A 112446-nucleotide genomic window follows, 5' to 3' on the forward strand; every position below is an offset into this window, starting at 1 on the left:
CGCGGAGCTGGGCCTGCTGCGGTCAGGTCCGAGCCTCGCCGGGGCGTTCTCCGGACTCGACTTCACGGTCTTCGAACCCCGCGGAGTCGTGCTGGGGCTGACGTCCTGGGACGACCCCGTCGCCGTGTCCTGCGCGATCGTCGGGGCGTCCCTCGCCGCGGGCAACGCCGTGCTCCTCAAGCCGAGCGGCCGCTGCCCCGCACTGGGCCGGCGCCTCGGCCGGCTCTTCGCCTCCGCGGTCCCCGGCGGGGTGATCGGCACCGTCACGGGCAGCGGCGCCGTGGGCGCGGCCCTCGCCGAGGACGGACGCGTCGACGCGATCGTCCACCTCGGGTCCTCCGAGGTGGCCGACAGCCTCGCTCACCTCGCCCGCGGGACAGATGCCCACCTGGTCCGCGGCCGCCCGGGAAACGGTGTGTTCCTCGTGGACCGGGAGGTGGATCCCGGCTGGGCCGCGGCGTGCGCGGCCGAGGCGGCCTTCCGGCATGCAGGCCAGCTGCGCTCCGCCGCGAGCCGGATCTATGTGCTCGAGGACATCGCCGAAGACTTCCTCACGGCCTTCGCCGGCCAGGCGCGGCAATGGGGCGACGACGAGCGGGTCGGCCCACTCGTTGACGCCTCGGCACGGGAAGACGTCCACCGCGCGGTGACCCGCGCCGTGGATCGCGGCGCCCGCCGGATCGCCGGTGGCACCATCCCGGACGGCCCCGGGTCCTACTACCCGCCGACCATCCTCGCCGGCCCCGCCGCCGCCCTCGAATGCTTCACGCGAGAGGTGCGCGGTCCGGTGGCCGCCGTCGTCCCGGTGGGAAGCTTCGGCGAGGCAATTGCCGAGGCCGCCCACTGCCCCTGCGGTGCCTCCGCAACCGTGCTGACCCGGGACATCGCGCACGCCCAGATCGCCGCTGCCGAGCTGCCGGTCGGGACTGTCGTGGTGAACGGGGTGGCGCAGGGGGCCACGGGGACCGACGCGCCGGGCCTGCCGCAGACCGGCAGCCCGGTCGGGTTCGGCCCACGCCTGCTCGACGAGCTGAGCCGTCCCAAGGTGATCCACCTCGAGCCGCCCGTCGTCTCCCGCCCGGGCCCGGGGCTGGTGATCTGAGTGGACGCCGAGGAGATCCTTGCCGCCCTTCAGCGCCGCCGTCCCAGGATCCTCGTGCTCGGGGATGTGCTCCTGGACCGCTGGTGCGAGGGCGGGGCCGAACGGCTCTGCCGCGAGGGCCCGGTCCCGGTGCTGGACGTGGCCCGCGTTGTCGACGCGCCGGGAGGGGCGGGCAACACCGCGATGAACCTCGCCGCGCTCGGTGCCGACGTGGTGCTCGCGGGGGTGGCGGGCGACGACGGACCCGGCGCCTCGCTCACCGCGTGCCTGGACCGTGCGGGAATCAGCACCCGGGACACGCTCGTGCAGCGCGCTGGGCATTCCACGTCGGTGAAGTCCCGCATGCTGGCGGGCGGCCAGCTGCTCCTCAGGGTGGACTCGTGCCGCCCCGCAGAGCCGGACGAGGCCCGGGAGGTGTCGGACCGTGCCCTTGCCGCGCTGGCCGGGGCGGACGCGGTCGTGGTGTGCGACTACGGCCTCGGCGCACTCGCGGCGCTGGACCGCGCCGCCGTCCGCAGCGGGGCCCACGCCCTCGTGGTGGACGCCCGGCGCTTCCACGAGTGGGCGAGCCTGCGGGCCGACGTTGCGACCCCCAACGCCCAGGAGGCGGCCGACCTCCTCGGCGAGCCCACGCCGCACGGGGACCGCCGTGCCTGGGCGGAGGGGCACGCGCGCGAGCTCGGTTCCGCGACCGGCGCCGAGCACACGCTCGTGACCTTGGACCGTGACGGGACGGTGCTCCTCGGGCCACCCGGCACTGTGCACGCCACCGCAGCCCGCCCCGCCCCGAGCAGAACGCGGTGGGCGCCGGGGACACCTTCGTGGCGGGACTCGCGTACGCGCTCGCGCTGGGACTGCCCGTCGAGGCGGCCGCGGACGTCGGGCAGGCGGCCGCGGACGTCGTCGTCGGCCTTCCGGGGACGAGCACCTGCACCGGGGAGCGACTGGCGGCCGCGCTCCGCGGGGAGCCGGCGCGCCGCGTCAGCACTCTGGCTGCGGCGCGCGAGGCTGCGGCCGCCGCCCGGGCAGCGGGCCAGACGGTGGTCCTCACCAATGGCGTGTTCGACGGGCTGCACCGCGGCCATACCGCGTTCCTCGAGGACGCCGCACGGATGGGCGGCCTCCTCGTGGTCGGGGTGAACTCGGACCAGTCGGCGCACCGCCTCCACGGGACGCCGCCGTCTACCACAGAGGACGACCGTGCAGCCGTGGTTGCGGCCCTCGCGTCCGTGGACCACGCCCTCGTCTTCGACTCCGAAACGGCGGTGCCGCTCATCGAGGCCCTCGCCCCCGACGTGTACGTCAAGGGCGGCGACTACCTTCCGGGCATGCTGGCCGAGGCCGGCGCCGTGGAGGCCGTCGGCGGACGCCTCGAGACGCTGGGCTGGACCGAGCGTGCGGACCGCCGCCCGATCGACACCAGGGTGGACCGGTGAACCGCGGGCCCGAGGACTGGGCAGCGCCACGTCCACCCGGCGAGCCGCTCCTCGAGATCCTCATCCCCACCTGCAACCGTCCGACCGAGCTCGCCACCACCTTGGCCGGGCTCGCCGGGCAGGACGCGGACGACTTCGGCGTCGTCGTGAGCGACCAGAGCGACGGACCGGCGGGCTGGGAGTACGAGGGGCCCGCCGCGATGCTGCGGCTGCTCGAGGCGCAGGGCCGCGCGGTGCGCACGCTCCGGCACCACCCCCGCAGGGGCCTGGCCGAGCATCGCCAGTTCCTCCTCGAGGCCTCCTCCGCGCCGCGCGTGCTCTTCCTGGACGACGACGTGTGGCTCGCCCCGGGCGCTGTCCGCACCCTGGGAGAGGCGCTCGCAACCCTCGGGTGCGGATTCGTGGGGATGGCCGTCCAGGGCCTGTCCTACCTCGACGACCCGCGCCCCGACGAGGTCGGGGCATTCTCGGTGTGGGACGGGCCGGTGCAGCCCGAACGTATGGACCGCCAGGCTCCCGGGTTCGAACGCTGGCGGCTGCACAACGCGGCGAACCTGGCCCATCTCGCAGCCGATCTCCGCCGCACCGGCCGGCTGCGCGCGGGGGAGTGGCTCCCGTACCGCATCGCCTGGGTCGGGGGATGCGTGCTCTACCGGAGGGAGGCCCTCGAGGAATGCGGCGCCTTCGCGTTCTGGCGTGACCTTCCGCCGGCCCACGCCGGCGAGGACGTCGTGGCGCAGTGGCGCGTCATGGAGCGCTACGGCGGTGCAGGCATCATCCCGTCCCAGGCCGTGCACCTTGAGAGCCCCACGACGGTCACGGAGCGCTCGGTCGAGGCGTCCGTCGTCCTGGCGGGAGACGCGCGCCGCGGTCCCGACGAGGTGTGAACACCCTGTCGGACGGGAAAGAAGACCTCAACCGGGCCGGAAGGCGCGGCCCGCGATGGAAGGAGAACCGCCATGCCGGCGAAGAAGACGCCTCCGAGCATCAAGGATCCACAGATGTACGAGGAGCTGCGCGACGAGGGAGCCTCGAAGCAGAAGGCCGCCCGGATCTCCAATGCCGCCGCGAAGGAAGGCCGCGGGAAGGTGGGGCACCGCGGGGGCAAGGCCGGCGACTACGAGGATCGCACCGTGGGCGAGCTGCGGGACCGCGCGAAGGAGCTCGGCCTGAAGGGGTACTCCTCCCTGCGCAAGAGTGAGCTCATCGATGCCCTCCGGAACCACTGAGCGGGCCACCGAACGCAAGTCCCAGCGGCACCTGCTCTACCACCGGCGCGAGACCTACGCGGAGAAGCTGGACCGGAACTGGGCCGAGATCCTGCAGGAGCTGCGCATCCTGCAGACGGGCCTTCAGCTCATCGCGGGCTTCCTCATGACGCTGCCGTTCCAGGCCCGCTTCACCACGCTGGACGAGTACGCCCGCACGCTGTACCTCGTCCTCGTGGTGATCGCTGCCATAGCCCTCCTCGTCGTGCTCACGCCGTTGAGCGTGCACCGGTGGCTCTTCCGCAAGCAGGTCAAGGACCGCCTCGTGGCGAGCGGGGCGTGGGCAGCCAAGGTGGCCCTCGGGCTGGCCGCCCTGCTCATCATGGGCACCTCGTCGCTGATCTTCGATGTGGTGCTGGGACGGTGGCAGTCCCTCGTGGCGGGCGGCGTCCTGTGCCTGCTGTGCATCATGATGTTCCTCGCCGTGCCGGCCGCGATCTCGCGCTTCCCGGAGCCGACCAAGCTGCCCGAGACGGAGGTTGCGGACCGGGAGCGGGACGCCGAACAGGGCCACGGCACGCACGAGGCGCACGAGCCGCGCGACGACGGGGCCGACGGCAGCCCGGCGGAGTGAGGCCGGGAGCGGCGGCACCTGCATGCGGGCCCAAGTTCCCTAGTTCGCCCCGCCCCGCGGACCTAGGCTCTGGCCATGAGCGAAGCACAGGTTCCTGCCCCCGTCCAAGGGATCGTCGTCGGCGTCGACGGTTCGCCTCTCTCGATCGAGGCGCTCAAGTGGGCCGCGCGGCTCGAGCCGACGGTGGGCGGTCCGATCACCGCGATGGCCGCATGGCACATTCCCGCCAGCAGCGCCGGGTACGTCTCCTACCCGGGCATCGACTGGAATCCCGAGGAGGACGCGGCGACGCTGCTGCAGTCCGCCCTCAAGGAGGCCTACGGGGACCAGCAGCCGGAGGGGCTGAGGGCGCTCACAGTCGAGGGGCGCCCGGCGCAGGTCCTCGTCCGCGCCAGCCGGGATGCCACCATGCTCGTGGTCGGTTCCCGCGGACTCGGCGGGTTCATGGGCATGCTCCTCGGCTCGGTGAGCCGGGCCGTGGCGGAGCACGCCTCGTGCCCTGTCATGGTGCTGCATGCCCAGGGCGACGAGCAGGCGGGCGAGTCTCTCGACGCGCAGGAGCTGACCCGCAGCTAGGAGGGACTTCCGCCCTTTACAGCCTGCGTTCTCCGGCGTGTACTGGAAGTGGCCAGCGCCTCTCGCGCCGGCGCGGATGCACCGACCAGCCCGAGCACTGACCGCCGTTCCCCGGGGGTACCGGGGGTATGGAAAGTTGGGAGGAGTGCAACCCATGAACAAGTGGACGCGCTGGGAGGACTACGTCGCGATCGTATGCGGCCTCTACGCGGCGCTTGCAGTGATGTGGACGGCGCAGACCGCGTTGTCGACCTCGCTCATGCTCGTGTTCGGCATCCTGCTGATCGCCTCGGGCGTCCTCAACCTGTCGCTGCCCGGCACACCGTGGCTCGAATATGTGCAGTGCGCCTTCGGCGTCCTGCTGTTCGTGTCCCCGTGGATGGGCGCGTACACGGATCACACGGGAGCGTCCTGGACCTCGTGGATCGCCGGCATCATCGCCGCTGGAGTGACAGCTGCGGCCTTCAAACCGGCCAACGACGCCAGGCACCACCGCGTGATGCCCTCGCACTGAGCGAGTCATCCCCGACACTGGCCGCGGCCCCCGCAGGGGCCGCGGCCCTTTCACATCCTGCGCTTTCGCGCCCGGCGCCTCTCACCTCCTTGACGGCGGCGCTCACATCCTTGAGGCCGGCGCCTGCCGGCTTTCAGTCCTGGTCGTGGGACTGGCGGTTGAGGGTCTGGTCGATGATGTCGCGGATCTCGAGGAGCGTCTCGGGGGAGAGGTCGCTCGTGAGGGCACGTGCGGCGAAGTTCTTGACCTCGGCCTCCTTGAGCGTGCGGAGCAGCTCGAGCTGGGCCGTGACGCGCGAGGGCACCTCGGCGTCGGCCTCGGTCAGGAAGGACACGGGGACGCCGAAGAAGTCCGCGAGGGCTTCGAGGAGGGGCGTGTCCGTGGTCATGGGGCCGGTGCCGGCGCGCATGTAGTGCCACCGCTGGCGGGAGATGTGGACGCCCCGCGCCTCCATGGCCGCCTTGATCTCCGGGAACGTGTAGCGGCTGCCGCCCTCGGCAGCCACGACGTCGAGGAGCGTGTTGAGGCGTTCCGCCAAGACTTCCTGTGGCTCCGGCGGGAGATTCTCAGGCATAGAAGGCTTCCTCCGATTTCTTGACGAGTCTCGATTCCGATGATGTCAGGAGCGAGCCGCCGGCGGCGAGTTCGCTGTCCATGATTTCGACGAGGGCGCGGTGCAGGCGCGACCGGGGATCCCTGCTGACGACGCCGCTGAGCGGGGCCGTGAGGGCGTCCATCACGAGGTTGGCGTCCGCCGCGCGCCGCCAGACCCGGTCCAGTCGGAGCAGACAGTAGCGTTCGTACACCTGCCAGGCATCGGCCCACCGCGTCAGCGACGGGAGCGCGAGCCCCAGTGGCAGGAGCACGCCGGCGCAGCCGGCGAACCACTCGAAGGACGCCTCGAGCGTGGGCCCGGCGTCGAGGCCCACCGAGGTGAGGTCCCCGGCCTCCCGCAGCACGTTGGCCGCCATGCCGGCGATCGCGGAGCCGCATCCCACGGCCACCGTGGTGAACCCGATTCTGAACAGGCCCGAGGCCATCTGCGGCACGTAGCGGAGGCACACGAGCGCGATCTGGACGGCGGCGAAGATGACGTAGATGGAGAGGGTCGTGGTGAACACGAACACCCCGACGTCCACCTGGGCCTCGGGGACCGCAGGGAGTCCGCGCAGCGGGACCGCGCCGACGAGGGCCGCGCAGGTGTAGGCGGAGCAGTATGCCGTCATGGCCGCGGCCGTCTGCAGGAGACCGCGCTGGAGCACCGGGCCCTGGTCCGCAGGAAGCACGACGGCGCGGACGATCGCCGCGCGCACGAGTCCGAGCGCGAGCATGATGAGGGAGCCGACCGTGGGCACTGCCGCGCCGCCGCCGAAGACGGCGCTGCTCACCGCGGGCGCCATGAGCACCGCGGCCGCGGCCCCGGCGAGGGCCGCGCAGAAGACGAGGTCCCCCCGCTTGCGCAGGAACGGCCCGAGCCGGGTGAGGACGAGGATCCAGAGGGCCGCGGTCGCGGCCGCGAGCGGGGTCATCCGAACACGCCCCGGAAGTTGAGGGGCTCGTCCCGGCGGGCGCGCCGGCCGCGGGCGATGGCCCCGGCGAACAGGTCGGCCAGCGACTCCGCGACGATCTCCGGCTCCGACTGCCGCCGGCAGCGGGCCAGGACACGGGACACGATGCTGCGGTCCAGGTCCGGCAGCAGGGAGGCGACGTGGCGGTCTTCGCCGACCAGGAGGTCGTGCTGGAGCACCATGTGGGCCAGCTCGTGGAGGATGATCTGCTCGCGGTGCAGCTCGGACCCGGTCTTGGCATGGAGCACCAGCTCGGCCGCGGGCAGCGAGAGCCACAGGCCGGAGATCTTGTCTGCACCGAGATGGTCGACCGCGCGCACCACGATCTTCCGGCCGCGATGCTCTTCGATACGCTCCGCGAGCGAGTCGAGCGTGAGATGGTCGGGCGCCCCGAGCGCCTCGAACGCGGCGGCCGCCTGCCGCCGGAGAACACCTGTGTCCATGACACAACCCCCTTAGTCCCCCGTGGTCCCGCCAGCACCAGTGGCACCAGCACCACTCGACACAGTGTAAGGTCTGCGTGGGGGCCGGATGAACGGCCGCGCGACATCAAGGCTGAAAAATGAAGAAGTTGATGTGGCAGCTGCCGGCAGTGGTCGGGGGGACAGCTGTTCTGACATTCTGCGGCGTCAGCACCCTGCAGGCGGCGATGAACGGTCCGCTCCAGCAGTACGGTGCCACCGTCCAGTCGGCGCGGGCCATCGCATCGGCCGCCGCGCTCCGTGCCGTACCCGCCTCCCCCTCGTCGGCGCGCGCCGCGAACGCTGCCGGCAGCGTCGACGCCGCCGCGATGCCGCCCATCGACCCCTGCATCCATGCCCTCTGCGGCGCCCGCTCCGCCGTCGTGCTCACCCCGGCGGCGACGGCCCCGGCGGCCGCAGCCCAGAGCGGCAGCCAAGCCGGCGACGCCGCAGGCGCCGACGGCGACGCCCATGACGCGGGGACGGACGCCGCGTCCGGTCAGGGCCCCGACTCCCCGGGCGGCCAGCCTCTCGCGGCGGGGAAGGGCCAGGACAGCGCAGGCTCGAACGGCGATGACACGAAGGGCGGCGGCCGGGACGGCGCAGCGCCCAGCGGCCGCGGCCAGGACGGTGCGGCGGCAGCCGACGCGAGCGGCCAGGGCAGCGGAATCGGCCAAGGCAGCGGGAACGGCCAGGACCGTGCGAACGGCCGTGGCTGGGACCTAGGCAACGGCAACGCGTCTGCCGCCGGAGCGCTCACGAGCACGCTCGACCGGATCCTCGGGCTGACGGACCCCTACGGGATCTCGATCCCCGGGGGCCAGCGGAGCGGGAACGCGCCGGCCAAGGGGAACGGCCCGGGCAGCCAGAGCGGCGGCCGGAGCCAGGGCAAGGCCAACGGCCAGGGCGGCCGGGGACACCAGGACTAGCCCGGACCGGCAGAAAAGGCGGGCCTACTGCGCGCCGAGTCCGGCCCGCACGGGCCAGCCCTCGAGCACGGCCTGGACGGCCCGGCCGTCCACCTCGTTGACCAGCACCGGGGCCGCGAGGTTGACCGTCGTCGCGCCGCCGGCGGGCGTCGCCACGACGAGGATCCGCGGGCGGTCCTGCTCGCCGAGTCCGATCCGGGCGGTCTGCGCCGCGATGTCGGGGGAGTAGCCAGGCACGTACACCGCGGCGTCGAGGACGAAGAGCCGGATCGCGGGATCCCCCGGCGGGCAGAGGCTGAAGAGCCCGGGGGCGCCGTCGACCGCCTCGAGCAGATAATCCGTGTGGGGGGCGAGGCCGGGGAGGGGCTCCGCGAAGGCGAGCGCGCTCACCGGAGGAAGTCCGTCAGGCTCGGCTGGAGCACCTTGGCGGTCACCGCGAGGGCGGCCTGGTAGGCGGTCTGCTGCAGCTGGAGGTCCAGCACTGCCTTGCCGAGGTCCATGTCCTCGATGCCGCTGCGGCGCGCCTCGAGCGAGGTGGCGGCGTCGGCGGTGGCCTGGCCGGCGCGGGCGAGCTCGGAGAGCCGGCCGCCCACGTCGGAGCGGGCGGCGGCGACCGCGCTCATCCCGGCGTCGAGGGCGGTGAGGCGCGACGTCGGGTCGGCGCCAGAGCGGAGATCGGCGGCGATGCTGTCCAGGACCGCGAAGACGGAGCCGGGCCCGGTTCCGAACGCGGCGCCGCCGTCGGCGTCCACGCGGACGGTCTGGTCGGGTCCGATCCGGCGCTGCACGGTGCCTCCCTGGGTGCCGTTGAAGGTGGGCGGGGTCCCGTCCGTGAACGCGCTCGCGGCGTCCGAGGTCCCGGCGAAGACGCTGCGGCCCATGTACTGCGTGTTGGCGGTGGCCAGCAGGTCCCGCCGGAGGGAGTCTATCTGGGTCGCGAGGGCGTTGCGGCCGTCCTGGTTCAGCGAGCCGTTGCCGCCCTGGATGGCGGCGTCCCTCACCTGCCGGAGCAGACCGGTGGCGGAGCCGAGGGCCGAGTCGAGGGTGTTGAGCCAGGCGGTGCCATCGTCGATGTTCCGCTGGTACTGCGCGCCCGCGGCGAGCCGTGCCCGTACCCGCAGCGCCTCGCCCGTGCCCACCGGGTCGTCGGAGGGGCGGGTGATGCGGGTGCCGGAGGACGCGGTGGCCTGGGCCGCCGCGAGCCTCGCCTGCCGGGCGCCGAGGGCGCGCTGGGCCGCGAGGGTCATGGTCTGGTCGGTCACGCGGAGCATGGCTAGAGTCCTACCGTTCCGGTGTGGTTGATGAGGGTGTCGAGGGCCTGGTCGACCGCCGTCAGGACGCGGGCCGCAGCCTGGTACGCGTGCTGCGCCGCGAGGAGGTTCACGTTCTCCTCGTCGAGGCTGACCGAGGCGCTCGAGGCCTGGGCCTGCTTCGCGTTCGCCGCGGCGGTGTCCGTGAGGTCGCCCTCCTCCTGGGCGGCGCGGGACGCCGAGCCGGTGGCCGTGACGAACGCGGCCCAGCTCGCGTCCGGTGATCCCGGGGCGAGGCCGAGCTGGGCGATCGCGTCCGCGGTCGAGCCGTCGAGGGCACCCGCCCCGGCGGCGCCGGAGGCGATCCCCGCGGCGCCGCTCGGCACCACCGAGAGTCCCTGCGCGGCGGGCAGCGAGGTGGAGAGGGCGAAGAAGTTCCCGCCCGCGGCCCCGGTGGGGGTCTGCCCCGCGCTGTGGAGGGCGTTGACCGAGGAGGCCAGGGACGCCGCGACCGTGTTGTACTGGGCGGCTGCCTCAGCGATCGCCCCGCCGTTCCCGCCGTTCGCCGGGGCGAGGACGGAGAGCGCCCCGGCGATCGACCCGCCGTCGAGCCCCACCGTCTGCCCGGGCCTGTCCGCCCAGACGAGGGTGGGGGCGCCCGAGGCCACGTCCGTCATCGTGCTCGCCCCCGCGAGCTGCACCGCGCGGGCGGAGTCGCCGCTCACGAGCGCGTTGCCGCCGAGATACACCGTGGCGGTGCCGTCGGCCTCCTCGCGCACCGTGCCGCCGGCGAGGGAGGCAATGGTCTCGGTGAGCCTCGAGCGGGCGTCGATGAGCTCGTTCGCCGAGCCGCCCGCGCCCAGCGTCGAGCGGATGCTCTTGTTCAGGGCCGCGACCTGGGCGGCGGCGTCGTTGAGCGAGGCGACCATCGACTGGGCGTCCGAGCGGGTGGCGGTCCACTGCGCGTCGAGCGCGCCGTAGCCGGCGGAGAGCGTCGAGGCCACCTGGGTGCCGGCCTGGATCAGGGCGCTCGCCGGTGCCGGCGCGCCGGGCTGGTTGGCGACGTCCTGCCACGCCGACCAGAACGACTGGAGCCGCGCGGAGAGGCCGTCGGTGCCGGGCTCGTTCAGGGTCGTCTCGATCTGCTGGTAGGCGGACGAGCGCTGCGCCGTGTACCCGGCCGTGGCCGCGGTGGTGCGGGCCGAGGCGTCCAGCAGGGCATTGCCGAGGCGGGCGATCCGGTCCACCGAGACTCCTTGGCCCACCTGCGGCCCGGTCGCTGCAAGGCCCATCGCCGCGGGCGCCGCCACGGCGGACTGCTCGATGCGCTGGCGGGTGTAGCCGTCGGTGCCGGCGTTGGAGATGTTGTGGCCGGCGAGGTCCATGGCCTGCTGCGCGGCGGAGAGCCCGCGGTAGGCGGTGTTGAGGGCGCCGAAGGTGCTCACGGGGATCCTTTTCCGCTCAGAGTTCCTGGTCGAACAGGCGCGCGCTGCCCTGGGCAGCCGAGCGTCCGTGGGCGTCGTAGAGGGTTGCGGCGGAGGCCTCGGTCTCCGCGAGGGTCTCCTGCGTGGACCGTGCGGCGGCGCGGAGGAACTGGGCGTTCGCGTCGCGCAGCTGCCGGATCAGCGCCGCCTGGTCCGTCATCGCCTTGAGGTGGGCCGAGAGGATGTCCGCCCACGCGGCGTCCGGCGCGCTGGCGGCGAGGTCGCGGAGCGTCGCCTCCTCGGCCAGGCCCCAGTCGCGGGCGACGGCGGCGGCCGTCACCGCGCGCTCGAGCCCCACCGCCTGGAGGCGCTCGAGGACGTGCTCGACCTCGCGGGTCGCGTGCGAGAGCCACCGCGTCTTGCCCGCGGTCAGCAGCAGTTGCTCTTCCTCGAGCTTGAACGTCAGCAGGTCCAGCAGCTCGCGTTCACGCCAGAGCTGGGCCGACAGGTCGTGGATCGCCATTCCTTGGCCAACTCCTCATCCATGAGGCAACAGTGCCGGGTGCGTACGGCGCACGCGCGCCGTGTATCTGTACCTGTCGGCAGGGCGGCCGGAATCTTTAGGCGAACTCCCAGCTAACGCATTCGTGCAGGCCGCCGATAGGTGCGGTTGAGGGTCCACGGACGGACCCGGAGCAGTACACATCACCAGTCACGGAGGAACCCACGATGGCACTGACCGTCAACACCAACCTTTCGGCCATGCAGGCCTACCAGAACCTCAACAAGACCTCCATCGAGATGGCCAGCTCGATGGCCAAGCTCTCCAGCGGTCTCCGCATCAACACCGCCGCCGACGACGCCGCGGGCCTCTCGATCTCCGAGGGCCTCAAGTCCCAGGTCAACGGCTTCGGCATGGCCGCCCGCAACGCCCAGGACGGCATCAACGTCGTCCAGACCGCGGACGGCGCGCTCGGCGAGGTCCACTCGATCCTGCAGCGCATGCGCGACCTCGCGGTCCAGGCGGGCAACGACTCGAACAACACTGCGTCGCGCACGGCGATCAAGACCGAGGGCGATGCGCTCGGCCAGGAGCTCGACCGCATTACGAACTCCACCAACTTCAACGGCATCAAGCTTCTGGACGGCTCCGCGAGCGGCGCCACGGCACTGAGCTTCCAGATCGGCGCCGACGGCTCGGCGAACAGCCAGATCAAGGTGGACTTCGGCAACCTCACCACGAGCCTGACGGCAGGCGCCAACAGCTTCTCCGGCACCACCGGCGCGAGCGCCTTCCTCGTGGACACCGCGACGAACGCGGCCACCACGGTCACCAACCTGGACACGGCGATCGCCGCGGTCTCGGCGCAGCGCTCCAGCCTCGGCGCTTCCCAGAACCGGCTGAGCCACGCGATGAACATCGCCAACGTCTCGGCGCAGAACCTCGCCGCGGCCCAGTCGCACATCACGGACACCGACATGGCGTCCGAGATGGTCAACTACACGAAGGACTCGATCCTCTCGCAGGCCGGCACGGCGATGCTCGCCCAGGCCAACCAGTCCGGCCAGGGCGTCCTCAAGCTCCTCGGCTGATCAGTGCACTAGCGCCGGCGGCGCGGCCAGGCCCTCCACGGCCTGGCCGCCCTCGGCGTCCCACCCCTGACGCGGCGCGGCATCGTCCGGCACCGCGCCGGACCGAAGGAGCACCACCATGGGAGTCTCGGTCAACGGACTCGGCAGCGGACTGGACATCACGTCCATCATCACGTCGCTCATGAACGTCGAGGCCCTGCCCCAGCAGCAGCTCAAGCAGGCCCAGTCGGACGAGCAGAGCATGATCACGGCCCTCCAGGGCCTCAACACCAAGGCCTCCGCGCTCAGCGACCTCGCCACCAAGATCTCGGCGCCCGGGGCGACCAACCTCTTCACTGCGACGACGGACAACACGGCCGTGACCGCGACGGCCGGGACCACGGCCACCGCCGGCACGTTCAGCCTCACGGTCAACCAGCTCGCGCAGACCCAGGTCGACGTCACCGCTGCGATGACCTCGTGGCCTACCGACTCGACGGGAGCGCCCTCGGCGCTGACCCTCGTCGACTCGACCGGGAAGCAGACCCAGATCACCCCCGCGAGCACCTCGCTCGATGATGTGGTCACGGCCATCAACGCCTCCGGCGGCCCCGCCAAGGCCCTCAAGGTCGCGGCTGGCACGGACGCGAGCGGCAACCCGCTCTACCGGCTCCAGCTCACGGCAACCCAGTCCGGCGCCGCGGGCGCGTTCACGGCGTACCAGGGCACGTCCGCCGACGTGAGCGCCGGCACGGCCACCGACCTCATGTCACAGCCCGGGGCCGCCGTCGTCACCACCGCGCAGGACGCGAAGGCGACCCTCTACGCGGGCACCGCCGCGCAGCAGACCATCACCTCATCCACCAACACGTTCACCAACCTCCTCCCGGGCGTGAATGTCACCGCCTCCGCGGGGGCCGTGGGGAGCAGCGTGACGGTCACGGTGGCGAGCGATTCGGCGGGCATCTCGAAGCAGGCCAGCGACCTCGTCGCCTCCGTCAACGACCTGCTCGGCACCATCGCGAGCAACTCGGCCGTCACGACGACCAGCACCTCCTCCGGCACCTCTTCAGCCAGCGGCGGCCTCTTCACCGGCGACTCGAGCGTGCGGGGCGTAGGGGACTCGGTCACCGACGCGCTCTACCTGCCGACCTCCAACGGGCAGTCGCCGTCGCAGATCGGGATCGTGATCCAGCGCGACGGGACCTTCACCTTCGATTCCGCGAAGTTCTCCGCCGCGCTCGCCGCGGACCCTTCCGGCACCCAGGCCGCCCTCTCGGAGATCGCCGGCCGCGTCGCCACCGCCGCGAAGAACGCCTCGGACCCCGTGACCGGCTCGATCACCTCGCTCATCCAGGGGCACCAGAGCACCGTGAGCGACCTCGGCACCCAGATCAGCGACTGGGACCTGAGGCTGGCCGACCGCAGGGCATCCCTCACCGCGGTCTACAACGCGATGGACACCGCGCTCGGCACGCTCAAGTCCCAGCAGACGTGGCTCACGAGCCAGATCGCCGGGCTCCCCACCTACAGCCCGACGTCGAAGTGAGTCCGAGGAAAGGACACCATCCGTGAGAAGCGCAGCCTTCGCCCGCCAGCAGTACACCCGGGACGCCGTGCTGTCCGCGAGCCCGGCCCGGCTCCTGACCATGCTCTACGACCGGCTCCTGCTGGACCTGCGCCGCGCCGAGCTGGCCCAGGGGTCCACGGACTGGCAGGCGGCCAGCGACCACCTCCTGCACGCGCAGGACATCATCGCCGAGCTCACCGCCACGCTCAGGCCCGGCGTGTGGGACGGCGCGGACGGCCTGCGCGCCATCTACGAGTACGTGCGCGTGGCCCTCGTCAACGCGAACATCCACCGTGACCCAGCGCGGACCCGCGAGGCGATCGCCCTGCTCGAGCCGCTCCAGCGGTCCTGGCACGCCGCGGCCGGCGTGGTCGCCGAGGAGGACTCCACTGGCGTCGACGCGACCCGGGGCTACGCCGTTGGCTGAGGCCGCCGCTCGCCCCGACGCCTGGGAGCCGGTGCTCTCGGCACTCGAAGCGGACCTCGCCGCCTCCGAGCGGCTGCTCGGCGGGCCACCCGTGGGCGGGCCTCCCGTGGGCGGGCCTCCCGTGGGCGGGCCTCCCGCCGGCGGGCACGACGCCGGCCGCCCGGCCCGCGCGGGGCTCCCACCTGCCGTCGTGCGCTGGGCCCCGCCTCCGGGCCTCGGACCGCTGCCCGAGCCCCTCGCGGCGCGCGCCCGCGCCCTCGAGGCCGCCCAGCGCGACCTCGCCGCCCGGCTCGCCGCGGCGCGCTCGAACGCGGCCGGCCACCTCGCCGCGCTGCGCGCCGTCCCCTCGGCCCGCCAGGGCGCCCCGGTGTACCTCGACGTCACGGGCTGACCGGCACCACGGGCTGACCCGGCAGCACCGGCGGCACCGACATCACCGGCTAACGCCCCGGCACCCCCTGCCGATAGTCCCCAGCGAGCACGGATTGCTCGCAGACCAGGCCACGGATCGGCCTCCCTCACGTTTCCTTGTGGCAGGAGAACTGTGCTCGAATCCGTGACGTCCGCCGCGCTCACCAGCGCCCTCGACGGACTCTCGCAGCGCCAGCGCGCCATCGCGGACAACATCGCCAACGTCAACACCCCGGGCTACCACGCCCAGCGCGTGTCCTTCGAGACCGCGCTCGCCGCCTCCGTGCAGGCCGGGGACGGGCGCGCGTCCGCGACCACCTCCATCTCCGCGGAGCCGACCCGCACGGACGGGAACAACGTCAACCTCGACACGGAGACCCTCTCCAACGTCGACACCGTGCTGCGCTACCAGTTCGCCTCGCAGGCGATCAACGCGCAGTTCACCGGGGTCCGCACAGCGATGAGGACGGCCTGATGACCTTCGACGCGATCGGGATCGCCGGCACCGCCCTCACGGTCCACCGCAAGTGGCTCGATGCCATCTCGGACAACCTCGCCAACGTCAACGACGCCTCCCCGACGAGCGGGCCGGCGTTCCAGGCCAGGTTCATCGAGGCGCAGGCCGGCCCGGGCACCTCCGGCGTGTACGTCAAGAGCACCCCGCAGGGGAGCGCGGCCGGGCGCATGGTGTACGAGCCCTCCAACCCCGTCGCCGACGCGCAGGGCTACGTGCGCTACCCGGACATCGACCTCAACGAGCAGATGGGCTCGCTCATCATGGCCCAGCGCGGCTACCAGGCCAACGCCCAGGTCGTGGACCGGGCCCGCACCATGTACGAGTCCGCGCTGCAGATCGGCAAGTCATCATGAGCATCGCACCCATCGGACCGGTCTCCCCGCTGCAGGGCGTCCAGGGCCTCGACGGAGTCACCGGCAGCACCGGCGTCACCGGAACCGCGGGGGGCACGACGGCGGGCGGCGGCTTCGCGGCGAGCCTCGCCGGCGCCGTGGACAACCTGCAGCAGCTCCAGTCCACCTCCAACCAGCTCTCCGTCCAGGCCGTGACCGGGAACCTGGATGACATCCACAACGCGACCATCGCCGCGACCCGGGCCCAGGTCACCCTCGAGCTCGCGGCCACCGTGCGCAACAAGGGCGTGGACGCGTTCAACGAGATCATGAGGATGCAGGGCTGATGCCGCCGTTCCTCCTGGCCGCGGGCAGGCGCCTCGCGGCCACCGTCAGGGGCTTCACGACCGGGCAGCGGACCCTCGCCGTCATCGGCATTGCCGTCCTGGCCCTGGGCACCGTGGCGCTCGTCTCGTGGCTCACCCGGCCCACCTACGCTCCGCTGTTCACCGGCCTGCAGAGCTCGGACGCGAGCGCCGTGGTGGCCCAGCTCGGCAAGGACAACGTGCCGTACCAGCTCGCGGACGGCGGGGCGACCGTGCTCGTGCCGCAGGAGAAGGTCTACGACGAGCGCCTCAAGGCCGCCTCCGCGGGCCTCCCGGCCGCGCCCGCCACGGGCTACTCGCTCCTGGACAAGATGGGCGTGACCTCCTCCGAGTTCCAGCAGGACGTCACCTACAAGCGGGCCATCGAGGGGGAGCTGGGCACCACGATCTCGCACCTCGACGGGGTCAAGACCGCCACGGTGCAGCTGGCCCTGCCGCAGAAGACGGTCTTCACGTCCCAGCAGGTCGACCCCACGGCGTCCGTGTTCGTCGAGACCGTGCCCGGGCAGACCCTCTCGGCGGACAAGGTCGAGGCGATCGTGCACCTGACCTCCGCGGCCGTGCCGAGCCTCAAGGCCGCCAACGTCTCCGTTGTGGACGCCCAGGGCAACGTGCTCTCCGCCGTCGGCGCCGGCCTGAGCGCCAACGGGGCCAAGCAGGCCGCCGACTACCAGCAGCGCACGCAGGCCGCCGTCCAGGCGGTGCTCGACCGCGTGCTCGGCCCCGGCAACGCGACCGTGGCGGTGGTTCCCGAGGTGGACCAGCAGTCCGCGCAGCAGAAGTCGGAGACGTACGCGAGCGCCTCGGCAGCCCCGCTGAGCCAGTCCACCACCACGGAGAAGTACAGCGGCACCGGCGCCTCGGGCGCCTCCGGGGTGCTCGGACCGGACAACATCGCCGTGCCCTCGGGCGCGGCCGGCGGCAACGGGACCTACGACTCGACCAAGGACACCCGGGACAACGCCGTGAACAAGGTCACCGAGGACCGCACCATCCCCGCCGGGGCGCTCAAGCGCCAGTCCGTCTCGGTCGCCGTCAACTCCACGGCAGCCGGCGGGGTGAACATCCAGAACCTCAACGCGCTCGTCTCCGCCGCCGCCGGGATCGACACGACCCGCGGGGACGTCCTCTCGATGCAGGTGGTGCCGTTCAGCACCGCCGCCGCGGACCAGGCCAAGGCCGCGCTCGCGCAGCAGCAGGCCGACGAGGCCGCCAGGCTCCAGGGCCAGCTGCTGACCACCATGATCTGGGCCGGGGTGGCCCTGCTGGCGCTCATCGTCACGGCCGTGCTGCTGTGGATGCGCCGGCGCCGCATGGCTACCCGCGAGCCCATGGAGCTCGGCGGCGACATCCTCCTCGACGAGCTCCCCGTCCCCGTGGCCATCGAACCCTCGGTCACCACGGCCCTCCCTGCGGTGGAGCCGCTCGTCCCCGCGCTGCCCGACCCGGCCGAGGAGGTGCTCGACGCCGAGCGGCGCCGGGCCCAAGTGGACCGGCTGGGTGCCACCGAGCCGCAGAAGACCGCCGAGTACCTGCGCGGGCTCATGGACGAGAGGCAGGCCGTATGACGCCCGCGCTGGCAGCGCCCGGAGAGCTCCGGCTCACCGGGACGCAGAAGGTCGCGATCGTGCTCATGCAGATGAGCCCCGAGTCCGCCGCGAAGGTCATGGCCCACTTCACCGAGGCGGAGGCGGAGGACATCGCGGCCGAGATCGTCCGGCTCAGCCGCGTGGCCCCGGCCGTCTCCGACGAGGTCATCGCCGAGTTCCACGAGATCGCGGTCTCGGGGCGGCGCATGGCGCGCGGGGGCCGGGACTTCGCCGTCGGCCTCCTCGAGTCCTCCTTCGGCCCCGACCGGGCGGCGGGGGTCATGGACCGGCTCGCCTCGACCATGGCCGGGAAGTCGTTCGAGTTCCTCGACACCGTGGACCCCGCGCAGCTGCTGACCCTCCTCGACGGCGAGCTGCCCGAGACGATCGCCCTCGTGCTCGCCCACCTGCGCCCCGAGCAGGCCTCCCAGGTGGTCGCCGGGCTCGGCGCGGCGCAGGCCACGGACGTGGCGCATGCCCTGGCCACGATGGGCTCGGCGACCCCGGAGGCCGTGAGCGTCGTGGCCGAGAGCCTGCGCGCCCGCACGGGCACGGCCCTCGCCCCGGGGCAGCGGCAGGCCGAGGTCATGGGCGGCGTCCAGCCGCTCGTGGACATCATCAACCGCTCCGACGTGGCCACCGAGCGCACGGTCCTGGACGGGCTCGCCGAGCGGGACCCCGAGCTGGCCGAGGAGGTCCGCTCGAAGATGCTCACCTTCGCGGACATCGTCAAGCTCGAGCGCAAGGACATCCAGCTCATCCTCCGCGGGGTCGACGCCGGCCTGCTCGCCCGGGCCATGAAGGGCGCCACCCAGCCGGTGCTGGACGCCATCACGGGCAACGTCTCCGACCGCAACCGGGACATCCTCACCTCCGAGATCGCTGCCCTCGGGCCGGTGCGGGCCTCCGAGGTGGAGGAAGCGCGCGCCGAGATCGTGCGCTCGATCCGCGAACTCGAGGCCACCGGGGCCATCACGATGCGCCGCGGCGAGGAGGACGACCTTGTCTACTGACACCGTGACCGACGCGCTGCTGCCCAGTGCGCATGTCCTCGGGGCGCCGGTGCGCCCCGTCGTCTTCCCGGACCTGGACCCCGCCGGAGAGTCCGAGGGCTACGCCCGCGGCCACGCGGCGGGGTACGCCGCCGGACTGCGCCGGGCCGCCGCCGAGGCCGCCGCGCGCCAGGAGCAGCGCCGGGCCGAGCACGCGGCCGCGCTCGCCGCCCTTCGCGCCCGGGCCGAGGCCGCCGTGGCCGTCCTCGCCGCGGCCGCCCGCGCCCTCGAGGCCCGCACCGCCCCCGTCCTCGCCGAGGCCGAGTCCCAGATCGCCGCCGCGGCGCTCGCGGTCGCGGAGGCTGCGATCGGCCGGGAACTGGGCGACGCCCCCGGCGGCGCCCGGGCCGCCCTCGCCCGCGCCCTGTCCGCACCGGACGCCGCCGCCGTCCTCGCCGTCCGCCTCCACCCGGCGGACCTCGCCCTCCTCGGCGAGGCCGCGGGCTCTGTCCCTGCCAGCGTGTCCCTCGAGCCGGACCCGTCCCTGGCCCGCGGGGATGCCGTGGCCGTCTACCCCGACGGCGAGCTCGACGCCCGGATCGGCACCGCCCTCGCCCGCGCCGCAGCGGCCCTCACGGGCTCCGACGACCTGGCGAGAGCTGAGGCCCGGCCATGAGCCTCCTGCAGGGCCTCCCCGCCGCCGTCGCGGCCGCGGCCCCCGAGCGCGTCGGCACCGTGACCGCCGTCCGCGGCCTGGGACTTGAGGTCGCCGGGCTGGGCTGCGCGGTCGGGGACCTCGTCGAGATCACGGGCGACGCCGGCCTGGTCACCGGCGCGCAGGTGGTCGCCTCCGCGCGGGGCACCCTGACCTGCATGCCGCTCGGTCCCCTCAGCGGCCTCCGCGTGGGCCATCCCGTGCGCGCGCGCCGCGGCGGTTCCCTCGTCCCCACCGGCCCGGCGCTGCTGGGCCGCGTCCTCGACGGCCTCGGCCGCCCGATCGACGGGCGCGGCCCCCTCGCCGGCCCGCGGGTCGCTGACGAGGGCAGCGTCCCCTCCGCCCTCGAGCGGGCCCGGATCGACACGCCCCTGCAGACCGGGGTCCGCGCCCTGGACACGCTCGCCACGGTGGGCCGCGGCCAGCGCCTCGGCCTGTTCGCCGGGTCCGGCGTGGGCAAGTCCTCGCTCCTGTCCATGGTGGCCCGCGGCACCGAGGCCGAGGTCTCCGTGATCGCGCTCGTGGGGGAGCGCGGCCGCGAGGCGCGCGAGTTCCTCGAAGACGACCTCGGCCCCGAGGGCCTGGCGCGCTCGGTCGTGGTGGTCGCCACGAGTGACGAGCCGGCCCTCATGCGGCTGCGGGCGGCCTCGACGGCCACGCGCATCGCCGAGTCGTTCCGCGAGCAGGGGGCCCATGCCCTGCTCATGATGGACTCCCTCACCCGCGTGGCGATGGCCCAGCGCGAGATCGGCCTCTCCGCCGGCGAGCCGCCCGCCACGCGCGGCTACCCGCCGTCGGCCTTCGCCCTCCTCGCCCGCCTCCTCGAGCGGGCCGGGACCGCCCGCACCGGGTCGGTGACCGGCATCTACACGGTGCTCGTGGACGGCGACGACCACAACGAGCCCGTGGCTGACGCTGCCCGCTCGATCCTCGACGGGCACGTGGTGCTCGAGCGCAAGCTCGCCGTCATGGGCCACTTCCCGCCCATCGACGTCCTCGGCTCGGTCTCCCGCGTCGCGGCCAAGGTCAACCCGCCCGAGCGCACGGCCTGGGCCGCGGCCCTGCGCCGGGTGCTCGCGGCCCGCACCGCCGCCCAGGACCTCATCGACGTGGGCGCCTACCAGCGCGGCGGCAACCCCCTCGTCGACGCCGCCCTCGACCACGCAGGGGAGATCGACGCGTTCCTGCGCCAGGGCCTCGACGAGCGCACCGCGTCCAAGGACGCGTGGGCCCGGCTCTCCCGACTCGCCACGACCCTCGGAGGTCCCCGATGACGGCACCCTTCCCCCTCGCCGGACTGCTCAGGCTGCGCCGGCTCGAGCAGGACCAGGCCGCCGGCCACCTCGGCGCCGCGAACTCCCGCCTGGCCGCTCTCGCCGCGCGCGAGGGCCGGGCCGTCGCGGAGGCCGAGCGCATCCCGTCCGACGCCGAGACCTCGGCCGCGCTGCTGGCCGTCGCCGCCGCCCGGGCCTCCTCGATGAGCATGCTCACCGAGCTGCGCGGCCTCGCCGCCACGGCCGAGGCCGAGCGTGCCGAGGCCGAGCGCGAGTTCGGCGCCGCGCGCGCCCGCACCGTGGGGCTGGAGAAGCTCGAGGCGCGCCACGCGGCCGCCGCCGCAGCCTCGGCGCTCGCCGCCGAGCAGGTGGTCCTCGACGAGCTCGGGTCCGCCGCCCGGCTCCGCGGCGCCCACGAGCCTGGACCCGGAGGCACGGACGCATGAGCATCACCGAGGCCATGGGCCGGGTGGCCCAGATCCAGACCACCATCGCGGGATTCGACCCGACGGGGGCCGCACGGACGGCGTCGTCCGCCCCCTCGAGCGCCCAGGGTGGCGCCAGCGCGGCGGCCACGCCCCAGACCGGCGCGGCCTTCGCCCAGACCCTCGCCGGCTTCCTCGCCCCCGCCTCCTCGGACACTGCCCCGATCTCCGCCGCTGACGCAGGCGGCCCCCTCGCCGCCGCCGGGAGCGCCGGCGGCGTCACGGGGGACCAGGTCGCGGCCGCGGCGCAGAGGTACGTGGGCGTGCCGTACGTGTGGGGCGGCACGGACCCGGCCCGGGGCATGGACTGCTCCGGATTCGTCCAGCGCGTCTACCAGGACCTCGGCATCTCCCTGCCGCGTGTGGTGCACGACCAGATGACCCAGGGCACGCCCGTCGCCTCCCTCGCCGACGCCAGGCCGGGCGACCTCCTCATCGACTTCGGCGGCGAGCACGTGGCCATCTACCTCGGCAACGGCAAGGCCATCGACGCGCCCGAGCCGGGCAAGACCATCCAGGTCCGCGACGCGTGGGAGAAGTACACGGGCCTCACGGCCATCCGGCGGATCGTCCCGGACAGCGGCGCCGCGGGCGCGGCCGGTCCGGCCGGCGTGGCTGGAGGATCCGCGCCTTCGGGCGTGGCCGGCCTCGACGCGTCCCAGCTCGGCTACGCCCGCACGATCGTGGGCGAGGTCCGGGCCCGGGGCCTGCCTCCCCAGGCCGCCGTCAACGCGATCTCCACCGCCCTGCAGGAGTCCTCGCTCAGGATGTACTGGAACCCCAAGGTCGCCGGGTCGCAGGCGCTCGCCCCCGACCCCTCCGCCGTGGGCGCCGACGGCTACTCCGTGGGCCTGTTCCAGCAGCAGGTCAACGGCGCGCAGTTCTCGTGGGGCAGCGTCGCGGACGCCATGGACCCGCGGGCCTCGACCCGGATGTTCCTGGACCGCCTCACCGCGATTCCCGGGTGGCAGGGCATGTCCGTCACCGCCGCGGACCAGGCGGTGCAGCGCTCCGCCTACCCCGAGGCCTACGCCAGGTGGGAACCCGCGGCCCGCGCGGTCGTCGCCGCGCTGTATCCCGGAGCCGCCTGATGGCCCCGCTCATGTCCGGGACATCCGCCGTCCCCATGGCCGCGGCGTCCGTGCGGCCGCCGCAGCGGCCCGGGACGGCCTCCGACGGAGGGCCGGGGCAGTTCGCCGCAGCGCTCGCCGACGTCCAGAGGCCGCCGGCCGCGCACACTCCGGCCCCGCACTCTCCGGGCCCGCACTCTCAGGTCCGGCCGGCCGGCCCGCGGCGCTCCTCCGGGGAGCCGGGCACCGAGGCGGCCGCCGGCGGCGCTGACCCGGCCGCGCTGGCCGGGCTGGCCGGGCTCGTCCCGGCACAGGTCACGGCGTCCCCCTCGGGAGCTCCACGCACGACGCCGGCGCTCGCCGCCGCGGCGGCCTCGCCCGCCGCCGGGGTGCTGGGCGCTGGGGTGCTGGCCACTGGGGTGCCAGGCGCAGGCGCGCCCGGTAGCGGCGGTCCCGGCGCCTCCGGAACCGCGCTCGTCGCGGCGGGGCTCGCGGCGCCAGCGGTGCCAGGCGAAGCGGGGCCCGGACAGTCTTCCGGAGTGCCGGCGATGGGGGCCGACACTCCGGGACCATTCACCGCAGGCGCCCTCGGCGCCGCCGGGGTCGCCGGGGTCGCCGGGACGACGCCGGCGGGAGCCGGCTGGACAGGGGGTGCCGACGGGCAGACGCTCCCTGCCTCGGCTCTGACGCCCGGCTCCGGGAGCCCCGCCGTCAGGGCGCCTGGTTCGGCCCTGCCTGGTGCGCCTGCATCGAGTTCGACGGTCTCCGATGCGGCGGTGTCCGGTTCGGGCGCGTCCGGTCCGGCTGTGTCCGGTTCGGCGGTGTCGGGTCCGGCGGTGTCGGGCTCGGCCATCGGGGAGTCCGCCTTGGCCGGTTCGACCCCCGGTCTGCCTCTGGCCGTTCCTGCTCTGGCCGGTCCTGCTCTGGCCGGTCCTGCTCCGGCCGGTCCAGCTCTGGCGGGTCGTGCCGCGGGCGACCCCGCGGCGTCGTCCGTCGTGGCCGCCGCCGGGCTCCCCGCAGCGGTGCCCCTCCCGGCCGCCGCCGGGCTCCCCGCAGCGGTGCCCCTCCCGGCGGCGAGGCCCGACGTGGTGCTGCCCGCCGCCGTCGTGCCTCCGCCGGCAGCGCCGCCGCAGGGGTTCGCGGACCAGCTCTCCAGACCCGTGGCAACGCTCGCGCAGGCCGGCCCGGGCGAGCACCTCATGACCGTGAAGGTGACCCCGGAGAACCTCGGCCCGGTCACCGTGCAGGCGCGCATCGGCGCCGACGGGGTGCGGATCGAGCTGTTCGCCCCGACCGACGCCGGCCGCGCCGCGGTCCACTCCGTGCTCGCCGACCTGCGCCGCGATCTCGCCGGCACCGGGCTCGGCGCAAGCCTCGACCTCTCCCAGCGCGGCGCCCCGCAGCAGCCGGGCGGGCAGGGACAGGGCCAGCCCGGCAACCAGCCAGGCAGCCAGCCAGGAGGCCACGGCTCCGGGCGGGGGAGCGGCGGCACCCTCCGAGACCCGGGCGGGCCGCCGGGCCTCGCGGCGTCGCCCACCGCATCGTCCACCACAGTGCCCACGGCCGCCGGCCTGGACATCCTCGTCTGAGAGAAAGGCACGCATGAGCACCAGCCCCATCGGCTCCGTCGGAAGCCCCATCGGCACCGTCGGGAGCACGAGCCTCACCTCCTCGGCGGCCGTCCGGGCACCGAAGCAGACCATGGACTCGACCGTCTTCATGGACCTGCTCGTCACCCAGCTGAAGAACCAGGACCCGAGCTCGCCCATGGACACCAACGCGATGATCAACCAGACCACGCAGCTGTCCATGATGGAGAAGCTCACCCAGCTCGCCACGGACAGCGCCCAGGGCCTGAGCATGCAGCAGCGCGCCGCCGCGGCAGCCCTCATCGGCAAGGCCGTGACCTACCTCGCCGCGGACGGCACCTCCGCCGTCGGCACCCCCAGCAGCGTCTCCTACACCGGCTCCGCGCCCACGGTCACGATCGGCGGCGCCTCGGTCCCGCTCGATGCGATCACCGGCATCGCCACCGCCTGACCTCATATCGCTTCCCGCCCGCCCTCCCCTCACCACCCGACCGCCCGACGAAAGGCAGCCACCATGCTCCGCTCGCTCTACTCCGGCATCTCGGGCCTGCGCGCCCACCAGACCATGCTGGATGTCACCGGCAACAACATCGCCAACGTCAACACCACCGGCTTCAAGGGCTCCTCGACCCAGTTCGAGGACACGCTCTCCCAGCTCACCCAGGGCGCGAGCGGCCCGCAGCCGGCCACCGGCGGCACCAACCCCGCCCAGATCGGGCTCGGCGTGAAGGTCGCGGCCGTCACCACGAACTTCACCCAGGGCTCGGCCCAGACCACCGGCAAGGCCACGGACATGATGATCTCCGGGGACGGGTTCTTCATCACGAGCCGCGGCGGCCAGCAGCTCTACACCCGCGCGGGCTCGTTCGGCTTCGACGCCGGCGGCCGGCTCGTGGGGCCCGACGGCGGCATCCTCCAGGGCTGGACCGCGGACGCCGCGGGGGTGGTCAACACCGGCTCGCCCATCGGCGACGTCGCGCTCTCGCCGACCGCCACGATCCCCGCGGTCGCCACGAGCCAGGTCGGGGTGGACGGCAACCTGCCCTCCGACGCCGCGGCAGGCACCTCCCTCGAACGGGACATCAAGGTCTTCGACGCGACCGGCACCGCCCGGAACCTCGCGCTCACCTTCACCAAGACGGCCGGCGGGTGGAACGTCGCCGCGGCCGACGCCGACGGGGCCACCGGGGCGGGCTCCCTCGCCTTCACGGGCGGCAGGCAGACGGCGGGAGGGACGCTCGCCGTCGGCGGCATCACGGTGGACCTCGGGGCGGTGACCGGCTATGCGGGGATGACCACCGTGGCCGCCACGAGCCAGAACGGCTCCTCCGCCGGCACGCTCGAGGCGTTCACCCTCGGCTCGGACGGCTCCCTCATCGGCTCCTTCAGCAACGGCCTGAAGCAGACCGTCGGCCGGATCGCCCTGGCGAAGTTCACCAACCCCTCCGGGCTCGAGAAGGCCGGAGACTCCGCCTACACGGTCACCGCGAACTCGGGCACCGCCCAGATCGGCCAGGCCGGCGACCCGGGCTTCGGCACCCTGGCCGGGGGAGCGCTCGAGATGAGCAACGTGGACCTGTCCCAGGAGTTCACCAACCTCATCGTGGCCCAGCGCGGCTTCCAGGCCAACGCGCGCATCATCACCACCTCTGACCAGGTGCTCCAGGAGCTCGTGGACCTCAAGCGCTAAGAAGGACGCGAACCGGAGACGTCAGCGGGCAGCAGTGGCCACGTGGGAGCGGACGTGGACGGGTGCGGCGGCGGTCTGCGGGATGGCCTGCAGGGCGAAGGACTCCACGGCGCCGGGCCGGAAGAGAAGGCACTGGGTGGAGCCGCCGAACTGGAAGTATCCGAGCTCCTCGCCCTTCTCGAGGTGGTGTCCGGGGACCACCTGCTCGCCGATGACGCAGGAGGAGACCTCGATCATCCCGACGGGCACCACGGCGACGAGCCCGATCGTTGGGTTGTCTGCCTCGATGAGGATGATGGCGCGGCTGGCGACGTGGGCGAGGTAGCCCTGGGAGTTGGTCGGTTCCACCGCGTCCGCGCCTTCGGAGTCGGCCTCGGAGAAGTACGTGCCGGGCCGGACGTAGGCGCGGACCACGGTGCCCGCGACCGGGCTGTGCCAGCGGTGGTAGTTCGTGGCGCTGAGGAACGCCTGGTGGACGGTCCCGCCGACGAACTCGTCGACGGCCGGGTCGTTCGCGAGCAGGTCCTCGAGCGAGTAGGGCTGGCTCTTGACCCAGAACTCGTCCCGGCGCTGCACCCCGGTGCTGAGTTTGTACGGCGTGGATTCGCAGGCGCTGACGATCACCCGGTCGTCGTCGGGGCGGTCCACCGGCCGCTGCCCGTCGGCGAAGCGGCGGGTGAAGAAGTCGTTCCAGGACGTGAATCCCCAGTGCGGGTCGTCGGGGTCATGGGCGAACTGGCTCATGCCCACGACCCGCTGGGCCGTGTCGCTCTTCCAGCCCGTGTCCGAGTCGTTGAGCACGTACAAGGACTCCTCGCTGTCCAGGAAGGCGCACCAGGCGTTGAGGATGTCCTTGAGGCTCTCATTCACCCGCGGGTCGCGGTAGAATGCGAAGCCGGCGGGCGTGCCCATGGTCCAGTCGAGGATGCCGGCCATCGGGGTCGTGACCATCGACCCGTCGCTGAACTCCGGTGCCATGGTCAGGACGGCGTTGACCAGGGACAGCATCTGCTCGAAGCTGTGCAGGTGCCGCTGCTGGTACGGCTTCGCGGAGGGCACCTGCTCGATCATCTGCGTCGCGTACATGCGCAGGATCGGGTCCGACGTCACGAGCCGGTGGAACCGCTGAACGGCCGGATGCCACTGGGTCTCCGCCTCGGAGCCGGCCGTGCGCTCGGCATGCCCCTGAAGCCATGCCTCGAGGTCCTCCTGCCCCGGAAGCCATCCGCCTTGCTGCTTGTGGTCCTGTTCCGCCATGGTCCTCGTTCATTCCTAAGGGACTGCATCTGCGCGCGGTCCGATGAGTGCTGGACGCGCGGACGCGCGCCGGGTCTGCGAGCACCCGTGTGCTCCACCGGAGAGGGATTACCCGACGGTTGCGTCCCTGAACCGTGGCGGGATGTCTGTTCCTCGGTCAGGGCCCCGGGGCGATGGGGGCGTCCGGGCCGGGGAGGGGGACGGGTTCGCCGTGAACGATGACGATGTTGCCGGTCTTCTCGGCGTGGAGCTCGAGGAGCCCGACGGGGGCGGTCGCCTGGGCGAGGGCGGCGGCGTGGGCGACGTCGGCGGGGATATGCTCGGCGGCGACAACGACCCGGTGCGCGACGGGCAGGCGGGTGCGCTCGGCCTCCCACAGCGCGAGCGCGCGGGTGAGCTGGTCGGTGTCGGCGGCCCCGAGCTGGACCTCGACGATGAAGCGGGTCCCGTCGGCCGGGTCGAAGAGGAGGACGGCGAACTGGTCCGGGCCGGTGCGGGGGACGGTGCGTTCGAATTTGGGCATCCCGTCGGTGAGGTCGAGCAGGATCGGGCTCTCCTCGATGCGGGCGGCGAGCCAGGCGGCATCGAGGCCGAGGTCCTTCAGGGTCGGGCGGCGGGGCTGGGTCGTGCTCACGCCCGGATCCTACGCACCAGGCGCCCCGTGGCAGGGGACGCGCGCGCGAACCGGAGCCGCAGAACGGTGAACAGAGAGCACGCACCCGGCTGCTGTCGGGTTCCCCTCGGAGGGCGTGCTGGCGCGTGCGGGGCTCGGCGCCCGTGGTGCGACACACCGGGACACGCCCGTCCCGCCCTGTCGCCGGTCGGCGCCGCTCTGGTAGACACGGTGCCGAGCGTGCGACGGCCCCTGGCTCCTGCTTTGGCGGTCCGCATGCGCGCACGTGCGGGAGGCGTCCGGCTGGCGCCCGGTCCGGAGGGAGGCCATTGGCCGGCTGGGGCGCCTTCCGTACACCCCGCCCGTCCGAGTCTCCGTCCGGATGCCATCAGGTTCGGGGGAAGACAGACACCCCTTTGTCGATCAAAGCACTGGCCTTACGCCGCGGACGGGGCGGCCGATAGTGGGGGGCGAGGCCCTGAGCCTCGCCCCCGAGCAGAAGAACGGCCCCATGATCGCAGTCACCCGCCTCAACGGGTCACGCTTCGCAGTCAACCCCGACCTCATCGAGCGCGTGCAGGAGAACCCTGACACGACCCTCGTGATGGTCGGGGGCGCCACCTACGTGGTGCGGGAGAGCCTGGCCGAGATCATCGGGCTCATCGCGGACTACCGCGCCCTCGTGCTGGCCACGGCGCGCGGGCTCACGGTGGGCCAGGGGCAGCAGCTCAGCCTCGTGCGGGGGACAGAGGAGAACGATCCCGGCCCGGGGGCCACGCCCCTGCGCCCCACCCAGCGCTAGGAGAACAGCACCATGGACCCGTCACTCATCGTCGGACTCGTCCTCGCGTTCGGGTCCGTCGTCGCGATCGTGTCGATGGAGGGCGCGAGCGTCACCGCCCTCATCCTCCCCCCGCCCATGATCCTCGTCTTCGGCGCCACCCTCGCGGTGGGCCTGGCCGGCAACACCCTCAAGGACACCCTGCGCGCCTTCCGCGCCGTCCCGCGCGCAGCGATGGGCCGGCCCCCGAAGCCGCAGGAGAGCATCGACAAGATCATTGCCCTCGCCGAGAAGGCCCGCGCGGAGGGCCTCCTCGCGCTCGAGGCCGAGGCCACCGACACGAAGGACCCCTTCCTCTCCCGCGCCCTGCAGAACGTGGCCGACGGCACCGACGCCGAGGAACTGCGCATCATGATGGAGGACGAGATCGGCACGAAGTCCCGGGCCGACCACGCCGACGCCAAGTTCTTCGCCGCCCTCGGCGGCTACGCCCCCACCATGGGCATCATCGGCACGGTCGTCTCCCTCACCCACGTGCTCGAGAACCTCTCCGACCCCACCTCGCTGGGCCCCATGATCGCCAGTGCCTTCATCGCCACCCTCTGGGGCCTGCTCTCCGCCAACTTCATCTGGCTCCCCATCTCCGCCCGCATCGCCCGCCTGTCCGAGCTCGAGATCGAGCGCATGACGCTCATCATGGAGGGCATCCTCGCCGTGCAGGGCGGCGCCCAGCCCATGCTGCTCGCGGACCGCCTGCGGGCCATGGTCCCGGAGCACCACGTCAAGGACCGGGGGCGGGCGGACGCGAAGGAGAAGATGAGGGCCGCCGCGTGAGCCGACGCCGGACCCCGCGCAGGGCCCCGGAGCCCTTCCACGTCGACGAGCGCTGGGCCATCTCCTACATGGACATGATCACGGTCCTGTTCTGCCTCTTCGTGGTCCTCTACGCGATGTCCTCCGTGGACCAGAACCGCTTCGAGAAGCTCCGCAACTCCCTGGCGACCGGCTTCGGCACCACCGTCACCCAGAAGATCGATACGGCCACGGGCACCGTGGTCCCGCCCGATCAGGCCAGCAAGGACACCGAGGGGTTCTCGAGCCTCGCGCTCGCGACCAAGGAGGTGGACCGGCTCACTGCCCTGAAGGAGCAGATGGCGGCGCGCCTCGACGCGAAGGGCCTCCTCGGGGACGTGCAGTTCACGATCGACCAGCGCGGGCTCACCGTCCGGCTGGTCGGATCGCAGACGTTCTTCAGCCCGGACAGCTCGGCCCTCACCCCGCGCGCGGTGAGCGTGCTCGATGCGGTCACGCCCGTGATCGTCCCGACCCCGCTGCACGTCTCGGTCGAGGGCCACGCCGCGAACCTCATCACGGGTTACCCGTCCGTGTGGGAGCTCTCCTCCGAACGGGCCACGAAGGTGCTGCGGGTGATGGTCGAGCGGGACGGCCTGCCGGGAGCGCGTATCGGCGCCACCGGCTACGGATCCTCCCGCCCCGCGAACACGGGCACGAGCGATGCCGACTACGAGCAGAACCGCCGCGTCGACGTCGTCGTGCTCTCCGACCAGTCCGAGGAGGTCCGGGCCCTCATCCCCGAGGCGCTCAAGGCCCGGGCGGGGCAGAAGTAGGCATGCCGTCCGGGGCGCGGGGCGCCAGGGAGCCTGACGGGGGCCGAGAGCCCAGCGTCCGCCGGGCACTTCGACTCTGGCCCCGCCACGGCGCGACAGTGCACAATTTTGCCTCCACCGACGGGGAAGGTGCGCCATGAATGGGCCCAGCGAGGAACTCCGCGCCGAGGTCGAGCGGCGCATCGACTCCCTCGAACGCGAGCTTGCGGAGGCGGACCAGAGGCTTCCCGACATCAGCGAGTGGGTCCGGGAGATCGAGGAGGACGTCGTCCGGCTGCTCGCGCGGGTCCTTGCGGAATGCCGGCTCGACGTCGAGTCCGACGGGCCGCAGGCGTCCGGCGGCGAGGCCCTGGGACGGGACGGCGCGCTCGACCGCTATGCGGCCGTCCAAGCGTGGGCGGCACTCGCCTCCTACGTCGTGGCCCGGGTCTACGCTCCCCGGAGCCCGTGGCACCACGGTCTCGCGACCGCGGCCAAGGCGGCCGTCGCGGTCCTCGGCTCGATCACCACCGTGCTCGCTGGCCCGCTCGGGCCGGTGGCCGCCGCTCTGGGCGCCCAGTCCTTCACCGTCGGCACCCAGTTCCCCTCAGCGCCGCTCACCGTCAGCCTGACGTTCGCAGGCTAGATTCCCGTCATGGACAGCACTCTGCCGGATGGGCCCGCGCTGGTTTGAGGACGGCTCGGGCCGGGAACGCTCAGGGAGGTCAAGGACAGGGGGAGAGCCCGCCGGACTCTCCACGACTCACAGCAGGAGGCATCGCGATGACTGAGGAAAAGCCCGAGGCCGACGCTTTCGAGCAGGCCCTGCCCGCGGAACCCGCCGCGCAGGCCGATCCCGTCGGCACCCCGCCGGTGGAGGCCCCCGAGGCAGACTACGCAGAGCAGCATGCCCCGGCCCTCCCGACCGGCGAGACGTCGCGGCCCCGCATGGATGCCGAGGCCTCCGAGGCAGACCTGCTCGAGCAGGCCGAGGGGATCCCGGGCAGCGACGAGGACTACCCGCCCGGCGCCGAGGAAGAGGAGTACCCCTCGGCCGGCGGCGACGAGGGGATAGAGGAGTAGCGGGAGTAGACGGAGGAACGGGCCGGAGGAGCGGGCCCGGGCGGGCGGGCTAGGGGACGAGCCCGTCCCCGCCCGCCTCGCCGATGCGACGGCGGTCCGCGTCGGCCTCGTCGACGCTGTCCTTCGTGTGGGCCTTGAGGTCCGCGACCGTGTCCTTCAGGCCGCCCTTGGCCTGGTCCACCTTGCCCCTGACGACCTTCGAACGGTCGTCGGTGGCCCTGCCGACGGCTTCTTCGACCTTGCCCTTGAGCTTGTCCGCGGCCGCGTCGAACTTGTCTTCGAGTCCCATGGCTGATCCTCCCAACGGTGTGGATGAGGACGACGCTACTCCCGGGAGCGCGGAACCGGCCAGAGCCCCTTACCGCGGGTCCCCGGCTGCCGATAGTCCGGGGCGTGACTGCGCAGGACCTCGGCATGCCCCAAGCCAGAATCGCCGAGCCGTACGACTTCCGGCGCCCCACCACTCTCGCGCGCGAGCACAGCCGCATCCTCGAGGCGGCCTTCGACTCGTTCGCCCGCCAATGGGGCACCCAGCTGACCGCGAAGGTCCGCACCAAGTCCACGGTCACCACGGAGTCCCTGCTCGTGCAGACCTACGACGAGTACGTGGCTTCCCTGGTGCCCGTGACCACCATGGTCCGCTGCGTCCTCGGGGAGCACCCGGCCAAGATGGTCGTCCAGTTCCCCACCCCCGCAGCGCTCGGCTGGGTGGCCCGCATGCTCGGCGGCCACGTGGACAAGGCCGGCCTCGAGCGCAAGTTCACCCCCCTCGAGCACGCGCTCGTGAAGAACCTCGTGGACGAGGCCCTCGACGTCCTGGCCTACTCGCTCGGCCCGCTGCTGCCCGCGACGGCCCGGGTCGAGTCCATCCAGCACAACTCCCAGTTCGCCCAGGCCGCCGCGACCGCGGACCTCATGGTCGTGGTCGCGTTCACCGTCCGGGTGGGGGAGTCCGCCACCGCCGTGACGGTCGCGATCCCCGCCGATGCGCTGCTGCCGCAGCTGGGCGCCGTGAATCCGGTGGCCAGCGCTGAGGACGCCCCCCAGCTTGTGCGCCACCAGCTCGCCGAGGTCCCCGTCGAGGTCGCCGTCCGGCTCGCTGAGGCGACCATCACCACCGAGCAGGTCCTCGCCCTCGCCGTCGGCGACACCATCCCGCTGCCGCACCACGAGCGCGAGCCGTTCCACGTGAGCGTGGGCGGCCGGGACCTCGCCCAGGCGATGGTGGTCCGCAGCGGGTCCCGCGCCGCGGCCCGCATCGTCGCGCTCACGGCACCCCCGCCCGGCGCCGCGTCCCAGGGCCCGCCGGCCCCGCACCCAGCTGACCCGCACCCTGCTGACCCCCGCCCCGCCGTCGTCCCCGTCAAGGAGCACCGCCCGTGAGCACCCCGGCCCGCACCGCCTCCGCCGCCGAGCAGCTCGCGGCCACCCTCCCCGTCCCCGGCCTGCGCGTCTCCGGCCAGCTCACCGGCTCGCCCGCCCCGATGGCGGCGGCCGTGGTCTCGGCCTCGCTCATCGGGCCGGCCGCCGCCGAGCTCGTGCTCGCCCTCGCGGACACCGGCTTCGTCGCCGAGGCCGGCGGCGGCCCGGCCGCGCGCACGACGGCGGTGCTGCGGCCCGCGCTCGAACGCGCCGCCGCGGCACTCGGGGACGGCGTCCTGTCCGAGCTGGTCGAGGGAGACCCCGCAGGGCTCCTCTCCGGCGCCCCCGACGGTGTCGCGGTCTTCGAGATCTCCGACGGCGCCGCCCCGTTCGGCTGGTTCGCGGTCCGGCTCACGGAGCCGGCCGGGCAGGGCGAGGACCCGGGGACCTTCGCCGACAGGCTCGGCCGCATCCAGGACGTCGAGATGGCGCTCACCGTGGAGATCGGCCGGACCCGGATGAGCATCCGCGAGGCCCTCGCCATGGAGCCGGGGAAGATCATCGAACTCGACCGCTCGGCCGGGGCCCCCGTGGACGTGCTCCTCAACGGGCGCCGGATCGCGCTCGGCGAGATCGTGGTCGTCGACCAGGACTACGCCGTGCGCATCTCGCGGATCCTCGACACGGCCGACGCCCAGCGCTGAATGGACTCGCTCATGCTGGGCCTGCGGGTCCTCGTCTCGCTCGGCGCCGTGCTGGGGGTCATGTGGCTCCTGTACCGGCGCCTGCGCCGCGGCCCCGCGGCGGCGAAGGGCCGGCCCCTGAGCCTGGTCTCCCGGCAGAGCGTGGGGCCGAAGGCCTCCGTGGTGCTCGTGGACACGGACGGGAAGCGGTTCATGCTCGGCGTCACCGAGCACGGCATCAGCGTCCTGCACACCGCCGAGGCCCCCGCGCCGGAGCCCGCCGAGGCCGAGGCCCCCACGGCGGCGACGCGCCGGGCGGCCCGCCACGGGGCGTCGTTCGACGCGGAGCTGGCGGCCCAGCAGGGACGCCTCGCCGGGCAGCCGGCGCCGCTGGCAGGTTCCCTCCTCGACCCCGGCACATGGCGGCTCGCGGCCGCCGCGCTGCGCGGCGGGCGGCGGCAGTGACCCTCGCCGCGGACGCGCGGGGGGTGCGGGTGCCCGCCTGGGCCGCCCGCGCGCTCGTGCTCCTCGTCCTCGCGGCCCTCGCCGCGATCGTGCTCCAGCTCGCCGCCGCGGCGGCAGGCCACGCCGCCGGGCTGCCGCTCGAGCCCACAGGACCCGCCGGCCCCGGCGACCCCACCGCACCCGCCACGCCCGGCGGAAGCGGCGGCCTGACGCTGCAGATCAACACCCCGGACAACGCGCCGTCCTCCGCGGTCGTGACCCTCATCGGCATCACGCTGCTCTCGGTCGCGCCCGCGCTGTTGCTCATGATGTCCTCGTTCACCAAGATCTTCGTGGTCCTGGCGATGACCCGGAACGCGCTCGGGCTCACCTCGGTGCCGCCCAACCAGGTCCTCGCGGGGCTGGCCCTGTTCCTGTCGCTGTTCATCATGTGGCCGGTGGTCAGCGACATCAACAACCTCGCCGTGCAGCCCTACCTGGGCGGCCACCTCGACTTCGGCCACGCGTTCTCGGCGGCCAGCGGGCCGCTGTCCAAGTTCATGGCCGCCCACACGCGCCAGGAGGACATTGCGCTCATGACCCGGGCCGCCGGGCTCGAGAACCCCGCCAGCCCCGCGGCGACGCCGCTGCAGACGCTCATCCCGGCGTTCATGATCTCCGAGCTGCGCTCGGCCTTCATCATCGGGTTCGTCATCTTCATCCCGTTCCTCATCATCGACCTCGTGGTCTCCGCCGCGCTCATGTCGATGGGCATGATGATGCTCCCGCCCGTGATGATCTCGCTGCCGTTCAAGATCCTGCTGTTCATCCTCGTCGACGGCTGGGGGCTCATCATCACCTCGCTCATCCAGAGCTACCACGGCGGCAGCCCATGAACACCTCCGCCGTCCTCGACATCCTCCTCCAGGGCCTCATCGCCGCCGCGAAGCTCTCCGCGCCCGTCCTCGTCACCGCCCTGGTCGTGGGGCTCGCGATCTCCCTCGTGCAGTCGATCACCCAGCTGCAGGAGGCCACGCTCTCCTTCGTGCCCAAGGCCGTCGCGGTCGCCGTGGCCCTCGTGGTCTGCGGGCACTGGATGATCTCCGAGATGGTCTCCTTCACCAACGACCTCTTCGCCCGCCTGCCCTCCCTCCTCGGATCGGCGTGAGGGGACCATGGACATCCCCATCGACCAGGGCTGGATCGAGGCCGTCATGCTCGCCGCCGTCCGCATGACGGCGTTCCTCTTCATCGCGCCCCCGTTCTCCCACAACGCGTTCCCGGCCCGCATCAAGGCCATGCTCGGCGTGGGGCTCGGGCTCGCCGTGTCCGCCCGGGCGGCAGCCGGCCGGCAGCCGCTCGATACGGCCGGCTTCGTGACGGGACTCGTCCTCGAACTCGTCACCGGCCTCGCCCTCGGCTTCCTCGTCTACCTCGTGTTCGCCGCGCTCCAGGCCGCCGGCTCCCTCATCGATCTCTCCGGCGGGTTCCAGCTCGCCCAGGGCTACGACCCGCAGAGCATGGTCAACGGCGCCCAGTTCACCCGGCTCGTGCAGATGGCGGCCCTCGCCCTCCTCTTCTCCTCGGACGGCTACCAGGTGGTCCTCGCCGGGCTTACCGGCAGCGTGACGGCCATCCCACTCGGCGGGGGCCTGGACCTGGCCAAGCCCGTCGCGGCCATGGTCACCGCCGCGAGCGGCATGTTCGTCTCCGCCGTCCAGATCGCCGGGCCGCTCATGGCCGTCCTCTTCCTCGCCGATGTGGGGCTCGGGCTGCTCACCCGCGTGGCCCCGGCGCTCAACGCGTTCCAGATGGGCTTCCCGCTCAAGGTCCTCATCACGCTCGGCCTCTCCGGCGTCATGTTCCTCGCCCTGCCCCGGGTCGTCTCCGCCCTCGCCGAGCAGGCCGCCTCCCTCCTGCTGGGGGTGAGGTGATGGCGGACTCCCAGGAGCGCACCGAGAAGGCCACCGACAGGCGCCTGCGCGAGGTCCGGTCCAAGGGCCAGCTCTCCCGCTCGCAGGACCTCACCGCGTGGCTCGCCGTGGGCGTCGGCGCGCTCATGCTGCCCTCCACCGTCTCCCGCGCCGCGGACGCCGGCGCCGCCCAGCTGTTCACCGCCGCCTCCGTCGCGGCGAGCCCGGACCCCGCCAAGGCCGTCGCGGCCCTCTCCGACGGGTTCGGCTCGCTCGCCGGCACCGTGGGCCCGCTGGTCGCGGCCGTCTTCGCCGCGGTGCTCGCCGGCTCGGCCCTGCAGGGCGGCGTGCACGTGAAGCGGTTCAAGGCCTCCTTCGAGAACTTCAACGCCGCCCAGGGGCTCAAGCGCATGTTCGGCGTCCAGGCGCTCTGGGGCGGCGTGAAGGCCCTGGCGAAGACCGCCGTGGTGGGCCTCGTGCTGTGGAACGTGGTCCAGGGGCTCGTGCCGGTCCTGCTCTCCGCCGGCGGCCTCCCCATCTCGGGGCTGCTGGCCGAGGCCGGCGGCGGCGCGGCGTCCCTGCTGCAGTTCGCCGTCGCGGCCGGCGTGCTGCTCGCCGCCGCGGACGTCGCCGTCGTGATGCGCCGCAACCGCACCAGGACGCGCATGACCAAGCGTGAGGTCAAGGAGGAGACCAAGACGAGCGAGGGCGACCCGCTCGTGCGCTCGCAGCGCCGTTCGCGCCAGCTGGCGATGTCCCGCAGCCGGATGATCGCCGCGGTGGCAAGTGCCGACGTCGTGCTCGTCAACCCGACCCACGTGGCCGTGGCGCTGCGCTACGAGCCTGGCAAGTCCGCCCCGCGCATCGTCGCGAAGGGGGCCGGGACTGTCGCCGCCCGCATCCGCGAGGACGCCGAGCAGGAGCGGGTGCCCATGGTGCGCGACGTCCCGCTCGCCCGGGCCCTCCACGCCGCATGCGAGCTCGGGCAGGAGATCCCGCTCGAGTTCTACACCGCCGTGGCCGGGGTCCTCGCGTTCGTCATGGCCCTCAAGGCCCGCGGCGCCGCGGCCGGCGTCCACACCGTTCCGCAGCGGCCGGCGGTCCTTTCCGGCCGCCCCGCGCCCGCCAGCCCGCCCGCGCCCGCCAGCCCGCCCGCGCCTGCTGTCCCGCCCGCGCTTGCCACCACGCCCGCCCCGCCCGTTCCCACCCGAGGAGCCCCGCTGTGAACCGCACCCTGTCCAGGCTCGCCGTGCCGATCGGGATCGTCGGCATCGTCCTGCTCCTCGTGGTGCCGGTGCCGGCGCCGCTGCTCGACGTCCTCATCGTGTGCAACATCCTGCTCGCGCTGGTCATCCTGCTCACGAGCATGTTCGTGAAGAAGCCGCTCGACTTCTCCGTGTTCCCCTCCCTGCTGCTCGTCGCGACCCTGTTCCGGCTCGGCCTCAACGTCGCCTCCACGCGCCTCGTGCTCGGGCAGGGCTACGCGGGCCAGGTCATCGACGCGTTCGGCAAGGTCACCGTGGGCGGGTCCCTCATCATCGGCGCGGTCGTGTTCGTGATCCTCGTGGTGATCCAGTTCGTCGTGGTCACCAAGGGCGCCGAGCGTGTCGCCGAGGTCGGGGCCCGCTTCACGCTCGATGCCATGCCGGGCAAGCAGATGGCCATCGACGCGGACCTCAACGCCGGGCTCATCACCGATGTCGTGGCCAGGCAGCGGCGCGCGGAGGTCTCCGCCGAGGCGGACTTCTACGGCGCCATGGACGGCGCCTCGAAGTTCGTCAAGGGAGACGCGATCGCCGGGATCGTCATCATCGTGGTGAACATCGTCGGCGGCATCGGGGTGGGCATGGCCCAGCGGGGCCTCTCCCTCGGCGACGCCGTGGGCACCTACAGCCTCCTCACGATGGGCGACGGGCTCGTCACCCAGATCCCCGCGCTGCTCATGGCCGTCTCCACCGGCATGATCGTCACCCGCTCCAACGCCGAGGCGGACCTCGGCCAGGCCGCATCGAAGCAGCTCTCCCAGTCGCGCAATGCGCTGCTCATCGCGGGCTGCGCCGCCGTGGTCATGGCGCTCATCCCGGGCATGCCGCCGCTGCCCTTCCTCGGCGTCGGCGGGGCCCTCATCCTCGCCTCGCGCCGGGTGAAGCCGGCGGACGACGCCGGTGCTGCCGCCGGCGCCGCGGACGCCGCACCGGAGCCGGACGCGAACCAGCTGCTCCTCGAGCAGATGCGGGTCCACCCGCTCGAGATCCTGCTCGCCCCCGACCTCGTGGACCTCGTGGGCGGCTCGCCGGACGACCTCCTGGCGCGCGTGAAGTCGCTGCGGCACAAGATCGCCATGGACCTCGGCGTGGTCATCCCCGCCGTCCGCACCCGCGACAGCGTGGAGCTGCCGCCGGCCACCTACGCCATCCGGGTCGCGGGGGTCGAGGCCGGACGCGGGACGGCCCCCGCCGGACGGCTCCTCGCCCTCGGCGACTTCCTCGACGCCCTCCCCGGCACGGCCATCGTCGAGCCGGTCTTCGGCCTCGCCGGCAAGTGGATCCCCGCCGAGATGCGCCACAGCGCCGAGATGACCGGCGCCACCGTGATCGACCGGGTGAGCGTGCTCGTCACGCACCTGTCCTCGATCGTGACCGCCAACGCGGCGCGCCTCCTCTCCCGGGAGGACGTCCGGGTGCTCACCGAGGGCGTGCGCGCCACGAGCCCGGCGGCGGTCGAGGAGCTCACCCCGGCGCTGCTGACCCTCGCCGAGCTCCACCGCGTGCTCCAGGGCCTCCTGTCCGAGCAGGTGCCCATCAACGACCTCACCCGCATCTACGAGGCCCTCGCGCTGCGGGCCAAGGCCTCCGCGGACCCCGAAGGGCTCATCGAGGCCGCCCGGCTCGCCCTCGGGCCGGCCCTCGTCGCGCGGTTCGTCGAGAACGGCCGCCTCTCCGTCATCACCGTGGAGCCCGTGCTCGAGCAGACCCTCGTCCAGGACCTGCGCCCGGGGGAGACCGGGACCCAGCTCGTCATGGACCCCGGCAAGCTCGACGCGATCCTGACCTCGCTCAGCTCCGCGGTGGCCGCGGCCGAATCCGCCGGCAGGGCCGCGGTGCTCGTGTGCGCGCCGATGCTGCGGCCCGCCCTGCGCAGGATCGTGCCCCATCCGCCCGCCGGCGTGCCTGTGCTCTCCTACGCCGAGGTGACCTCGGCCGAGCTGGCCATCGAGACGATCGGGGTGGTGCGCCTTGGCTCAGCAGTTTCAGCTTAGGGGCGCTTCCCTCGAGGACCTCACCCGCGAGGCCGCCGAGACCTATGGGGCGGCCGCGCGGATCGTCCGCGCCGAGCGGGTCCTCGACGGCGGCCTCGGCGGCTTCCTCGGGCGCCGGCACATCGAGGTCACCGTGCTGGTGCCGGACGACGACGAACCGGTCGTCGCGCTGGCACCCGCCGTCCCACACGCGCTCACCGCCCGTACCGGGATCGCCGCCCTCCTGGAGGAGGCCGAGACCGCCGAGGACGCCCTGCACACCGCCGCCCGGCCGCGCGGGGGCCGCACACCGGGCGGCCCGGCGGAAGGACCGGCGCACGGCGCCCCGCCGCGCGCGGTCTCGACGGAGGCCACGGACTTCGAGGCGCTCCTGCAGCGGCTGCGCCGCGAGGTCGACGCCGGGGACGTCCCCGCGCCGCTCTCCGCTCCCGGGGACCTCGTCCTGGTCCTCGGGGTGGGAGGAGCCGCCCGCGCCGTCGCGCAGTCGATGGCGGAGCACGCGGGGCCGGCCGACCAGCAGGGGCCGGCGGAGCACCCCCGGCAGGGGGCGAGGTGGGAGCTGTACGGGGCGGGCGCCGTCGTCCTCGCCGACCGGCCGCACCTCGCCGGCCGGTGGGACGCCGTCACGGCCCGCGCCGCCGCCGTCGAGGCAGGCAGGGCCGCGCTCGTGGCCTGCTCGCTCGGCACGGTCGCCGACGGGCTGCCCCACCTCGAGGGCGCCGCCGAGCTCGCCGCAGACCAGGTCTGGCTCGTGGTCGACGCGCGCCACAAACCGGAGGACACCGCGGACTGGACCGACAGGGTGCGCGGCGCCCTGCCCGTCGATGCGCTCGCGGTCCTCGGCGCGGGGGAGACCCGCACCGCCCACACCGTCAACCGCCTGGGCCTTCCCCTAGGCTGGGTGGACGGATCGCCAGCACCACGGACGGTGCTCTGAGGGCGCCACGCCCGCTACCCACGGAAGGGGAAACCCATGCTCGTCCTGACCCGCAAGCCCGGCGAGAAGATCATGATCGGCGAGGACATCGTCATCACCTTCCTCGAGAACCGAGGCGGCGAGGGAATCCGCATCGGCATCGAGGCTCCGCGGCACCTCACCGTCAAGCGCGAGGAGATCTTCGAGGCCGTGGCGGACGCGAACCGCGCCGCGACCCAGGCCGAGGCCGCGGAGGTGCTGCGCGGCCTGCCCCCTGCCCCGGGGGCCGCCGATAAGGCCTGAGGCCCCCGTCGCACCCTTTCTTCGCGCGTGACACGGCGTGTCACGCTCGGCGAATGGACATGTACAACGTTGTCAGGATAAGAATGTACATGTCCAACGAGGTGACGGCTGGGGTCGTCGATGTCCCTCCACGGGCTTCACGCCAGCTTGGTCTCACAGGGGTGCACGTGGATATCCGAGAGCGCAACAGCCTCGTCCTGCAGAATCTGCCGCTCGTCGGCTACCTGGTCTCCGACCTGTGCGCGCGGGCCACCCATCTCTCGCGCGAGGACATGGCCTCGGTCGGCGCGCTGGGCCTCGTCCTCGCCGCGGACTCGTACGACCCCTCGACCGGGGTCCCCTTCGGCGCGTACGCGCGGCGGCGCATCACGGGCGCGCTCTCGGACGAGCTCCGCTCGCTCGACTGGGCGGGGCGCGGCACGCGCAAGCGGATCAAGGCCGTCCAGGCGACCGCCGAGGCGCTCGCCGCAGGGCTGGGGCGCCAGCCGACCGAGGACGAGCTCGCCACCGCCCTCGGGCTCACGCGCGAGCAGGTGCGCGACAGCTTCGCCGACGCCGCCCGCACCGTGGGGACGCTCGACGACGCCGCGGAGGCCCTCGTGGCCGAGGCGGTGGCGCCGGAGGATGCGGTGCTCGCCGCCGAGCGCTCGCGGTACCTCCAGGCCGCGGTGCAGGCGCTTCCCGAGCGCCTGCGCTCCATCGTCACCGCGATCTACCTTGAGGGCAGGGCCGTCAAGGACGTCGCCGCCGATCTCGGCATCACCTCCTCCGCAGTGTCGCAGCAGCGCAGCGAGGCGATGCGGCTCCTGCGTGAGGGGCTCGAGCGCCACTTCTCCGATCGCGAGGGGCAGGGCGGCTCCGGGCTTCCCGCCGTGGCGGGTGCTGCGGGGGCCGGGTCCGCGAGGATGGCGCCGTACCTCGAGGCCTTCGCGGCCGCCGCGAACGGCATCCGGCGGGGCGGGCTCCGGCGCGAGGCTGCTACCATGGCCGCCCGCGCGTTCGCCGGCCCGGCCGTCTTCGCGGCCGAGTCCTAGGCCGCGCGCGCGGGGCTCAGGCGGCCCCGATGAGCCCGGCGAACGGCGCGGGGCACTCCTTCGGGAGCGGGACCATCTCGAGGCTGATCCCGCGGCCCATGTCGGTCGCACGCGCCTCGATGCCCACCTCGACCTTCGCACGCAGGGCCGCAGGGATCCGTTCGGCCACCACTACCGCGACCACGGTGGTGTGCAGGCTGCGGAGCTGCTCCGCGCTCGCTGCGGCAGACGAGCGGGCGATCTGGTCCTCGTCGCACGGGCCATGCTGGATGTCCACGGCGTACCGGATCCCCGTCGCCGGGTCATCGAGGATGAGGCTGTGGATGCCCCTCGGGGAGAGGGGGGCGTGCCGGAGGGCGCCGAGGCCCAGCTGGCTGGGATCCGCCGCGATCTCGTCGCGCAGCCAGTGGGGCCGGATGTCCGGGCGGCGGGCGAGCCTCGTGCTGTCGACCCGCACCGCCTCCCAGTGGGACAGGTCCGCCAGGACCGTGCGTCCCGTGGCGTCGTCCGTGAAACGGAGGCAGCCGGTGTCGGTCCTCCCGGCCACCGTGCCGGTGCGCTCCTCGCCTCCGGCGAGCAGCGCGAACCGGTCGCCTTCCTCCAGCACGATGGCAGCAATGGCAGGGCTGATGTGGGTCATGCGGGCATGTCTCCTCGGTCCCGGGCTGTCCCTCCCGGGCACGCCTGATTGTACATGTCAAAGGCGGCTAGGACCGGGAAATTCCGGCGCATTAGTTGTACATGTCAAATTCGCCGTAGTATTCCCACTGGAACCAGTCGCCCATGGAGGACTACCCAATGCGCCGCAGTCCGAAGCACCGCGCCGAGCCACCCGCTCGGCCCAGGAGCGATGCGCTGGGCGCCCAGGCGGCCAAGAACGCGCGCACCGTCGCCTCCACCGCCGCCTCGCTGGCGGTCGCGCTGGCCCCGTCCCTGCTCGGGGGAGCACCCGCCCACGCGACCCTCGCCGCCGCGGTCACTGCCGGCTACCCGCAGCGCGCGGCCCAGATCGCGGTGACGATCGTGACCCTGCAGACCAAGGACAAGAGCGCCGCCGACGCCGCCGCGCTCGACGTGTCCGCGTACCGCAACGCGGTCGCGTCCGCGGGCAGCTACTGGTCCGCGATGTCGGCCGGCCGCATCACGCTGCGCGTGGACAAGGTCGTGACGGGCTTCAAGACCTCGGCCTCCTCGGGCGACGACTTCGCCGCCATCATGAGCACGGTGTCCCGCGAACTCGGCTGGAACCCCGGTTCCTCGACAGTCCTCCTGCTCGCCGTGCCCCGGGACGACGTGCTGGTCTCCGGGAGCAAGGGAAACCTCGGGGCCGGATGGACGGCAAGCCAGACCAGCGGGCGGATCCTGCTCCCGCGGCCCTCGGGCTTCACGGGCGCCGTGACCGCACACGAGATGGGCCACATCCTCGGCATCGGCCATGCCAACACGCTCCAGTGCGGCAGCGGGACGGTCGACGCCGTCCGCTCCGGGGCGCGCTTCGCGGACAGCGCCTGCAGCACCCGTGGGTACGGGGACGGCACCGACGTCATGGGCATCTCCCACTACAGCCAGCCGCAGCTGAACGCGTACCTCTACGAGTACGGCGGAATGGGCCGCGGGGACGAGATCGCCACTCTGGGAACCCCCGGCGCGGCCGCCACCTACACCCTCACGCCCTGGGCCGGCACCGCTCCGCGGCGGGCGGCGAAGTTCAAGGACCCCGCCACGGGCGAGTGGTACTACCTGCAGTACCGGGCGCCGGTCGGCTACGACGCGCCCACGGCCCTGGCCGGCAACAAGGGCGTGCAGATCATCAAGGGCGGCCTCGACGAGAGCGAGTCCCTCCTCATCCCGCCGAGCACCAAGCCGTTCACCGGGGTGTACGCGGCCAACCTCGCCTGGCAGCCTGGCCAGACCTTCACCACCGCCGGCGGCACCCGCGTGAGCATCAACACCGCCGGCGCCGCGTCCGCAACCGTCAGCATCACGGCCAGGGGCGCTCTGCCCGACAACGTGGCGGCGCTGATGGACGCCAAGGCCGCGCAGTTCGGCCTCGGCCCGGGCTTCGGCGGCATCGGCACCCTGCGGGACGGCGGCCTGTACCACATGTACCAGCGCGGAGCCGTGGTCTGGACGCCGTCCGGGGGCGCCCGCGTCTCCACGGGCGCGATCCGCGGCGCCTGGCAGCGGCTCGGGTTCGAGAACGGGTCGCTCGGCTTCCCCACCTCGGACGAGATCGGGGGGCTCAAGGGCGGCGGCGTCTACCAGATGTACGAGCACGGTGCGATCGTCTGGTCGCCCCAGAACGGCGCCTTCGAGTCGAAGGGCGCCATCCGCGGCGCGTGGCAGCGGCTCGGCCTCGAGGACGGGAAGATGGGCTACCCCACCTCCGGCGAGATCGGGGGGCTCAAGGGCGGCGGCGTCTACCAGATGTACGAGCACGGTGCGATCGTCTGGTCGCCCCAGAACGGCGCCTTCGAGTCCATGGGAGCGATCCGCGGCGCGTGGCAGCGGCTCGGCCTCGAGAAGGGCAGGCTCGGGTATCCGACCTCGGGCGAGGTCGGCGGCCTCAGGAACGGCGGCGTCACCCAGTCGTACGAGGGTGGCGCGATCGTCTGGTCGCCGCAGAACGGCGCCTTCGAGTCCACGGGCCCGCTGCGGGATCGGTGGCTGAAGCTGGGCGCGCAGAATGGCGACCTCGGCTATCCCACCTCCGCCGAGATCACCGGCCTGAAGGACGGCGGCACCTCCCAGTCCTATGAGGGCGGCGCCATCGTGTTCTCCCCGGCGACGGGAGCCTTCGAATCGGTGGGCGCCATCCGGGCGGCGTGGGGGAGCCTCGGCTCCCAGGACGGCAAGCTCGGCTACCCCACCTCGGGAGAAGTCGGCGGGCTGGCGGGCGGCGGGGTCACCCAGTCGTTCCAAGGCGGGAGCATCGTGTGGTCGCCGAGGACCGGGGCCCACGAGTCGCTCGGCGCGATCCGCGGGGTCTGGTCGAGCATGGGAGCCCAGGACGGCACCCTCGGCTACCCCACGAGCGGTGAGATCGGCGGCCTCAAGAACGGCGGCGTCTACCAGCAGTACGAGGGCGGCGCCATCATGTGGTCCCCCAAGACCGGAGCGCACGAGTCCATGGGCGCCATCCGGGCCGCCTGGGGAAGCATGGGCTACGAGAGCGGCAAGATGGGCTACCCCACGAGCGGCGAGTACGCGATCAGCGGCGGCGTTGCCCAGAACTTCGAGGGGGGACGCATCGAGTGGAACAGGAGCTCGGGGATCAAGGTGGTCGCTTCGGTGGGTGCTGCCAGCGGAACCGTCACACCGATCCCGACCACGCCCGCCCCGGCCCCCAAGCCCAACCCCTCGCCGGCTCCGCCGCCCGCCGCCAACCCTGAGACCGCCGCCCAGATCCAGGCCATGGTCCGGCAGACCGCCGTGCAGATGGGCGTGGATCCGGCCCTGGCCCTCGCGGTCGCGGAACAGGAGTCCAGCTTCCGCCAGAACGTCACCTCCCCGGTGGGGGCCGTCGGCGTCATGCAGATCATGCCCGCCAACCGGGACTGGCTCGCCGGGATGACGGGACGTCCGAACCTCGATCTGAACAAGACCGCGGACAACATCGCCGGCGGCATCGCGATGCTCCGCTGGCTCAGGGCCGAGGCGAAGAACCTGGACGAGGCCATCGCCGGCTACTACCAGGGGCTCGGCTCGGTCCAGAGCCGCGGCATGTACGACGACACGAAGGCCTATGTCGCCCAGGTGAAGGCCCGCATGGCCACGTTCTGAGAGGCGGGCTCCCCACGGTCTACTGGCGGCGGAGGGCCGCCGGCAGCGTCAGGATCTCGGCCCCGTCCTCGGTGATGGCGATCGTGTGCTCGCTGTGTGCAGTGCGGCAGCCCGTGGCGCTGCGCAGGGTCCACCCATCGGCGTCGGTGACCAGCTCGGCGGTGTCCTCCATGATCCACGGCTCCAGCGCGAGCAGCAGCCCGGGCCGGAGCCGGTAGCCCCGGCCGGGCCGTCCGCTGTTGGGCACGTGCGGGTCCTGGTGCATGGTGGATCCGATGCCGTGGCCGCCGAACTGGGTGTTGACCGGATAGCCCTCGGCGCGCAGGACGCTGCCGATGGCGTACGAGATGTCGCCGATGCGGGCCCCCGGCACGGCGGCGGCGATGCCGGCGTCCAGCGCCCGTTCGGTGGCCCTGATCATCGCCGTGCTCCCGGGGCGGTCCGACTCGCCTACGAGGAAGCTGATCGCGGAATCCGCGGCGATGCCATCCTTGGTGACGGCGAGGTCGAGGGTGAGCAGATCGCCGTCGGCCAGCGTGTAGTCGTGGGGCATCCCGTGGAGGACGGCGTCGTTGACGGCCGTGCAGATGTAGTGCCCGAACGGTCCGCGGCCGAACGGCGGCGCGTAGTCGACGTAGCAGGACAGCGCCCCTGCATCGGCGATCATCGTCTGCGTCCAGCGGTCGACGTCCAACAGGTTCGTGCCCGGAGCGCTGCGCGCCTTGAGGGCCTGCAGGATGTCCGCGACGAGGGCCCCGGTGTGCCTCGCCCGTTCCAGCTCCGTGGGGCTCAGGATCTCGACCATGTGATGCCTCTCCTCGTGCTCACTGACCCTAGCCCATCGCCCGCACGCGGCGGGGCAGCCCCGCGTCGATGAGGACCACCGCGAACCCCACGAGGACTCCCAGGACGGTCTCGACGGCCCGGTCGGCAATCAGCGCCTGTGCCGGTCCGGGCAGCGCGAGCCGCGTCATGAGCAGGATCAGCGGTGTGAAGAAGAACAGGGCGAGGGCATAGTGGCGGGCCATGAACAGCTCGGTGGGGAACTGCAGCACAACGACCAGGGCACCCATCACGAGCGGCGTGGGGTGGAAGGCGAGGATCGCCCCCGTCAGGCCGAGCCCTGCCAGCGTGCCGACCACGCGGTGCAGGCCGCGCCGCAGCCGTCCGTGGAAGCCCGTCGCCGAGAGGGGGACGGCGGCGCCGGCCATGGCCCAGTGGGGGTGCCCGATGCCCAGGGCCAGGGCGGCCAGGCCGGCCGCCGAGACCGCGAGCACATAGCCGCCCGCCCTCCGCAGGGACGGGGGCGCGCCGGGCAGCCTGACGGGACGCCGGGCCGCGGCACGGCGGGAGGATGCGCCGATCGCGATGGCGAACACCGCCGCGGCGAGCGCGACCGCGGTCGCGACCCCCGGGTCGGCACGGTCGAGGGCGGCACACGCTCCGAAGGCAAAGAGGGCGAAGAACGGGCCCGCGGGACGGAACCCGACGCGGTCGGCGGCCAGCGAGGCGAGCCCGGCGAACGCTGCCTCCGCGAGCACGAGGGCTGCCTGGGGGGCCTGCAGGGCGGACAACGAGGATCCGAGCCCCACGCCGGCCACGAGCAGCGCGCCTGCCGAGGACTGGTGCCGCAGCCTGACGGCCCGGCTCAGCCCGCGGCCGTACATCCCGGCGAAGCCGCCGAAGACCGCGTCGATCACGAGCTCCGGGTGCCCGGCCACCAGGAGTGCGGCCGTGGGGATGCCGACGCCCAGGACCATCCTCAGGGCGGGCCAGTGGTCCTCCTGCGCGGGGCCGAGGGCCGCGAAGCCGCGGATACGCGCCACCAGCAGCCGCACTGAGCACTCCCTTCGTTGCCACCGCGCCATCCGCGGGTGGGACACCTGCGTCTGACGCAGGGCCTGGGATCCCTGCTGCTCCCAGCATAGGCGCCGTTGTCAGCGCCTCGCCTCGTACCGGGTCAGGACCACTCCGCCGGGGAACGTCCGCGACTCGACGAGGTCCAGATCCATCCAGCCCTCCAGCGCGGTGAAGAACGGGGTGCCGGCGCCCACGAGCACCGGATAGGTGGCGAGGACGTACTCGTCGATGAGTCCGGCCCGCAGGGCGGCGGCGGCGAGGGTGGCGCCGCCGATGCTCATCGGGCCGCCCTCCTCGGCCTTGAGCCGGGTGATCTCTTCGACCGCGTCGCTGGCGACCAGCCGGGAGTTCCAGCCGACCGTGCCGAGCGTCGAGGAGAAGACCACCTTCGGGGTGTCCCGCCAGACCCGGGCGAACTCGATCTCTGCCGCGGTGGCCCCGGGCTGCTGGTCACCGGTGGGCCAGTAGGAGCTCATCGTCTCCCACAGCTTGCGCCCATACAGGGACAGGGTGTTCGCCCGCTCCGTCTCGAGCCACCACTGGAACAGCTCCTCGCTGGGCGGCCCGCTCCAGCCGATGTCGTCCCCGGGCGCGGCGATGTAGCCGTCGAGCGTGACGTTCATGCCGTAGCTCAGTTTCCGCATGGCGCCAGCCTTCCGCGCTCCGCGCGCGCATGTCCAGACCTGGCGGCCCCTGCACGCTCAGAGCGCGGGCAGCCGGAGCGCGAAGGCCGCGCCGCCCTCGGGCGCGTGCCCCGCGGCGAGTTCGGCCCCCAGGCGGGAGGCGAGCCGTGAGGCGATGGAGAGGCCGAGGCCCGTGCCCACCCTGCGCTCGCCGGCGTACCGGTCGCGCAGCGCGCCGCGGTCGAACGCCCGGGCGAGGTCCTCCTCGCCCAGCCCGGGGCCGCCGTCGCGCACCTCGAGCACCACGGCGCCGGGCTCCGGATGGCCGGCCAGCACCAGCGGGGCGCCCGGCGGGGTGGCCCGGAGGGCGTTCTCGACGAGCCCGTCGAGCAGCTGGCGGAGCCTCCGCGCGTCCGTGGCGACGAGGAGGGGGCCGGCGGCCTCGGCGCGCATCGCGATTCCGGCAGGCTCCCACACCCCGCGCCACGCCTCGACGACGGACGGCAGCAGCTCCGCGGCATCGACCTCGTGGACGTCGATGCGGAAGTCGTCGGCCTCGAGGCGCGCCAGCTCGAGCAGGTCCCGGACGAAGTGGTCGAGCCGCTCGGTCTCGGCGGAGAGGGTCCTGCCGACCCGCGGGACGTCCTCGGCCGGGATGACCCCGTCGGCGAGGGCCTCGGCGTAGCCCTGGAGGGCCGTGAGCGGGGTGCGCATCTCGTGCGAGACGGACAGGAGGAATTCGCGCTGGCGCGCCTCGCTCGCGGTCAGGGAACTGTCGAGGGCCCCCATCGCGCGGGAGACCTGGGAGATCTCCGCCGGGCCGCCGCCGTCGACCGTGACCCCCCGCTCGCCCCCGGCCAGCCGCCGCGCCGCGGAGGCGAGGCGGGTGAGCGGCGTCGCCACCCAGCGGGCCACGAGCGCTCCGCCGAGGACGGCGCAGACGAAGCCCACCACGAGCGCCCAGGCCAGCCGCGCCACGAGCGGCCCGGCGGCCTGCGTCACGGCGGAGACCGGCTCCGCGAGGACCAGTCCGCCGCCGGCCGCGATCGGCCGGGCCTCGACGACCACGGGGATCCCGGTGACGGTCTCCGTCTGGGACACCGACCGCCCGGCGCGGACCTTCGCGGCGGCGTCCGCACTCACCAGGTGCCGCCCCGCGCCCGTGACGGTGCCGTCCGGCTGGACGAGGGCGATCCGGCCGGCCTCGCCGAACGCGAGCTCGCGCAGCGACGCCAGGTCGGTGACGTTGCCCGAGGCGCTGAGGGCGGTGGCCTCCCGGGCGAGGCTCGAGCGTGCCTGGTCCACGGCCGCGGACCGGATGAGCTGGGCCCCGACGAGGCCCGCGATGAGCGTGGCGGCCGCGGCGACGGCGGCCATGACCAGGGTGACCCGGAAGTGCAGGGAGCCGAACCAGGCCCTCACGGGCGCCCCTGTCCCGGATCGGCCGAGGCGCTGTAGCCCACCCCGCGGGTGGTCCGCACGGGGCTGGCGGCGCCGAGCTTGGCGCGGAGCTGGGCCACGTGCACATCGACGGTGCGGCCGCCGCCGTAGTCCGCCTGGCCCCACACCGCCGAGAGGAGCTGCTCCCGGCTGAACACGCGCCCGGGCTCGGACATGAGGTGGGCCAGGAGGTCGAACTCCATGGCCGTCAGGGGCACGGGGTGGCCCGCGGCCTCGGCCGTGCGCCGGTCGAGGTCGAGCTGGACACCCCCCACGGCGAGCACCCGCGCCGACGGCGGCCCCGACGCCCGGCGCTGCAGGCTCTTCACCCGGGCCACGAGCTCGCGCGGGGAGAACGGCTTGGTGAGGTAGTCGTCCGCACCGAGCTCGAGGCCGAGCACGCGGTCCACCTCGTCGTCGCGCGCGGTCACGAAGATCACGGGCGTCCAGTCGCCGCCCTCCCGCAGCCGCCTGCACACCTCGATCCCGTCCACGCCGGGCAGCCCGACATCGAGTACGATCGCCACCGGCCGCAGCTGGCGGACCCGGGCCAGCGCCGCCCCGCCGTCCCGCTCGACGTGCACGCCGTACCCGGCACGGCTGAGGTAGAGGCGCTCGAGGTCGGCGATCGCGTGCTCGTCCTCGACCACGAGGACCAGCCCCCGCCCCTCGCCGGTGCTCCCGTTGCGATCTTCCACAGGTTCATTCAAACGCACGACGGCGCGTGGCGGCCGCCGCTGGCCGCGGACTTTACATTCCTCGAACATCCGCCGAACACCCAGCTTGCCTGGGTCCGCCATGCTGGGCAGCGGATCGGCAGGCACGCCGGATCCGCGCGTTCACGACAGCACTTGCGAAAGGCACTGCAATGTTCTCCCAGCCAGACCCCACCATCCCCGCGCGGCGGCCGCGTCGCCGTTGGGCGGCCGGCGCCGCGTCCGCACTCGCTGCGGCACTGCTTGCGGGCGGCGGCACCGCCGTCGCGCTCCAGGCCCACAGCACCCCGCCCCCGGCGGCACAGGCCCCGCAGCCGCAGGCAGACGAGTCGCTGGCGGACCTGACCTCCCTCGACGGCCTCGGCGCGGACGTCGCTGCGGCCGACTCCGGAGCTGCTGCTGCCCAGGAGGCATCGCTCATCCAGACGGCAGTCCCCGCGGCAAGCGCAGCGCCGTCGCCGAGCGCCTCCGCCTCCTCCGCGAAGCATCCGGCGAGGGCCGCACTCCGGCGCGTGCTCGCCGTCGTGATCCGTCAGGACGGCAGCGCCCAGTACGGCCAGCACGCGCAGGCCGTGGCCCGGGCCGCCGCCAACCGGTACTCCGTGGAATTCCGGCGTCTGCCGCAGAAGCTCCGTGACGACCTGTGGACCCTGGCGGGGGCCGCGCCCGCGCAGGAGGTCGCCGATGCCCAGGCCATCAAGGCGCACGCGCTCGACGGGACCTACGGCGCCGGGATCAAGAAGCTCGCCGAGGCGATCCAGAAGGCCCCGGCGAAGCCGAAGGCCTCCTCCTCGCCGTCGGCGCCCTCCTCGCCGTCTGGGCCCGCTTCTCCGTCACCGTCGGCGCCTGCCTCGCCGTCGCCGTCGCCCAGCGCGGGCAGCTGAGCAGCCGCCCCGGGCGTCACGTCGGCTGCCACTGCACCGGCAGCGCCCGGGGCCCGAAGATGATCGTGCTGTCGATGCGCTCCAAGGGCGCGCCCGGAGCCAGGGACAGGCCCGGCAGGCGCGCGAGGAGGGCTGACAGCGCGACCCGCGCCTCGAGGCGCGCCAGGGGGGCCCCGAGGCAGAAGTGGATGCCCTGCCCGAAGGCGAGGTGCCGGTTCGGGCGCCGATCGGGGGCGAAGGTCTCCGGGTCCGGGAACTGCCGGCCGTCGCGGTTGGCGGAGCCGATCCAGGCGGCCAGGCGGGACCCGGCCGGGAGGGAGGCGGCGCCCAGCGTTGTGTCCTCGGTGGTGACCCGGAACATGGACTGGACCGGGGACCGGAAGCGGAGCACCTCCTCGATCGCCGAGGGCAGGGCTCCGCTTTCGGCCCGCAGCCGCTCGATCGTGCCCGGCCATTCCGCGAAGGTCAGCACGGCGTTGCCCAGGAGGTTGGTGGTGGTCTCGTTGCCGGCCACGAGCAGCAGGGCGCAGAAGCCCAGGAGCTCGATCACGCTCAGGTGCTCGCCGTCGACCTGGGCGGCGAGCAGCCGGCTGATGAGGTCCTCGCCCGGATCGCGCCGCCGCCTCTCGATCATGGCGAAGAAGTACTCCGCCATCTCCTGCTGGGCCGAGGCCCGAACCGGACTGCTCTCGTACTCCCGGGTCTGGCTCACCACGATGTCCGACCACCGCTTGAAGCGGTCGCGATCCTCGGCGGGGATGCCCATGAGCTCCGCGATGACGATCACGGGCAGGGGGTAGGCGAAGTCGTCGATGAGGTCCATGGACCCCGTCCCGGCCACCCGGTCCAGGAGCTCGTCCACGATCTCGGAGATCCGCGGCTCCAGGGCGGCCACCGCCCGCGGCGTGAACGCCTCCGAGACGAGGGACCTGAGCTGGCGGTGCCGCGGTGGGTCCGTGCTGATGAGGCTCGAGGCAAAGAGGTGGTTCTGGTCCGGTTCCCGGCCGGCGCGCATCCTCGACGAGAAGACGGCGTGGTCGGAGAGCACCCGCTGGACGTCGTCGTAGCGGAACACATGCCACACCTCCTGCGCGTCGTCGAACAGCACGGGGGAGTCCTCCCGCAACTCCCGGTACAGCGGGAAGGGGTCGAAGCGTCCCGGCAGCTCGGACACAAGGCTCATGGGGTTCCTCCAGCGGAGCTTGCAGGTGGCTGGGCTCATTGCAGGTGGCTGGGCTCAGTCTCTGGCGCTCATCCTGCTCCTGCCGCCGTCCCGGCGCCAGAGGGCTCCCCGGGCCGGTGGCTTCCTCGTGGCAGAGAGGAGGACGGCGATCGCGAGCGTCTCGAGCGCGGTCCAGACGAGGATCCCGGTCCAGATCTCGGGGGAGAAGCTCAGCCGCCCGTCCGTCCAGGCCACGCCCGCGAAGTAGGGGCCCCAGAACAGCGGGGGTGCGATCGCCGCCGCGGCCCGCAGGCGGACGGCACGGTCGGGCCGGGGCCGCAGAGCGAGCCACGCGAGTCCGACCAGCGCCGCTCCCGCGGCCGCCGCGAGGACCAGCCACACGTCGCGGAACCCGACCATGGCCTGCAGGGCCACCGACGGCACGAAGGCCAGCAGGGCCGGCACGCCGGCCGGGACCCGCCAGCGGGAGGCCGCCAGGAGGATGGGGACGAAGAGTGCGGCCGTCGAGACGAGGAACGAGCCGAGGGCCACGATGGTGCTGGCCGACGTCCCGGGCACGACCGCCCGGATGCCGCCCAGCGACGGGCCGTAGGTCTGGATGAGCCCGTGGCGCGCGAAGACGGCGAACTCCTGGAGGATGAAGATCGCGACCATGCCGCACAGCCCGGCGCTGACGAGGGCCGTGGTGAGCCGGGCCGGCGTCGTCCGTCCGGGCGGTGCGGCGGCGGCGGCAGCAAAGGGGGCGCCGAGGATGAGGAACCCGCCCGTGGCCAGCCCGAGATGGGAGGGGCTGAAGAGCGCCTTGATGTCCTGCTCGATCCCGAAGACCGAGTGCCATACGAGATCCGCCACGCCGGAGACGAGGAAGAGGGCGACGCCGAGGGCGGCCCCGCCGTAGCCGACAGGGAGGGCGTCCGCCCACCGGTTCCCGCGGCGGTGACGGCGCCACACGAGGGACCCGATCCACACGGCGTTGGCCGCGAAGCCCGAGTAGAGGACCGCGTGCCACGGAGTGAAGAAGGTCTCGAGGTGCGCGAGATTGTTGTGGGCCCATCCGTCCACGTAGGTCCCGGTCAGCAGCCACAGCCCGGCCACGAGGGACACGGTGTCCTCGGCCGCCGTCGTGGAGCGGCGGGCCGAGGCCGGGGGACCTGCGAGGGCGGGGGCCGCAGCGGCATCCATCGGCTCAGGCGGCCTTGACGGGGGACTTCGAGTCCGCGGCCGGTGCGGCCGCTGCGGCCGCTGCAGCCTGGTTCTCCCGGGCGATGAAGGCCGAGAGCTCTCCGATCATGCTCATCAGCGGGGCGGGGAAGACCACCGTGGTGTTCTTGTCGACCCCGATCTCCACCAGGCTCTGGAGGTTGCGCAGCTGCAGGGCGAGCGGGTGGGCCATCATCGTGTCGGAGGCCTCGCCCAGCGCCGTGGCGGAGATGGCCTCGCCCTCGGCGGCGATGATCTTGGCCCTCTTCTCCCGCTCGGCCTCGGCCTGCCGCGCCATGGCCCGCTTCATGCTCTCGGGCAGCTGGATGTCCTTCAGCTCGACGAGGGTGACCTCGACACCCCACTCGGTGGTCAGGATGTCGAGGATCTGGCGGATGTCGGCGTTGATGCGGCTGGTCTCCGAGAGCGTCTGGTCCAGCGTGTGCTGGCCCACCACCTTGCGGAGGGTGGTCTGGGCGATCTGGTCGATGGCGGCCGCGACATTCTCGATCGCGATCACGGACTTCACCGCATCCACGACCCGGTAGTACGCGACCGCGGAGACGTCGACGCTGACGTTGTCCTGGGTGATGATGCCCTGCGACTGGATCGGCATCGTGACGATCCGAAGGCTCACCAGGGGCAGGCGGTCGACGACCGGGATGATGAGCCGCAGCCCGGGCATCCGCACCCCGACGACCCGGCCGAGCCTGAACAGGACCCCCTGTTCGTACTGGCGGACGATGCGGATCGACATCCTCGCCGCGATGAGGAGCACCACGATGACGATGACGAGGACGGTCAGGGAAACGACGTCCATCGAGATCCCTCCTTCGAGCGCGGACCGCAGGAGGTTCCCGTCTGGCAGCGCAACGGTCCTGGCATCCATCTTCCCTGCCCCCGGTCCAAAGGGTTAGGGGCGGACGGCTCTGCTGTCGGCGCGCCGCCACCGGTCAGCCCCGGCCGAGGGCTTAGACATGGAGGGACATGAATGCCTTCCGCCTCCTCGCCTCCGCGGCAGCGGCCGCCGCGCTCGCCGCCGCCACTGCCGCCTGCTCTGCAGCCTCCCTCGGGACCGCCATCGCCGACGGCCGTTCCGCAGCCTCGGCCTCCGCCCAGCCGTCGCAGCCCGCGGATCCGGGGCAGGTCAAGGAGGTCCACTCGCCGTCGCGGGTCACCGTCGACGAGCAGCTCCCGGCCGGGCACTGCCGGGCCCGCGCGGTGGACGCCGCCGCGGGGAAGTACCTGCCCGACCACGCCTGTACCCCGGGCGCCGTGGACCCGGCCGTCACCCAGGCCACCATCGATTCGACCATCTGCCGGGCCGGCTACACGGCTTCCGTCCGCCCGTCCTCGGCGGCCATGGCCCAGGTGAAGGCCGAGAGCCTGCGCGAATACGGCGAGAGCGCGTCGGCGACGACAGAGTATGACCACCTGGTCAGCCTCGAGCTCGGCGGCGCGAACTCCGTCTCCAACCTGTGGCCCGAGCCCAACAGGACGGGAGCCACCGGCACGACCAACCCCAAGGACGCCGTGGAGAACGCCCTGCACCGGGCCGTCTGCGCCCACACCGTGACGCTCGCGGCCGCCCAGACCGCCATCGCCCACGACTGGACCACGGCCCTCCACGTCCTCGGCCTCTGACCCGCTGCCCGGACCCAGCTCGCACCAAGGTCGCCCTGCCTAGGATTGCGGAATGGTTCGTACCCGGCTGTACCGCGACGGCAAGGTCGAGCGCGAGGACCTCGCGCTCGAGGAGATCAAGGGGCTCCTGGCCGAGGAGGGCGCGACGGTCTGGATCGACTACGAGTCGCCCAGCGACGAGGACCTCTCCGCCATGGAGACGATCCTCGGGCTCCACCGCCTCGCCGTCGAGGACGCGCTCCACGACCACCAGCGACCCAAGCTCGACCGCTACCGGACCCACCTGTTCCTGGCCGCCTACGAGGCGACGCTCGAGCCCGGGGACGGCGGCCTGGCCGTGAACGAGGTCAAGGCGTTCATCACGCGGCGCGCCCTCGTCACGGTGCACGGGCCGGGCTTCTCCGCCGACCGGCTCACGGAGCGGTGGGACCGGGAGACCGACGTCGCGGACCACGGCGTCGCCTTCCTGCTCTGGGGCCTGATCGACCTGCTCGTCGACGGACACTTCGACGTGGTCCAGGACCTCGACGAGCGCATCGAGGACCTCGAGGACGCGCTCTTCGACGACCATTCCTCCGACCACGACCTGCAGCGGCGCTCGTTCGAGCTCCGCAAGGCCCTCGTGCGGCTCCGCAGGGTCGTGCTCCCGATGCGCGAGGTCCTCAACACGGTCCTGCGCCGCGACCTGGACATCGCAGACCCGGCGATGCAGCCGTTCTTCCAGGACGTCTACGACCATGTCCTGCGGGCGTCGGACTGGACCGAATCGCTGCGGGACATGGTCAGCAGCATCCTCGAGACCCATGTGAGCATCCAGGGCAACCGGATGAACCTGGTGATGAAGAAGCTCACCAGCTGGGCCGCGATCATCGCCGTCCCGACTGCCGTCACCGGGTTCTTCGGGCAGAACGTGCCGTTCCTCGGATTCCAGAGCACTCTGGGGCTCGTCCTGTCGCTGAGCCTGATCGTCGGCGGCGGCGTCGGGCTCTACGTCCTCTTCCGTCGCAAGGAGTGGATCTGATCCCCAGAGAGCGGTGACTGCCCGCCGGTGTGGCGCCGCGCATTCTGGGGAAAGGAGGTCCCCGTGGACGAGCCTCAGGATGTCACCACCCGCACCGCGACCGTGGACGTCTGGACGGACGCCCTCGCCCAGTCCACCGGCTCCCCGGGAGGTGGCGCGGGAACAGGGGTGATGCTCGCCGTGGCGGCCTCGCTGGCCTCCATGGTCGCCGGCTACACCGAGGCGGAAGGATCCCGGCGCGCCGAGGTCGACGCGGTGCGGGCGAGGGCGCGGTCGCTCCGCGAGACGGCGCTGCGCCTGGCGGACGACGACGCCTCGGCCTCGCGCGCCTTCGGGGCCGCGTTCCGCCTGGAGCCGGGCCCCGAGAGGGACGAGGCCATCCACCGGGCGTCCGTCGACGCCGCCCGGGCATCAGCCGTCCTCGGCGAGCACGCCATGGACGTGATCGACGATCTGGCCTGGCTCGCGGCCCACGGCAACCGGGCCCTCATCGCCGACGTCGTGGTCGCCTTCGGTGCGCTCCGGGCCGCCGTCGCCGGCGCCCGCACGAACGTCAGCTTCGACCTGGCGTCCCTCCGGTCGGCCGGGAAGACCCTCGAAGAGGTCAGGGGCCTGCACCCGGACCTGTGGCGGGCCGTCGAACAGCTCGAGCGCGCGCTGGGGCGAATCGACAGTCTGACGGCGGACGTCGACGGCCGCGCGGCTCCGACGGGCAGCGTCTGAGCAAAGTCCGAGCGGGGTCGGCGTTTGACCGGAAAGGGCGTTGGGTACAAGTGAGGGTGAGCTTCCTCTCCCGAAAAAGGATTCTCACCGCGGACTGGTAACCCGCAGCGAAGTGGAGGGGCCCTGGCAGCTGGGGCCCCTCCACTTCTGTGTCATGGCCCTCAGAACGCCGAAGCACCGGGGACTGGCATGAGCGGCCCGAACCCCTCGCTCGCCAGGTCGTGGAGCATCTGGTGGTAGGAGGAGAGGGCCAGCGGGGGAATCTGGTGGAGGTCCCCGATGGTCGCGTGCGGTCGGTCGACGCGGTACAGGGCGAGGATCGCCAGGTCCTCCTGGTCATCGTCCAGGGGTCTGTAGGGGCCGATGGGCCGCTCGGCGACGAGGGCCCGCGCGTAGCGGCTGAGACGGTCTGCCGCCGTGGGAGTGCCGGCCAGGCTCCAGGCCCGGACCACGTCATCGATGCCCATCATCGCCCGGCCCTCCTGATGCCGCTGTGCTTCCTGGTTTCACTGTGGCAGCCGGAAGGGGCCCTGGGATGAGACTTTGGTACCGGAATCGCGCACGGAACTGCGGGTCAGCTGGTCCAGTGGGCGGCGGCAGGGTAGGCGGGGGTCTTCTTCATCCGCAGGATGGTGACGGCCCGGGACACGATGAGCGCGTTCAGCGCGAGCCCGCCGAACTGGAAGCCGCCGGTCGTCGACCTGGTCGCCATGTAGAAGACGATGAGGACGAACGCCGCGCCGGCCAGGACGATCGCGGCGATCAGCGGGGCCTTGGCCGTGGAGCGCCGGGCCGCGATGTTCCAGGCGCCGATGCCCGCGTAGGCGAGGGCAAGGAGGCAGAACACGCCGATGATCGCCGCGGCGAGGGCCATGGCGCTCGCCGGGACGTAGCGGCCCGCGGCCTCGATGGCCCGCGTCGCGCCGATGACCGAGGCGATGTTCATGGAGGCGTAGAAGCCGGAGGCGAGGGCCAGGAACAGGGAACTGCACCCCAGGACGAGCCGCCACCGCCTCGACTTCTCGGCATCCTGAGGCAGGAGCGTCCCGGCCGCAGGCCATGGGGCTGCCGGCTGAGCCGGCCACGGCTGCTGGTGCGGAGGCTGCTGGTCATAGCTCATGCTGGTGCTCCTTCTGGCGTGCGGAGCACCTCCTGCGCTCCCCCCAACGAGCAGAGCCTACGCCGTGCGGCAGGCTGAGCCGGGCCGGCCGCGCGCATTGCACCCCGCGCGGAATCCAGCGCGAAGGACCACCATGCCCGTACCCTGCTGGCCGCCGCGGTCGAAGGGGCTGAGGCCCACCCCCTCGGGGGTGGGCCTCAGCCTTCTGGCCTCAGGTCTGCTGCCGCCTACCGTCAGGGGTGGTCAGTCGTCGTGGTCGGTCGATCCAGCGGGGACACCCGGAACGTCGTTGGGGCCGTAGATCTTGGCGTCGCCCGGGTAGGGGCTCTGCCACCGGTGGGTCTGGTACCAGGTCCAGCGGTTGAACAGGTTCGGGTTCGCGTAGTCTTCCTTCGCTCCGTTGCCGGTCAGGTGCTGCTGCTCGGACCAGTCCTCCCACTGCTTGGCGGTGGTCTGCATCGGTGCTGGGACGGCCGCGGCCTGGGCTGCCGACGCGTTCACCGCATCGGCTGCGGCGCCGGTCTGGCCCAGCGTGTCGAGTCCGCAGGCGGGCGCGGTCTTGACGCCTTCGGTGAGCGGCACCTGGTTGCGGACCGTGGTGTAGGGCGTCATGTCGGCCTTGGTGGTGAAGGCGTCGAACATGGGGGTGGCCGCGGCGACCTTCTGGTTGAGCGGCTGGGCTCCGAGGATCTGCTCGATGGTGCGGACCATGTTGATCTGCGAGTAGTAGGTGCTCACGGTGCGGCCGTGGACTGCGTACGGGCTGATGACCTGCACCGGCGCGCGGTGGCCGTCGATGTGGTCCGCACCGTTCTGGCTGTCGTCCTCGGCGATGAAGATCGCGGAATCCTTCCAGTACTGGGAGTGCGAGATCTCGTCGACGATCTTGCCCACGGCCAGGTCGTTGTCGGCAACCTGGGCTTCCGGGTCGGCTGTGCCGCCGGTGTGGTCGCTGGAGAGCCACATCATCTGGAAGTTCTTCGGGCCGTTCTTCTCGAAGTCCTGCTTCCAGGTCGCGTAGCGGTAGATGTCCGGCACCGCGGTGTCGAACGGGGCCGCGTTCGTGTCGGTGATGTCGTTGAGGGAAGGGATCGCCGAGCCGGCGTGCATCTGCAGCGACGGGGTGAAGAGCTGGGAAGGGTCGCCTCCGGCCATGGTGCTGGTCGCGGCGCAGTAGTAGTTCTGCCACGTGGCGCCGGCGGGCTTGCCCTCTTCCGAGTCGAACTCGCCGTAGTTCCGCGCCGTGTTGCCGGCGCCCTGGATGGACGTCCAGAGGAAGCCCGAGCGCTGGTGGCCGAGCACGTCGTCCTCGGTGTCGTAGGAGCGCTTGTACTCGCCGGCGCTGGTCTCCGTGTAGGCCGGGTTGTCACCCTGCATCATCCAGTTGTGGCCCTCGGCGGAGTTCGTGCCGATGTCGTAGGTGTTGTCGTACAGCCCGAACTGGCTGGCGAGCGCGTGCTGGTTCGGGGTGACCTTCGCGCCGAACTGGGCGAGCGACGCGTCGCCGTTGCCCTGCTTCATGTCGCCGTAGACCTGGTCGTAGGTGCGGTTCTCCTTGACGATCAGGAACACGTGCTTGATGGCCGACGGCTCCCCGAGCCGCTTCGGCACGGCCACCGCGGGGATCTTGGCGGCCTCTGCTGCCGTGGCCTGCTTGACTGAGCTGCCGTCCCAGCCGTTCTGCTGGGACACCGTCGCCGTGTACTCCTTGATCTGCTCGTCCCCCGGCAGGGTGAATCGGGTGAGCGAGGCCGTGGTGGAGTGCGTGCCGTGACCTGTCGCGACGCTGGTGCCCTGGCCCTTGTCGAAGCTGAGCTCGGGGCCCCGCGCATCAATGCCGCGGACGTTGGTCACCACGATCTGGCCGTTCACCGCGGTGACGTTGCCCGGGTAGTAGTCCGTGGGCAGCAGGCCGATGTAGCTGGCCGGGTCCTTCGGGTCCTTCTTGTCGACCTTGTAGACGGCGACGGCGTTGGCGCGACCCAGCGAGACCAGCAGGTGATCGCCCTGCATGGTGATTCCCGTCGGCTCGTAGCCCACCTGCGAAGGAGCCCACGGCTGTGTCGCAATGGTCTGCAGCACCTTGTTCTCGGCGGTGTCGACGACCGAGACGGTGTCGCTGTTCGTGTTCGCCACATACAGCGTGGAGCCGTCGAGGTACATCGCTGTCGGGTGCAGCTGGACGTCGATCGCCGAGACCGGAGCGGCGGCGTTCGCGGTGTCGATGACACTGAGGGTGCCGGTGGTGGAGGTGCCGAGGTTGGGGTCCGCCGGAACCTGCGTTCCGTAGGAGTTCATCGTCGCCTCTCCCGGGGCAGCCTGGCGGCCTCCCTCGTTGGAGACGTACAGCGTGGTGCCGACGAACGTGAGCTGGCGCGGGGCGATGCCGGTACTGATGGTCCGCTTGATGGTGCCCGTGGCCGGGTCGATGGCCACGACCGCGTTCTGCCCGTTCACGGCGGCGTACAGGGTGGAGCCGTCGGGGGAGAACGCCATGCCCGCGGTCAGCGCCTGCTTGCCGCCCAGTGTCGGGATGCTGATCGTGGTGCCGGCGCCGAGCGTGCCGTCGCCGTTGAAGGGGTAGCGGACGATCCCGGTGGCGACCGGCTCGTAGAGGAACTTGCCGTCGGGGGAGAAGACCGGGCCGTCCTGGCCGACGGAGCCGTCCGAGATCTTCTGGTACGCCATGGTCCCGTAGCCTGCGCTGCTCGCGGCCGAGGAGAACGACGTCGCCGCCATGGTGCCCGCCGCTGCGACGGGCTTGTAGGTGCGGAGGTCGAAGACCTGCAGGTCGACCGAACGGTCCGTGCTCGTCCCGACGAGGAAGTGCCCGTCCGGGCTGACGGTCGAGCCCATGATCTTCCCGAACGGGGTCATCAGGCGGTCGCCGATGGGTTTGATTACCTGGTCCGAGGAAATCTGCAGGCCGCCTTCGCTCTCGGTGCCCACCTGGTGCTGGCCGAACGCGATCGTCGAGGCGGCGGCGACGCCGCCGCCCAGAAGCGCGATGCCGCAGCTCGCGGCGACAATGGCGAGCGGCTTGCGCCCCTCAGCGAGCCTGGACAGCCGGTGCAGGCCGGAAGCAGCGCCGTGGCGGATGGTGGGCAATCTTCGGGTGGCTCTTTGCCGTGGGGCCATTGCGGTTCTCCTCTTCTCAGCCCAGAGGGCTCGCGGCGCGAGTGGGCGAGGTATCGATGGTGTCCGGGAGGCTCCCCGGTGGCTTGAGGGACGAAGGCGCGTGAGGGCCGGATCCCGGCCTTACAAGCCTTGTCGCTGAGTCTTACATTCCTGTGAAGACCCTGTGATGCGCCGTTGAACTGAGGGGGAACAGCGGGCGCCCCCCGGAAAAGCGCCACGCGGAGGCCATGGCGGTGGCCCCGGGGACCTCCTCGATGAACTTCAAGTTCCCGGGATTCATGGAATCGCACGAGGACTTCATCGGCGGCTGGAACGTCAGCATCATGACCTGCAGCACTGACCTCGACCAGGCGCCGCTGTTCAAGGGCGGCCCCGATGACATGTGCCCCGCCACCCACCTTGGCTACGTGCTCAAGGGCAAGTTCGGGGTGCGCAGGGCCGATGGGACCGAGGAGACCTAGGAGGCAGGGGAGGCCTTCGTCATCGAGCCGGGGCACATCCCGGTCAACTATGTGGACAGCGAGTACGTGGCGTTCACGTCAACCGAAGACGCCCAGCGCCAGACGGCGATCATGATGCCGAACCTCGAGAAGTTCGCAGCGTCCCACGGGATGGAGCTTCCTGAGCAGATGAGGCAGATGTTGCCGTCCTCCCACCCATGAGCTCTCGCCGCCCGGGATCGCAGCCCTACTGGGTCAAGGATGGCGAGCACGTCGGGGCTTTGGTCTGGGTGATCGGGGATGCGTGGGGACACGAGAAAGCCCCTCTCTGATCTGCGTTTCCGCAGGTCAAAGAGGGGCTGTGGAGCCTCCTAGCAGGATCGAACTGCTGACCTTCTCATTACGAGTGAGACGCTCTACCGTCTGAGCTAAGGAGGCGTTCCAGCGGTCCGCCGTTCGTCGAACCACCGAGAGACAACTGTAGTCGAGCGCCTCGGCCGGGGTCAAAACGGAGCGCCGCCTGTCCGCGGGCGCCCGCAGCCCCGCATCCGAAGGTGTTCACCCGGCGTACTCGGCACGTTCAGGCGTCTGACCGCGGCGGCTGGGATGCTCGGCAGAACCGCGGCCGATCCTGGGCCGTCGAGACGAACGAGGTCCCATCAATGACGCTGCACCTGCGGCCGGCCCCCGAGCGCACGCCACGCCTTGCCGTGCTGGACATGAACGGCACCACTGTGACGGACGGGGGCGCCGCCGAGCGAGCGGTCGAACAGGTGCTGCACGCCCGCGGAGTGCAGGGAGAGCGGCTCGCGGAGGCGCTCGCCCAGTCCCGCCGCAGCGCGGGCCTGGACCGCGCCGAGCTCTTCTCGCGCGTCTTCACGGACGACGGCGGCACCGCCCGGGCGGCCTCGCGCGCCTTCTCGGAGGCGTACGACGCGATGATCACCGCCGGAGCCGTGGCGGCCGTCCCGGGGGCCGAGGACACCGTGCACCTGCTGCGGGAACGGGGCGTCAGGGTGTGCTTCGCTACCGGGTTCGGCCGGCACACCCAGAACAGCGTCCTCGAGGCCCTCGGCTGGATGGGCCTGGCCGACCTCTCGCTCTGCTCTGAGGACGCCGGCCGCGGACGCCCCTTCCCGGACATGGTCCTCACGGCGGTCCTGGCGCTGGACATCGAGGACGTCCGGGATGTCGTCGTGGTCGGCGACACCGAGGCGGACATCGTCTCGGGCCGGCGGGCCGGCGCGGGCGCCGCCGTCGGCGTCCTCACCGGAGCCCAGACCGCCGGCGAGCTGCACGCCGCCGGGGCGGACGCCGTCGTGCCCTCCATCGCGGACCTGCCGAGGCTGCTCTGGGGGGAGCCGGAAGCGCGCTGAGCGGCCCGGCCGGTCAGCAGCGGGTGCCGTCGGTGGGCGCCTTGCGGTCCACGAGGTAGGAGTCCACGGCGTTGTCCACGCACGTCGAGCCCCGCCCGTAGGCGGTGTGGCCCTCGCCCTTCCAGGTCAGCAGGGCCGCATTGCCGAGCTGCTTGCGGAGGTTCCCGGCCCACTCGTACGGGGTCGCCGGGTCGCCGGTGGTGCCCACCACGAGGATCGGGCTCTGGCCCGTGTAGTGCGCGGGCGCCGGAGTGCGGACCGGCTTGTAGGGCCAGTCGCGGCAGTTGACCCCGCCATAGGCGAAGAACTCCCCGAGGGTGGGCGAGTCCTGCTTGAGCTGGGCCGCCTCGGCCCGCATCGCGGCGGGGGAGGCGTCCGTGGAGTAGTCGAGGCAGTTGTACGCCATGAAGGCGAAGTTGCTGTTGGAGCTGTAGGTGCCGTCCTGCTCGCGGTCCGCGGCGATGTCCGCCAGGCGGAGCATTCCGCTGCCGTCACCCTTGAAGGCGCCCACGAGGGCCTGGGTCAGGGCCGGCCAGTTCTTGTCGTTGTACAGGGGCAGGATGAAGCCGTTGACGAAGTCGGTGACGTTGATGGTGCGGCCGCTGTTGGTATGCAGGGGGCTCTGCCGCACCGTCGCGAGCAGCGCCTGGATCTTCGCCACCCCCGCGTCCTCGGACCCGGAGAGCGGGCAGTCGGACTGCGTCAGGCACGAGCGCACGTAGGCGTGCACCGCCGCCTCGAAGCCCCGCGCCTGGCCGCGCGTGATCTCGTGGTTGTCGAGCGAGGGGTCCAGGGCGCCGTCGAGCACCATGCGGCCCACCCGGTCGGGGAACAGGGTCGCGTAGGTGGAGCCGAGGAACGTGCCGTAGGAGTAGCCGAGGTAGTCGAGCTGGACCTCGCGGGACGCGGCGGCGCGGATGATGTCCATGTCCTTGGCCGCGCTGATGGTGTCGGTGTGCGCGAGCATGGGCCCGCTGTGCGCCTGGCACGCGTCGATGAGCTTCTTCTGCTCGGCGAACGTCGCCGCGAGGCCCGCATCGGTGTCGGGGTCCGCCGTGAACTGCCGCAGGGCGTCCCGCTCCGAATCGCTCACGCAGGTCACGGGCGCCGAGCGCTTGACCCCTCTGGGGTCGAAGCCGATCACGTTGTAGGAGTCGAGCAGCTTCGCGGAGAACATGGTCTGCGCGGAGTCCTTGACCATGTCGTAGCCCGAGCCGCCCGGGCCGCCCGGGTTGACCAGGAGGTTCCCCTTGGCGTTGCGGCCCTTGAGGCGGATCAGCGCGAGGTCGGCCGTGTCGCCGCCCGGCTTGGCGTAGTCGACCGGCACCTTGACGGTGGTGCAGTCGAACTTGCCGCCCTCGCAGGGGCTCCACTGGACGTTCTGCGTGTAGAACTTCTCGAGTCCCGCCGGAGCGCCCTGGGTCGCCGCCGGATCGCTGCTGGCCTGCGGGCCGCCTGCGGACGGGGTGCAGCCCGTGAGCACCGTCAGGGCCGTCACGAGCGCGGCCAGCACGGCAGCCAGCCGGCGGCGCGGGGGAGCGGGGAACGTCACAGGTCTCCTCAGATCAGGGCAACGGCCATCGCCTCGACCGCGAGGAGCGGGGCGACGTTCGTGGTGGTGATGCGCTGGCGGGTGGTGTTGATGGCGTCCATGCGGGCCAAGGTGGCCTCGGGCGTGGACTTCGCGGCGAAGCTCTGGATGTCCTCGGCCAGCTCGGCATTGACCGGCTCGAGGCCGCCGTCGAGCTGGACCATCAGCACATCCCGGTAGAACGAGAGCAGATCGGTCAGGGTGCGGTCCAGGGAGTCCGTGACGGAGCGCTTCGCGCGGCGCTTCTGGTCCTCCTCGAGCTGGCGGACCTGGGCGCGCAGCGACGGCGGCAGCTTGTCGCCCTCGGCCACCCCGAGCGTCGCGAGGAGCCGGGCGCGCTCCGCGGCGTCGCGCTCGTCATTGGAGGCGTTCGCCTCCTCAGTGGCGATCTTCACGAGCTGCTCGGCGAGGGCCACGGCCTGGGAGACCGTGGTGAGGGCCAGCGGCGCGCGCACGGTGTCGGTGCGCCGCTGCCGCGCCGTGGGATCGTTGGCCAGCCGGCGGGCGATCCCGATGTGGCTCTGGGCGGCCCGCGCCGCCTCGAGCGCGAGGTGCGCCTCGGCGCCGTCGCGCTCCACGAGGAGCGCGGCGACGTCCTGCACCGGCGGCAGGCGCAGGCCCACCGGGCGGCAGCGCGAGCGGATGGTCACGAGCACATCGGCGGGGGAGGGGGCGCACAGCATCCACACGGTGCGCGGGGTGGGCTCCTCGATCGCCTTGAGGAGCACGTTCGTGGTCCGCTCGGCCATGCGGTCGGCGTCCTCGACCACGATCACGCGGTAGCGGCCCGTCTGCGGGCGGTCGCCCGCCTTGGCGACCATCTCGCGGGCCTCGTCGATCGTGATCGTCACCTTCTCGGTCCGCACGAACTCGACGTCGGGGTGGGTCTCGGTGAGGACCGCCTGGCAGCCGGGGCACTGCCCGCAGCCGCGCGCCAGGACGTCCTCGGCCTCGCAGTTGAGGGCGGCCGCGAACGCCTTGGCCGCGGTCGAGCGGCCCGAGCCAGGGGGCCCGTGAACAGCCAGGCATGGGTGAGCCCGTCGCCCGCGGCGGCCCGGCGCAGCTGCTCGACCACGGGGGCCTGGCCCCGGAGCTCGTCCCAGACGCTCATGCGGGCGCCCCGCCGGCCGCTGCGGGCGCCGCGAGCGCTGCCCTGACCCGTCCGAGGACCTCCGCCGCGAGGTCCTCGGGCGCTCGGGCCGCGTCGAGTACGAGGCAGGCCGAGGGGTCGGCGGCGGCAAGGTCGAGGAAGGCCCGGCGGACGCTTCGGTGGAAGTCGTCGGGCTCGGACTCGAGCCGGTCCTCCTCGCCGCGCCCTGCCGTGCGGCGCGCCCGGCCCTCGCCCTCGTCCACGTCGAGCACCACGGTCACGTCCGGCCAGAGGCCCTCCGTGGCCCAGGCGTTGAGCGCGCGCACCTCGGGCGCGCCGAGGCCGCGGGCAACGCCCTGGTAGACCACCGAGGAGCCGATGTACCGGTCCGTGATCACCACGGCGCCCCGGTCCAGGGCGGGGCGGATCGACTGGGCCACGTGGGCGGCGCGGGCTGCGGCGAAGATGAGCGCCTCGGTGCGCGGGTCGATTTCTCCGTGGCCGTGCTCGAGCACGAGTCCGCGCAGCTTCTCGCCGATCTCCGTCCCGCCCGGTTCGCGGGTCAGGAGCACCTCGTGCCCCTCGGCACGGAGTGCGTCCGCGAGGAGCCGGGCCTGGGTCGATTTGCCCGCGCCGTCGCCGCCCTCGAACGCCACGAAGAGCCCCGGCGCGGAGCGCAGGCCGGAGCCGTGCGGAACTCTGGGCTGGGGGCTGGACTGGGGGACGAGGGGGAGATCACCGCTTCTAGGTTACCGGTGGATGCGCCGCTCGCCGCAAAGGCCCGGGTGCCATGTGGACAGCGCTCGGCGTGTCCTAGATTGGGACGCATGAGAGCCGACCCCGAGTACCCGCACCTCGACGACGCTGCGCTCGCAGCCCTCGCCCCGGAGACGCTGGCCGTCGCCGCGGGCCGGCCCCAGCGCGGCACTGACTCCCCGGTGAACCCGGAGATCGTGCTCTCGTCGACCTTCGTGGGCCTGGGCGGCGTGGGAGAGGGCGCCCGGGGGTACGCGCGGTTCTCGAATCCGACCTGGGAGCCGTTCGAGGACGCCGTCGGGAAGCTCGAGGGCTCCCCGCTGCCGGCGCTGCTGTTCAGCTCGGGGATGGGCGCCGTGGCCGCGGCCCTGAGCTTGGTCCCCGTGGGCGGCGTCGTCGTGGCGCCCCGGCACTCGTACTCCGGCACCCTCGGGCTCGCCCAGCTCAAGGCGGAGCGCGGCGAGCTGACGCTCCTCGAGGTGGACATCGAGGACACGGCGGCCACCGTCGCGGCGCTGGACGGCGCGGACGTGCTGTGGGTCGAGAGCCCGACGAACCCCATGATGGAGGTCGCCGACCTCCCGGCCCTCGTCGCCGCAGCGCACGCCTCGGGCGTGCTCGTGGTCGTCGACAACACGTTCTCGACCCCGCTCGGGCAGAAGCCCCTCGGCGTCGGCGCCGACGTCGTGGTGCACTCCGCGACCAAGTACCTGGCTGGGCACTCCGACGTCCTCCTCGGCGTCACTGTGACGGCGGACGAGCAGCTGCGCGCGCGCCTGCACCAGCACCGCACCCTGCACGGCGCGATTGCCGGCCCGGTCGAGGCCTGGCTCGGGCTGCGGGGGCTGCGCACCCTCGCCCTGCGCGTCGAGCGCTCGCAGGCCACCGCCGGAGAGCTCGCGCGCCGCCTCGAGGACCATCCCGCGGTCCAGCGCGTCCGCTACCCCGGGCTGCCCTCCGACCCTGGGCACGAGCGTGCGGCCGCCCAGCTGGCCGGCTTCGGTTCGGTCATCAGCATTGAGCTGGACGGCGCCGAGGCCGCCGACGCGTTCGTGGGCCGGGTCGCGCTGTGGCTCCCGGCCACGAGCCTGGGCGGGGTCGAATCGACCATCGAGCGCCGCCGCCGGCACCTCGCGGAGCCGCACACGGTCCCGGACGGGCTCGTGCGGCTGAGCGTCGGGATCGAGAATGTCGAGGACCTGTGGGACGACCTCCGCCAGGCCCTCGACTCCGGACGGTAGGCTGAGCGCGTGGACGGCAAATTCCTCATCTTCTGGATCCAGTTCGCCTCGTTCTACGTCACCGGGCTGATCTGCGCTGCCGTCGCCGTCTGGGCGTTTGTGGACTGTCTGATCCGCAAGGCGCCCATGTTCGAGGCGCGGATGAAGCGCACCAAGGGCTTCTGGCTCGGGGTCACCGGCGCGGCGGCCTTCGTGACCGTGCTCGGGGTCATCCTCCCGGAGGGCAGCGGCTTCATCTTCGGGTTCGGAGGCTACGGCCTGTTCAACATCGCCGCCGTCACCGCGGCCGGCGTCTACCTCGCCGACGTCCGCCCCGCGGTCGCCCACCGCTGACCCCGCCCCGCGAGGTCGACCCGGGGGAGTGCGGGCGGCCGCTAGGCTTGCCTGCGTGGTGCAGAAGGCGAGGCCCGTCCGGGTGGTGCGCGGCGGCGTCGTCGGCAACGTGACCCGGGGCACCACCAACCCCAATCGCATGCGCCGCGTCGACCGGTGGATCACCGGGACCCAGGCGCGCCGGCTCCTGCTCCATCCGCCCGCCCCGCACGCGGTGGACCTCGGCTACGGGGCCTCGCCCATCACCGCGGTCGAGTTGTTCCTCCGGCTGCGCGCGGTGCGTCCGGACCTGCGCCTGACCGGCATCGAGATCGAGCCGGGCCGCGTCGAGGCCGCGAAGCCGCTCGAGCGCGAGGGCCTCGACTTCCGCGTCGGCGGCTTCGAGCTTCCCGTGGAGGGCCAGCTCGCACTCGTGCGGGCGTTCAACGTGCTGCGCCAGTACGAGGAGGGCGACGTCCCGGGCATCTGGGACCTCGTCCGATCGCGCCTGGCCCCCGGGGGCATCTTCGTCGAGGGCACGTGCGACGAGACCGGCCGCCGCGCCGCCTGGGTGACGCTCGACGCCGCGGGCCCTCGCGCGCTCTCCCTCGCCGTCCGCTTCGGCTCCTTCGAGCGGCCCTCGGACGTCGCCGAGCGGCTGCCCAAGGCGCTCATCCACCGCAACGTGGCGGGGGAGCGCGTGCACGCGTTCCTCTCCGCGCTCGACGCCGCATGGCTGGCCGCCGCGCCCCTGGCACCGTTCGGCGTCCGCCAGCGGTGGCTCGCGATGTGCCGGGCCGTCAAGGCGCAGGGCTGGCCGGTGCTCCACGGCCCCAGCCGGTGGCGGCTGGGCGAAGTAACGGTCGCGTGGGGCGCTGTCGCGCCGGATAGCATGGCCCCATGACCTACACGCTCATCCTGCTGCGCCATGGGCACAGCGAGTGGAACGCCAAGAACCTGTTCACCGGCTGGGTGGATGTGGACCTCAACGACCAGGGCCGCGAGGAGGCCCGCCGCGGCGGGCAGATGCTCGCCGAGGAGGGCCTGCTGCCGGACATCCTCTACACGTCCCGGCTCAAGCGCGCCATCAACACCGCCAACATCGCCCTGGACGTCGCGGACCGCGGCTGGATCGACGTCAAGCGCTCCTGGCGCCTCAACGAGCGCCACTACGGCGCGCTGCAGGGCAAGGACAAGGCCCAGACGCTCGCGGAGTTCGGCGAGGAGCAGTTCATGGTCTGGCGCCGCTCCTACGACACCCCGCCGCCGGCGCTGGCGGACGATTCAGAGTTCTCGCAGGTGGGCGACCCGCGCTACGCGGACCTGGGCGACGACATCCCGCGCACCGAGTGCCTCAAGGACGTCCTCGAGCGCCTCATGCCCTACTGGGAGTCGGAGATCAAGGAGGACCTCAGGGCCGGCAAGAAGGTCCTCGTGACCGCGCACGGCAACTCCCTGCGTGCCCTCGTGAAGCACCTCGACGGCATCAGCGACGAGGACATCGCGGGCCTGAACATCCCCACGGGCATCCCGCTCGTGTACGAGCTCGACGAGGACTTCAAGCCGGTCACCCCGGGCGGCACCTACCTCGACCCCGAGGCTGCCGCCGCCTCGATCGAGGCCGTCAAGAACCAGGGCCGCAAGTAAGAAGACGGAAGTACGACGCCGGCCGCCCACCTCGCGCGAGGTGGGCGGCCGGCGTCGTACTCGCCTCAGTTGGAGGTGTTGTCCCCGTCCCACTCACCGGTGACGAGGTAGGAGACCTTTCGGCTCACGGACACGCCGTGGTCGGCGAACCGCTCGAAGTAGCGGCTCAGGAGGGCGACGTCGACCGCCACGGACGGCGAGCCCGTCCAGGTCTGGTCCGCGATGGCGCGGAAGATCCCGGCGTGCAGCTCGTCGAGCTCGGCATTCGCGGCCTGGATACGGCTCGTGCGGGTGAGGTCGTGGTCCTCGAGGAGGGCGGTGACCTCGCTGATGATCTCCTTGTCCAGCTCGGCCATCCGGGCGAACACGCCCGCGAGGGACTCGGGGGTGGCCTTCTCCGGGTAGCGCAGGCGGGTCAGCTGCGCCACGTGGCGGGCGAGGTCGCCCATGCGCTCGAGGGACGCGCTCATCCGCAGGGAGCCCACGATGATGCGCAGGTCGGACGCGACGGGGCCCTGGAGCGCGAGGATCTCGATTGCCTTCTCATCGAGCGCCGTCTGCAGGAAGTCGATCCGCGCGTCGGCGGCGATGACCTCCTGGGCGAGCTCGACGTCGGCGTTCGTGAGCGACTCGACGGCCCGATCGAGTGCGGTGGCCACGAGGCGCGAGATCTCGACGAGGTCCTCGTGGACCTTCTGCAGCTCCTCCTGGAATACCTTTCGCACGATGGCGTCCTTTCACGGCTCGACGGGGCAGAGCCCCGGCAGGTGCTCCGACTCATCAACACTTCCAGCGGTCAATGAACAGTTCGCCGCCTTGAGGTGAACGTTAGTTGAACCGGCCCTCCCCAGCCAGCAGGACGGTCCGCACGGGGTGGGACGCGGCCTAAGCTAAAGATCGTGGACCCTCTCGTCGTCGGCATCGTGGCGGCCCTGATCGGCCTGTCGTTCGGCGCCTTCGGCGTGCTCGCCTTCAGTGCGAGCCAGCGCCAGCGCCAGCTCCTCGAGGGCCCGGCCGCCGAGCCGGGCTTCCCCGAGGGCGCCGCCGATGTCCTCTCCGTGCTGGGCCAGGCCTTCGTGGTGGTGGACGCGGTCGACGGCGTGGTCCGCGCGAGCCCCGCCGCCTACGCCTACGGGCTCGTCCGCGGCCACACTGTTGTGCACCGCGAACTGCTGCAGATGACGGCGAAGGTGCGCGGGAACGGGGTGATCCTCGAGAAGCAGCTCGAGCTGCCGCGGGGACCGCTCGGCCAGGGCACCATCATCGTCAACGTGCGCGCTGCCGTCCTCGGCGACGAGTACATCCTCCTGCTCGCCGACGACAGGACGGAGATCACCCGCACGGAGCGCATCCGCAACGACTTCGTCGCCAACGTCTCCCACGAGCTCAAGACCCCGGTCGGCGCCATCTCGCTGCTGGCCGAGGCCCTCGAGGCGAGCCCCGACGACGAGGACGCGGTGCGCCGGTTCGCCGCGCGCATGCACAAGGAGGCCAGCCGCCTGGCCGCGCTAGTGCAGGACATCATCGAGCTCTCCCGCCTCCAGGGCGCCGACGTGGTGCACCAGGGCAAGGCCGTGGACATCAACGAGGTGGTCGCCGACGCCGTCGACCGGTCCCGGCTCGCCGCCGAGGCCAAGGACATCGAGGTCCGCGTGGGCGGCGATGTCGGCGCGCAGGTCTTCGGCGACCCTGACCTGCTGACCAACGCCTTCCGGAACCTCATCGACAACGCCGTGCGGTACTCCCCGGGGAACACCACGGTGGGGATCGGCATCAGGCACCGCGACGGCCTCGTGTCCGTCTCGGTCACGGACCAGGGGATCGGCATGGGCCCCGAGGACCAGGAGCGCGTCTTCGAGCGCTTCTACCGCGCGGACGCCGCCCGCTCGCGGCAGACCGGCGGCACGGGCCTCGGCCTGAGCATCGTCAAGCACGTCGTGGAGAACCACGGCGGCGAGGTGACCGTGTGGTCGCAGCCCGGCAAGGGCTCGACCTTCACGGTGCGCCTGCCGGACCTCGAGGGCGGCACGGAAGACCAGAGCGCGGCCGGACGGCCGCCGGAGCAAGGAGCGATGGCTTGAGCAGGATCATGATCGTCGAGGACGAGGAGTCGTTCAGCGACCCCCTGTCGTTCCTCCTGGCGAAGGAGGGCTACGAGGTCGAGGTGGTGGACAACGGCCACGACGCGCTGGTCGAGTTCGACCGCAACGGGGCCGACCTCGTGCTCCTGGACCTCCAGCTTCCCGGGATCCCCGGGACGGAGGTGTGCAGGCAGCTCCGCGCGCGCTCGGGCGTGCCGGTGATCATGCTCACCGCGAAGGACTCCGAGATCGACAAGGTCGTGGGCCTCGAGCTCGGCGCCGACGACTACGTCACCAAGCCGTACTCCTCGCGCGAGCTCGTGGCGCGGGTGCGGGCGGTCCTGCGCCGCCACGGCGAGCCCGAGGAGCTCATCTCCTCGACTGTGCAGGCCGGCCCGGTGCGCATGGACGTGGACCGGCACGTGGTGAGCGTCGACGGCGAGCAGGTGTCCCTGCCGCTGAAGGAGTTCGAGCTGCTCGAGATGCTCCTGCGGAACTCGGGACGCGTCCTCACCCGCGGCCAGCTGATCGACCGGGTGTGGGGCTCCGACTATGTGGGCGACACCAAGACGCTCGACGTGCACGTGAAGCGCCTGCGGAGCAAGATCGAGCCCGACCCCTCCAACCCGCGCCACCTCGTCACCGTGCGCGGCCTGGGCTACAAGTTCGAGCCCTGAGCCGCTCCCTCTGGAGGTCACCTCCTGAAGGTCACCTTCTGGGAGGCACCTCCTGAGAGGCACGTCCTGGAGGTCACCTTCTGGAGGTCACGTCATGTGGCTTTCAGGACGTGACCTTCAGGACGTGACTTCCAGAAGTACGACGCCGGCCGCACACCCTCGCGGGGTGAGCGGCCGGCGTCGTCAGCGGCTGGCTCGGGCGACGCCTCGCGGCGCCCGGTGGGGCCTCGGGGTCAGCGGCTCGGGGTAGCCGAGGCGGACGCGGAGGCGGAGGCCGACGCGGAGGCCGGCTCCGAGGCGGGGCCGGAGGCCGAGCCGGACGGGGTCGCCGAGGCGGAGCCGGACGGGCTCGGGATGTACTGGCGGTACTCGGAGAGGGTGCCGTCGACGATCGGGACCTGGACGTCCTGGGTGGTGCTGCCCGCGGTGAAGGAGATCTTCGCGAGGGCGCCCGGGATGCCCCCGGCGTGCGAGAGGGTCACGTTGTTGCCGGGCTTGGCCAGCTGGACCTCGCCCTTCTTCGGCACGTCGATGCGCATGGTCGAGGAGGAGGCATCCTTGAACGTGAGGGTCATGTCCTGGTCGGTCGGGTTGAAGACCGTGCCGACGAGGCGGCCGGGTCCACCGCCCGAGGCGGCGTCGGCTGAAGCCGACGAAGCGGGCTTCGGGTCAGCCGAGACGACGAGCATGTTGCGCAGCTGCAGCGAGCCGATGTCCGCCCGGACGCCGTCCGAGGGCGAGTACATGTGGGTGGTCTGCTGGGCGTTGATGTAGCCGCAGCCCGTGGCGGTCAGCAGGCCGACGCCGAGCGCGGCGAGGACAGCGACGCGCTTGGCCGGCTTCGTTGCAGAAAAACGCACAGCTGGCTCCTGAAGAGGGTGGGAGGTGTCTGGTCGCCCCTAGCGTATCGCCAATTTCGACGTTCTGTAGATTCGGCGCGGCCGCCCCAGCCTGCCCTGCTGACCGCGCGCGGCGCGCGCGCGACGCGGACGTGAAGCATGCTTTTCGAGCCGGGTCAACCCCCCTGGGGGTACCCAAAGGGCCCGACTTCCGCGTGATTCCGGGCTTCGTGCGGCGTCCGGAGGCCCGGTCCGGAAGGGGAACGTGGTAGACTAGTCTGCGGGAAAGGGGAATGTCCACATGGTTTTTGAGGTTGGCGAGACGGTTGTTTACCCCCACCACGGTGCAGCCAAGATCGAAGAGATCAAGATGCGCACGATCAAGGGCGAAGAGAAGATGTATCTCAAGCTCAAAGTGGCTCAGGGTGACCTGACGATTGAAGTACCGGCCGAGAATGTGGACCTTGTCGGGGTCCGCGATGTCGTGGGCAAGGAAGGCCTCGAGCACGTGTTCGATGTCCTCCGTGCCGAATTCACCGAGGAGCCGACCAACTGGTCCCGCCGCTACAAGGCGAACCTCGAGAAGCTGGCCTCCGGCGACGTGATCAAGGTGGCAGAGGTCGTCCGCGACCTGTGGCGCCGGGATCAGGACCGCGGCCTGTCCGCGGGCGAGAAGCGCATGCTGGCCAAGGCCCGCCAGATCCTCATCTCCGAGCTCGCGCTCGCCGAGAAGACGGACGAGGAGCAGGCTGCGACAGTCCTGGACGAGGTCCTCGCCTCCTGAGGCAGCCTCCCCAGAGGCAAGGATGTCCACGAAGGCCCCGGCGGATGCCGGGGCCTTCGTGCGTTTCCGGGCGTCGCGCCGCGTTCGTCTAGGCTGGAGCCCATGACTGAAGCCTCCCCGCAGCCCGCGTCCCCGACAGCCGTCGTGATCGTGGCGGCGGGCTCGGGGATGAGGCTCGGGTACGGCATCCCCAAGGCGCTGGTGCCGCTCGCGGGCGCCCCCCTGCTCCTGCACGCGCTCCGCGGCGCGGCCGGCGCCGGGATCGCCCGCCAGATCTGCGTCGCCGTCCCGGAGGACGACACGGAGCTCACCGAGCTGTGCCGCACCTTCGCCGAGGAGCTCGGCGAGCTTGCCCCCGAGATCACCGTCGTCCCGGGCGGCGAGACGAGGTCGGACTCGGTCCGCGCCGCCCTCGCAGCCCTCGCGCCGGGCACCGTCCACGTCCTCGTGCACGACGCCGCCCGCCCGCTCACGCCGTCCGAGGTGTTCCACCGCGTGGCCGAGGCGCTCGAGAGGGGAGCGGGCGCCGTCGTGCCCGCCATCCCGGTGGTCGACACGATCAAGTCCACCGCACCCACCGAGGGCGAGGCGGCGGCGGTCGCGGCCGAGGTCGTGACGGGCACCGCGGTGCGGGAGCAGCTGCGGGCCGTGCAGACGCCGCAGGGGTTCGACGTCGCCGCCCTCCGCAGCGCCCATGAGCTGGCCGCGACGTGGGGCCCCGAGCAGGTCGCCGCGATCACCGACGACGCGATGCTCATCGAGTCGATCGGCACCCCGGTCTACGTGGTGCCCGGGGACCTCCAGGCGTTCAAGGTCACGACTCCCATGGACCTCCACGTGGCGGAGACCCTCGTCGCCGCCCAGGGCTGAGCCCCGGAACCTGACCCAGGAGAACCCCATGACCATGCCCCGCACCGGGATCGGCATCGACGTCCACGCGTTCGCTCCGGAGGGTGAGCCCCGCCCGCTGTGGCTCGGCGGCCTCCTGTGGGAGGGCGAGCGCGGGCTCGCCGGGCACTCGGACGCGGACGCCGTGGCCCACGCCGCCGCGAACGCCCTGTTCTCCGCCGCCGGCCTCGGGGACCTGGGGACGCACTTCGGCACGGACCGGCCGGAGTACGCCGGCGCCTCGGGGACGACGCTGCTCGCGGAGGCGGCCACCATCGTGCGGGAGGCCGGGTTCGAGATCGGCAACGTCGCGGTGCAGCTCATCGCGCAACGCCCCAAGTTCGGGCCGCGCCGGGCAGAGTCCGAGGCGCTGCTGTCCGGGATCGTCGGTGCACCGGTGAGCATCAGCGCGGCGACCACGGACCATCTCGGGTTCACGGGACGCCGGGAGGGCGTCGCCGCCCTCGCCACCGCCCTCGTCGCGCCGGTCCGGTAGGCCGCGCCGGTCCGGTAGGCCGCCCCGGTCCGGGGGCCATTTCCGTCCGCTAGACTGGTGGGCCGTTCCGACCACCGCCATACCGCGACGCCCGCCGTCGCCGATCTCCAGGGAGCCACTGCATGAAGAGAGGCCTGCTCGCCACCGCCCTCGCGGCCACGATGCTGCTGACCGCCTGTGGGGGCGATGGCCGCCTCAGCGTCCAGGAGAGCTGCAAGCTGCTCAGCAACGACCAGTTCAAGCCCACCGGCAACCAGGTCCAGCAGGCCAAGGCCGTCGCCGACCACTACGCCGACCTGGCGAAGAAGGTGGACCCGTCGATCGGCACGATCATCCAGGGCATGGCAGACCTGCAGAAGAAGGTCGCCGATTCCTCGACGGCGGTGGCCACGCCCGAGCAGCAGAAGCAGTTCACGGACGCGCTCAACAGCATCGGCAAGGTCTGCCCGAACTGACCCGGCTGCCCGGCGCTGACCAGACGCCCCCGCGTCCCACTCACCCTCCCGTATACCCTTATCCAGTGACCCTGCGCTTCTACGATTCCGCCACAGCCGAAGTCCGCGACTTCGTCCCACTCGAGCCCGGCAAGGCCTCGGTGTACTACTGTGGCGCCACCGTGCAGGGCTCCCCGCACGTGGGGCACGTCCGCTCGGCGATCGTCTTCGACCAGCTAACCCGGTGGCTCGCCTACCGCGGCTACGAGACCACGGTGGTCCGCAACGTCACGGACATCGACGACAAGATCCTCGCCAAGTCGGAGGCGAGCTTCGCGCCGGACTTCGTCCCCGAGGGCACCTACATCCCCCGCGAGGAGTGGTTCGCGCTCGCCTACCGGTATGAGCAGGAGTTCGAGGCCGCCTATGAGGTCCTGGGCGTCCAGCGGCCCACCTACGAACCCCGCGCCACCGGCCACATCACCGAGATGCACGAGCTCATCGCCCGGCTCATCGAGCGCGGCCACGCCTACCCCGCGGAGGACGGCTCGGGCGACGTGTACTTCGATGTGCGGTCGTGGCCCGAGTACGGCTCCCTGACGCATCAGCGGATCGAGGACATGCAGGCCGCCGCGGACGCCGATCCGCGCGGCAAGCGGGATCCCCGGGACTTCGCGCTGTGGAAGGGCCACAAGCAGGGCGAGCCCGAGACGGCCAGCTGGCCCTCGCCGTGGGGCCGCGGCCGGCCGGGCTGGCACCTCGAGTGCTCCGCGATGGCCACGAAGTACCTCGGCGCCCGCTTCGACATCCATGGGGGCGGCCTCGACCTCCGCTTCCCGCACCACGAGAACGAGCTCGCCCAGTCCGCCGCGGCCGGGGACGGCTTCGCGAACTTCTGGATGCACAACGGCATGGTCACCTACGAGGGCGAGAAGATGTCGAAGTCCATCGGCAACGTCATCGCCCCCGCGGAGATGCTCGCGCTCGCCAGCCCCCGCGTGGTGCGCTACTACCTCGGCCAGGCCCACTACCGCTCGGTGCTCGACTACCGGCCCACCTCCCTCACGGAGGCCGCGGCCGCGGTCGAGCGCATCGACGGGTTCATCGCCAAGGCGAGCGCGCGGGCCGGTGAAGACTTCGCGGCGTACGACGGCGGCGGCTCGCCTCGCGCGGGCCGCGCCGGGGAGGCGCACGGTTCCGTGCCGGAGGCGTTCGCCGAGGCCATGGACGATGACCTCAACATCCCGCAGGCCCTCGCCGTGCTGCACGAGACGGTGCGCCGCGGCAACTCGGCCCTGGCCGACGGCGATGCCGAGGCGTCCTCCGCAGCGCTGGCCGAAGTGCTGGCGATGACCGCCGTCCTCGGCCTCGACGCCGCCCGCAGCGACGCGCCGTCGTCCGACAGCGCCCACCGCGCCCTCGCCGTCCTCGTCGACGCGCAGCTCGGGGCGCGGGCCGCCGCACGGGCCGCCAAGGACTGGGCGGCCGCAGACGCGATCAGAGACACCCTCTCGGCGGCGGGCATCGCCGTCGAGGACTCAGCAGACGGTGCCGCCTGGAGCCTCGCTGCCCCGCACACCGCACAGACCAACCGAATGGGAGCTTAGATGGCCGCCAAGGGACGCCCGGGAGCAACCCGGAAGAAGAAGGGCCCCACCACCGGCACCGGCGGCCACGGCCGCAAGGCCCTCGAGGGCAAGGGCCCCACGCCCAAGGCCGAGGACCGCGTGTACCACAAGGCGCACCGTGCCAAGGAGCTGGCCGAGCGCTCGGCCGCCAAGCGCAGCGGGCAGCCGGGGCGGCTCGCCGCCGGGCGCGGCGGGACCGGCCGGACCAAGGGCGCCGAGGAGATGGTCACCGGGCGCAACTCGGTGGTCGAGGCGCTCCGCGCGGGCGTCCCGGCGAAGGCCCTGTACGTGGCGGTCCGGATCGAGATGGACGACAGGGTGCGCGAGGCCATGAAGCTCGCCGCGGAGGCCGGCATCGCGCTGCTCGAGGCCCAGAAGCCCGAGCTGGACCGCATGACGGACGATGCGATTCACCAGGGCCTCGCCCTCCAGGTCCCCCCGTACGAGTATCCGGACGCCTTCGAGCTGGCCGAGGAGACCATCGAGAAGTGGCGCCGGGGGCACATCGCCAACGCGCCGCTGTTCGTGGCGCTCGACGGGATCACGGACCCGCGCAACCTCGGCGCGATCATCCGCTCGGTCTCCGCGTTCTCGGGCCACGGCGTGATCGTGCCCGAGCGCCGCTCGGTGGGCATGACGGCCGCGGCGTGGAAGACGTCCGCCGGCGCGGCCGTCCGCGTCCCGGTGGCCAAGGCCCCGAACCTCAACACCGTGCTGCGGCAGATGAAGGAGCTCGGGATCTTCGTGCTCGGGCTCGACGGCGACGGCGACGTCTCGCTGCCCGGCCTCGCGCTCGCGACCGAGCCCGTGTGCCTCGTGGTCGGGTCCGAGGGCAAGGGCCTCTCCCGGCTCACCCGCGAGCTGTGCGACCAGATCGTCTCGATCCCGATCGACTCCGACATGGAGTCGCTCAACGCCGGCATGGCCGTGGCGATCTCGCTCTACGAGGTCTCGACCCGCCGGGCGGCCGCCGAGGCCAAATAGCGCTCCGCGACGTCACTCCGCGGGTCCGCGGGGTGACCTCGCGCGTTCCGCGGGGCGACCCCGCCCTAGAGGCGGACGCGGTTCGCCAGGACGGGCAGGGCCTCCCGCGCCTTCGCCACCTGGGCCACGTCGAGGTCCACGTACAGCGTCTCGGGCCCCGACCCGGCCCGCTCGAGCAGGTGCCCGAACGGGTTGACCACCGCGGAGCGGCCGATCCCGGTCGGCGCGCCGTGCTTCGCATCCACGCCCGCGGCCTCCGGGTCGGACTGGCCCACGGCCACCACGAAGCAGGTGGAGTCCACGGCCCGCGCCCGCACGAGCAGGTCCCACTGCTCGGCCTTCCCGGGCCCGGGACCCCACGAGGCGCACACGATCTGGACCTGGGCGCCGTCGTCGGCCGTCGAAGTGAAGAGGTCCGGGAAGCGCACGTCGTAGCAGGTGGCGAGCCCGAACGTGACGCCGCCGGCCGTGAAGGTGACGGGCTCCTTGCCCGCGGTGACGGTGTCCGACTCGAGGAAGCTGAACGCGTCGTAGAGGTGGATCTTGTCGTAGTGGGTCTCGACGCCGCGGCCGTGGACCAGGAGGGTGTTCCGGACGGTCCCGCCCACTCCGGGCGTGAACATGCCCACAACCACGACCACCCCGGCATCGTCGGCGGCGGCGCGCACGGCCTGGGCCCACGGCCCGTCGAGGGGCTCGGCGATCTCCGTGAGCGAGTGCCCGAACGCGCGCATGGTCGCCTCGGGGAAGACGACGACGTCGGCATGCCGGCGGGCCGCCTCGGCGGTCCGCGCGCGGACGAGGGCGAGGTTGTCCTCGACGGAGCGGGACGAGGTCAGCTGGACGAGTGCGATCCGCATGCCCCCAGTATGTCCGAAGGCGTCGCAGAAGGCCCGGCCTTCTCGGCAGTTCGGGTCCGGATACTAGGATGAGCATGCTGAAGGGGCGGCCCCCACGCTCTGTCGACCCTGGCACCGACGAGGAAGGACCACGGCCCTGCCAGACGGGCCAAGGATGCTATGAGCATGAGCAACATGACGATGCCGCTGGCGTTCGTGGTGACGCCGTCGCAGCCGTTTCCGCTCGGTCTCACCCCCGGCCGATCCGCCGAGCAGCAGGCAACCCACACCGTCAACCTCGCCGTGTACGCCCCCGGCCTCGACGCGGTGGACGTCCACTTCCTCGACCACGGCGGCACCTGGCGCAAGGCGCCCCTGCCCGAGTACACGGACGGGGTCCACCACGGCCTGATCGCCGGCATCCCCGAGGGCACCCGGTACGCCTTCGCCGCCCGCACCGACGAGGCCGGGGAGGTGCCCGCGCCCGGCGAGGGCACCCTGCTCCTCGACCCCTATGGCCGCGCAGTCGAGGAGGACGAGGGCCGCTGGCTGAACGTGCGGGTCCACAATGGGTTCGACTGGGGCGACGTGGAGCGGCCCTCCGTCCCGCTGCGGGACACCGTCATCTACGAGGCCCACGTCAAGGGCCAGACCATGCTCCACCCGGACATCCCCGAGAACCTGCGCGGAACGTATGCGGGCCTCGCGCACCCGGTGATGATCGACTACTTCCGGCGGCTGGGCATCACGAGCGTCGAGCTCCTGCCCGTCCACTTCCACCTCGACGAGTCGCACCTCCAGGACCTCGGCCTCACCAACTACTGGGGCTACAACACGGCGGCGTTCTTCGCCCCCCACCCCGCCTACGCCACCGAGGCCGCCCGGGCGGCCGGGCCGCAGGCGGTGCAGGACGAGTTCAAGGGCATGGTCAAGCTCCTGCACCAGGCCGGCATCGAAGTGCTCCTGGATGTGGTCTACAACCACACGGCGGAGGAGGGGCAGGACGGACCGGCCGTCAGCTTTCGCGGGCTCGGCGACCACGAGTACTACCGCTGCGATCCTCAGGGCCGGTACATCGACACCACCGGCTGCGGCAACACGCTCGACTTCTCGAATCCGCGCGTGGTCCAGCTGGCCCTCGATTCGCTGCGGCTGTGGGCCGAGGACTACAGGATCGACGGCTTCCGGTTCGACCTCGCCGTGTCCCTCTGCCGCGACGGGCAGCACTCGTTCACGGCGGCGCACCCCTTCCTCGTCGCGGCCGCCGCGGACCCGGTGATCTCGCGCACCAAGCTCATCGCCGAGCCGTGGGACCTCGGCTTCGGCGGCTGGCAGACGGGGCGGTTCCCGCTGGGCTGGTCCGACTGGAACGACCACTACCGCGATACCGTCCGCGACTTCTGGCTCTCGGACCGGGCGGAGCTCGATGCGGGCGGACTGGGAGGCCCGACGGCGAGGCTCGCCGACGCGCTCTCGGGCTCGCACGGGCTGTTCGCGGCATCGGGCCGCACGGCACTGGCCTCGGTCAACTTCGTCGCCGCCCATGACGGCTTCACCCTCGCGGACCTCACGGCGTACCACCGCAAGCACAACGAGGCCAACGGCGAGCAGAACCGGGACGGTGCCACCCACAACCGCTCCTACAACCACGGCTTCGAGGGCCCCACCGAGGTCGAGTCCATCCTCGAGGCGCGGACCCAGACGGTGAAGAACCTCATGGCCACGCTCATGGTCTCCCTCGGGGTGCCCATGCTCACGGCCGGAGACGAGTTCGGGCGCACGCAGCAGGGCAACAACAACGCCTACTGCCAGGACAACGAGCTGACCTGGCTGAACTGGAACCTGGACTCCACCGGCCAGCACCTGCTCGAGCACACGGCCTGGCTCATCCGCATCCGGCGCGACTTCCTCCAGCGCCAGCCCCCGAGCTACCCGGCCCGCGAGGAGAGCAACTACTTCCACTGGTTCGGCCCCGACGGCGAGCCCATGGACCCCGCCCGCTGGCAGGACCCGCGGGAGCGGCTCCTGCAGTTCCTCCTCGGCTCGAAGGACGGCTACCTCGACGGCCTCGTGGTGGTCAACGGCAGCCCGGAGCGGACCGTGGTGACCTTCCCCGAGGCTAAGGGGCACGCGATGGCGTACGAGCTGCGCTATTCCACCGCGCGCCACGCCGAGCAGCGCATCGGCACGGTGTTCGCCTCCGGGCAGCAGGACGCCGCCGAGCCGTACTCCCTGACGATCTACCGGGCCCGGTCCGCGGCATGACGCGGGCCATGGCCCGCGCGGCGGTCCCGCTCGTGCTGCTCGCCACGGCGCTTGCGGGCCTGCTGTCCGCCTGCGGCGGGCTGACGGCCGACGCCGGGCGGTCGCCGTCGTTCTCCGCCTCCGCTCCCGCTTCCGCCGCGGCCCCAGCGGGGCGGGCGAATCCGAGCCGGCTCGCGGAGGTGAAGGCGTCCCAGCTGCCGCGCGAGGCCCGGGACACCCTCGCGCTCATCGCGCGGGGCGGCCCGTACCCCTACAGCCGCGACGGGGTCGTGTACAGCAACTTCGAGAAGATCCTGCCGGCCAGGCCCAGCGGGTACTACCACGAGTACACCGTGCCCACTCCCGGCTCGTCGGACCGCGGCGCGCGGCGGATCGTGGCGGGCCAGCAGGGCGACTCCTATTACACGGACGACCACTACGCGTCGTTCAGATTCATCCGGGAGGGGCAGTGACGGGACGCCGGCCATCGGGGGAGCGCCGCCGGGTGGTCGTCCCGGCCGCGCCGTCCAAGCGCGAGGTGCTCGCCGCGTTCGGGACCGCGCTGGGCTTCCCGGACTACTACGGGGCGAACCTCGACGCGCTCAACGACTGCCTCCAGGACCTCGCCTCCGAGCTCGCCAACGGCGAGGGCCGCCCGCTCGAGATCGAATGGCGGGTGAGCCAGGCCTTCCGGGCAACCCCTGCCTTCGCGGCCGTGGAGGGCATCCTCGCCGACGCCGTCGGCGCGAGCGAGGACGCCCTCACAGTGCGGGTCGTGGACGCCTGATCAGGCGTTGACCACGAGGCCCAGCTCGGCCTTCGACGCGAGCCCCTCATGCCGAGGGATCACCCGGACGGTGTAGCCGAACGCGCCCGAGTGCTCGATCGTCGCGGCGCCGGTGAAGAGGTAGCGGCCGTTGCCGAGGTGCTCGCTCGGCTCCAGCTCCGTCAGGCCCACGCCGGTGAGCTGGTCGGCGTCGTCCACCTTCCCGTAGGCGAGCTCCACGAGCACGTCGGAGGGGTTGAGGACGCCGAGGTTGAGGTAGGTGCTGACGTTGAGCTTGTCGCCGATCTGCGGGACCTCCGAGAGGCCGCCCGAGTCGATGTGCTCGACGTGGACCTGGGACCAGTTGCTGCGCACGTGCTTGGTCCAGGCGGCGAGCTCGCGCGCGGCCCGGTAGTCCTCCGCCACCGCCGCACGGCCGGCCTTGGCCGCCGGGGTGTAGAGCTCGGTGACGTAGTCGCCCACCATCCGGTCCGCCGAGACGGCAGGGCCCAGGAACGAGAGGGTGTGCTTGATCATCGAGATCCAGGAGGTCGGCTCGCCCTCGGGGCGCCCCGAGGACGGCCCCGCGGCGCCCGCGGACTCGGCGCCCGTCTCGGTGCCGGCGTGACCGTAGAAGCGCGGGGCCACCTGGGACTCGATGAGCTCGTACAGGGCCGCGGCCTCGATGTCGTCCCGCTCGTGGGCGCTCGCGCTGCCGCTCGCGGTCGGGATCGCCCAGCCGTTGGAGCCGTCGTAGAGCTCGTCCCACCAGCCGTCGAGGACCGAGAGGTTGAGCGAGCCGTTGATCGCCGCCTTCATCCCGGACGTCCCGCATGCCTCGAGGGGCCGCAGCGGGTTGTTCAGCCACACATCGCAGCCGGGGAACAGGGTGCGGGCCATCGCAATGTCATAGTTCGGCAGGAACACGATGCGGTGGCGGACCTCCGGGTCGTCCGTGAACCGCACGAGGTCCTGGATCATCTTCTTGCCGGCGTCGTCGGCCGGGTGCGACTTCCCCGCGATGACGATCTGGATCGGGTGCTCCGGATCCAGCAGCAGCCGCTTGAGGCGCGCCGGGTCGCGGAGCATGAGGGTGAGGCGCTTGTAGGTGGGGACGCGGCGCGCGAACCCGATGGTGAGGACGTCCGGGTTCAGGATCGAGTCGGTCCAGGTCAGCTCGGCCTCGCCAGCGCCGCGCTTGCGCCAGGCGGCGCGCACGCGCCGGCGCACGTCCTCGATGAGACGGGTCCGCAGCTCGCGGCGGATCTGCCAGATCTTCTCATCCGAGACGTTGAAGACGACGTCCCAGCGGCCGCCCACCCCCGAGCCCGGGGCGAGGTCCTCGGCCATGGAGTTGACGCTCGGGTCGATCCACGTGGGCACGTGCACGCCGTTCGTCACGGACGTGATCGGCACCTCGGAGTGGTCGAAGCCCGGCCAGAGGCCGGAGAACATCTCACGGGAGACGCGGCCGTGCAGCTTCGCGACGCCGTTGGCCCGCTGGGCGAGGCGAAGGCCCATGACCGCCATGTTGAACACGGACGGGTCCCCGCCCTCGTAGCTCTCCCGCCCGAGCTCGAGCACCTTGGCGGTGGGCACGTCCGGGGCCAGGCCGGCATCGAAGAAGTACTTGATCTGCGCCGCATCGAACCGGTCGATGCCCGCGGCCACGGGCGTGTGGGTCGTGAACACGGTGGACGCGCGGCCGGCCACGAGGGCCTCGTCCCAGGTGAGGGGCTCGGACGCGGACATCAGCTCCTGGATCCGCTCGATGCCCAGGAAGCCCGCGTGGCCCTCGTTCGTGTGGAAGACCTCCGGCGCCGGGCCGCCCGTGAGCCGCTGGAAGATGCGCAGCGCCTTCACGCCGCCCATGCCGAGCAGGAGCTCCTGCTGGAGCCGGTGGTCTCCGCCGCCGCCGTAGAGGCGGTCGGTGATGGAGCGCGCGCCGTCGTCGTTCGCCGGCATGTTGGAGTCGAGCAGCAGCAGCGGGACGCGGCCCACGTCGGCGCGCCAGATGTGGGCGTGGAGCTTGCGGCCGTTGGGCAGCGGGAGGGTCACCACGCACGCCGTGCCGTCGGCTTCCTTGAGCAGCGTCAGGGGCAGCGCGTCCGGGTCGAGCACCGGGTAGGTCTCCTGCTGCCACGCATCGCGCGAGAGCGACTGCTTGAAGTAGCCGGCCTGGTAGAGGAGGCCGACGCCGATCAGCGGCACGCCGAGGTCGGAGGCGCTCTTGAGGTGGTCGCCGGCGAGGATCCCGAGGCCGCCGGAGTACTGGGGGAGGACCTCCGTGATCCCGTACTCGGGGGAGAAGTAGGCGGTGCACTTCGGTGCCGCGTCCCCGAGTCCCTGGTACCAGCGCGGTTCCTCGAGGTAGGCGCGCAGGTCCTCCTCGGCCGCGCGCACGCGGGCCACCACGTCCGGATCCAGGGCCAGCCGCTGCAGCTGCTCGCGGGTGACGAGGCCCAGCAGGCCTGCCGGGTCGTGCCGGCTCTCTTCCCAGAGTTCGGGGTCGAGACCGGCGAAGAGCTCACGGGTCGGCTGGTGCCAGGACCAGCGCAGGTTCGTGGCGAGCGTGTCGAGCGCAGCGATCGGCTCAGGGAGCACGGTGCGGACGGTGAATCTACGGATGGCCTTCACCTGCGCCACACTAGCCGAGCCGCGAGCACCGATGAAGAGTGCCACGTTACATGGCGGTGAACTGCGGGTATGGGTCGGGGAGCGGGGTCACCGGCGGCCGGTCACGTCCTTCGCAATCGTCCGCGAGCCGGGCTATCGTGACGGATGGACAGGCCATCAGGGACCACGCCCGCCATGCGAAAGGACAACCTGTGCCCGCTCTCGAACCGCACATTCCCGGCAAGCTCCGCTTCGGCCGCTTCCCCATCACGGACGTCTCCCCCGTGGTCGAGGGCGGGGCGTTCCCCGCGAAGGCCGTCGCCGGAGAGGGCATTGCGGTGGGCGCCACCGCATTCCGCGAGGGCCACGACGCGCTCGGCGTGAGCGCAGTCCTCTACTCTCCGCGCGGGAAGGAGAAGCAGCGCGTCCGGCTCCGGGAGCTGGGCAAGGGCCTGGACCGCTGGCACGGCATCCTCACCCCCACGAAGGAGGGCGAGTGGACCTTCACCATCGAGGCCTGGCATGACCGCTACGGCACGTGGCACCACAACGCCGCCGTGAAGATCGCCGCGGGCATCGACGTCGAGCTCATGCTCGCCGAGGGGGCGGCGCTCTTCGCCGCCGCGGCCGAGGACGAGGACCGCAGCGAGGCGGACCGCGCAACGCTCCGCTCGGCGTCGTACACGCTCGCCGACGCCTCCCGCTCCGTCGAGGACCGCCTCGCCGCGGGCGAGGCGCCCGAGGTGCGGGCCGCCGTCGAACGCCTCCCGATCCGCGAGCTCGTCACGGAGAGCGAGCACTTCCCCCTCCTGGTCGAGCGCGAGCGGGCCGGGCGCGGCGCGTGGTACGAGTTCTTCCCCCGCTCGGAGGGGGCCGTGCGCGACCATGCGACGGGGGCGTGGACCTCGGGCACGCTGCGCACCGCCGCCGAGCGCCTCCCCGGCGTGGCGGCCATGGGCTTCGACGTCATCTACCTGCCGCCGATCCACCCGATCGGGCGCGCCTTCCGCAAGGGCCCGAACAACTCGCTCACCGCCGACCCGGGGGATCCCGGCTCGCCGTGGGCCATCGGCGCCGCCGAGGGCGGCCACGACACGATCCACCCGGACCTCGGCACCTTCGAGGACTTCGAGGCGTTCGTGGCCCGCGCCGAGGAGCTCGGACTCGAGGTGGCTATCGACCTCGCGCTGCAGGCCTCGCCGGACCACCCCTGGGTGACGTCCCATCCCGAGTGGTTCACCACCCGCGTCGACGGCTCGATCGCCTACGCCGAGAACCCGCCGAAGAAGTACCAGGACATCTACCCGCTGAACTTCGACAACGATCCCGAGGGCCTGTCCAAGGAGATCCTGCGGATCGTGAACCTCTGGATCGACCACGGGGTGAAGATCTTCCGCGTCGACAACCCGCACACCAAGCCCGTGTGGTTCTGGGAGTGGCTCATCGGCAAGGTCGCCAAGAAGAACCCCGACGTCGTGTTCCTCGCCGAGGCCTTCACGCGCCCGGCGATGATGAAGGCGCTCGGCCGGGCCGGGTTCCAGCAGTCCTACACGTACTTCACATGGCGGAACACCCGGGCGGAGCTCGAGGAGTTCTTCACCATGATCTCGAAGGACTGGGCCCCGTTCTACCGGCCGAACCTCTTCGTGAACACCCCGGACATCCTCACCGAGTACCTCCAGTTCGGGGGTTGGCCCGCCTTCAAGATCCGCGCCGTCCTCGCCTCGATGGCAAGCCCGCTGTGGGGCGTGTACGCCGGCTATGAGCTGGTCGAGCACGTGGCCCGCCCCGGCGCCGAGGAGTACATCGACAACGAGAAGTACGAGTACAAGCAGCGGGACTGGGCCGGCGCGGAGGCCGCAGGCCGCTCGCTCGCGCCGTACCTGACCCGGCTGAACGAGATCCGGCGCGCCCACCCCGCGCTCATGGACCTGCAGAACCTCACCCTGCACTCGAGCACCGACGATGCGACGGTGGTGTTCTCCAAGCACAAGGAGAACGCCGACGGGACCAAGGACACCCTCATCATCGTCGTCAACGTCGACCCCCACGCGACCCGGGAGAGCACCGTGACCCTGGACCTCCCGGCGCTCCACCTCGACCGGGAGTCCCTCGACCTCGAGGGCAGGTTCCGGGTCGACGACCTCCTGTCCGGGCAGTCGTGGATGTGGGGGGAGCACAACTACGTGCGGCTCGACGCGCACGCCGAACCGGCGCACATCCTCCACGTGCGTCGGTAGCCGGTCCCTCAGGCGCCACGCTAACGTGGCGTAGACCCGAACCAGCGTGACCCGCCGTTAAGGAGACCTGAAGAGTCCATGAACATCGGCCAGCAGGCACAGCCGAACTTCAACGTCAACGCGCCAGGCCTCAAGCACGACCCCTTCTGGTACAAGAAGGCGGTCTTCTACGAGGTCCTCGTCCGGGCGTTCAACGACGCGAACGGAGACGGCTCCGGGGACATCCAGGGCCTGATCGACCGGCTCGACTACCTGCAGTGGCTCGGGGTCGACTGCCTGTGGCTGCCGCCGTTCTTCGAGTCCCCGCTCCGCGACGGCGGCTACGACGTCTCCGACTACGAGTCCGTGCTGCCGGAGTTCGGCTCGATCAGCGACTTCCAGCGGCTCGTCGCGGAGGCCCATGCCCGCGGCGTGCGGATCATCATCGACCTGCCGCTCAACCACACCTCCGACCAGCACCGCTGGTTCCAGGAGTCCCGGCGCGACCCGGACGGGCCGTATGGGGACTTCTACATGTGGAGCGACACGGACGAGAAGTACCAGGACGCCCGCATCATCTTCATCGACACCGAGGAGTCCAACTGGACCTTCGACCCGATCCGGCGCCAGTTCTTCTGGCACCGCTTCTTCAGCCACCAGCCTGACCTGAACTACGAGAACCCCAAGGTCCAGCAGGCGATCTTCGACGTCGTGCAGTTCTGGCTCGACCAGGGCGTGGACGGCATCCGGGCCGATGCGATCCCCTACCTGTACGCCGAGGAGGGGACGAACTGCGAGAACCTTCCGGCCACGCACGTCTTCCTCGCCCGGCTCCGGGAGTTCATGGACCACAAGTACCCGGGCCGCATCATCATCGCCGAGGCCAACCAGCCCCCGCACGAGGTCGTCGAGTACTTCGGCACCGAGACCGAGCCCGAGTGCCACATGGCCTTCCACTTCCCGATCATGCCGCGCCTGTACTACGCGCTGCGCGACCAGAGGGCGCAGCCGATCATCGACACGATGGTGGACACCCCGGCCATCCCGGACGGTGCCCAGTGGGGCACCTTCCTGCGCAACCACGACGAGCTGACCCTCGAGATGGTCACCGTGGAGGAGCGCGAGGCCATGCTCGGCTGGTACGCCTCGGACCCGCGGATGCGGGCCAACGTCGGCATCCGCCGCCGCCTGGCGCCCCTGCTGGACAACTCCCGCGCGGAGATCGAGCTCATCAACGCGCTCCTGCTCTCGCTGCCGGGCAGTCCCTTCCTGTACTACGGCGACGAGATCGGCATGGGGGACAACATCTGGCTCGAGGACCGCGACGCGGTGCGCACGCCGATGCAGTGGAACCCCGACCGCAACGCGGGCTTCTCGACGGCGGACCCGGGCAAGCTCTACCTGCCCACCATCCAGTCGTTGGTGTACCACTACGGGATGGCGAACGTGGAGGCCGAGATGGCGCACTCCGGCAGCCTCCTGCGGTGGATCCGCAACATCCTCGGCGTGCGCCGCGCGCATCCGGTCTTCGGCCTCGGCGGCTACCGCAACGTCCCCACGGACAGCGACCGGGTCCTCGCCTACCTGAGGGAGATGCCCGACGACGTGGCGCACGGCAGGCGCGGCGAGTCCATCCTGTGCGTCTTCAACCTCGCCGGCCACCCCGTGGCAGCCGCGCTCGACATGCCGGAGTTCGCCGGGCGAGGCCTGCGGGACATCTTCGGGGGCGAGCCGTTCTCCCAGGTCGGGCAGGACGGGCGCTTCCACGTCACGCTCGGCGCGCACGGGTACTTCTGGCTGCGCGTCCGCAATGCGGCCTCGGTCCCGACCAGCCCGCTGACCACGGCGCTGCCGGTCATTGTCCCTGAGCCCCCGGCCGGGGAGCTGGTCCAGTGACGGACGCCGAGACCCGAGGCCTCTTCCCGTCCCTGGACGCGCTGCTGGCCGAGTGGATCCCTGAACAGCGGTGGTTCCCGGCCAAGGGCCGCGAGGTCGAGTTCACCCCGATCGGCGGCCTCGTGCTCTCGGCCGGTGGCCCTGATGCCCCGCGCCTCGAGGTGCACTTCGTCCGCGCCAGCGCCGGCCGGCTCGACACCATCCTCAACGTGCCGCTGAGCCTGCGCGAGCGGCCGGAGGACGACAGGGAGGCCGCCCTCATCGGCGCCGTCGGCGGACCCGGCGGGACTGTTGTCTGGGTGTACGACGCCGTGCACGAACCCGCCTTCTCGGTGGCGCTGCTGGGCCTGATGGCGGACGGCGCCGCGCTCCAGGGCGACCACGCCGAGGCCGTTGGCTCCTCCAGCGGCCAGGGCGCCCTCCCCGACGGCGCACTCACCGCGTCGGTCCTGCGGGGAGAGCAGTCGAACACCTCGATCGTGGTCCGTTCGGCTGCCGGCGATGCGATGGTCAAGGTCTTCCGCCAGCTTTCGGAGGGGCTCAACCCCGAGGTGGAGCTCGGCGCAGCCCTGGCCCGCGCCCACGCCACCGACGCCCCGACCGCGCTCGGCTGGATCGACGTCGAGTGGGAGCGGCCCTCGGGGGGCCGCGCGCAGGGCCAGCTCGCCGTCGCGCACGAATTCCTGGCCGGCGGCGCGGACATGTGGGGAGTCGCGCTCGACGCCGCTGCCGACGGTCGGGACCTCTCGGACGCGGCGCGCGGACTCGGCGCGGCCACGGCCCGGATCCACACGGCCCTCGCCACGACGCTCGGCACCGAGACGCTCGACGCCGACGCCGCCGATGCGTTCATCCAGCGCATCTCCGAGCGCCTGCGGGAAGCCTGGGCCGAGGTGCGCGCGAGCGTGGCCGTGCCCGACGCGGCCCTCGACGCCCTCCTGGCGGCGCTGCCCGCGGCCCGCGACGGCCTCGTCCTCCAGCGCATCCACGGGGACCTGCACCTGGGCCAGGTCCTCCACTTCGCCGGCAGCGAGCGGCCCGTCGCCATCCTCGACTTCGAGGGCGAGCCGCTCCGGCCCGTCGCCGAGCGCAGCCTGCCCGACGTGGTCCTCCGTGACGTCGTCGGGATGCTGCGTTCGTTCGACTACGCGGCCGGCGCGGCGCGCCGCACGGATCCCGCGGCGCGCGTCCCGGAAGGATGGGCCGACGCCGCGGGGCGGGCCTACTGGGAGGGCTACGCCTCCGTGGCGGGCGGCGACAGCCCCTTCGGCACCGCCCTCTTCGACGCCCTCTGGCTCGACAAGGCACTGTACGAGGTCTCCTACGAGGAGCGGAACCGGCCAGCGTGGGCCGAGATCCCCCTGCACGCCGCACGCACGGCGCTGGGGGCCTGGCTTCCGGGCCAGGAGCAGGACCGATCACGGGAAGGCATCCCCGGTGGGCCCGAAGGCGTACCGGGCGGGTCAGCAGTCGGGGCGGCGGCACCGCCGCCCGGAGAGGAGGCGCACGTGGCACACGGAGAGCATGCAGGGGGAGCGGCGCAGGGCGCCGGAGACCAGACTGCCGCACAGCACGAGGGCGCGGTCCGCGCCCAGAGCCTGGCAGGCGACGTCGTGGAGGCACCGTCGGGGACTGTCCCCGGCGCCGGCGAGAAGGCGCCCGTCCCCGTCGACCGGGACGTGCTGGCCAAGGTCGCGGCCGGTGCCTTCCACCAGCCGCACGCCGTCCTCGGCGCGCATCTCGACGACGAGGGCACGGTGACGATCCGCGCGCTCAAGCACCTCGCGAGCTCCGTCACGGCGGTCACGCCGGCGGGCCGCGTCCCCTTGGACCACGAGTCGCACGGCGTGTGGGTCGGGACCGTCCCGGAGGCCGACCCTGGCCACGTGCCGGACTACCGGCTCGAGGTCGAGTACGGGGACGGCCATCTCGTCACCGTCGATGACCCGTACCGCTACATGCCCAGCATCGGCGAGCTCGACCTCCACCTGATCGGGGAGGGGCGCCACGAGGAGCTGTGGAAGGCGCTGGGCGCCCATGTGGAGCGGCACCACTCCGTGCTCGGGAACGTCGAGGGCACGTCCTTCAAGGTCTGGGCGCCCAACGCCCAGGCTGTCCAGGTCAAGGGTGACTTCAACGGCTGGGACGGCCGCGAGCACGCGATGCGGAGCCTCGGGACGTCCGGCGTCTGGGAGATCTTCATCCCCGGCGTTGTAGCAGGCATGTGCTACAAGTTCGGGATCCTCACGCGCCACGGCCACTGGGTCGAGCGGGCGGACCCGATGGCCTTCGCCACCGAGGTCCCGCCGCTCACCGCCTCCCGGGTCGACGAGTCGAACTACGTCTTCAAGGACGACGAGTGGATGGCGGCGCGGGCCTCGAAGGATCCGCACAACGCCCCCATGAGCGTGTACGAGGTGCACATCGGCTCGTGGAGGCTCGGACTCGGATACCGCGAGCTGGCCGAGGAACTCGTCGAGTACGTCCAGCGCATGGGGTTCACCCACGTCGAGTTCATGCCGGTCGCCGAGCACCCCTTCGGAGGCTCGTGGGGCTACCAGGTCACGTCCTACTACGCCCCGAGCTCGCGCTTCGGGCACCCGGACGACTTCCGGTACCTCGTCGACCGCCTCCACCAGGCGGGCATCGGTGTGATCGTCGACTGGGTCCCCGCGCACTTCCCGAAGGACGAGTGGGCCCTGGCGAGGTTCGACGGCGAGCCGCTGTACGAGCACGCCGACCCGATGCAGGGCGAGCACCCCGACTGGGGCACGCTCATCTTCAACTTCGGCCGCACCGAGGTGCGCAACTTCCTCGTGGCGAACGCCCTGTACTGGCTCGAGGAGTTCCACATCGACGGTCTGCGCGTCGACGCCGTCGCGTCGATGCTCTACCTGGACTACTCCCGCCAGGAAGGCCAGTGGCGGCCCAACCAGTACGGCGGCCGCGAGAACCTCGAGGCCATCTCCTTCCTGCAGGAGACGAACGCGACCGCCTACAAGCGCAATCCGGGCATCGTCACGATCGCGGAAGAGTCCACCGCCTTCCCCGGCGTCACGAAGCCCACCTCGCTCAACGGGCTCGGGTTCGGCATCAAGTGGAACATGGGCTGGATGCACGACTCGCTCCAGTACATGCACGAGGACCCCATGAATCGGTCCTGGCACCACAACAAGATGACGTTCTCGATCGTGTACGCGTTCAGTGAGAACTTCCTCCTGCCCATCAGCCATGACGAGGTGGTCCACGGCAAGGGGTCGATGCTGCGCAAGATGCCGGGGGACCGGTGGAAGCAGCTGGCCAACCTGCGCGCGTTCTACGCCTTCCAGTGGGCCCACCCGGGCAAGCAGCTCATCTTCATGGGCTGCGAGTTCGCCCAGGAGGCCGAGTGGAACCAGGAGCACGGGCTCGAGTGGTGGATGGCCGACCTTGAGCCGCACCAAGGGGTCCAGAGGCTCTTCCGCGAGCTCAACTCGGTCTACCGGTCCACGCCGGCCCTCTACGAGAAGGACAACGATCCGGCCGGCTACGAGTGGATCCGCGGCGACGACGCGGAGCGCAACGTCATCTCGTTCATCCGCTGGTCCGACGACGGCGCGCCCCTCGTGTGCATCGCGAACTTCGCCGGCAACCCGCACATCGACTACACCGTGGGCCTGCCGCAGGCGGGACGCTGGCGCGAGCTGCTCAACACGGACGCCACCGAGTTCGGCGGCTCGGGCGTGACGAACGGCGGACTCGTCGTCGCGGAAGCGCGGGAGTGGGACGGCAAGCCGGCCTCGGCGGTGCTCACGCTTCCCCCGCTGGGCGTCGTGTACCTCGTCCCCGATGTCGCCACGGAGACGGCCGAGTAGCCGCAGCCGGCGGCCCAGCCGGGCCTTTCGGCGGCCGCTGTGGGGAGGCACTCTGATGCCTCCCCACAGCCGTCTCGGGCCGGTTGGCGTTGCCGGCGAGCCGGTGGTATAGTTTTTTCCGCGCCGCAGACCGGGAAGCATCCCGCAAGGCGCAACCAACCCCGACAGTTCGCGAACGGTCATCGAGCCGCAAGGCCCGGTTTGACTCCGAGCGGGCGAGCGGGTAGGTTTGAGAAGTTGCTCCGGGAGGGCCTGACTGGTTCTGGTTGTTACCGGGTGCGGCGTGTTGTTTGAGAACTCAATAGTGTGCCAAGTTTGTTGATGCCATTTTTTATGGTTGTCAAATGTGCCTGTTGCTGTGCACCCCCGTGCACGGCAGTGGGTGTTTGATGCCGGATCATTTTCTGCTGGCCGGGTGTGCCTCATTTTCCTGGGGTTCCTGGTTGGCGTGTTCTTTGACGGAGAGTTTGATCCTGGCTCAGGATGAACGCTGGCGGCGTGCTTAACACATGCAAGTCGGACGATGAAGCCCTTCGGGGTGGATTAGTGGCGAACGGGTGAGTAACACGTGAGCAACCTGCCCTTGACTCTGGGATAAGCCTGGGAAACTGGGTCTAATACCGGATACAACCTCCTGCCGCATGGTGGGGGGTGGAAAGCCTTGTGCGGTCTTGGATGGGCTCGCGGCCTATCAGCTTGTTGGTGGGGTGATGGCCTACCAAGGCGACGACGGGTAGCCGGCCTGAGAGGGTGACCGGCCACACTGGGACTGAGACACGGCCCAGACTCCTACGGGAGGCAGCAGTGGGGAATATTGCACAATGGGCGGAAGCCTGATGCAGCGACGCCGCGTGGGGGATGACGGCCTTCGGGTTGTAAACCCCTTTCGGCAGGGAACAAGCCCCTTGGGGTGAGGGTACCTGCGGAAGAAGCGCCGGCTAACTACGTGCCAGCAGCCGCGGTAATACGTAGGGCGCGAGCGTTATCCGGAATTATTGGGCGTAAAGAGCTCGTAGGCGGTTTGTCGCGTCTGCTGTGAAAGCCCGGGGCTCAACCCCGGGTCTGCAGTGGGTACGGGCAGGCTGGAGTGCAGTAGGGGAGACTGGAATTCCTGGTGTAGCGGTGAAATGCGCAGATATCAGGAGGAACACCGATGGCGAAGGCAGGTCTCTGGGCTGTAACTGACGCTGAGGAGCGAAAGCATGGGGAGCGAACAGGATTAGATACCCTGGTAGTCCATGCCGTAAACGTTGGGCACTAGGTGTGGGGGCCATTCCACGGTTTCCGCGCCGCAGCTAACGCATTAAGTGCCCCGCCTGGGGAGTACGGCCGCAAGGCTAAAACTCAAAGGAATTGACGGGGGCCCGCACAAGCGGCGGAGCATGCGGATTAATTCGATGCAACGCGAAGAACCTTACCAAGGCTTGACATGTGCCGGACCGTCCCAGAGATGGGGCTTCCCTTCGGGGCCGGTTCACAGGTGGTGCATGGTTGTCGTCAGCTCGTGTCGTGAGATGTTGGGTTAAGTCCCGCAACGAGCGCAACCCTCGTTCCATGTTGCCAGCACTTCGGGTGGGGACTCATGGGAGACTGCCGGGGTCAACTCGGAGGAAGGTGGGGACGACGTCAAATCATCATGCCCCTTATGTCTTGGGCTTCACGCATGCTACAATGGCCGGTACAAAGGGTTGCGATACTGTGAGGTGGAGCCAATCCCAGAAAGCCGGTCTCAGTTCGGATTGGGGTCTGCAACTCGACCCCATGAAGTCGGAGTCGCTAGTAATCGCAGATCAGCAACGCTGCGGTGAATACGTTCCCGGGCCTTGTACACACCGCCCGTCAAGTCACGAAAGTCGGTAACACCCGAAGCCGGTGGCCCAACCCCTTGTGGGAGGGAGCCGTCGAAGGTGGGACTGGCGATTGGGACTAAGTCGTAACAAGGTAGCCGTACCGGAAGGTGCGGCTGGATCACCTCCTTTCTAAGGAGCAGCGCCCCTGCCGGGGGCGGCCCGCATGGGCCGTGCCGGTGCGGGGGGAGCAGCGGCCCGCTGCGGGAGCGTTCGTCTCCCGGCGGGTGCTCATGGGTGGAACATCGACGGATTCGTGGCCCGTGCCCCTGGTACGGCCTGTGGCCCCAGTACGCCCCCGCACTCCGGTGCGGGCGGTTGGAAAGGGTTCCGGGCCGGATTGTCCGGGGGGTGGGGTCCTTGGCACACTGTTGGGTCCTGGGGCAACACGCCCTGCGCCCCCGTTTTGCTCCTGTGCCCCCTGTGTGGGGGTGCGGGGTGTGTGGGGGTGCTGGTTCCCGCCTTCCCGTGCCGTGCGGCCCTGCCGCATGGGTGCAGGTTGTGGGGGTTGTTGTTTGAGAACTGTATAGTGGACGCGAGCATCTAGCAATTTCTTCCTGCCGCGCTGTGCCCTGCCCTGTGGGGTGGTGGTGTGGTCGTGGCGGGTCGAGTTTTCTTGTAGGTGTGTGCATGCATGTTTTGCGTGTGTGTGCGCCCTTTGTGGTTTCTTCTGTGTTGAAGTTTCCAAGGGCGCACGGTGGATGCCTTGGCATCGGGAGCCGATGAAGGACGTGGGAATCTGCGATAAGCCTGGGGGAGTCGATAACCGGACTGTGAGCCCAGGGTCTCCGAATGGGGGAACCCCGCCGCACTTGATGCGGTGACCCGCCGTTGAACGCATAGACGGTGTGGAGGGAACGCGGGGAAGTGAAACATCTCAGTACCCGCAGGAAGAGAAAACAACAGTGATTCCGTCAGTAGTGGCGAGCGAACGCGGATGTGGCCAAACCGTGCGCGTGTGATACCCGGCAGGGGTTGCGCGCAGGGGGTTGTGGGGCCTGGCTTCGATCATCTGCCGGTGGTCGGGGGCGAGTGCAGCAGTGTAGGCGAACGGTCTTGAAGGGCCGGCCGTAGAGGGTGTGAGTCCCGTAGCCGTAACGCTGGTCTGCCGTCCTTGCCGGTGTCCCCAAGTAGCACGGGGCCCGAGAAATCCCGTGCGAATCTGTCAGGACCACCTGATAAGCCTGAATACTACCCGATGACCGATAGCGGACAAGTACCGTGAGGGAAAGGTGAAAAGTACCCCGGGAGGGGAGTGAAACAGTACCTGAAACCGTGCGCCTACAAACCGTCAGAGCCGGCCCCGTTGGGGGTGCGGTGATGGCGTGCCTTTTGAAGAATGAGCCTGCGAGTCAGTGCCACGTCGCGAGGTTAACCCGTGTGGGGGAGCCGTAGCGAAAGCGAGTCTGAACAGGGCGTTCAGTGGCGTGGTCTGGACCCGAAGCGGAGTGATCTACCCATGGCCAGGTTGAAGCGACGGTAAGACGTCGTGGAGGACCGAACCCACTTCAGTTGAAAATGGAGGGGATGAGCTGTGGGTAGGGGTGAAAGGCCAATCAAACTCCGTGATAGCTGGTTCTCCCCGAAATGCATTTAGGTGCAGCGTTGCGTGTTTCTTGCCGGAGGTAGAGCTACTGGATGGCCGATGGGCCCCACAAGGTTACTGACGTCAGCCAAACTCCGAATGCCGGCAAGTGAGAGCGCAGCAGTGAGACTGCGGGGGATAAGCTTCGTAGTCGAGAGGGAAACAGCCCGGACCACCGGCTAAGGCCCCCAAGCGTGTGCTAAGTGGGAAAGGATGTGGAGTTGCCCAGACAACCAGGAGGTTGGCTTAGAAGCAGCCACCCTTGAAAGAGTGCGTAATAGCTCACTGGTCAAGTGATTCCGCGCCGACAATGTAGCGGGGCTCAAGCACACCGCCGAAGCCGTGGCAGTCCCACGTGCACCCTAGCCTTCGTGGTTCAGGGGTGGGGCTGGGTAGGGGAGCGTCGTGCGGGCAGTGAAGCCCCCGGGTGACCGAGGGGTGGAGGCCGCACGAGTGAGAATGCAGGCATGAGTAGCGAAAGACGGGTGGGAAACCCGTCCGCCGGATGATCAAGGGTTCCAGGGTCAAGCTCATCTGCCCTGGGTAAGTCGGGACCTAAGGCGAGGCCGACAGGCGTAGTCGATGGACAACGGGTCGATATTCCCGTACCGGCGAAGGACCGCCCATGCCGGACAGCCGATGCTGACCGCCCGGACCCCACACCCCATGCCTTCGGGCATGGACCGTGGGGCGAGCGCGGGGACCAGAGCTGCGAGGCAAGCGTATTAACAGGTGTGACGCAGGAAGGCAGCCCGGCCAGGCGATGGTTGACCTGGTCCAAGGATGTAGGGCGCGCGGTCGGCAAATCCGCCGCGCACAGGGCCTGAGATCCGACGGGACCCCCTCACGGGGGGATCGGGTGATCCTATGCTGCCGAGAAAAGCATCGACGCGAGGTCCCAGCCGCCCGTACCCCAAACCGACACAGGTGATCAGGTAGAGAATACCAAGGCGATCGAGAGAATCACGGTCAAGGAACTCGGCAAAATGCCCCCGTAACTTCGGGAGAAGGGGGACCCTGACCTTGAACAGGCCGCGCGCCTGGGAGGGGATATGGGTCGCAGAGACCAGGGGGAAGCGACTGTTTACTAAAAACACAGGTCCGTGCGAAGTCGCAAGACGATGTATACGGACTGACTCCTGCCCGGTGCTGGAAGGTTAAGAGGACCCGTCAGCCAGCAATGGCGAAGCGGAGAATTCAAGCCCCAGTAAACGGCGGTGGTAACTATAACCATCCTAAGGTAGCGAAATTCCTTGTCGGGTAAGTTCCGACCTGCACGAATGGAGTAACGACTTCCCCGCTGTCTCGACCGTGAACTCGGCGAAATTGCACTACGAGTAAAGATGCTCGTTACGCGCAGCAGGACGGAAAGACCCCGAGACCTTCACTACAGTTTGGTATTGGTGTTCGGAGCGGCTTGTGTAGGATAGGTGGGAGACTGTGAAGCGGGCACGCCAGTGCCGGTGGAGTCATCGTTGAAATACCACTCTGGTCGCTTTGGACACCTGAACCTCGGCCCGTGATCCGGGTCAGGGACAGTGCCTGACGGGTAGTTTAACTGGGGCGGTTGCCTCCCAAAGAGTAACGGAGGCGCCCAAAGGTCCCCTCAGCCTGGTCGGCAACCAGGTGGCGAGTGCAAGTGCACAAGGGGGCTTGACTGTGAGAGAGACATCTCGAGCAGGGACGAAAGTCGGGACTAGTGATCCGGCGGCACCTCGTGGAAGGGCCGTCGCTCAACGGATAAAAGGTACCTCGGGGATAACAGGCTGATCTTGCCCAAGAGTCCATATCGACGGCATGGTTTGGCACCTCGATGTCGGCTCGTCGCATCCTGGGGCTGGAGTAGGTCCCAAGGGTTGGGCTGTTCGCCCATTAAAGCGGTACGCGAGCTGGGTTTAGAACGTCGTGAGACAGTTCGGTCCCTATCCGCTGCGCGCGCAGGAGATCTGAGAAGGGCTGTCCTCAGTACGAGAGGACCGGGACGGACGAACCTCTGGTGTGCCAGTTGTACCGCCAGGTGCACGGCTGGTTGGCTACGTTCGGATGGGATAACCGCTGAAAGCATCTAAGCGGGAAGCCCGCTTCAAGATGAGATCTCCACGCCCGTCAAGGGCGAGAGGCCCCCAGCAGACCACTGGGTTGATAGGCCGGACGTGGAAACGAGGACTGAAGACTCGTGAAGCCGACCGGTACTAATAGGCCGACAACCTCAACACACCACACCCCCCACCACCGCAAGGAAAAAAAGGGGTGCGGTGGAACCACACAATGCTCCGCGTCCACCATACGGTCCCCAGACAACAAACCCCGGGGAACCCCGCCACAACCGAATACACATCACGGAAACCCGTGACCACAGACCACCCACCCACCCCCACCGGGGCCGGGAAGGGTAGAAGGGTTACGGCGGCCATAGCGTGGGGGAAACGCCCGGACCCATCCCGAACCCGGAAGCTAAGACCCACAGCGCCGATGGTACTGCACCCGCGAGGGTGTGGGAGAGTAGGACACCGCCGGACAACACCACACGGTCGAGCCCCCCAACCACCCGGTTGGGGGGCTCCCGCACTTAAACACCCCACCCACTTAACAAGCACCTACGGAGCCCCTCGAGCGCACCCACGCCCGCGCATGGCGCTGCGGGCTACGATCGAAGGCGTGGATCCGCTCTTCTCCCATGCACCCCAGCCCTCCGGCGAGCCGGAGCAGGGCGGCGAGCTGCCGCCGTCGCGCGTGCTGCACATGCTGCTCCCGGCCCCCCGCGAGATCGTCTACGGCGCCTTCGTAGGAGACCTCCATCTGTGGTGGCCCTCCTCCTACACCGGGTTCGGAGAAGGGACGCACGCGTTCATCGAGGACTCGGTCGTGGGGGAGGAGGGCCCCGCTGGGCAGCTCCAGGTCTGGGGCACGGTCACGGAGGAGCGCCCCGGTGAGCTGATCGAGATCGCGTGGACGCTCGCCGGCAGCCCCGATTCCCCGACGCGGGTGCGCGTCGAGTTCAGCGACGCCGACGACGGCACGCTCGTGCTCTTCACCCACGACGGCTGGGCCCGAGGCGCCGAGGGCGCGCAGCAGTACGCGAAGTACAGCGAGTGGCGCGTGATCCTGGGGCGCTTCGCGGCCTTCTTCGGCCAGCCTGCGGAGGCCGTGACGGAAACCTGAGGGTCCTAGCGGCGGTGCTGCGGGACCGCTGTGCTGGCCCGGACCACGAACTCGGGGTCGAAGATCCTGCTCCGGGGCGCCAGGCTGCCGTCGGAGGCTCCGACGGCCATCCCGTCCGGGGCCGCGCCGTGCTGGACGCGTGGCTGTCCCGGGCGCGAGGATGCTGGTCATGGTCACCTTTGAAGGCTTTCCCGCCGAGGGGCCGGCGTTCTATGCCGACCTCGAGGAGAACAACACCAAGGAGTGGTGGAGCGAGCACCAGGAGGTCTACGAGCGCGCGGTCCGGGCGCCGATGACCGCGCTGCTGGACGGCCTCGCCGCCGAGTTCGGCCCGGGAAAGATCTTCCGGCCGCACCGGGACGTGCGCTTCAGCCGGGACAAGTCGCCGTACAAGACCTCCCAGGGCGGGTTCGTGCAGACCGCCGAGGGCACCGGGTACTACGTCCACCTCGACGCCGAGGGGCTCGCGGTCGGGGCCGGCTGCCACACGTCCACGTCCGCCCAGGTGGAGCGCTTCCGCGCAGCGGTCGACGCCCCAGCCGACGGGAGATCACTGGAGGCGATCGTCGGATCGCTCGGCGGCGCCGGGTACGCGATCGAGGGCGAGCGGCTCAAGACCGTTCCCCGCGGCTACGCCAAGGACCATCCGCGCGCGGAGCTGCTCAGGCACAAGACCCTCACCGCCGGGAAGGCGGTCGGCACGCCGGAGTGGCTCGGATCGGCCGAGGCACTCGAGCACGTCCGCGCCAGCTGGGCCGAGCTGCGCCCGCTCGTGGAGTGGCTCACCGGGCACCTCGGCTGAGGTCAGTCGTCGACGAGGTCCTCGTCGTCGTACTCGTCCTCCCGGTGCCTGGCTTCCTCCTGCTCGATGACCTTGAGCATCTGGGTGTCCGGGTTGAGCATGATCGCGGCCTCGTCCCTGCGGTGCCGCAGGACGCTGTCGATGTAGGACTGCACGGTCTCGGCGAGCGGGACGTAGCGGTCGAGCCGCTCGGACATGTACCACCGGTGCTCCAGGACCTGGTGCACCACCTCGGCGGGCTCGAGTTTGCCGGAGAGCTCGCGGGGGATGGCCTTGACGATGGGTTCGAAGACCTGGCTGACCCACGCGTGCGCGCTGATCTCCTCATCCTGGCCCGGGTAGTTCTCGGCGCGGAACGTGTCCATGTCGTTGAGCAGCCGGCGGGCCTGGTTCTCCTGGGCATCGATCCCGGTGAGCCGCAGGAGCCGCCGCTGGTGGTGGCCGGCGTCGACCACCTTCGGCTGGAGCTGGATCGTGGAGCCGTCCGGGGTCGTCTTGATGGCGTACTCCTCCACGTCGAACCCGAGCTCGTTGAGCCGGCGGATGCGAGCCCCGAGCCGCCAGCGCTCGCCGAGCTCGAACGATTCCTTCTCGGTCAGCTCGTTCCAGAGGTTGCGGTAGGAGTCCATGATCCGCTCGCTCGTGGCGACAGGATCGACCTCCTCGTCGATCAGGCCGCCGTCGAGGAGGTCCATGAGCTCCCCGGCGATGTTGACGCGCGCGATCTCCAGATCGTACTCGCGCTGGCCCGTGGAGAGGTCCGGGTACAGCTCGCCCGTCTCGGCGTCCACGAGGTAGGCGGCGAACGCGCCGGCGTCGCGCCGGAAGAGGGTGTTGGAGAGCGAGACGTCGCCCCAGTAGAAGCCCACGAGGTGGAGGCGCACCAGCAGCAGCGCCTGGGCGTCGATGAGGCGGGTGAGGGTGTCCCGGCGCAGCTTCTGCGAGAAGAGCGCGCGGTAGGGGAGGGAGAACTTGAGGTGGCGGGTCACGAGGGCCGTGTCCAGCGGCCTGCCGTCCGGGGTCTGGCGGTCGCGGATCACGGCCACCGGCTCCACGCAGGGCACATCGAGCCGCTGGAGCTTGCGCAGCATGTGGTACTCGTGCCGGGCCACGTGCTCGCTCGTCTCCTTGATCGCGATCACCGACCCGCCGAGCCTCGCGAAGCGGACGATGTGCCGGGAGATGCCCCGGGGGAGCGCGGCGAGGTACTGCTCGGGCCAGTCCTCGAGGGCCACGTGCCACGGCAGGTCGAGCAGCTCGGGGTCGGCCACCGCGGCCGTGATGTTCAGCGACCCCAGCGCCGGGGTCCCGGGGTCGGGCTCCTGCCGGCGGGCGAGCTTGCCCACCTCCTCGTAGTCGGTGGGCTCGTCCTGCCAGGTAGCGCTCTGGTCGGTCATGGCTTCCATTCTTCCGCTGATGGGCCAGGGCGCGCAGCCCCGCTCACACGAGTGCCCGCCGGGAGGACCCGGCGGGCACGTCGCTGTGGTGTGGTGCGGGCGGGCTCAGCCGCCCCCGGGCTCAGTCGCCGAGGCGCTGGGCCGACTTCGTGTCGAAGAGGTGGACGTGCCCCTGCTGCGGGCGGACCCAGATCGTCTCGCCCTTCATCGGCGGGCGGCGGCCGTCCACGCGGGCCACGATGTCGTGGTTCTGGCCGTCGAGGCTGGTGTGGCCGTACACGTACGCGTCCGCGCCGAGCTCCTCGACCACGTCCACCTCGACCTCGAGGCCCTCGCCCTGCGGGGCGGTCTCGAGGTCCTCGGGCCGGACGCCGAGCGTCACGGTGGGGCCGCTGGCCTCGGAGAGGACGTCGCGGGACACGGGGTAGATGGTGCCGCCGAACTTCACGCCGCCGTCGGCCTCCGGCAGCTCGAGCAGGTTCATGGCCGGGGAGCCGATGAAGCCGGCCACGAAGACGTTCGCCGGGCGGTCGTAGAGGTTGCGGGGGGTGTCGACCTGCTGGAGGATGCCGTCCTTGAGGACCGCGACGCGGTCGCCCATGGTCATGGCCTCGACCTGGTCGTGGGTCACGTACACCGTGGTGACGCCGAGGCGCCGGGTGAGCGAGGCGATCTGCGTGCGGGTCTGGACACGGAGCTTGGCGTCGAGGTTCGAGAGCGGCTCGTCCATGAGGAAGACCTGCGGGTTGCGGACGATCGCCCGGCCCATCGCGACGCGCTGGCGCTGGCCGCCGGAGAGGGCCTTCGGCTTGCGGTCCAGGTACTGCTCGAGGTCCAGGAGCTTGGCCGCCTCGCGGACGCGCTGGGCGCGCTCCTCCTTGGAGACGCCGGCGATCTTGAGCGCGAAGCCCATGTTGTCCGCAACGGTCATGTGCGGGTACAGGGCGTAGTTCTGGAAGACCATGGCGATGTCACGGTCCTTCGGCGGGACGTCGGTGACGTCGCGCTCACCGATGAGGATGCGGCCCGAGTTCACGTCCTCGAGTCCGGCGAGCATGCGCAGGGAGGTGGACTTGCCACAGCCGGACGGGCCGACCAGGACGAGGAACTCGCCGTCTGCGATCTCGATGTTGAGCTTGTCGACGGCGGGCTTGTCGGTGCCCGGGTAGAGGCGCGTCGCATTGTCGAACGTAACTGTAGCCACAGTCATCGATCCCTTCACCGGCAGGTACGTGCCGGACGATCCGTAGTGAATGGTTCTTGTTGTTCAGTTGTGTCCCCCGGAAGGGGAGTGGAGCACTGGCCGCCGAAGCTGGCGCCGCCAGTGTGCCACAGCATCAGGAACGAGGGCAGCGCCCTCGCTCACACAGAGAGTATGGCATGGATCACATTCGGTTGGACAATGTGACGTGCGCAACGTCCACGATGCGGCCCTCGGGCGGTCAGGGGGTGCGCTGGGCCGGGAGTTCCGAGCGCAGCCGGGCAAGGAGGTCCACGACGTCGGCCACGTCCTCGGGGCTCCCGACGCGGAACGCGGCCGCGGTCTCGCCATCGCCGACCTTGAGCCCGACGTCGCCCGTCTCGAGGGCATGGAAGCCGTCCTCGTCCGTGACGTCGTCGCCCGCGAAGAACACCGCGTCCGCCTCGGTGACCTGCCGCAGGAAGGCGAGGCCCTCGCCCTTCGTAGCGTGCACCACGGAGCCCTCGAGCACTTCCTTGCCGTCCTTGAGGAAGATGTCGCTGCGGGCGGCGAGCAGCTTCTTGGCGCCCGTGACCGCGGCGGCGGCGTCCTCCCGGTCAGCCTGGCGGGTGTGCAGGACGCGTCCGGCGGGCTTCTCCTCCACCCACGTGCCCGGGGCCTGCGACGCGATCTCGGTGAAGACCCGGTGCAGGATGTCCAGTGCGTCGCGCTGGTCGGGATCGAGGGTGACGGGCTGCTCCTCGCCGCCGAGGCGGACCTCGGCGCCGTGGCTGCCGATCAGCAGCGTGCGGGTGTCCGGGGAGGCGACGGCCACGAGGCTCGCCAGCGACCGGCCCGAGACGTAGGCCGTCCACGTGTGGGGGAGTGCGGCGAGCCGCACCACGGCGTCCCCCGTCGCCGGAAGGGGGCGCGCGTCCTCGGCCCGGGGCACGATCGGCGCGACCACGCCGTCGAAGTCCAGGGCCACGAGGAGCTTGTCGACCTTGGCGAGGCGCGCGAGCGCTTCGCGCAGTTCCCCGTCGATGCTCACGGGCAGACCTCCTTGAGGCGGGCGAGGAACGAGGCGGACCATTCCTCGACATTGTGGACCACGATCTGCCGGCGCATGGCCTTCATGCGGCGCGCCGCGACCCCGCGGGGAAGGCTGATGGCCGTGGTGATGGCGTCCTTGAGGCCCGCGATGTCATGCGGGTTCACCAGCAGCGCCTGCTTGAGCTGGTCCGCGGCGCCCGCGAACTCGGAGAGCACGAGTGCCCCGGTCCCGTCGCGGCGCGCGGCCACGTACTCCTTGGCCACGAGGTTCATGCCGTCGCGCAGCGCGGTGACGAGCATGACGTCGGCGGCCAGGTAGAGGGCGACCATCTCCTCGACCGGGTAGGAGTGGTGCAGGTAGCGGACGGCCGTGTGCTGCATCGTGTCGAAGGTGCCGTTGATGCGGCCGACGGTGCCCTCGATCTCCTCCCGCAGGATCCTGTACTGCTCGACCCGCTCGCGGCTCGGGCTCGCGACCTGGATGAGGGTGACGTCCCCGACGCGGGCCCGGCCGTCCGTGAGGAGCTCCTCGAACGCCTTGAGGCGGTGGCGGATGCCCTTCGTGTAGTCCAGGCGGTCCACGCCCAGCATGATCGTGGTCGGGTCGCCGAGGTCGTGGCGGATCTGGCGCGCCCGCTCGATGATCTCCGGACGCTCCGCGAGCTCGCTGATCCGCGCCGTGTCGATGGAGATGGGGAACGCCTCGGCCCGGACCGTGCGCTCCCGCGGCGACCACTCGCCGTCGTGCGCGGGATCCGTCACCACCAGCCGGGAGCCCTTGCCCGCCGCGCGGGCGTAGCGGCGGGCGGCGCGGGCGAAGTTCGCGGCGTCGTTGGGCCGCTGGAAGCCGAGCAGGTCCGCGCCGAGGAGGCCCTCGAGGACCTGCCGCCGCCACGGCAGCTGGGCGAAGATCTCCTGCGGCGGGAACGGGATGTGGTTGAAGAAGCCGATCTTCAGATCCGGGCGGAGCCGGCGCAGCATGGCCGGCACGAGCTGGAGCTGGTAGTCCTGCACCCACACCGTGGCGCCCTCGGCGGCCCGCTCGGCGGCGGCGTCCGCGAAGCGCTGGTTCACGCGCTGGTACGAGTCCCACCAGGCCCGGTGGAACTCCGGGGGCGCGATGACGTCGTGGTAGAGCGGCCACAGGGTCGCGTTGGAGAAGCCCTCGTAGTAGTTCTCGACCTCCTGCGCCGTCAGCGGCACCGGGAGGATCGTGATGCCCTCGTGCTCGAACGGCTCGAGGACCTCGTCGGGGGCGCCGTGCCAGCCCACCCACGCGCCGTCGGACTTCTCCATGACCGGCGCGAGCGCCGTCACGAGCCCTCCGGGGGAGCGCCGCCAGCCGGAGCCGCTGGCCTCCTCGACCCGGTCCACGGGAAGGCGGTTCGAGACCACCAGGAAGTCGTACAGCTCTCCCTGGGCCTCATCGGCGGCCTCTCCTGCGGTCTTGGTGGCACTGCTCTGGCTCACGCTCAGCCCCCTCAACTATTCCTCATTGGCCTCCAGCCTACCGGGGAGCACTGCGCAGCACGTCACACCGGGGCCCGGAACTGCCCAGCGGCGCAGGTCGTTGCGCAGTACGGAAGACCTGCGCGGGCAGGGGAGTGGCGCGGGCGCGGCCGGAAGGGCGCGGCGGCGCTGCACTACACTGAGCCCGTCGCCGCCATGCGCGCCGAGAAGGTGCCGCGAACCGATCATGAGGAACGATGAGCCCCGCCAACCAGCCACGACAGACCAAGGCAGAGCGCACCGCCGCCGCCCGTGAGAAGGCCCGCCAGATCCGTGAGGCGCAGCAGAAGAAGGAGCGGCGCAACAAGCTGCTGATCCGTTGGGGCGTCGTCGTGGCGCTCGTCGCCGTGATCGCCGTTGTCGCGCTCGTCGTGACCACGTCGATGCGGCAGAACGCGCCGGTCGGGGACACCGGGCCGCGCGCGGCCAACACCAACCAGTACGGCGGCGTGACCTTGGGCAAGGGCACCGCGGTGACGCCGGTGCCAGCCTCCACCGTCAACGTCGCCGACATCCCCTCGCCGACCGCCCAGCCCACGCAGGGTCAGGCGGCCAACGCCCCCGGCGTCGAGGCGTCCGCGAAGGGCCAGCCGGTCAAGGTGGTCCTATATGTGGACTTCATCTGCCCGATCTGCAAGCAGTTCGAGGACACCTACGGTTCCAAGCTGACGCAGGAGCGCAACGACGGGAAGATCACCGTCGAGTACCGCCCGCTCGGCTTCCTGGACCGCAACTCGACCACGAACTACTCCTCCCGCGCCGCAGCCGCCGCGGCCGCGGTGGCGAACTCCTACCCGGACAAGTACGCCGACTTCTTCAACGCCCTCTACGCCCAGCAGCCGGCCGAGGGCAGTGCGGGCCTGTCCGACGACAAGCTCAAGCAGATCGCCAAGGACCTCGGCGCGGACATCAGCAAGGCCGTGGACGACAAGACCTACCGCCCGCAGGTCAAGTACGACACCCAGCTCGCCTCGTCCTCCGGGGTGACCGGAACGCCGACCGTCTTTGTGGACGGCAAGCAGTGGGGCGTGGGCGCCGCCGCCAACACCCCGTTCGACCAGTTCCTGGACGCCGCGGTGGCGGCGAAGGGCTGATTCCCGCTCCCCGTCCGCGGCGCGGCGACGGACGACGGCGGCCCGGTCCCCTGTGCGGGGGCCGGGCCGCTTTCGTTTCTGGGACCCGGGCGGAGCCGGTAGGCTGGTGCTGCGCGCCCCGTGGGCGCCCCGCCCCCTTAGCTCAGTTGGCCAGAGCATCTGTCTTGTAAACAGAGGGTCGCCGGTTCGAATCCGGCAGGGGGCTCAGTGATTATCAGGGGTCCCGGCGGCCCGGGCTGGGCCGCCGAGGCGACCTCCCCCTATTCCTCCCCCTATTCGAGCGGGCTGCCAGCAGAGGACCGGCCTCAAAGGCCGCGTGGCGCTATTCGTGATGCAGATCTTCTGCGCGTGGCCAACTGCTAGACGTTGCTCGCCAGCGCCCGCTGAAGGAGATCGTGGGGTTAGGGTCGGACCTATGGCTGAGGGGGTTGAACGGCGGTTGACGCAGGGCGGGTCCGGGCCGCGGTTCCTGACACGGAAGGACGTCCAGGAGGAGCTGCAGATCTCAGCCTCGCAGGCGCTTGCGCTCGTGCGGAGCGGGGAGCTGCGCGCGATCCAGATCGGCGGCCGAGGTCAGTGGCGGATCGAGCGGGTGGTGCTGGAGGAGTTCATCGCTGAGGCCTACCGCCGGGCGGCTGGACGCGCCGGTGCAGCGGACGTTCCTGAGGGCGATGCCTGACTCGGGGCCTGCCGAGCGGGAGGACCTGCTCGCTCAGGTGCGCGAGCTGAGCGGCTTCGTCGCGGCCGTCCCGCCGGCTCCGACGTCGGCCCCGGATCTGACAGCGGGGCCGGCGCGGCTGAGCGCCCTTGAGCTGCGCCGGTTCATACCGCATCTGGAGCGCCTGGGGGTGTTCAAGGCTGGGCAGGGGCGTCTGCCCGGTGCGGGCCCGTCGGCGCCGGAGGGGGAGCGGAGTCTGGGTGCCTGGCTGTGGCGGCAGCGCCGCGCCCGGGAGGCAGGGAGCCTTCATCCGCATGCTGCGGAGCTCCTCGAGGAGGCGCTGGGGCCCTACTAGCACCTTCCACCCCGCCAGGCCCAGACACTCGAACAGCATCACCCTTGACGCAGCAGCACTGCCATGGTGAACGCGGACACCGGCGGACTTCCACGCTCAGGGGCGTGGGCTGTCGGTGCGCGCACCTAGAATCACCCCTGTCGGCCCCGCATTCGCACCGCTGGGGCCGGGATTCTTGGAAGACCTTTGGGGGACAACAGAACATGAGCACTACCCAACCGGCTCCGGCCGGATCAGCCACCGCGCGGAGGGACCGCGCCGTGAAGAGCATCGTCGTCGCGGGAGGCGCCGCCTTGGCGCTCCTGCTGTCCGGGTGCGGTGGGGGAGTATCCGCGGCTGCGAAGGCGCAGCATGCGCTGTCCACTGCGCCGGCCGTCGTATCGGCTTCCCCGACGGCTACCGCCTCGCCGACAGCGTCCCCTGCGGGGGAGCCGCTGGACCCGGACACCGTGGTCGCGGCCGCCGGCTCGGCCCCGAAGGCTCAGCCGGCCTACGCGACGAAGGCCCTTGACCTGCTGGCGACGCTGCCGGTGAAGGGCCGTGCCCCGAAGACCGGGTACACCCGTGACCAGTTCGGCCAGGCGTGGGTGGACGTGGACCACAACGGGTGCGACACCCGCAACGACATCCTCAAGCGCGATCTGACTGCCACGGCGTACACGGCCGGGAGCAGGTGCCGGATCGCCTCGGGCACCCTGAACGACCCGTACACGGGGAAGACGATCGGCTTCGTGCGAGGCAACGGCACGAGCACCGCGGTGCAGATCGACCACGTCGTGGCCCTGTCGGACGCGTGGCAGAAGGGCGCCCAGCAGCTCACCGCCGCCCAGCGCACCGCCCTGGCGAATGACCCGCTGAACGTGCTCGCGGTGGACGGGCCGACGAACGAGGCCAAGGGCGACGGCGATGCCGCGACGTGGCTGCCGCCGAACAAGTCCTACCGGTGCCAGTACGTGGCCCGGCAGGTCTCGGTGAAGGCCACCTACAGCCTCTGGGTTACCCAGGCCGAGCACGACGCGATCGCCCGCGTCCTGGCCTCCTGCCCGGACCAGCAGGTCCCCACGGACCAGAAGGCGCCTGCCAAGCCCGTCCCGGCCCCAGCGGCTCCCGCCCCCGCTGCCCCTGCCCAGCCTGCACCCGCACCCGCACCCGTGGTGCCGGCTCCTGCCCCGGCCAGCGTCTACTACGCGAACTGCGCAGCGGCCCGCGCCGCCGGCGCGGCACCCCTGTACGCCGGCCAGCCCGGCTACAGCACCAAACTGGACCGCGACCGCGACGGAGTCGCCTGCGAGTAGCGGCACCAGGAACGACAGGCGCCCCCCCAGAGGGTGCCCCGCGGACCAGTTCAGGGTTTCCCGGGGCACCCTCTGCCGCATCGCCGGTTCGCCTGTCAGCGCCGGGTCCTATCCTTGGGAATAAGTTTTCGATTTAGCGGGGAAAGGTGCGCATATGTCTTCGGTGTCGGTGTTCCCCGTGGCGGCTTCGCCCCTGCCGCTGCTGCACGCGCCCGTCGCTGTCCCGGCCGGGTTCCCGTCCCCGGCGCAGGACTGGTACGACGGGCCGATCGACCTGACCGCGGAGCTGGTGAAGGACCAGGCCGCAACGTTCGTCGTCCGCGTGGCCGGGCACTCGATGGAGGGGGCCGGGATCAGCGACGGCGACGAGCTGCTCGTGGACCGCTCCCTCACGCCCCGGGACGGCGACGTCGTCGTGGCCGTCCTCGACGGGGAGCTGACCGTGAAGCGCCTGGCCACCGTACCCGGGGGAGTGGTGCTGCGCTCCGAGAACCCTGCCTACCCGGACATCCCCGTCCCCGAGGCCGCCGACCTCCTCATTTGGGGGGTGGCGACTTTCTGCATCCACCACCTCCGTGCCCGCGGCAGCTCGCATCAGATGCCCGATTCGGCCACGCCCAAGGGGCCCAGGCGTGCCGGCTGAGCCCCACCCGGCCCTCGTCGCGCATGTCGACGTGAACTCGGCCTACGCGTCGTTCGAGCGGGTCTTCGACCCCTCGCTGGAGGGCGTGCCCACGGTGGTCCTGTCCAACAACGACGGGTGCGTGGTCGCGGCGTCGAAGGAGGCCAAGGCCCTCGGCATCCCCCTGGGCGAGCCGTGGTTCAAGCTCCAGCCCCGCGCCGCCATGGCCGGGCTGCAGGCGAGGAGCTCGAACTACGAGCTCTACGGGGACATGTCCCGCCGCGTCATGAACCATCGCATGTTGCATCCAACGCAACTGTCGACGACTGCATTCCTGCACAATCGGCAGCAATGCGGGGTCACCGTCGTCGATCGTAGCTGGGCGGATGCGGGGCGTAACCGCGGTGGGTTGACCGGAGGGTGCGTGAAACCGTACTTTGATGCATATCATGCAACATTCTCAGGGCGCCGGCGGCGTACTTCGGCTGATCTCCTCGGCATCGAACGTGTCGTTGGCGAGGCCGGAGGAGACGGTCTTCGGGGAGATGTTGGACTCGTGGGCCGCGCAGCAGGCCAGCCGGGGACTGCGCCAGAGCGTGATCCGCGCGCGCCGGAACCTCGTCGACCGCCTCTGCGAGCACTCGGGCCACGCGCCGTGGGAGTGGACGCCGCGGGACATCGAGTCGTTCACGGTCGAGTTGGCCGCCAGCGGGGTCGCGCTGTCGACCCTGCGCGGCTACCACGGGTCGATCAGGCAGTTCTGCGAGTACCTCACGAGCCCGCACTATGACTGGGCGGAGATCTGCGAAGCGCAGTTCGGGACGGTCCCGTCGCAGGTCTGTCTGCCCTGGAACACGCTCGCCCACCGCTTCGAGTTCGAGGGCGACGGCAGCCGGCGCCCGCTGACCTACGACGAGGTCGAGAAGCTCTTCGACACCGCGGACAGACGAGTCGAAGACCTCGTCTCCTCGCGCAGGAAGGGCGCACTCGCAGCGCTGCGCGATGCACAGCTGCTGAAGACGGTCTACGCGTTCGGCCTGCGGCGCACGGAAGCGGTCAGCCTCGACCTGGCCGATCTCCACCACAGTGCGAAGATGCGGTCCTGGGGCCGGTACGGCGCCCTGCATGTCCGGTGGGGCAAGGCAGCAGGAGGCGGCGCGCCCCGACGGCGCACCGTGCTGCTGGTCCCGGAGTTCGACTGGTGGATCCCGGGGATGCGGCAATGGGTCGAGGAGGCCCGCCCGCGGTTCGCCGGGCGGGATCTTCCCAGCATCTGGGTCACGGAGCGGAGAACGCGGGTCTCTCCCGGCTACCTCGACCGCCGGTTCGCTGACCTGCGCGAAGCGGCGGGCCTGGACGAGAAGCTGACCCTGCACAGTCTGCGGCACTCGTACGCCACGCATCTTCTCGAGTTCGGTTACGCCGAACGATTCGTGCAGGAGCAGCTCGGGCATGCTCACGCCTCCACGACCTCGATCTACGCGTCGGTGAGCTCCGACTACAAGAACCGCGTTCTGGCGAACGCGCTGAAAGGCCTACTCGAGATCGAGGAAGAGCAGTGATCGAAATCGAGCCGACTTGGAACCTTCGCGGCGTGATGGCCTCCCGCGGGATCTTCCAGACCACCAAGCTCGGTCCCCTCCTTGCCGAGCGCGGCATCGACCTCTCCCGGGAACAGGTGTTCCGCCTGGTCACCGGGACCCCCTCACGGGTGAGCCTGCACGTCCTCGCGGCGCTCACGGACGCGCTGGAGTGCACGCTGGATGACCTCGTCACGGTCACCCGGCGGGAGGTCGCGGAGAAGAAGGCCGTCGGCGGCGAGGAACCGAGCGCGGGCATCGGCGACCTGCGCCCAATCCGCGCGAGCATCCGACGCCCACGCGAACGGTGAGCGCCGAAGCCAGCCGTCCAGCAGACGACGGCGAGGCGGCAGAGCTCGCCTCGATCGTCAGCATCGTGCAGGCGACGGCGAACGAGCTGTCAGTGGACGTGATCGAGCAGATCGTGCTGAGGGTCGCGCCGATCCGGCGCACCCGCCGGCGCCTCCAGATCGCGCTCGAGACCCGCCCGCTTCTGCTCACCGGCGGCCACCCGAACGTTCCCGCCACGGCTCAGGACCTCTGCCACGCGCTCGTCGACGCCGGCGCGTCAGCCGTGGTCCTTCCCGCCTGCGAAGGCTGCGGCCGGCACGTCCGAATGCCCCACAAGGCCCCGGACGGAGGACGCCACTGCTCCCGCTGCGAACGCAACCACCGAGCAAGGGAATGCTCGAACTGCGGCCAGGTCCGTCCCGTCTACCGGTCGATCGAGGGAGACACCCTCTGCCGTGTGTGCTGGCGCTCCGACACCCGATCCTTCGCTGTCTGCTCCCGATGCGGCCAAAACGCCACGATCATCACCCGGCGGCCCGAGCCCGTCTGCGTCCGCTGCTACCGGGCGCCACTCAAACGATGCTCCCTCTGCGACAAGGACGGCCCGGTCGCCACCCACCTGGACGGCCGCCGCGTCTGCGCCCGCTGCTACTACGGCATGCGCCGCCCACGGCCATGCCCGGACTGCGGCCAGCCACGCTTCCTCACCCACCCACACTCCGGACGGATGACCTGCGCCGAGTGCGCAGGAGCGCCCGCCACTCTCGCCTGCCCGGGCTGCGGATCCGTGTCCAACAGCCGAAAACACCACTTCTGCGACCGATGCCGCCACCCCGCCACCGTCCGCCGCCTCCTCACCAAGGAGGACGGCGAGGTACCCGAAGCGCTCAGGCCTCTCGAGGCCTACCTCCTGACGCACCCGACGAAATCCGACTCCATCGAACGGTGGGCGCTGCGGAGCGGCACGGCACGCACACTCCGCGACCTGGTCGAGGGGCGTCTGGCACTGGACGCCGGCGCGATCATCGACGCACTCCCTTCGCCCCAGAGCGAAGCGTTCCTCCTCTCACTGCTCGCCGCGGCGGGTCTGCTTCCCGAAGACGATGTCCATCAGGCCCGGTTCGAGCGCTGGCTTGAGCACTGGCTGGCAGGCATCGAGAGCCAACAGGACCGGCTCATCCTGCACCGCTACCACGCCTGGGGAACCAACCAGCTCCTCCGCCGGCCCGTCAGCCGGCCTACGGGAAGAGGACATCGGATGAGCCGCCACCGTTCCCGGCTGCGGTACTGCGCACACCTCCTCGTCCACATCCGAGAAGCTGGACACACGATCGCGTCCTTCCCGCAGCGAGATCTCGACCGGCACCTCACCGGCTCCTCCAGCCAGAAGGACGCGCTCTCCCACTTCACCCGATGGCTGCGACAGCACCGGCTCTCGGCCCTCACAGTGAGTGCCCGTAGCACCGGCGAACCGTCACCCGGGATGGACTCCGACCAGCGGTGGCAGACCGCACGCCGATTCCTGAACGACGACACCATCCCGCCCGGGGACCGCGTCGGCGGCCTCCTCACACTGCTCTACGGCATGCAGGCAACCCGCGTCGTCGCCCTCGAGCGCTCCTCGGTGACCGAGCTCGGCGGCCGCGTCAGCCTCACCATCGGCTCCGACCCGATAGAACTCCCCGCTACTCTCGGACGTGCCGTCCGGGATCTGATGAGCGCATCGGCACCGAAGACGGACCGATGGCTTTTCCCGGGACGCAATCCCGGGACGCACCTCACCGCAGGCACGCTGGTTCAACGACTTGCACGCTATGGGCTGCGCCTCGCTGACGCGCGGGCGACGACGCTGCTCGAGCTCGCACAGCACATGCACCCGCGGCTCATCTCGGACCTCCTCGGCCTCTCGACCACCGCGGCAGCACGGTGGTGGCGGCTTGCGGCCGGCGACTGGACCGGATACCCCCCAATCAGATGAAAGAGCCCCACGTCCGAAATACTGCCTTC

108 protein-coding genes, 2 tRNA genes, 3 rRNA genes and 3 pseudogenes (1 of these 116 cut by a window edge) are annotated in these 112446 nt (G+C 71.4%); 81 read left to right on the forward strand and 35 right to left on the reverse strand.

The genetic code is table 11. The features are described 5' to 3' along the window. The 8 genes and pseudogenes from SA2016_RS03450 to SA2016_RS03485 form a co-directional block, all read left to right on the forward strand. On the forward strand, positions 1–1102 hold the 3' portion of the coding sequence (locus tag SA2016_RS03450; protein WP_169803041.1) for an aldehyde dehydrogenase family protein. The gene continues 374 nt to the left of window position 1, outside the view; the window shows 1102 of its 1476 coding nt (coding positions 375–1476); its start codon lies beyond the left edge, outside the window; it ends in the stop codon at positions 1100–1102. A 138-nt stretch (positions 1103–1240) separates the two neighbouring features. Beyond that, positions 1241–1819: pseudogene (locus SA2016_RS22600) on the forward strand (PfkB family carbohydrate kinase); the annotation flags it as partial. Between the two features lie 104 nt (positions 1820–1923). Beyond that, positions 1924–2538, forward strand: a complete 615-nt coding sequence (locus tag SA2016_RS22605) for an adenylyltransferase/cytidyltransferase family protein (protein ID WP_371326648.1) — start codon at positions 1924–1926, stop codon at positions 2536–2538. After that, positions 2535–3425, forward strand: a complete 891-nt coding sequence (locus SA2016_RS03465; protein WP_066495289.1) for a glycosyltransferase family 2 protein — start codon at positions 2535–2537, stop codon at positions 3423–3425. The genes SA2016_RS22605 and SA2016_RS03465 overlap by 4 nt, the downstream gene beginning before the upstream one ends. A gap of 72 nt (positions 3426–3497) precedes the next feature. Then, the gene (locus SA2016_RS03470) at positions 3498–3767 is read left to right on the forward strand and encodes a DUF7218 family protein (RefSeq protein ID WP_066495292.1); all 270 of its coding nucleotides are present in this window, start codon (positions 3498–3500) and stop codon (positions 3765–3767) included. After that, positions 3748–4380 carry a DUF6328 family protein gene (locus SA2016_RS03475; RefSeq protein ID WP_174835355.1) on the forward strand — a complete coding sequence of 211 codons (633 nt, stop codon included), beginning with the start codon at positions 3748–3750 and terminating at the stop codon, positions 4378–4380. The genes SA2016_RS03470 and SA2016_RS03475 overlap by 20 nt, the downstream gene beginning before the upstream one ends. Positions 4381–4455: 75 nt before the next feature. Next, on the forward strand, positions 4456–4956 hold the full coding sequence (locus tag SA2016_RS03480; RefSeq protein ID WP_066495294.1) for a universal stress protein: 501 nt from the start codon (positions 4456–4458) through the stop codon (positions 4954–4956). A gap of 154 nt (positions 4957–5110) precedes the next feature. Then, positions 5111–5470: an SPW repeat protein gene (locus SA2016_RS03485; RefSeq protein ID WP_066495297.1), complete on the forward strand. Its 360-nt coding sequence runs from the start codon at positions 5111–5113 to the stop codon at positions 5468–5470. A 133-nt stretch (positions 5471–5603) separates the two neighbouring features. On the opposite strand, the gene SA2016_RS03490 is transcribed toward SA2016_RS03485, so the two are convergent. From SA2016_RS03490 to SA2016_RS03500, 3 genes are read right to left on the reverse strand one after another with little or no spacing between them, the layout of a single operon-like run. Then, on the reverse strand, positions 5604–6044 hold the full coding sequence (locus tag SA2016_RS03490) for a hypothetical protein (protein ID WP_084249272.1): 441 nt from the start codon (positions 6042–6044) through the stop codon (positions 5604–5606). Beyond that, positions 6037–6999, reverse strand: a complete 963-nt coding sequence (locus tag SA2016_RS03495; RefSeq protein ID WP_066495306.1) for a hypothetical protein — start codon at positions 6997–6999, stop codon at positions 6037–6039. Before SA2016_RS03495 ends, SA2016_RS03490 begins: the two co-directional genes overlap by 8 nt. Next, the gene (locus SA2016_RS03500; protein ID WP_066495308.1) at positions 6996–7481 is read right to left on the reverse strand and encodes a hypothetical protein; all 486 of its coding nucleotides are present in this window, start codon (positions 7479–7481) and stop codon (positions 6996–6998) included. Before SA2016_RS03500 ends, SA2016_RS03495 begins: the two co-directional genes overlap by 4 nt. Before the next feature lie 119 nt (positions 7482–7600). Here SA2016_RS03500 and SA2016_RS21255 point away from each other — a divergent pair, with 119 nt between their 5' ends. Continuing rightward, positions 7601–8428 (forward strand): hypothetical protein, encoded by an 828-nt coding sequence (locus SA2016_RS21255; protein ID WP_141305448.1) that lies wholly within the window; start codon positions 7601–7603, stop codon positions 8426–8428. 24 nt (positions 8429–8452) lie between these two features. Here SA2016_RS21255 and SA2016_RS03510 read toward each other — a convergent pair whose 3' ends face one another. From SA2016_RS03510 to flgN, 4 genes are read right to left on the reverse strand one after another with little or no spacing between them, the layout of a single operon-like run. After that, positions 8453–8818 carry a flagellar assembly protein FliW gene (locus tag SA2016_RS03510; protein ID WP_066495313.1) on the reverse strand — a complete coding sequence of 122 codons (366 nt, stop codon included), beginning with the start codon at positions 8816–8818 and terminating at the stop codon, positions 8453–8455. Next, positions 8815–9699 (reverse strand): flagellar hook-associated protein FlgL, encoded by an 885-nt coding sequence (gene flgL, locus SA2016_RS03515; RefSeq protein ID WP_066495315.1) that lies wholly within the window; start codon positions 9697–9699, stop codon positions 8815–8817. The genes SA2016_RS03510 and flgL overlap by 4 nt, the downstream gene beginning before the upstream one ends. Positions 9700–9701: 2 nt before the next feature. Further along, positions 9702–11123: a flagellar hook-associated protein FlgK gene (flgK, locus tag SA2016_RS03520; protein WP_066495318.1), complete on the reverse strand. Its 1422-nt coding sequence runs from the start codon at positions 11121–11123 to the stop codon at positions 9702–9704. Between the two features lie 16 nt (positions 11124–11139). Continuing rightward, entirely contained in the window at positions 11140–11625 is a 486-nt protein-coding gene (gene flgN / locus SA2016_RS03525) for a flagellar export chaperone FlgN (RefSeq protein WP_066495321.1), read from the reverse strand. A 206-nt stretch (positions 11626–11831) separates the two neighbouring features. On the opposite strand from flgN, the gene SA2016_RS03530 reads away from it, so the two are divergent. The 13 genes from SA2016_RS03530 (at position 11832) to SA2016_RS21260 (ending at position 22463) form a co-directional block, all read left to right on the forward strand. Continuing rightward, positions 11832–12695 (forward strand): flagellin N-terminal helical domain-containing protein, encoded by an 864-nt coding sequence (locus SA2016_RS03530; protein WP_066495323.1) that lies wholly within the window; start codon positions 11832–11834, stop codon positions 12693–12695. A gap of 118 nt (positions 12696–12813) precedes the next feature. After that, positions 12814–14223, forward strand: a complete 1410-nt coding sequence (fliD, locus tag SA2016_RS03535) for a flagellar filament capping protein FliD (RefSeq protein WP_066495324.1) — start codon at positions 12814–12816, stop codon at positions 14221–14223. Positions 14224–14245: 22 nt separating this feature from the next. Then, on the forward strand, positions 14246–14671 hold the full coding sequence (fliS, locus tag SA2016_RS03540; protein ID WP_066495325.1) for a flagellar export chaperone FliS: 426 nt from the start codon (positions 14246–14248) through the stop codon (positions 14669–14671). Continuing rightward, positions 14664–15062: a hypothetical protein gene (locus SA2016_RS03545; RefSeq protein WP_066495327.1), complete on the forward strand. Its 399-nt coding sequence runs from the start codon at positions 14664–14666 to the stop codon at positions 15060–15062. Before fliS ends, SA2016_RS03545 begins: the two co-directional genes overlap by 8 nt. Before the next feature lie 153 nt (positions 15063–15215). Then, the gene (locus SA2016_RS03550) at positions 15216–15557 is read left to right on the forward strand and encodes a flagellar basal body rod protein FlgB (protein ID WP_066495330.1); all 342 of its coding nucleotides are present in this window, start codon (positions 15216–15218) and stop codon (positions 15555–15557) included. After that, positions 15557–15952, forward strand: a complete 396-nt coding sequence (locus SA2016_RS03555) for a flagellar basal body rod protein FlgC (protein ID WP_066495332.1) — start codon at positions 15557–15559, stop codon at positions 15950–15952. The genes SA2016_RS03550 and SA2016_RS03555 overlap by 1 nt, the downstream gene beginning before the upstream one ends. Continuing rightward, complete coding sequence (fliE, locus tag SA2016_RS03560) at positions 15949–16278, forward strand: flagellar hook-basal body complex protein FliE (protein WP_066495334.1); 330 nt, start codon at positions 15949–15951, stop codon at positions 16276–16278. The genes SA2016_RS03555 and fliE overlap by 4 nt, the downstream gene beginning before the upstream one ends. After that, positions 16278–17885, forward strand: coding sequence for a flagellar basal-body MS-ring/collar protein FliF (fliF, locus tag SA2016_RS03565; protein ID WP_066495336.1), 1608 nt, complete (start codon positions 16278–16280; stop codon positions 17883–17885). Before fliE ends, fliF begins: the two co-directional genes overlap by 1 nt. Next, positions 17882–18919: a flagellar motor switch protein FliG gene (fliG, locus tag SA2016_RS03570; protein ID WP_066495338.1), complete on the forward strand. Its 1038-nt coding sequence runs from the start codon at positions 17882–17884 to the stop codon at positions 18917–18919. The genes fliF and fliG overlap by 4 nt, the downstream gene beginning before the upstream one ends. Continuing rightward, positions 18909–19574, forward strand: a complete 666-nt coding sequence (locus tag SA2016_RS03575) for a FliH/SctL family protein (protein WP_084249274.1) — start codon at positions 18909–18911, stop codon at positions 19572–19574. Before fliG ends, SA2016_RS03575 begins: the two co-directional genes overlap by 11 nt. Next, entirely contained in the window at positions 19571–20887 is a 1317-nt protein-coding gene (locus SA2016_RS03580) for a FliI/YscN family ATPase (protein WP_066495347.1), read from the forward strand. The genes SA2016_RS03575 and SA2016_RS03580 overlap by 4 nt, the downstream gene beginning before the upstream one ends. Beyond that, positions 20884–21333: a hypothetical protein gene (locus tag SA2016_RS03585; protein ID WP_066495349.1), complete on the forward strand. Its 450-nt coding sequence runs from the start codon at positions 20884–20886 to the stop codon at positions 21331–21333. Before SA2016_RS03580 ends, SA2016_RS03585 begins: the two co-directional genes overlap by 4 nt. After that, complete coding sequence (locus SA2016_RS21260) at positions 21330–22463, forward strand: C40 family peptidase (RefSeq protein WP_141305449.1); 1134 nt, start codon at positions 21330–21332, stop codon at positions 22461–22463. Before SA2016_RS03585 ends, SA2016_RS21260 begins: the two co-directional genes overlap by 4 nt. Positions 22464–22641: 178 nt before the next feature. On the opposite strand, the gene SA2016_RS21265 is transcribed toward SA2016_RS21260, so the two are convergent. Then, the gene (locus SA2016_RS21265) at positions 22642–22857 is read right to left on the reverse strand and encodes a hypothetical protein (RefSeq protein ID WP_141305450.1); all 216 of its coding nucleotides are present in this window, start codon (positions 22855–22857) and stop codon (positions 22642–22644) included. A gap of 421 nt (positions 22858–23278) precedes the next feature. Here SA2016_RS21265 and SA2016_RS21270 point away from each other — a divergent pair, with 421 nt between their 5' ends. The 3 genes from SA2016_RS21270 (at position 23279) to SA2016_RS03605 (ending at position 25721) form a co-directional block, all read left to right on the forward strand. After that, a complete protein-coding gene (locus SA2016_RS21270; protein ID WP_141305451.1) occupies positions 23279–24031 on the forward strand; it encodes a flagellar hook-length control protein FliK in 753 nt (250 codons plus the stop codon). A 13-nt stretch (positions 24032–24044) separates the two neighbouring features. Continuing rightward, positions 24045–24482, forward strand: a complete 438-nt coding sequence (locus SA2016_RS03600) for a flagellar hook assembly protein FlgD (protein ID WP_066495358.1) — start codon at positions 24045–24047, stop codon at positions 24480–24482. 63 nt (positions 24483–24545) lie between these two features. Further along, complete coding sequence (locus tag SA2016_RS03605) at positions 24546–25721, forward strand: flagellar hook protein FlgE (RefSeq protein WP_066495364.1); 1176 nt, start codon at positions 24546–24548, stop codon at positions 25719–25721. Between the two features lie 21 nt (positions 25722–25742). Here SA2016_RS03605 and SA2016_RS03610 read toward each other — a convergent pair whose 3' ends face one another. Together SA2016_RS03610 and SA2016_RS03615 are read right to left on the reverse strand one after the other, a co-directional pair. Next, positions 25743–26978, reverse strand: coding sequence for a phosphatidylserine decarboxylase family protein (locus tag SA2016_RS03610; RefSeq protein WP_084249276.1), 1236 nt, complete (start codon positions 26976–26978; stop codon positions 25743–25745). Between the two features lie 157 nt (positions 26979–27135). After that, a complete protein-coding gene (locus SA2016_RS03615) occupies positions 27136–27612 on the reverse strand; it encodes a hypothetical protein (protein WP_066495367.1) in 477 nt (158 codons plus the stop codon). Between the two features lie 490 nt (positions 27613–28102). On the opposite strand from SA2016_RS03615, the gene SA2016_RS03620 reads away from it, so the two are divergent. The 5 genes from SA2016_RS03620 (at position 28103) to SA2016_RS03640 (ending at position 31062) form a co-directional block, all read left to right on the forward strand. Next, the gene (locus SA2016_RS03620; protein ID WP_066501953.1) at positions 28103–28393 is read left to right on the forward strand and encodes a flagellar FlbD family protein; all 291 of its coding nucleotides are present in this window, start codon (positions 28103–28105) and stop codon (positions 28391–28393) included. 12 nt (positions 28394–28405) lie between these two features. Then, complete coding sequence (locus tag SA2016_RS03625; RefSeq protein ID WP_066495370.1) at positions 28406–29206, forward strand: motility protein A; 801 nt, start codon at positions 28406–28408, stop codon at positions 29204–29206. Further along, positions 29203–30000: an OmpA/MotB family protein gene (locus SA2016_RS03630; RefSeq protein ID WP_066495371.1), complete on the forward strand. Its 798-nt coding sequence runs from the start codon at positions 29203–29205 to the stop codon at positions 29998–30000. Before SA2016_RS03625 ends, SA2016_RS03630 begins: the two co-directional genes overlap by 4 nt. 136 nt (positions 30001–30136) lie before the next feature. Further along, complete coding sequence (locus tag SA2016_RS03635) at positions 30137–30625, forward strand: hypothetical protein (RefSeq protein WP_066495373.1); 489 nt, start codon at positions 30137–30139, stop codon at positions 30623–30625. A gap of 137 nt (positions 30626–30762) precedes the next feature. Further along, entirely contained in the window at positions 30763–31062 is a 300-nt protein-coding gene (locus SA2016_RS03640) for an Rv3202a family protein (RefSeq protein ID WP_066495375.1), read from the forward strand. A 49-nt stretch (positions 31063–31111) separates the two neighbouring features. Here the strand turns inward: SA2016_RS03640 and SA2016_RS03645 are convergent, their stop codons facing one another. After that, on the reverse strand, positions 31112–31351 hold the full coding sequence (locus SA2016_RS03645) for a CsbD family protein (protein ID WP_066495378.1): 240 nt from the start codon (positions 31349–31351) through the stop codon (positions 31112–31114). Positions 31352–31455: 104 nt separating this feature from the next. On the opposite strand from SA2016_RS03645, the gene SA2016_RS03650 reads away from it, so the two are divergent. From SA2016_RS03650 to SA2016_RS03700, 11 genes are all read left to right on the forward strand, one after another. Continuing rightward, positions 31456–32445, forward strand: coding sequence for a flagellar motor switch protein FliM (locus SA2016_RS03650; RefSeq protein ID WP_229711010.1), 990 nt, complete (start codon positions 31456–31458; stop codon positions 32443–32445). After that, positions 32442–33128, forward strand: coding sequence for a flagellar motor switch protein FliN (fliN, locus tag SA2016_RS03655; protein ID WP_066495383.1), 687 nt, complete (start codon positions 32442–32444; stop codon positions 33126–33128). Before SA2016_RS03650 ends, fliN begins: the two co-directional genes overlap by 4 nt. Next, positions 33129–33572, forward strand: a complete 444-nt coding sequence (gene fliO, locus SA2016_RS03660; RefSeq protein WP_066495391.1) for a flagellar biosynthetic protein FliO — start codon at positions 33129–33131, stop codon at positions 33570–33572. It abuts the gene before it with no gap. Then, entirely contained in the window at positions 33527–34447 is a 921-nt protein-coding gene (fliP, locus tag SA2016_RS03665) for a flagellar type III secretion system pore protein FliP (protein ID WP_084249278.1), read from the forward strand. The genes fliO and fliP overlap by 46 nt, the downstream gene beginning before the upstream one ends. Next, positions 34444–34719 (forward strand): flagellar biosynthesis protein FliQ, encoded by a 276-nt coding sequence (gene fliQ, locus SA2016_RS03670; protein WP_066495394.1) that lies wholly within the window; start codon positions 34444–34446, stop codon positions 34717–34719. The genes fliP and fliQ overlap by 4 nt, the downstream gene beginning before the upstream one ends. 7 nt (positions 34720–34726) lie before the next feature. Further along, positions 34727–35485: a flagellar biosynthetic protein FliR gene (locus tag SA2016_RS03675; RefSeq protein WP_066495396.1), complete on the forward strand. Its 759-nt coding sequence runs from the start codon at positions 34727–34729 to the stop codon at positions 35483–35485. Continuing rightward, positions 35485–36690, forward strand: coding sequence for an EscU/YscU/HrcU family type III secretion system export apparatus switch protein (locus SA2016_RS03680; RefSeq protein ID WP_084249279.1), 1206 nt, complete (start codon positions 35485–35487; stop codon positions 36688–36690). The genes SA2016_RS03675 and SA2016_RS03680 overlap by 1 nt, the downstream gene beginning before the upstream one ends. Then, complete coding sequence (locus SA2016_RS03685) at positions 36687–38723, forward strand: flagellar biosynthesis protein FlhA (protein WP_066495397.1); 2037 nt, start codon at positions 36687–36689, stop codon at positions 38721–38723. Before SA2016_RS03680 ends, SA2016_RS03685 begins: the two co-directional genes overlap by 4 nt. Beyond that, complete coding sequence (locus tag SA2016_RS03690; protein ID WP_066495399.1) at positions 38701–39660, forward strand: hypothetical protein; 960 nt, start codon at positions 38701–38703, stop codon at positions 39658–39660. Before SA2016_RS03685 ends, SA2016_RS03690 begins: the two co-directional genes overlap by 23 nt. A 36-nt stretch (positions 39661–39696) precedes the next feature. After that, the gene (locus SA2016_RS03695; RefSeq protein WP_066495401.1) at positions 39697–39942 is read left to right on the forward strand and encodes a carbon storage regulator; all 246 of its coding nucleotides are present in this window, start codon (positions 39697–39699) and stop codon (positions 39940–39942) included. A gap of 167 nt (positions 39943–40109) precedes the next feature. Continuing rightward, positions 40110–40976 carry a sigma-70 family RNA polymerase sigma factor gene (locus SA2016_RS03700; protein ID WP_084249280.1) on the forward strand — a complete coding sequence of 289 codons (867 nt, stop codon included), beginning with the start codon at positions 40110–40112 and terminating at the stop codon, positions 40974–40976. A 16-nt stretch (positions 40977–40992) separates the two neighbouring features. Here the strand turns inward: SA2016_RS03700 and SA2016_RS03705 are convergent, their stop codons facing one another. Next, a complete protein-coding gene (locus tag SA2016_RS03705; RefSeq protein ID WP_066495403.1) occupies positions 40993–41616 on the reverse strand; it encodes a hypothetical protein in 624 nt (207 codons plus the stop codon). Between the two features lie 158 nt (positions 41617–41774). Between SA2016_RS03705 and SA2016_RS03710 the strand changes: the two genes are divergently transcribed. Beyond that, a complete protein-coding gene (locus SA2016_RS03710) occupies positions 41775–44759 on the forward strand; it encodes a transglycosylase SLT domain-containing protein (RefSeq protein WP_066495404.1) in 2985 nt (994 codons plus the stop codon). A gap of 19 nt (positions 44760–44778) precedes the next feature. On the opposite strand, the gene map is transcribed toward SA2016_RS03710, so the two are convergent. From map to SA2016_RS03735, 5 genes are all read right to left on the reverse strand, one after another. Beyond that, entirely contained in the window at positions 44779–45564 is a 786-nt protein-coding gene (map, locus tag SA2016_RS03715; RefSeq protein WP_066495407.1) for a type I methionyl aminopeptidase, read from the reverse strand. A 28-nt stretch (positions 45565–45592) separates the two neighbouring features. Then, the gene (locus tag SA2016_RS03720) at positions 45593–46597 is read right to left on the reverse strand and encodes an FUSC family protein (RefSeq protein WP_066495410.1); all 1005 of its coding nucleotides are present in this window, start codon (positions 46595–46597) and stop codon (positions 45593–45595) included. A 99-nt stretch (positions 46598–46696) separates the two neighbouring features. Next, positions 46697–47263, reverse strand: a complete 567-nt coding sequence (locus SA2016_RS03725) for a dihydrofolate reductase family protein (protein WP_066495413.1) — start codon at positions 47261–47263, stop codon at positions 46697–46699. A gap of 57 nt (positions 47264–47320) precedes the next feature. After that, positions 47321–48664, reverse strand: coding sequence for a sensor histidine kinase (locus SA2016_RS03730; RefSeq protein ID WP_066495416.1), 1344 nt, complete (start codon positions 48662–48664; stop codon positions 47321–47323). Then, positions 48661–49380 carry a response regulator transcription factor gene (locus tag SA2016_RS03735; RefSeq protein WP_066495421.1) on the reverse strand — a complete coding sequence of 240 codons (720 nt, stop codon included), beginning with the start codon at positions 49378–49380 and terminating at the stop codon, positions 48661–48663. The genes SA2016_RS03730 and SA2016_RS03735 overlap by 4 nt, the downstream gene beginning before the upstream one ends. A 170-nt stretch (positions 49381–49550) precedes the next feature. Here SA2016_RS03735 and SA2016_RS03740 point away from each other — a divergent pair, with 170 nt between their 5' ends. Continuing rightward, positions 49551–50282, forward strand: coding sequence for a hypothetical protein (locus tag SA2016_RS03740; protein WP_066495425.1), 732 nt, complete (start codon positions 49551–49553; stop codon positions 50280–50282). A 16-nt stretch (positions 50283–50298) separates the two neighbouring features. Here the strand turns inward: SA2016_RS03740 and SA2016_RS03745 are convergent, their stop codons facing one another. Genes SA2016_RS03745 through SA2016_RS03755 form a run of 3 tightly spaced genes read right to left on the reverse strand, consistent with a single transcriptional unit; the run spans position 50299 to position 53485 of the window. Then, entirely contained in the window at positions 50299–51465 is a 1167-nt protein-coding gene (locus SA2016_RS03745; RefSeq protein WP_066495427.1) for a cytochrome P450, read from the reverse strand. A 54-nt stretch (positions 51466–51519) separates the two neighbouring features. After that, a complete protein-coding gene (locus SA2016_RS03750; RefSeq protein WP_066495432.1) occupies positions 51520–52647 on the reverse strand; it encodes a hypothetical protein in 1128 nt (375 codons plus the stop codon). A 4-nt stretch (positions 52648–52651) separates the two neighbouring features. Next, positions 52652–53485, reverse strand: coding sequence for a slipin family protein (locus tag SA2016_RS03755; RefSeq protein ID WP_066495438.1), 834 nt, complete (start codon positions 53483–53485; stop codon positions 52652–52654). A 167-nt stretch (positions 53486–53652) separates the two neighbouring features. On the opposite strand from SA2016_RS03755, the gene SA2016_RS03760 reads away from it, so the two are divergent. The 3 genes from SA2016_RS03760 to SA2016_RS03770 all read left to right on the forward strand — a co-directional run bounded on the left by SA2016_RS03760 (position 53653) and on the right by SA2016_RS03770 (position 56053). Beyond that, positions 53653–54309, forward strand: coding sequence for a hypothetical protein (locus SA2016_RS03760; protein WP_066495440.1), 657 nt, complete (start codon positions 53653–53655; stop codon positions 54307–54309). A gap of 52 nt (positions 54310–54361) precedes the next feature. Further along, positions 54362–55330 (forward strand): magnesium transporter CorA family protein, encoded by a 969-nt coding sequence (locus tag SA2016_RS03765; RefSeq protein WP_066495442.1) that lies wholly within the window; start codon positions 54362–54364, stop codon positions 55328–55330. Positions 55331–55393: 63 nt separating this feature from the next. Next, positions 55394–56053 carry a cyclodeaminase/cyclohydrolase family protein gene (locus tag SA2016_RS03770; protein ID WP_066495443.1) on the forward strand — a complete coding sequence of 220 codons (660 nt, stop codon included), beginning with the start codon at positions 55394–55396 and terminating at the stop codon, positions 56051–56053. A 161-nt stretch (positions 56054–56214) separates the two neighbouring features. On the opposite strand, the gene SA2016_RS03775 is transcribed toward SA2016_RS03770, so the two are convergent. From SA2016_RS03775 to SA2016_RS03785, 3 genes are all read right to left on the reverse strand, one after another. Continuing rightward, positions 56215–56523 (reverse strand): hypothetical protein, encoded by a 309-nt coding sequence (locus SA2016_RS03775; protein ID WP_066495452.1) that lies wholly within the window; start codon positions 56521–56523, stop codon positions 56215–56217. A gap of 104 nt (positions 56524–56627) precedes the next feature. After that, positions 56628–57173, reverse strand: a complete 546-nt coding sequence (locus SA2016_RS03780) for a hypothetical protein (RefSeq protein WP_066495454.1) — start codon at positions 57171–57173, stop codon at positions 56628–56630. Positions 57174–57416: 243 nt separating this feature from the next. Further along, positions 57417–60281, reverse strand: a complete 2865-nt coding sequence (locus SA2016_RS03785) for a phosphoesterase (RefSeq protein WP_229710807.1) — start codon at positions 60279–60281, stop codon at positions 57417–57419. Between the two features lie 257 nt (positions 60282–60538). Between SA2016_RS03785 and SA2016_RS21955 the strand changes: the two genes are divergently transcribed. Then, complete coding sequence (locus tag SA2016_RS21955) at positions 60539–60772, forward strand: cupin domain-containing protein (RefSeq protein ID WP_066495457.1); 234 nt, start codon at positions 60539–60541, stop codon at positions 60770–60772. 341 nt (positions 60773–61113) lie between these two features. On the opposite strand, the gene SA2016_RS03795 is transcribed toward SA2016_RS21955, so the two are convergent. Beyond that, positions 61114–61189, reverse strand: a tRNA-Thr gene (locus SA2016_RS03795). Positions 61190–61413: 224 nt separating this feature from the next. Between SA2016_RS03795 and SA2016_RS03800 the strand changes: the two genes are divergently transcribed. Continuing rightward, positions 61414–62127, forward strand: a complete 714-nt coding sequence (locus SA2016_RS03800; RefSeq protein WP_066495459.1) for an HAD-IA family hydrolase — start codon at positions 61414–61416, stop codon at positions 62125–62127. A gap of 13 nt (positions 62128–62140) precedes the next feature. Here SA2016_RS03800 and SA2016_RS03805 read toward each other — a convergent pair whose 3' ends face one another. The 3 genes and pseudogenes from SA2016_RS03805 to tmk all read right to left on the reverse strand — a co-directional run bounded on the left by SA2016_RS03805 (position 62141) and on the right by tmk (position 65464). Next, complete coding sequence (locus tag SA2016_RS03805; RefSeq protein ID WP_066495460.1) at positions 62141–63679, reverse strand: alpha/beta hydrolase; 1539 nt, start codon at positions 63677–63679, stop codon at positions 62141–62143. An 8-nt stretch (positions 63680–63687) separates the two neighbouring features. Continuing rightward, positions 63688–64829: pseudogene (locus SA2016_RS03810) on the reverse strand (DNA polymerase III subunit delta'). Continuing rightward, on the reverse strand, positions 64826–65464 hold the full coding sequence (gene tmk / locus SA2016_RS03815) for a dTMP kinase (protein ID WP_257125849.1): 639 nt from the start codon (positions 65462–65464) through the stop codon (positions 64826–64828). Before tmk ends, SA2016_RS03810 begins: the two are co-directional and overlap by 4 nt. Before the next feature lie 171 nt (positions 65465–65635). On the opposite strand from tmk, the gene SA2016_RS03820 reads away from it, so the two are divergent. Genes SA2016_RS03820 through SA2016_RS03835 form a run of 4 tightly spaced genes read left to right on the forward strand, consistent with a single transcriptional unit; the run spans position 65636 to position 68764 of the window. After that, positions 65636–66805 carry a trans-sulfuration enzyme family protein gene (locus SA2016_RS03820; protein WP_066495463.1) on the forward strand — a complete coding sequence of 390 codons (1170 nt, stop codon included), beginning with the start codon at positions 65636–65638 and terminating at the stop codon, positions 66803–66805. Positions 66806–66814: 9 nt separating this feature from the next. Beyond that, a complete protein-coding gene (locus SA2016_RS03825) occupies positions 66815–67138 on the forward strand; it encodes a DUF2516 family protein (protein ID WP_066495466.1) in 324 nt (107 codons plus the stop codon). A 55-nt stretch (positions 67139–67193) separates the two neighbouring features. Next, positions 67194–68021, forward strand: a complete 828-nt coding sequence (locus SA2016_RS03830; RefSeq protein ID WP_141305454.1) for a class I SAM-dependent methyltransferase — start codon at positions 67194–67196, stop codon at positions 68019–68021. Beyond that, on the forward strand, positions 68018–68764 hold the full coding sequence (locus tag SA2016_RS03835; RefSeq protein ID WP_066495467.1) for a phosphoglyceromutase: 747 nt from the start codon (positions 68018–68020) through the stop codon (positions 68762–68764). The genes SA2016_RS03830 and SA2016_RS03835 overlap by 4 nt, the downstream gene beginning before the upstream one ends. A 65-nt stretch (positions 68765–68829) precedes the next feature. On the opposite strand, the gene phoU is transcribed toward SA2016_RS03835, so the two are convergent. Further along, positions 68830–69489 carry a phosphate signaling complex protein PhoU gene (gene phoU / locus SA2016_RS03840; protein ID WP_066495469.1) on the reverse strand — a complete coding sequence of 220 codons (660 nt, stop codon included), beginning with the start codon at positions 69487–69489 and terminating at the stop codon, positions 68830–68832. 174 nt (positions 69490–69663) lie between these two features. On the opposite strand from phoU, the gene SA2016_RS03845 reads away from it, so the two are divergent. Both SA2016_RS03845 and SA2016_RS03850 read left to right on the forward strand, forming a co-directional pair. Beyond that, complete coding sequence (locus SA2016_RS03845) at positions 69664–70845, forward strand: sensor histidine kinase (protein ID WP_066495475.1); 1182 nt, start codon at positions 69664–69666, stop codon at positions 70843–70845. Then, a complete protein-coding gene (locus SA2016_RS03850) occupies positions 70842–71522 on the forward strand; it encodes a winged helix-turn-helix domain-containing protein (RefSeq protein ID WP_066495477.1) in 681 nt (226 codons plus the stop codon). Before SA2016_RS03845 ends, SA2016_RS03850 begins: the two co-directional genes overlap by 4 nt. A gap of 233 nt (positions 71523–71755) precedes the next feature. On the opposite strand, the gene SA2016_RS03855 is transcribed toward SA2016_RS03850, so the two are convergent. Next, positions 71756–72382 carry a hypothetical protein gene (locus SA2016_RS03855; protein ID WP_066495478.1) on the reverse strand — a complete coding sequence of 209 codons (627 nt, stop codon included), beginning with the start codon at positions 72380–72382 and terminating at the stop codon, positions 71756–71758. Positions 72383–72662: 280 nt separating this feature from the next. Between SA2016_RS03855 and SA2016_RS03860 the strand changes: the two genes are divergently transcribed. From SA2016_RS03860 to rlmB, 6 genes are all read left to right on the forward strand, one after another. Next, positions 72663–73145 carry a CarD family transcriptional regulator gene (locus SA2016_RS03860; protein WP_066495480.1) on the forward strand — a complete coding sequence of 161 codons (483 nt, stop codon included), beginning with the start codon at positions 72663–72665 and terminating at the stop codon, positions 73143–73145. A gap of 102 nt (positions 73146–73247) precedes the next feature. Next, positions 73248–74015: a 2-C-methyl-D-erythritol 4-phosphate cytidylyltransferase gene (gene ispD / locus SA2016_RS03865; protein ID WP_066495482.1), complete on the forward strand. Its 768-nt coding sequence runs from the start codon at positions 73248–73250 to the stop codon at positions 74013–74015. A gap of 28 nt (positions 74016–74043) precedes the next feature. Beyond that, the gene (gene ispF, locus SA2016_RS03870; RefSeq protein ID WP_169803042.1) at positions 74044–74529 is read left to right on the forward strand and encodes a 2-C-methyl-D-erythritol 2,4-cyclodiphosphate synthase; all 486 of its coding nucleotides are present in this window, start codon (positions 74044–74046) and stop codon (positions 74527–74529) included. Positions 74530–74651: 122 nt separating this feature from the next. Beyond that, complete coding sequence (locus tag SA2016_RS03875; protein ID WP_066495487.1) at positions 74652–74984, forward strand: hypothetical protein; 333 nt, start codon at positions 74652–74654, stop codon at positions 74982–74984. 65 nt (positions 74985–75049) lie between these two features. Beyond that, positions 75050–76570 carry a cysteine--tRNA ligase gene (gene cysS / locus SA2016_RS03880; RefSeq protein ID WP_066495489.1) on the forward strand — a complete coding sequence of 507 codons (1521 nt, stop codon included), beginning with the start codon at positions 75050–75052 and terminating at the stop codon, positions 76568–76570. After that, entirely contained in the window at positions 76571–77575 is a 1005-nt protein-coding gene (gene rlmB, locus SA2016_RS03885) for a 23S rRNA (guanosine(2251)-2'-O)-methyltransferase RlmB (protein WP_066495497.1), read from the forward strand. 65 nt (positions 77576–77640) lie between these two features. On the opposite strand, the gene SA2016_RS03890 is transcribed toward rlmB, so the two are convergent. Next, a complete protein-coding gene (locus SA2016_RS03890) occupies positions 77641–78435 on the reverse strand; it encodes a carbon-nitrogen hydrolase family protein (RefSeq protein WP_066495498.1) in 795 nt (264 codons plus the stop codon). Between the two features lie 174 nt (positions 78436–78609). Here SA2016_RS03890 and glgX point away from each other — a divergent pair, with 174 nt between their 5' ends. From glgX to SA2016_RS03905, 3 genes are read left to right on the forward strand one after another with little or no spacing between them, the layout of a single operon-like run. Further along, positions 78610–80679 (forward strand): glycogen debranching protein GlgX, encoded by a 2070-nt coding sequence (gene glgX / locus SA2016_RS03895; protein WP_066501963.1) that lies wholly within the window; start codon positions 78610–78612, stop codon positions 80677–80679. Then, positions 80676–81131, forward strand: coding sequence for a guanyl-specific ribonuclease (locus tag SA2016_RS03900; protein WP_066495499.1), 456 nt, complete (start codon positions 80676–80678; stop codon positions 81129–81131). The genes glgX and SA2016_RS03900 overlap by 4 nt, the downstream gene beginning before the upstream one ends. Then, positions 81128–81445, forward strand: coding sequence for a barstar family protein (locus tag SA2016_RS03905; RefSeq protein ID WP_218030575.1), 318 nt, complete (start codon positions 81128–81130; stop codon positions 81443–81445). Before SA2016_RS03900 ends, SA2016_RS03905 begins: the two co-directional genes overlap by 4 nt. Here SA2016_RS03905 and glgP read toward each other — a convergent pair whose 3' ends face one another. Continuing rightward, complete coding sequence (gene glgP / locus SA2016_RS03910) at positions 81446–84061, reverse strand: alpha-glucan family phosphorylase (RefSeq protein ID WP_174835356.1); 2616 nt, start codon at positions 84059–84061, stop codon at positions 81446–81448. Positions 84062–84111: 50 nt separating this feature from the next. Here glgP and SA2016_RS03915 point away from each other — a divergent pair, with 50 nt between their 5' ends. The 8 genes from SA2016_RS03915 (at position 84112) to SA2016_RS03950 (ending at position 99405) form a co-directional block, all read left to right on the forward strand. After that, positions 84112–86280 carry an alpha-1,4-glucan--maltose-1-phosphate maltosyltransferase gene (locus SA2016_RS03915; RefSeq protein WP_084249286.1) on the forward strand — a complete coding sequence of 723 codons (2169 nt, stop codon included), beginning with the start codon at positions 84112–84114 and terminating at the stop codon, positions 86278–86280. Positions 86281–86358: 78 nt separating this feature from the next. Further along, on the forward strand, positions 86359–88155 hold the full coding sequence (gene treS / locus SA2016_RS03920; protein ID WP_066495513.1) for a maltose alpha-D-glucosyltransferase: 1797 nt from the start codon (positions 86359–86361) through the stop codon (positions 88153–88155). Then, the gene (gene glgB / locus SA2016_RS03925; protein ID WP_066495518.1) at positions 88152–92009 is read left to right on the forward strand and encodes a 1,4-alpha-glucan branching protein GlgB; all 3858 of its coding nucleotides are present in this window, start codon (positions 88152–88154) and stop codon (positions 92007–92009) included. Before treS ends, glgB begins: the two co-directional genes overlap by 4 nt. Positions 92010–92464: 455 nt before the next feature. Further along, positions 92465–93988: ribosomal RNA gene (locus SA2016_RS03930) — 16S ribosomal RNA — on the forward strand. 542 nt (positions 93989–94530) lie between these two features. Further along, positions 94531–97657: ribosomal RNA gene (locus SA2016_RS03935) — 23S ribosomal RNA — on the forward strand. Between the two features lie 186 nt (positions 97658–97843). Next, positions 97844–97960 (forward strand): 5S ribosomal RNA (gene rrf, locus SA2016_RS03940). Together the 16S, 23S and 5S rRNA genes form the textbook arrangement of a ribosomal RNA operon. 139 nt (positions 97961–98099) lie before the next feature. Then, positions 98100–98603 carry an SRPBCC domain-containing protein gene (locus tag SA2016_RS03945; RefSeq protein WP_169803043.1) on the forward strand — a complete coding sequence of 168 codons (504 nt, stop codon included), beginning with the start codon at positions 98100–98102 and terminating at the stop codon, positions 98601–98603. 169 nt (positions 98604–98772) lie between these two features. After that, positions 98773–99405 (forward strand): DUF2461 domain-containing protein, encoded by a 633-nt coding sequence (locus SA2016_RS03950; RefSeq protein ID WP_066495523.1) that lies wholly within the window; start codon positions 98773–98775, stop codon positions 99403–99405. 2 nt (positions 99406–99407) lie between these two features. Here the strand turns inward: SA2016_RS03950 and SA2016_RS03955 are convergent, their stop codons facing one another. The 4 genes from SA2016_RS03955 to SA2016_RS03970 all read right to left on the reverse strand — a co-directional run bounded on the left by SA2016_RS03955 (position 99408) and on the right by SA2016_RS03970 (position 104505). Next, entirely contained in the window at positions 99408–100802 is a 1395-nt protein-coding gene (locus SA2016_RS03955) for a DUF4032 domain-containing protein (RefSeq protein ID WP_066495526.1), read from the reverse strand. A 121-nt stretch (positions 100803–100923) separates the two neighbouring features. After that, positions 100924–102006: an ABC transporter ATP-binding protein gene (locus tag SA2016_RS03960; RefSeq protein WP_066501966.1), complete on the reverse strand. Its 1083-nt coding sequence runs from the start codon at positions 102004–102006 to the stop codon at positions 100924–100926. A gap of 238 nt (positions 102007–102244) precedes the next feature. Next, complete coding sequence (gene otsB / locus SA2016_RS03965) at positions 102245–103033, reverse strand: trehalose-phosphatase (protein WP_306505421.1); 789 nt, start codon at positions 103031–103033, stop codon at positions 102245–102247. Beyond that, complete coding sequence (locus SA2016_RS03970) at positions 103030–104505, reverse strand: alpha,alpha-trehalose-phosphate synthase (UDP-forming) (protein ID WP_276508651.1); 1476 nt, start codon at positions 104503–104505, stop codon at positions 103030–103032. The genes otsB and SA2016_RS03970 overlap by 4 nt, the downstream gene beginning before the upstream one ends. Positions 104506–104741: 236 nt before the next feature. Between SA2016_RS03970 and SA2016_RS03975 the strand changes: the two genes are divergently transcribed. The 10 genes and pseudogenes from SA2016_RS03975 (at position 104742) to SA2016_RS22080 (ending at position 112417) form a co-directional block, all read left to right on the forward strand. Beyond that, positions 104742–105638 (forward strand): DsbA family protein, encoded by an 897-nt coding sequence (locus SA2016_RS03975; protein ID WP_066495529.1) that lies wholly within the window; start codon positions 104742–104744, stop codon positions 105636–105638. A gap of 131 nt (positions 105639–105769) precedes the next feature. Continuing rightward, a tRNA-Thr gene (locus SA2016_RS03980) sits at positions 105770–105843 on the forward strand. A 210-nt stretch (positions 105844–106053) separates the two neighbouring features. After that, entirely contained in the window at positions 106054–106317 is a 264-nt protein-coding gene (locus SA2016_RS03985) for a helix-turn-helix domain-containing protein (protein WP_066495530.1), read from the forward strand. Further along, positions 106310–106651 (forward strand): hypothetical protein, encoded by a 342-nt coding sequence (locus SA2016_RS03990; RefSeq protein ID WP_141305591.1) that lies wholly within the window; start codon positions 106310–106312, stop codon positions 106649–106651. The genes SA2016_RS03985 and SA2016_RS03990 overlap by 8 nt, the downstream gene beginning before the upstream one ends. Before the next feature lie 260 nt (positions 106652–106911). After that, the gene (locus SA2016_RS03995; RefSeq protein WP_229710791.1) at positions 106912–107946 is read left to right on the forward strand and encodes a GmrSD restriction endonuclease domain-containing protein; all 1035 of its coding nucleotides are present in this window, start codon (positions 106912–106914) and stop codon (positions 107944–107946) included. Between the two features lie 154 nt (positions 107947–108100). Then, a complete protein-coding gene (locus SA2016_RS04000) occupies positions 108101–108589 on the forward strand; it encodes a LexA family protein (protein WP_084249289.1) in 489 nt (162 codons plus the stop codon). After that, a pseudogene (locus tag SA2016_RS20675) lies at positions 108579–108857 on the forward strand (Y-family DNA polymerase); the annotation flags it as partial. The gene SA2016_RS04000 and the pseudogene SA2016_RS20675, both read left to right, overlap by 11 nt. 217 nt (positions 108858–109074) lie before the next feature. Next, entirely contained in the window at positions 109075–110130 is a 1056-nt protein-coding gene (locus SA2016_RS04005; RefSeq protein WP_276508652.1) for a tyrosine-type recombinase/integrase, read from the forward strand. Next, entirely contained in the window at positions 110127–110459 is a 333-nt protein-coding gene (locus tag SA2016_RS04010; protein ID WP_229710792.1) for a helix-turn-helix domain-containing protein, read from the forward strand. Before SA2016_RS04005 ends, SA2016_RS04010 begins: the two co-directional genes overlap by 4 nt. Further along, positions 110456–112417 (forward strand): zinc finger CCHC domain-containing protein, encoded by a 1962-nt coding sequence (locus SA2016_RS22080; protein ID WP_229710793.1) that lies wholly within the window; start codon positions 110456–110458, stop codon positions 112415–112417. The genes SA2016_RS04010 and SA2016_RS22080 overlap by 4 nt, the downstream gene beginning before the upstream one ends. Positions 112418–112446 lie beyond the last annotated feature (29 nt).

This window comes from Sinomonas atrocyanea, from assembly GCF_001577305.1.
Lineage (GTDB): Bacteria > Actinomycetota > Actinomycetes > Actinomycetales > Micrococcaceae > Sinomonas > Sinomonas atrocyanea.

What these genes read in the sequence shown, in the direction of transcription:
- SA2016_RS03470 (WP_066495292.1), top strand. Translation starts at nt 3,498, where the DNA reads ATGCCGGCGAAGAAGACGCCTCCGAGCATCAAGGATCCACAGATGTAC.
- SA2016_RS03475 (WP_174835355.1), top strand. Translation starts at nt 3,748, where the DNA reads ATGCCCTCCGGAACCACTGAGCGGGCCACCGAACGCAAGTCCCAGCGG.
- SA2016_RS03480 (WP_066495294.1), top strand. Translation starts at nt 4,456, where the DNA reads ATGAGCGAAGCACAGGTTCCTGCCCCCGTCCAAGGGATCGTCGTCGGC.
- SA2016_RS03485 (WP_066495297.1), top strand. Translation starts at nt 5,111, where the DNA reads ATGAACAAGTGGACGCGCTGGGAGGACTACGTCGCGATCGTATGCGGC.
- SA2016_RS03490 (WP_084249272.1), bottom strand. Translation starts at nt 6,044, where the DNA reads ATGCCTGAGAATCTCCCGCCGGAGCCACAGGAAGTCTTGGCGGAACGC.
- SA2016_RS03495 (WP_066495306.1), bottom strand. Translation starts at nt 6,999, where the DNA reads ATGACCCCGCTCGCGGCCGCGACCGCGGCCCTCTGGATCCTCGTCCTC.
- SA2016_RS03500 (WP_066495308.1), bottom strand. Translation starts at nt 7,481, where the DNA reads ATGGACACAGGTGTTCTCCGGCGGCAGGCGGCCGCCGCGTTCGAGGCG.
- SA2016_RS21255 (WP_141305448.1), top strand. Translation starts at nt 7,601, where the DNA reads ATGAAGAAGTTGATGTGGCAGCTGCCGGCAGTGGTCGGGGGGACAGCT.
- flgL (WP_066495315.1), bottom strand. Translation starts at nt 9,699, where the DNA reads ATGCTCCGCGTGACCGACCAGACCATGACCCTCGCGGCCCAGCGCGCC.
- flgN (WP_066495321.1), bottom strand. Translation starts at nt 11,625, where the DNA reads ATGGCGATCCACGACCTGTCGGCCCAGCTCTGGCGTGAACGCGAGCTG.
- SA2016_RS03530 (WP_066495323.1), top strand. Translation starts at nt 11,832, where the DNA reads ATGGCACTGACCGTCAACACCAACCTTTCGGCCATGCAGGCCTACCAG.
- fliD (WP_066495324.1), top strand. Translation starts at nt 12,814, where the DNA reads ATGGGAGTCTCGGTCAACGGACTCGGCAGCGGACTGGACATCACGTCC.
- SA2016_RS03555 (WP_066495332.1), top strand. Translation starts at nt 15,557, where the DNA reads ATGACCTTCGACGCGATCGGGATCGCCGGCACCGCCCTCACGGTCCAC.
- fliE (WP_066495334.1), top strand. Translation starts at nt 15,949, where the DNA reads ATGAGCATCGCACCCATCGGACCGGTCTCCCCGCTGCAGGGCGTCCAG.
- fliF (WP_066495336.1), top strand. Translation starts at nt 16,278, where the DNA reads ATGCCGCCGTTCCTCCTGGCCGCGGGCAGGCGCCTCGCGGCCACCGTC.
- fliG (WP_066495338.1), top strand. Translation starts at nt 17,882, where the DNA reads ATGACGCCCGCGCTGGCAGCGCCCGGAGAGCTCCGGCTCACCGGGACG.
- SA2016_RS03580 (WP_066495347.1), top strand. Translation starts at nt 19,571, where the DNA reads ATGAGCCTCCTGCAGGGCCTCCCCGCCGCCGTCGCGGCCGCGGCCCCC.
- SA2016_RS03585 (WP_066495349.1), top strand. Translation starts at nt 20,884, where the DNA reads ATGACGGCACCCTTCCCCCTCGCCGGACTGCTCAGGCTGCGCCGGCTC.
- SA2016_RS21260 (WP_141305449.1), top strand. Translation starts at nt 21,330, where the DNA reads ATGAGCATCACCGAGGCCATGGGCCGGGTGGCCCAGATCCAGACCACC.
- SA2016_RS03600 (WP_066495358.1), top strand. Translation starts at nt 24,045, where the DNA reads ATGAGCACCAGCCCCATCGGCTCCGTCGGAAGCCCCATCGGCACCGTC.
- SA2016_RS03605 (WP_066495364.1), top strand. Translation starts at nt 24,546, where the DNA reads ATGCTCCGCTCGCTCTACTCCGGCATCTCGGGCCTGCGCGCCCACCAG.
- SA2016_RS03610 (WP_084249276.1), bottom strand. Translation starts at nt 26,978, where the DNA reads ATGGCGGAACAGGACCACAAGCAGCAAGGCGGATGGCTTCCGGGGCAG.
- SA2016_RS03620 (WP_066501953.1), top strand. Translation starts at nt 28,103, where the DNA reads ATGATCGCAGTCACCCGCCTCAACGGGTCACGCTTCGCAGTCAACCCC.
- SA2016_RS03625 (WP_066495370.1), top strand. Translation starts at nt 28,406, where the DNA reads ATGGACCCGTCACTCATCGTCGGACTCGTCCTCGCGTTCGGGTCCGTC.
- SA2016_RS03635 (WP_066495373.1), top strand. Translation starts at nt 30,137, where the DNA reads ATGAATGGGCCCAGCGAGGAACTCCGCGCCGAGGTCGAGCGGCGCATC.
- SA2016_RS03640 (WP_066495375.1), top strand. Translation starts at nt 30,763, where the DNA reads ATGACTGAGGAAAAGCCCGAGGCCGACGCTTTCGAGCAGGCCCTGCCC.
- SA2016_RS03645 (WP_066495378.1), bottom strand. Translation starts at nt 31,351, where the DNA reads ATGGGACTCGAAGACAAGTTCGACGCGGCCGCGGACAAGCTCAAGGGC.
- fliO (WP_066495391.1), top strand. Translation starts at nt 33,129, where the DNA reads ATGGACTCGCTCATGCTGGGCCTGCGGGTCCTCGTCTCGCTCGGCGCC.
- fliP (WP_084249278.1), top strand. Translation starts at nt 33,527, where the DNA reads ATGGCGGCTCGCGGCCGCCGCGCTGCGCGGCGGGCGGCGGCAGTGACC.
- fliQ (WP_066495394.1), top strand. Translation starts at nt 34,444, where the DNA reads ATGAACACCTCCGCCGTCCTCGACATCCTCCTCCAGGGCCTCATCGCC.
- SA2016_RS03675 (WP_066495396.1), top strand. Translation starts at nt 34,727, where the DNA reads ATGGACATCCCCATCGACCAGGGCTGGATCGAGGCCGTCATGCTCGCC.
- SA2016_RS03680 (WP_084249279.1), top strand. Translation starts at nt 35,485, where the DNA reads ATGGCGGACTCCCAGGAGCGCACCGAGAAGGCCACCGACAGGCGCCTG.
- SA2016_RS03695 (WP_066495401.1), top strand. Translation starts at nt 39,697, where the DNA reads ATGCTCGTCCTGACCCGCAAGCCCGGCGAGAAGATCATGATCGGCGAG.
- SA2016_RS03705 (WP_066495403.1), bottom strand. Translation starts at nt 41,616, where the DNA reads ATGACCCACATCAGCCCTGCCATTGCTGCCATCGTGCTGGAGGAAGGC.
- SA2016_RS03710 (WP_066495404.1), top strand. Translation starts at nt 41,775, where the DNA reads ATGCGCCGCAGTCCGAAGCACCGCGCCGAGCCACCCGCTCGGCCCAGG.
- map (WP_066495407.1), bottom strand. Translation starts at nt 45,564, where the DNA reads ATGGTCGAGATCCTGAGCCCCACGGAGCTGGAACGGGCGAGGCACACC.
- SA2016_RS03725 (WP_066495413.1), bottom strand. Translation starts at nt 47,263, where the DNA reads ATGCGGAAACTGAGCTACGGCATGAACGTCACGCTCGACGGCTACATC.
- SA2016_RS03740 (WP_066495425.1), top strand. Translation starts at nt 49,551, where the DNA reads ATGTTCTCCCAGCCAGACCCCACCATCCCCGCGCGGCGGCCGCGTCGC.
- SA2016_RS03745 (WP_066495427.1), bottom strand. Translation starts at nt 51,465, where the DNA reads ATGAGCCTTGTGTCCGAGCTGCCGGGACGCTTCGACCCCTTCCCGCTG.
- SA2016_RS03750 (WP_066495432.1), bottom strand. Translation starts at nt 52,647, where the DNA reads ATGGATGCCGCTGCGGCCCCCGCCCTCGCAGGTCCCCCGGCCTCGGCC.
- SA2016_RS03755 (WP_066495438.1), bottom strand. Translation starts at nt 53,485, where the DNA reads ATGGACGTCGTTTCCCTGACCGTCCTCGTCATCGTCATCGTGGTGCTC.
- SA2016_RS03760 (WP_066495440.1), top strand. Translation starts at nt 53,653, where the DNA reads ATGAATGCCTTCCGCCTCCTCGCCTCCGCGGCAGCGGCCGCCGCGCTC.
- SA2016_RS03765 (WP_066495442.1), top strand. Translation starts at nt 54,362, where the DNA reads ATGGTTCGTACCCGGCTGTACCGCGACGGCAAGGTCGAGCGCGAGGAC.
- SA2016_RS03775 (WP_066495452.1), bottom strand. Translation starts at nt 56,523, where the DNA reads ATGATGGGCATCGATGACGTGGTCCGGGCCTGGAGCCTGGCCGGCACT.
- SA2016_RS03780 (WP_066495454.1), bottom strand. Translation starts at nt 57,173, where the DNA reads ATGAGCTATGACCAGCAGCCTCCGCACCAGCAGCCGTGGCCGGCTCAG.
- SA2016_RS21955 (WP_066495457.1), top strand. Translation starts at nt 60,539, where the DNA reads ATGGCGGTGGCCCCGGGGACCTCCTCGATGAACTTCAAGTTCCCGGGA.
- SA2016_RS03800 (WP_066495459.1), top strand. Translation starts at nt 61,414, where the DNA reads ATGACGCTGCACCTGCGGCCGGCCCCCGAGCGCACGCCACGCCTTGCC.
- SA2016_RS03820 (WP_066495463.1), top strand. Translation starts at nt 65,636, where the DNA reads ATGAGAGCCGACCCCGAGTACCCGCACCTCGACGACGCTGCGCTCGCA.
- SA2016_RS03835 (WP_066495467.1), top strand. Translation starts at nt 68,018, where the DNA reads ATGACCTACACGCTCATCCTGCTGCGCCATGGGCACAGCGAGTGGAAC.
- SA2016_RS03860 (WP_066495480.1), top strand. Translation starts at nt 72,663, where the DNA reads ATGGTTTTTGAGGTTGGCGAGACGGTTGTTTACCCCCACCACGGTGCA.
- ispD (WP_066495482.1), top strand. Translation starts at nt 73,248, where the DNA reads ATGACTGAAGCCTCCCCGCAGCCCGCGTCCCCGACAGCCGTCGTGATC.
- ispF (WP_169803042.1), top strand. Translation starts at nt 74,044, where the DNA reads ATGACCATGCCCCGCACCGGGATCGGCATCGACGTCCACGCGTTCGCT.
- SA2016_RS03875 (WP_066495487.1), top strand. Translation starts at nt 74,652, where the DNA reads ATGAAGAGAGGCCTGCTCGCCACCGCCCTCGCGGCCACGATGCTGCTG.
- rlmB (WP_066495497.1), top strand. Translation starts at nt 76,571, where the DNA reads ATGGCCGCCAAGGGACGCCCGGGAGCAACCCGGAAGAAGAAGGGCCCC.
- SA2016_RS03890 (WP_066495498.1), bottom strand. Translation starts at nt 78,435, where the DNA reads ATGCGGATCGCACTCGTCCAGCTGACCTCGTCCCGCTCCGTCGAGGAC.
- glgX (WP_066501963.1), top strand. Translation starts at nt 78,610, where the DNA reads ATGACGATGCCGCTGGCGTTCGTGGTGACGCCGTCGCAGCCGTTTCCG.
- SA2016_RS03900 (WP_066495499.1), top strand. Translation starts at nt 80,676, where the DNA reads ATGACGCGGGCCATGGCCCGCGCGGCGGTCCCGCTCGTGCTGCTCGCC.
- SA2016_RS03915 (WP_084249286.1), top strand. Translation starts at nt 84,112, where the DNA reads ATGGCGGTGAACTGCGGGTATGGGTCGGGGAGCGGGGTCACCGGCGGC.
- treS (WP_066495513.1), top strand. Translation starts at nt 86,359, where the DNA reads ATGAACATCGGCCAGCAGGCACAGCCGAACTTCAACGTCAACGCGCCA.
- SA2016_RS03950 (WP_066495523.1), top strand. Translation starts at nt 98,773, where the DNA reads ATGGTCACCTTTGAAGGCTTTCCCGCCGAGGGGCCGGCGTTCTATGCC.
- SA2016_RS03955 (WP_066495526.1), bottom strand. Translation starts at nt 100,802, where the DNA reads ATGACCGACCAGAGCGCTACCTGGCAGGACGAGCCCACCGACTACGAG.
- SA2016_RS03975 (WP_066495529.1), top strand. Translation starts at nt 104,742, where the DNA reads ATGAGCCCCGCCAACCAGCCACGACAGACCAAGGCAGAGCGCACCGCC.
- SA2016_RS03985 (WP_066495530.1), top strand. Translation starts at nt 106,054, where the DNA reads ATGGCTGAGGGGGTTGAACGGCGGTTGACGCAGGGCGGGTCCGGGCCG.
- SA2016_RS03990 (WP_141305591.1), top strand. Translation starts at nt 106,310, where the DNA reads ATGCCTGACTCGGGGCCTGCCGAGCGGGAGGACCTGCTCGCTCAGGTG.
- SA2016_RS04000 (WP_084249289.1), top strand. Translation starts at nt 108,101, where the DNA reads ATGTCTTCGGTGTCGGTGTTCCCCGTGGCGGCTTCGCCCCTGCCGCTG.